Source organism: Pseudomonas fluorescens group sp. PF-69, from assembly GCF_054481235.1.
The window spans coordinates 3451054-3565071 of sequence record NZ_JBTMNC010000001.1 but is presented as its reverse complement, the minus strand read 5'-3'; the positions used below and the strand labels follow the sequence as shown (position 1 = coordinate 3565071).

Annotated in this window: 101 protein-coding genes, 1 tRNA gene and 6 pseudogenes (2 of these 108 cut by a window edge); 53 read left to right on the top strand and 55 right to left on the bottom strand. The window is 59.7% G+C overall.

From position 1 onward, the window contains the following. Window positions 1-1363: the 5' portion of an AAA family ATPase gene (locus ACX3YF_RS16615; protein ID WP_458973931.1), read on the bottom strand. It extends 851 nt beyond the left edge of the window; only the first 1363 of its 2214 coding nucleotides appear in the window; it begins with the start codon at window positions 1361-1363; its stop codon lies off the left edge, out of view. A 336-nt stretch (window positions 1364-1699) separates the two neighbouring features. Further along, the gene (locus ACX3YF_RS16610) at window positions 1700-2401 is read right to left on the bottom strand and encodes a hypothetical protein (RefSeq protein WP_458973930.1); all 702 of its coding nucleotides are present in this window, start codon (window positions 2399-2401) and stop codon (window positions 1700-1702) included. A 727-nt stretch (window positions 2402-3128) separates the two neighbouring features. On the opposite strand from ACX3YF_RS16610, the gene ACX3YF_RS16605 reads away from it, so the two are divergent. After that, complete coding sequence (locus tag ACX3YF_RS16605; protein ID WP_007971486.1) at window positions 3129-3473, top strand: YggL family protein; 345 nt, start codon at window positions 3129-3131, stop codon at window positions 3471-3473. An 840-nt stretch (window positions 3474-4313) separates the two neighbouring features. Then, the gene (gene dacB / locus ACX3YF_RS16600; RefSeq protein ID WP_448647255.1) at window positions 4314-5774 is read left to right on the top strand and encodes a D-alanyl-D-alanine carboxypeptidase/D-alanyl-D-alanine endopeptidase; all 1461 of its coding nucleotides are present in this window, start codon (window positions 4314-4316) and stop codon (window positions 5772-5774) included. Between the two features lie 168 nt (window positions 5775-5942). On the opposite strand, the gene ACX3YF_RS16595 is transcribed toward dacB, so the two are convergent. Next, entirely contained in the window at window positions 5943-8354 is a 2412-nt protein-coding gene (locus ACX3YF_RS16595; protein ID WP_458973929.1) for a sensor domain-containing diguanylate cyclase, read from the bottom strand. A gap of 141 nt (window positions 8355-8495) precedes the next feature. Continuing rightward, the gene (gene rlmKL, locus ACX3YF_RS16590; RefSeq protein WP_130203625.1) at window positions 8496-10766 is read right to left on the bottom strand and encodes a bifunctional 23S rRNA (guanine(2069)-N(7))-methyltransferase RlmK/23S rRNA (guanine(2445)-N(2))-methyltransferase RlmL; all 2271 of its coding nucleotides are present in this window, start codon (window positions 10764-10766) and stop codon (window positions 8496-8498) included. A 530-nt stretch (window positions 10767-11296) separates the two neighbouring features. Here rlmKL and rmf point away from each other — a divergent pair. Beyond that, window positions 11297-11512 (top strand): ribosome modulation factor, encoded by a 216-nt coding sequence (rmf, locus tag ACX3YF_RS16585; RefSeq protein ID WP_003223300.1) that lies wholly within the window; start codon window positions 11297-11299, stop codon window positions 11510-11512. Window positions 11513-11659: 147 nt separating this feature from the next. Here the strand turns inward: rmf and ACX3YF_RS16580 are convergent, their stop codons facing one another. Continuing rightward, window positions 11660-12679: a quinone-dependent dihydroorotate dehydrogenase gene (locus tag ACX3YF_RS16580; protein WP_458973928.1), complete on the bottom strand. Its 1020-nt coding sequence runs from the start codon at window positions 12677-12679 to the stop codon at window positions 11660-11662. Window positions 12680-12909: 230 nt separating this feature from the next. On the opposite strand from ACX3YF_RS16580, the gene ACX3YF_RS16575 reads away from it, so the two are divergent. From ACX3YF_RS16575 to cobA, 7 genes and pseudogenes are all read left to right on the top strand, one after another. After that, a complete protein-coding gene (locus tag ACX3YF_RS16575; protein ID WP_288095906.1) occupies window positions 12910-14121 on the top strand; it encodes a CmpA/NrtA family ABC transporter substrate-binding protein in 1212 nt (403 codons plus the stop codon). Between the two features lie 15 nt (window positions 14122-14136). Beyond that, complete coding sequence (locus ACX3YF_RS16570) at window positions 14137-14712, top strand: ANTAR domain-containing response regulator (protein ID WP_047531484.1); 576 nt, start codon at window positions 14137-14139, stop codon at window positions 14710-14712. Between the two features lie 313 nt (window positions 14713-15025). Continuing rightward, entirely contained in the window at window positions 15026-16237 is a 1212-nt protein-coding gene (locus ACX3YF_RS16565; protein WP_103402625.1) for a nitrate/nitrite transporter, read from the top strand. A gap of 7 nt (window positions 16238-16244) precedes the next feature. Next, entirely contained in the window at window positions 16245-17912 is a 1668-nt protein-coding gene (locus ACX3YF_RS16560) for a protein kinase domain-containing protein (protein WP_458973927.1), read from the top strand. Window positions 17913-18203: 291 nt separating this feature from the next. Continuing rightward, window positions 18204-19439: pseudogene (locus tag ACX3YF_RS16555) on the top strand (NAD(P)/FAD-dependent oxidoreductase); the annotation flags it as partial. Window positions 19440-19459: 20 nt separating this feature from the next. Then, window positions 19460-22177, top strand: a complete 2718-nt coding sequence (locus ACX3YF_RS16550; RefSeq protein WP_458973926.1) for a nitrate reductase — start codon at window positions 19460-19462, stop codon at window positions 22175-22177. 10 nt (window positions 22178-22187) lie between these two features. Then, window positions 22188-22952, top strand: coding sequence for a uroporphyrinogen-III C-methyltransferase (gene cobA, locus ACX3YF_RS16545; protein WP_130203630.1), 765 nt, complete (start codon window positions 22188-22190; stop codon window positions 22950-22952). 85 nt (window positions 22953-23037) lie between these two features. Here cobA and ACX3YF_RS16540 read toward each other — a convergent pair whose 3' ends face one another. The 8 genes from ACX3YF_RS16540 to ppsA all read right to left on the bottom strand — a co-directional run bounded on the left by ACX3YF_RS16540 (window position 23038) and on the right by ppsA (window position 31233). After that, entirely contained in the window at window positions 23038-24087 is a 1050-nt protein-coding gene (locus tag ACX3YF_RS16540) for an OmpA family protein (RefSeq protein WP_130203631.1), read from the bottom strand. Window positions 24088-24194: 107 nt separating this feature from the next. After that, complete coding sequence (gene sigX / locus ACX3YF_RS16535; protein ID WP_017337463.1) at window positions 24195-24785, bottom strand: RNA polymerase sigma factor SigX; 591 nt, start codon at window positions 24783-24785, stop codon at window positions 24195-24197. Between the two features lie 90 nt (window positions 24786-24875). Next, a complete protein-coding gene (locus ACX3YF_RS16530) occupies window positions 24876-25700 on the bottom strand; it encodes a mechanosensitive ion channel family protein (protein ID WP_008048604.1) in 825 nt (274 codons plus the stop codon). Window positions 25701-25702: 2 nt separating this feature from the next. Next, window positions 25703-25951: a CrfX protein gene (locus tag ACX3YF_RS16525; RefSeq protein ID WP_130203632.1), complete on the bottom strand. Its 249-nt coding sequence runs from the start codon at window positions 25949-25951 to the stop codon at window positions 25703-25705. Window positions 25952-26014: 63 nt separating this feature from the next. Beyond that, a complete protein-coding gene (locus tag ACX3YF_RS16520) occupies window positions 26015-27010 on the bottom strand; it encodes a zinc transporter ZntB (RefSeq protein WP_130203633.1) in 996 nt (331 codons plus the stop codon). A gap of 35 nt (window positions 27011-27045) precedes the next feature. Next, window positions 27046-27537, bottom strand: a complete 492-nt coding sequence (gene rraA, locus ACX3YF_RS16515; RefSeq protein WP_130203634.1) for a ribonuclease E activity regulator RraA — start codon at window positions 27535-27537, stop codon at window positions 27046-27048. A gap of 137 nt (window positions 27538-27674) precedes the next feature. Then, complete coding sequence (locus tag ACX3YF_RS16510; protein ID WP_130203635.1) at window positions 27675-28664, bottom strand: alpha/beta fold hydrolase; 990 nt, start codon at window positions 28662-28664, stop codon at window positions 27675-27677. Window positions 28665-28857: 193 nt separating this feature from the next. Beyond that, a complete protein-coding gene (gene ppsA, locus ACX3YF_RS16505) occupies window positions 28858-31233 on the bottom strand; it encodes a phosphoenolpyruvate synthase (RefSeq protein ID WP_047531510.1) in 2376 nt (791 codons plus the stop codon). A 175-nt stretch (window positions 31234-31408) separates the two neighbouring features. On the opposite strand from ppsA, the gene ppsR reads away from it, so the two are divergent. Beyond that, window positions 31409-32227, top strand: coding sequence for a posphoenolpyruvate synthetase regulatory kinase/phosphorylase PpsR (gene ppsR / locus ACX3YF_RS16500; protein WP_130203636.1), 819 nt, complete (start codon window positions 31409-31411; stop codon window positions 32225-32227). 135 nt (window positions 32228-32362) lie between these two features. Here the strand turns inward: ppsR and prpD are convergent, their stop codons facing one another. From prpD to ACX3YF_RS16470, 6 genes are all read right to left on the bottom strand, one after another. Further along, complete coding sequence (gene prpD / locus ACX3YF_RS16495; protein ID WP_130203637.1) at window positions 32363-33847, bottom strand: 2-methylcitrate dehydratase; 1485 nt, start codon at window positions 33845-33847, stop codon at window positions 32363-32365. A gap of 142 nt (window positions 33848-33989) precedes the next feature. After that, entirely contained in the window at window positions 33990-35180 is a 1191-nt protein-coding gene (gene prpF / locus ACX3YF_RS16490) for a 2-methylaconitate cis-trans isomerase PrpF (protein WP_458973925.1), read from the bottom strand. Between the two features lie 66 nt (window positions 35181-35246). Continuing rightward, the gene (acnD, locus tag ACX3YF_RS16485) at window positions 35247-37841 is read right to left on the bottom strand and encodes a Fe/S-dependent 2-methylisocitrate dehydratase AcnD (RefSeq protein WP_458973924.1); all 2595 of its coding nucleotides are present in this window, start codon (window positions 37839-37841) and stop codon (window positions 35247-35249) included. A 196-nt stretch (window positions 37842-38037) separates the two neighbouring features. Further along, window positions 38038-39165 carry a bifunctional 2-methylcitrate synthase/citrate synthase gene (gene prpC, locus ACX3YF_RS16480; protein WP_130203640.1) on the bottom strand — a complete coding sequence of 376 codons (1128 nt, stop codon included), beginning with the start codon at window positions 39163-39165 and terminating at the stop codon, window positions 38038-38040. A 237-nt stretch (window positions 39166-39402) separates the two neighbouring features. Further along, window positions 39403-40293, bottom strand: a complete 891-nt coding sequence (prpB, locus tag ACX3YF_RS16475; RefSeq protein WP_458973923.1) for a methylisocitrate lyase — start codon at window positions 40291-40293, stop codon at window positions 39403-39405. Further along, a complete protein-coding gene (locus tag ACX3YF_RS16470) occupies window positions 40290-41006 on the bottom strand; it encodes a GntR family transcriptional regulator (RefSeq protein WP_189340169.1) in 717 nt (238 codons plus the stop codon). Before ACX3YF_RS16470 ends, prpB begins: the two co-directional genes overlap by 4 nt. Window positions 41007-41309: 303 nt before the next feature. Between ACX3YF_RS16470 and rloA the strand changes: the two genes are divergently transcribed. From rloA to pabB, 4 genes are all read left to right on the top strand, one after another. Then, the gene (gene rloA / locus ACX3YF_RS16465; protein ID WP_047531528.1) at window positions 41310-41846 is read left to right on the top strand and encodes a retropepsin-like aspartic peptidase RloA; all 537 of its coding nucleotides are present in this window, start codon (window positions 41310-41312) and stop codon (window positions 41844-41846) included. Window positions 41847-41851: 5 nt separating this feature from the next. Further along, window positions 41852-43387, top strand: a complete 1536-nt coding sequence (gene rloB / locus ACX3YF_RS16460) for an osmotic stress tolerance membrane protein RloB (RefSeq protein ID WP_047531531.1) — start codon at window positions 41852-41854, stop codon at window positions 43385-43387. After that, the gene (locus ACX3YF_RS16455; protein WP_130203642.1) at window positions 43387-44373 is read left to right on the top strand and encodes an alpha-L-glutamate ligase-like protein; all 987 of its coding nucleotides are present in this window, start codon (window positions 43387-43389) and stop codon (window positions 44371-44373) included. The genes rloB and ACX3YF_RS16455 overlap by 1 nt, the downstream gene beginning before the upstream one ends. A gap of 199 nt (window positions 44374-44572) precedes the next feature. Beyond that, window positions 44573-45916, top strand: a complete 1344-nt coding sequence (gene pabB / locus ACX3YF_RS16450; RefSeq protein ID WP_130203643.1) for an aminodeoxychorismate synthase component I — start codon at window positions 44573-44575, stop codon at window positions 45914-45916. Window positions 45917-46040: 124 nt separating this feature from the next. On the opposite strand, the gene thrH is transcribed toward pabB, so the two are convergent. Continuing rightward, window positions 46041-46658 carry a bifunctional phosphoserine phosphatase/homoserine phosphotransferase ThrH gene (gene thrH / locus ACX3YF_RS16445; RefSeq protein ID WP_103402609.1) on the bottom strand — a complete coding sequence of 206 codons (618 nt, stop codon included), beginning with the start codon at window positions 46656-46658 and terminating at the stop codon, window positions 46041-46043. A 162-nt stretch (window positions 46659-46820) separates the two neighbouring features. On the opposite strand from thrH, the gene ACX3YF_RS16440 reads away from it, so the two are divergent. The 3 genes from ACX3YF_RS16440 (at window position 46821) to ACX3YF_RS16430 (ending at window position 50454) form a co-directional block, all read left to right on the top strand. After that, a complete protein-coding gene (locus ACX3YF_RS16440; RefSeq protein ID WP_103402608.1) occupies window positions 46821-47561 on the top strand; it encodes a phosphoadenylyl-sulfate reductase in 741 nt (246 codons plus the stop codon). A 565-nt stretch (window positions 47562-48126) separates the two neighbouring features. Then, on the top strand, window positions 48127-49668 hold the full coding sequence (locus ACX3YF_RS16435) for an NCS1 family nucleobase:cation symporter-1 (protein ID WP_198132325.1): 1542 nt from the start codon (window positions 48127-48129) through the stop codon (window positions 49666-49668). 57 nt (window positions 49669-49725) lie between these two features. Continuing rightward, window positions 49726-50454: an aspartate/glutamate racemase family protein gene (locus tag ACX3YF_RS16430; protein ID WP_130203646.1), complete on the top strand. Its 729-nt coding sequence runs from the start codon at window positions 49726-49728 to the stop codon at window positions 50452-50454. Between the two features lie 279 nt (window positions 50455-50733). On the opposite strand, the pseudogene ACX3YF_RS16425 reads toward ACX3YF_RS16430, so the two are convergent. Next, window positions 50734-51132: pseudogene (locus ACX3YF_RS16425) on the bottom strand (methyl-accepting chemotaxis protein); the annotation flags it as partial. Window positions 51133-51381: 249 nt separating this feature from the next. On the opposite strand from ACX3YF_RS16425, the pseudogene ACX3YF_RS16420 reads away from it, so the two are divergent. The 3 genes and pseudogenes from ACX3YF_RS16420 to ACX3YF_RS16410 all read left to right on the top strand — a co-directional run. After that, window positions 51382-51495, top strand: a pseudogene (locus tag ACX3YF_RS16420) (hypothetical protein); the annotation flags it as partial. A 527-nt stretch (window positions 51496-52022) separates the two neighbouring features. Beyond that, window positions 52023-53300 carry an O-acetylhomoserine aminocarboxypropyltransferase/cysteine synthase family protein gene (locus tag ACX3YF_RS16415; RefSeq protein WP_458944536.1) on the top strand — a complete coding sequence of 426 codons (1278 nt, stop codon included), beginning with the start codon at window positions 52023-52025 and terminating at the stop codon, window positions 53298-53300. A gap of 553 nt (window positions 53301-53853) precedes the next feature. After that, the gene (locus ACX3YF_RS16410; protein ID WP_090463902.1) at window positions 53854-54600 is read left to right on the top strand and encodes a 3-oxoacyl-ACP reductase family protein; all 747 of its coding nucleotides are present in this window, start codon (window positions 53854-53856) and stop codon (window positions 54598-54600) included. A gap of 50 nt (window positions 54601-54650) precedes the next feature. On the opposite strand, the gene ACX3YF_RS16405 is transcribed toward ACX3YF_RS16410, so the two are convergent. From ACX3YF_RS16405 to ACX3YF_RS16370, 8 genes and pseudogenes are all read right to left on the bottom strand, one after another. Continuing rightward, on the bottom strand, window positions 54651-55346 hold the full coding sequence (locus tag ACX3YF_RS16405; protein ID WP_130203652.1) for an HAD-IA family hydrolase: 696 nt from the start codon (window positions 55344-55346) through the stop codon (window positions 54651-54653). A gap of 186 nt (window positions 55347-55532) precedes the next feature. Continuing rightward, complete coding sequence (locus ACX3YF_RS16400) at window positions 55533-55745, bottom strand: hypothetical protein (RefSeq protein ID WP_288095971.1); 213 nt, start codon at window positions 55743-55745, stop codon at window positions 55533-55535. Between the two features lie 67 nt (window positions 55746-55812). Next, window positions 55813-55995, bottom strand: a complete 183-nt coding sequence (locus ACX3YF_RS16395) for a hypothetical protein (RefSeq protein ID WP_047531559.1) — start codon at window positions 55993-55995, stop codon at window positions 55813-55815. Window positions 55996-56124: 129 nt separating this feature from the next. Further along, a complete protein-coding gene (locus ACX3YF_RS16390; protein WP_458973922.1) occupies window positions 56125-56586 on the bottom strand; it encodes a glycine zipper domain-containing protein in 462 nt (153 codons plus the stop codon). Between the two features lie 110 nt (window positions 56587-56696). After that, window positions 56697-57065: a bacteriocin gene (locus tag ACX3YF_RS16385; RefSeq protein WP_288095973.1), complete on the bottom strand. Its 369-nt coding sequence runs from the start codon at window positions 57063-57065 to the stop codon at window positions 56697-56699. Window positions 57066-57375: 310 nt separating this feature from the next. Further along, the gene (locus ACX3YF_RS16380; protein WP_130203654.1) at window positions 57376-57564 is read right to left on the bottom strand and encodes a hypothetical protein; all 189 of its coding nucleotides are present in this window, start codon (window positions 57562-57564) and stop codon (window positions 57376-57378) included. A gap of 140 nt (window positions 57565-57704) precedes the next feature. After that, a pseudogene (locus ACX3YF_RS16375) lies at window positions 57705-57923 on the bottom strand (YbjQ family protein); the annotation flags it as partial. A 15-nt stretch (window positions 57924-57938) separates the two neighbouring features. After that, window positions 57939-59189 (bottom strand): benzoate/H(+) symporter BenE family transporter, encoded by a 1251-nt coding sequence (locus ACX3YF_RS16370; protein WP_288095976.1) that lies wholly within the window; start codon window positions 59187-59189, stop codon window positions 57939-57941. Between the two features lie 232 nt (window positions 59190-59421). On the opposite strand from ACX3YF_RS16370, the gene pdxR reads away from it, so the two are divergent. After that, a complete protein-coding gene (gene pdxR / locus ACX3YF_RS16365; protein WP_458973921.1) occupies window positions 59422-60921 on the top strand; it encodes a MocR-like pyridoxine biosynthesis transcription factor PdxR in 1500 nt (499 codons plus the stop codon). A gap of 66 nt (window positions 60922-60987) precedes the next feature. Continuing rightward, window positions 60988-61317 (top strand): annotated as a pseudogene (locus ACX3YF_RS16360) (site-specific integrase); the annotation flags it as partial. A gap of 69 nt (window positions 61318-61386) precedes the next feature. On the opposite strand, the gene ACX3YF_RS16355 reads toward ACX3YF_RS16360, so the two are convergent. Both ACX3YF_RS16355 and ACX3YF_RS16350 read right to left on the bottom strand, forming a co-directional pair. Further along, window positions 61387-61596, bottom strand: a complete 210-nt coding sequence (locus ACX3YF_RS16355; RefSeq protein WP_130203657.1) for a hypothetical protein — start codon at window positions 61594-61596, stop codon at window positions 61387-61389. Window positions 61597-62098: 502 nt separating this feature from the next. Then, window positions 62099-62188, bottom strand: a tRNA-Ser gene (locus ACX3YF_RS16350). 308 nt (window positions 62189-62496) lie between these two features. On the opposite strand from ACX3YF_RS16350, the gene ACX3YF_RS16345 reads away from it, so the two are divergent. The 3 genes from ACX3YF_RS16345 to ACX3YF_RS16335 all read left to right on the top strand — a co-directional run bounded on the left by ACX3YF_RS16345 (window position 62497) and on the right by ACX3YF_RS16335 (window position 65253). Continuing rightward, entirely contained in the window at window positions 62497-63186 is a 690-nt protein-coding gene (locus ACX3YF_RS16345) for a crotonase/enoyl-CoA hydratase family protein (protein ID WP_090463920.1), read from the top strand. A gap of 212 nt (window positions 63187-63398) precedes the next feature. Then, window positions 63399-64121, top strand: a complete 723-nt coding sequence (locus ACX3YF_RS16340) for a lysophospholipid acyltransferase family protein (RefSeq protein WP_458944532.1) — start codon at window positions 63399-63401, stop codon at window positions 64119-64121. Window positions 64122-64281: 160 nt separating this feature from the next. Further along, on the top strand, window positions 64282-65253 hold the full coding sequence (locus ACX3YF_RS16335; protein ID WP_448647267.1) for a magnesium and cobalt transport protein CorA: 972 nt from the start codon (window positions 64282-64284) through the stop codon (window positions 65251-65253). 54 nt (window positions 65254-65307) lie between these two features. Here the strand turns inward: ACX3YF_RS16335 and ACX3YF_RS16330 are convergent, their stop codons facing one another. The 3 genes from ACX3YF_RS16330 to ACX3YF_RS16320 form a co-directional block, all read right to left on the bottom strand. After that, window positions 65308-66036 (bottom strand): amidotransferase, encoded by a 729-nt coding sequence (locus ACX3YF_RS16330; protein WP_090463923.1) that lies wholly within the window; start codon window positions 66034-66036, stop codon window positions 65308-65310. A gap of 96 nt (window positions 66037-66132) precedes the next feature. Next, window positions 66133-68277: a 3-hydroxyacyl-CoA dehydrogenase NAD-binding domain-containing protein gene (locus ACX3YF_RS16325; RefSeq protein ID WP_196586456.1), complete on the bottom strand. Its 2145-nt coding sequence runs from the start codon at window positions 68275-68277 to the stop codon at window positions 66133-66135. Between the two features lie 24 nt (window positions 68278-68301). Beyond that, window positions 68302-69507 (bottom strand): acetyl-CoA C-acetyltransferase, encoded by a 1206-nt coding sequence (locus tag ACX3YF_RS16320; protein WP_458973920.1) that lies wholly within the window; start codon window positions 69505-69507, stop codon window positions 68302-68304. 595 nt (window positions 69508-70102) lie between these two features. Between ACX3YF_RS16320 and ACX3YF_RS16315 the strand changes: the two genes are divergently transcribed. Further along, complete coding sequence (locus ACX3YF_RS16315; RefSeq protein ID WP_458974843.1) at window positions 70103-70924, top strand: c-type cytochrome; 822 nt, start codon at window positions 70103-70105, stop codon at window positions 70922-70924. A gap of 58 nt (window positions 70925-70982) precedes the next feature. Here the strand turns inward: ACX3YF_RS16315 and ACX3YF_RS16310 are convergent, their stop codons facing one another. The 10 genes from ACX3YF_RS16310 to ACX3YF_RS16265 all read right to left on the bottom strand — a co-directional run bounded on the left by ACX3YF_RS16310 (window position 70983) and on the right by ACX3YF_RS16265 (window position 79932). After that, window positions 70983-71792: a transglutaminase family protein gene (locus tag ACX3YF_RS16310; RefSeq protein ID WP_103402595.1), complete on the bottom strand. Its 810-nt coding sequence runs from the start codon at window positions 71790-71792 to the stop codon at window positions 70983-70985. After that, window positions 71789-72739, bottom strand: coding sequence for an alpha-E domain-containing protein (locus ACX3YF_RS16305; protein ID WP_047531601.1), 951 nt, complete (start codon window positions 72737-72739; stop codon window positions 71789-71791). The genes ACX3YF_RS16310 and ACX3YF_RS16305 overlap by 4 nt, the downstream gene beginning before the upstream one ends. Before the next feature lie 12 nt (window positions 72740-72751). Beyond that, on the bottom strand, window positions 72752-74161 hold the full coding sequence (locus tag ACX3YF_RS16300) for a circularly permuted type 2 ATP-grasp protein (RefSeq protein ID WP_103402594.1): 1410 nt from the start codon (window positions 74159-74161) through the stop codon (window positions 72752-72754). 327 nt (window positions 74162-74488) lie between these two features. Further along, window positions 74489-74830 (bottom strand): ribonuclease E inhibitor RraB, encoded by a 342-nt coding sequence (locus tag ACX3YF_RS16295; protein WP_196585629.1) that lies wholly within the window; start codon window positions 74828-74830, stop codon window positions 74489-74491. Between the two features lie 211 nt (window positions 74831-75041). After that, complete coding sequence (locus ACX3YF_RS16290) at window positions 75042-75275, bottom strand: hypothetical protein (protein ID WP_103402739.1); 234 nt, start codon at window positions 75273-75275, stop codon at window positions 75042-75044. A gap of 162 nt (window positions 75276-75437) precedes the next feature. Next, the gene (gene speE, locus ACX3YF_RS16285) at window positions 75438-76313 is read right to left on the bottom strand and encodes a polyamine aminopropyltransferase (protein WP_130203663.1); all 876 of its coding nucleotides are present in this window, start codon (window positions 76311-76313) and stop codon (window positions 75438-75440) included. Window positions 76314-76577: 264 nt separating this feature from the next. Continuing rightward, entirely contained in the window at window positions 76578-76769 is a 192-nt protein-coding gene (locus ACX3YF_RS16280) for a PLDc N-terminal domain-containing protein (protein ID WP_047531608.1), read from the bottom strand. A gap of 82 nt (window positions 76770-76851) precedes the next feature. Further along, window positions 76852-77382: a hypothetical protein gene (locus ACX3YF_RS16275; RefSeq protein WP_458944530.1), complete on the bottom strand. Its 531-nt coding sequence runs from the start codon at window positions 77380-77382 to the stop codon at window positions 76852-76854. Between the two features lie 96 nt (window positions 77383-77478). Further along, a complete protein-coding gene (locus ACX3YF_RS16270; protein WP_130203665.1) occupies window positions 77479-77997 on the bottom strand; it encodes an ankyrin repeat domain-containing protein in 519 nt (172 codons plus the stop codon). A gap of 96 nt (window positions 77998-78093) precedes the next feature. After that, window positions 78094-79932 carry a long-chain-acyl-CoA synthetase gene (locus tag ACX3YF_RS16265; RefSeq protein ID WP_458973919.1) on the bottom strand — a complete coding sequence of 613 codons (1839 nt, stop codon included), beginning with the start codon at window positions 79930-79932 and terminating at the stop codon, window positions 78094-78096. Between the two features lie 344 nt (window positions 79933-80276). Here ACX3YF_RS16265 and ACX3YF_RS16260 point away from each other — a divergent pair, with 344 nt between their 5' ends. Next, window positions 80277-80555 carry a DUF3509 domain-containing protein gene (locus ACX3YF_RS16260; protein ID WP_103402591.1) on the top strand — a complete coding sequence of 93 codons (279 nt, stop codon included), beginning with the start codon at window positions 80277-80279 and terminating at the stop codon, window positions 80553-80555. Window positions 80556-80681: 126 nt separating this feature from the next. Here ACX3YF_RS16260 and mtnC read toward each other — a convergent pair whose 3' ends face one another. Genes mtnC through aroC form a run of 5 tightly spaced genes read right to left on the bottom strand, consistent with a single transcriptional unit; the run spans window position 80682 to window position 84829 of the window. Continuing rightward, on the bottom strand, window positions 80682-81365 hold the full coding sequence (gene mtnC / locus ACX3YF_RS16255; RefSeq protein WP_458973918.1) for an acireductone synthase: 684 nt from the start codon (window positions 81363-81365) through the stop codon (window positions 80682-80684). A 4-nt stretch (window positions 81366-81369) separates the two neighbouring features. After that, window positions 81370-81915 (bottom strand): 1,2-dihydroxy-3-keto-5-methylthiopentene dioxygenase, encoded by a 546-nt coding sequence (locus ACX3YF_RS16250; protein WP_130203667.1) that lies wholly within the window; start codon window positions 81913-81915, stop codon window positions 81370-81372. A gap of 19 nt (window positions 81916-81934) precedes the next feature. Beyond that, window positions 81935-82561, bottom strand: coding sequence for a methylthioribulose 1-phosphate dehydratase (locus ACX3YF_RS16245; RefSeq protein ID WP_458944529.1), 627 nt, complete (start codon window positions 82559-82561; stop codon window positions 81935-81937). After that, window positions 82558-83709, bottom strand: coding sequence for an MFS transporter (locus ACX3YF_RS16240; RefSeq protein ID WP_161793938.1), 1152 nt, complete (start codon window positions 83707-83709; stop codon window positions 82558-82560). Before ACX3YF_RS16240 ends, ACX3YF_RS16245 begins: the two co-directional genes overlap by 4 nt. Before the next feature lie 28 nt (window positions 83710-83737). Further along, the gene (gene aroC / locus ACX3YF_RS16235) at window positions 83738-84829 is read right to left on the bottom strand and encodes a chorismate synthase (protein ID WP_458973917.1); all 1092 of its coding nucleotides are present in this window, start codon (window positions 84827-84829) and stop codon (window positions 83738-83740) included. Between the two features lie 83 nt (window positions 84830-84912). Between aroC and ACX3YF_RS16230 the strand changes: the two are divergent. After that, window positions 84913-85912: pseudogene (locus tag ACX3YF_RS16230) on the top strand (alpha/beta hydrolase). Window positions 85913-86050: 138 nt separating this feature from the next. Beyond that, entirely contained in the window at window positions 86051-86842 is a 792-nt protein-coding gene (locus ACX3YF_RS16225) for a hypothetical protein (RefSeq protein ID WP_288100196.1), read from the top strand. 71 nt (window positions 86843-86913) lie between these two features. Here the strand turns inward: ACX3YF_RS16225 and prmB are convergent, their stop codons facing one another. Continuing rightward, window positions 86914-87822, bottom strand: coding sequence for a 50S ribosomal protein L3 N(5)-glutamine methyltransferase (prmB, locus tag ACX3YF_RS16220; RefSeq protein ID WP_130203672.1), 909 nt, complete (start codon window positions 87820-87822; stop codon window positions 86914-86916). A 239-nt stretch (window positions 87823-88061) separates the two neighbouring features. Between prmB and ACX3YF_RS16215 the strand changes: the two genes are divergently transcribed. The 5 genes from ACX3YF_RS16215 to ACX3YF_RS16195 all read left to right on the top strand — a co-directional run bounded on the left by ACX3YF_RS16215 (window position 88062) and on the right by ACX3YF_RS16195 (window position 90847). Next, on the top strand, window positions 88062-88652 hold the full coding sequence (locus ACX3YF_RS16215; protein WP_130203673.1) for a cysteine hydrolase family protein: 591 nt from the start codon (window positions 88062-88064) through the stop codon (window positions 88650-88652). A 131-nt stretch (window positions 88653-88783) separates the two neighbouring features. Then, window positions 88784-89104, top strand: coding sequence for a hypothetical protein (locus ACX3YF_RS16210; RefSeq protein ID WP_130203674.1), 321 nt, complete (start codon window positions 88784-88786; stop codon window positions 89102-89104). An 87-nt stretch (window positions 89105-89191) separates the two neighbouring features. Further along, window positions 89192-89749, top strand: a complete 558-nt coding sequence (locus ACX3YF_RS16205; RefSeq protein WP_047531639.1) for a Smr/MutS family protein — start codon at window positions 89192-89194, stop codon at window positions 89747-89749. 77 nt (window positions 89750-89826) lie between these two features. Further along, window positions 89827-90372, top strand: coding sequence for a GTP cyclohydrolase I FolE (gene folE, locus ACX3YF_RS16200; protein WP_024076633.1), 546 nt, complete (start codon window positions 89827-89829; stop codon window positions 90370-90372). Between the two features lie 103 nt (window positions 90373-90475). Beyond that, complete coding sequence (locus tag ACX3YF_RS16195; RefSeq protein WP_047531644.1) at window positions 90476-90847, top strand: glutathione S-transferase N-terminal domain-containing protein; 372 nt, start codon at window positions 90476-90478, stop codon at window positions 90845-90847. Window positions 90848-90980: 133 nt separating this feature from the next. Here the strand turns inward: ACX3YF_RS16195 and ACX3YF_RS16190 are convergent, their stop codons facing one another. After that, the gene (locus ACX3YF_RS16190) at window positions 90981-92147 is read right to left on the bottom strand and encodes an aminotransferase-like domain-containing protein (protein WP_458973916.1); all 1167 of its coding nucleotides are present in this window, start codon (window positions 92145-92147) and stop codon (window positions 90981-90983) included. 82 nt (window positions 92148-92229) lie between these two features. Between ACX3YF_RS16190 and ACX3YF_RS16185 the strand changes: the two genes are divergently transcribed. The 3 genes from ACX3YF_RS16185 (at window position 92230) to ACX3YF_RS16175 (ending at window position 95014) form a co-directional block, all read left to right on the top strand. Continuing rightward, on the top strand, window positions 92230-92676 hold the full coding sequence (locus tag ACX3YF_RS16185) for a MarR family winged helix-turn-helix transcriptional regulator (protein ID WP_130203676.1): 447 nt from the start codon (window positions 92230-92232) through the stop codon (window positions 92674-92676). A 289-nt stretch (window positions 92677-92965) separates the two neighbouring features. Further along, window positions 92966-94315 carry an NCS2 family permease gene (locus ACX3YF_RS16180; protein WP_130203677.1) on the top strand — a complete coding sequence of 450 codons (1350 nt, stop codon included), beginning with the start codon at window positions 92966-92968 and terminating at the stop codon, window positions 94313-94315. A 72-nt stretch (window positions 94316-94387) separates the two neighbouring features. After that, on the top strand, window positions 94388-95014 hold the full coding sequence (locus ACX3YF_RS16175; protein ID WP_130203678.1) for a LysE family translocator: 627 nt from the start codon (window positions 94388-94390) through the stop codon (window positions 95012-95014). Window positions 95015-95200: 186 nt separating this feature from the next. Here ACX3YF_RS16175 and uraH read toward each other — a convergent pair whose 3' ends face one another. Further along, complete coding sequence (uraH, locus tag ACX3YF_RS16170) at window positions 95201-95554, bottom strand: hydroxyisourate hydrolase (protein WP_047531657.1); 354 nt, start codon at window positions 95552-95554, stop codon at window positions 95201-95203. A 434-nt stretch (window positions 95555-95988) separates the two neighbouring features. Here uraH and puuE point away from each other — a divergent pair, with 434 nt between their 5' ends. The 8 genes from puuE to ACX3YF_RS16130 all read left to right on the top strand — a co-directional run bounded on the left by puuE (window position 95989) and on the right by ACX3YF_RS16130 (window position 104125). Further along, window positions 95989-96915: an allantoinase PuuE gene (puuE, locus tag ACX3YF_RS16165; RefSeq protein ID WP_130203679.1), complete on the top strand. Its 927-nt coding sequence runs from the start codon at window positions 95989-95991 to the stop codon at window positions 96913-96915. Next, window positions 96912-97427 carry a 2-oxo-4-hydroxy-4-carboxy-5-ureidoimidazoline decarboxylase gene (gene uraD, locus ACX3YF_RS16160; protein WP_130203680.1) on the top strand — a complete coding sequence of 172 codons (516 nt, stop codon included), beginning with the start codon at window positions 96912-96914 and terminating at the stop codon, window positions 97425-97427. The genes puuE and uraD overlap by 4 nt, the downstream gene beginning before the upstream one ends. Window positions 97428-97517: 90 nt before the next feature. After that, window positions 97518-98513, top strand: coding sequence for an allantoicase (gene alc, locus ACX3YF_RS16155; RefSeq protein WP_020800421.1), 996 nt, complete (start codon window positions 97518-97520; stop codon window positions 98511-98513). Window positions 98514-98633: 120 nt separating this feature from the next. Then, a complete protein-coding gene (locus ACX3YF_RS16150; RefSeq protein WP_189340170.1) occupies window positions 98634-99137 on the top strand; it encodes an ureidoglycolate lyase in 504 nt (167 codons plus the stop codon). Between the two features lie 50 nt (window positions 99138-99187). Further along, window positions 99188-100489 (top strand): urate hydroxylase PuuD, encoded by a 1302-nt coding sequence (locus tag ACX3YF_RS16145; RefSeq protein WP_196585639.1) that lies wholly within the window; start codon window positions 99188-99190, stop codon window positions 100487-100489. 169 nt (window positions 100490-100658) lie between these two features. After that, window positions 100659-102011: a nucleobase:cation symporter-2 family protein gene (locus ACX3YF_RS16140; protein WP_448647278.1), complete on the top strand. Its 1353-nt coding sequence runs from the start codon at window positions 100659-100661 to the stop codon at window positions 102009-102011. A 166-nt stretch (window positions 102012-102177) separates the two neighbouring features. Beyond that, window positions 102178-102963, top strand: a complete 786-nt coding sequence (locus ACX3YF_RS16135) for an outer membrane protein OmpK (protein ID WP_103402573.1) — start codon at window positions 102178-102180, stop codon at window positions 102961-102963. 376 nt (window positions 102964-103339) lie between these two features. Next, complete coding sequence (locus ACX3YF_RS16130; RefSeq protein WP_458973915.1) at window positions 103340-104125, top strand: outer membrane protein OmpK; 786 nt, start codon at window positions 103340-103342, stop codon at window positions 104123-104125. 98 nt (window positions 104126-104223) lie between these two features. Here ACX3YF_RS16130 and ACX3YF_RS16125 read toward each other — a convergent pair whose 3' ends face one another. Together ACX3YF_RS16125 and ACX3YF_RS16120 are read right to left on the bottom strand one after the other, a co-directional pair. Further along, entirely contained in the window at window positions 104224-105375 is a 1152-nt protein-coding gene (locus ACX3YF_RS16125) for a patatin-like phospholipase family protein (RefSeq protein WP_458973914.1), read from the bottom strand. 146 nt (window positions 105376-105521) lie between these two features. Beyond that, complete coding sequence (locus tag ACX3YF_RS16120; protein ID WP_196585643.1) at window positions 105522-106454, bottom strand: lipid A biosynthesis lauroyl acyltransferase; 933 nt, start codon at window positions 106452-106454, stop codon at window positions 105522-105524. Between the two features lie 118 nt (window positions 106455-106572). On the opposite strand from ACX3YF_RS16120, the gene minC reads away from it, so the two are divergent. The 7 genes from minC to ACX3YF_RS16085 all read left to right on the top strand — a co-directional run bounded on the left by minC (window position 106573) and on the right by ACX3YF_RS16085 (window position 113455). After that, window positions 106573-107310, top strand: coding sequence for a septum site-determining protein MinC (minC, locus tag ACX3YF_RS16115; protein ID WP_130203687.1), 738 nt, complete (start codon window positions 106573-106575; stop codon window positions 107308-107310). 200 nt (window positions 107311-107510) lie between these two features. Then, entirely contained in the window at window positions 107511-108323 is an 813-nt protein-coding gene (gene minD / locus ACX3YF_RS16110) for a septum site-determining protein MinD (RefSeq protein ID WP_130203688.1), read from the top strand. Between the two features lie 3 nt (window positions 108324-108326). Further along, complete coding sequence (gene minE, locus ACX3YF_RS16105) at window positions 108327-108581, top strand: cell division topological specificity factor MinE (protein WP_007974947.1); 255 nt, start codon at window positions 108327-108329, stop codon at window positions 108579-108581. Window positions 108582-108773: 192 nt separating this feature from the next. Then, window positions 108774-109409, top strand: a complete 636-nt coding sequence (locus ACX3YF_RS16100; RefSeq protein WP_458973913.1) for an RluA family pseudouridine synthase — start codon at window positions 108774-108776, stop codon at window positions 109407-109409. Window positions 109410-109560: 151 nt separating this feature from the next. After that, window positions 109561-110850 (top strand): M18 family aminopeptidase, encoded by a 1290-nt coding sequence (locus ACX3YF_RS16095; protein ID WP_047531698.1) that lies wholly within the window; start codon window positions 109561-109563, stop codon window positions 110848-110850. Window positions 110851-111044: 194 nt separating this feature from the next. Next, complete coding sequence (locus ACX3YF_RS16090; RefSeq protein ID WP_189340160.1) at window positions 111045-111221, top strand: hypothetical protein; 177 nt, start codon at window positions 111045-111047, stop codon at window positions 111219-111221. Window positions 111222-111298: 77 nt separating this feature from the next. After that, on the top strand, window positions 111299-113455 hold the full coding sequence (locus ACX3YF_RS16085) for a mechanosensitive ion channel family protein (RefSeq protein WP_458973912.1): 2157 nt from the start codon (window positions 111299-111301) through the stop codon (window positions 113453-113455). Between the two features lie 140 nt (window positions 113456-113595). Here ACX3YF_RS16085 and ACX3YF_RS16080 read toward each other — a convergent pair whose 3' ends face one another. Next, window positions 113596-114018, bottom strand: partial view of a UTRA domain-containing protein gene (locus ACX3YF_RS16080; protein WP_047531705.1) — the 3' portion only. It continues 291 nt past the right edge of the window; only the last 423 of its 714 coding nucleotides appear in the window; the start codon falls outside the window, past its right edge — the gene reads right to left on this strand; it ends in the stop codon at window positions 113596-113598.

Below are 114018 nucleotides of genomic sequence, written 5' to 3'. Positions count from 1 at the left end.
ACTCATCAACATTGGTCATCTGATTCTGGCATTCAGCTATGGCCTCGAAATCTTTATCTTTTTGATCGCTTAACTCTTTTTTCTTGGCATCCAAATCTGCGGCGCTTTTCAAGTATATTTTTTCTGCGCCTTTATGGGCTGCGATAATTTTATCAGCCTGCTTCCGCATTAGCTGCCAGACCTCTGAAGTCACCTCAGCAAACAGCTGATCCTTCTTGGTCAATCTGAGATTATATTCGTCGTCTTTGACTTTCTGCGCCTTGATTGCAGCATTCAAGCGATCTAGCGCATCATTAGTCGACTCTAACGAAACAGCTTTAGATACTGACCCGAGCTTATCAGCCAGCCTTGTTCGATTGATTGTGAGTAACCGCTTCAACTCACCCTTAGCTTTGATGAAATCGGCATCCGACTGGATAGCCGAGGCGAGATAAGTCGCTGACTCCAAATCAAGCTCTAACACATCAGCCGCTTTGTTATATCGATTTTTGAGCTGAACGACCTTATCAACTTCCTCATCGTAGCTTTTGTCGAATAACGACTTTACATGGCCCTGAAACTCATGAGGAAGCTTCTGCTGGCAAAGTGGGCATGCATTCTCGGACTGTTCCAAATAGGGCAAGGCATTTTTAACCCAATCAGAATTTCCCAGCTTTTGGATCAAGCCAGCCAAATAGGAATCACCTGAAGGCGTAATGACTTTCGCAAGAATCTCATCACCTTCAAACTCTTCCGCATTGAAATTTATATACGGTAGCGCCGGCAATGACTGTTCATCAGATGAACTAATTGACTTTGCCGCTTCAGACAGTTCCTTCTTCGAACGGATCGCGCCTGTCGGCAGCGGTATCTTCTCCAACTGATCCTTGAAGTTTTCCTTCTGCCTCGCCCCCTTAAAACAAGAGCCTAGATCCCCCTTTTCGAATTCTAGCCTGATCTCCCAGAGCGCATCCTTATATGCCGTAGTAGCTTTAGTATTGCCTTCGTCGATTCCCGTCCGCTTCTTATTTATGCGTTCGATTTCGTCAGCAGCTGCGTCATAGCTCTGTTGCAGTTCAGCAATTTTTTCTTTTGCGTCAATATTTCCTTCATTCAACGTAAAAATACCAGGATGACTTTCCTGGTGAAAATTCTTCTCGACAAACTTCTGATTGTATACAAAAACTTGCTCTTGCTTGATTGGCGGATCAACTTGGCACTTCTGATAATGATTGCCTGTAAGATTCTGCAAATAATCCCCAACGGTTGACTTACCGGATCCATTAAGACCGTAAACAAGGTTGATACGTTTCAACGGGCCAAGATCGGCAGACTTATCATCGGGATAACTGGTAACGCTTTTTATTGAAACTTTATTAATCATCGAGCATTCCATTGGCAGGTGATTGTCAATTTGCTACCAAACTATATCAATGTAGTGGCCATTTCATAGCTCATTCCTACAGGCGGTGGTCATTCGGGTGAACATGGCCCTCAGATCAGATACAGGAGGCGCAATGAGGTCGCAGATCAAAAGTACCAGCGCCTCGTCTTTGCACGTGAGGCAATTGATGGCGGGCGATTAGATTAGCAAGGGTTCACTCATTAGAATGCCAACAGGCACTTGGTTCGACCACTGAGCGCACCTGAACACAGACTGTGACATGGGGATCACTGCTGGTGGGTTGAACGGGTTGGAAGCTCTTTCTGAACGCCCCCTTCAAGAGTGACTTGAGTAACTGCACATCAACTGAGAGATGATGGGCTCCTGGACATATGAAACCATCGCGCTCAGCAGGGCCATCCCAATCGCCGTGGATAGCCAAGCACGAACAGCTCCGAAGTCATGAACCAAGCGCTGCATCTTGACGACACCTAGGCCGATAAACAGCGCGTAGCCAACCAAGACCATGTAATCCGACCCCTTTGCCATCTGGCTATGCTGGATCGCCGTCGTGACAGCCTGGTCGTAGCTGATCGAAGCACAGCTTTGCGCCATGGCCTTTAATCGTGCGCCGAGTGCCGGCATCTCAAACAGCTTGAGCACCACCAACCAACCGGAGAGGTAGAAGAAGGTGTTCACGCTGACCAACATCTCACGCCGGCTTCCCAGCATCCGAGCAGCGAATCCAAAACACACCCCGTAGCACGCAACGAGCAACCAGTTCGCCATCGTCATCACACTAGCGAATTCAACGGTGGGTGTGATGCCCGCTGAGCGAGACGCTGGCAGTCCCAGTACACCCAATCCGATCGCAACGACGATGCCAAACAACCAGGCCCGCGAGCAAATTCCATTACGCTCCTTCATCTCCTCAAAAAATGCAGCATTTGACTGGATGAGAGCACGCGCGTCGGAGGCGGATTCACACACGGTGGGCCACATTTTTTCCAGGAAAAATTCCGCTATTTTTTTCTCCACGTTCGCCCTCTCGATTCAACAACTGCACAGAAGAAAAAACCCGAACACATGGCTCTGTCGAACGATGTGTGAGCGCAACAACATCCCCATCGAGGCTCTGCATATCACGGCGTCCGACACGTGAATCTATTCAGGCGTACTTACCCGTTCTCAAAATTTCAGCTGACCTTTACTTTTCGTTGCTCTCAAAGAAAAGCAGCTGGGCCTGACGGCCTTAAGACCGACCTCTCTAGCCCCTGGCAGGGGCAGCCCCACGTCGGCATCACCACCGTGTCCAGGAACCCAAACCGCAGACCTCAAAGCGAGAGAAAACAGCAACCAGTATCCCTGAATGTGCCTGGTTGGTAGCCCAAGCTCAACCACATCGAGACCCTAAGTAGGAGACTGCCAAAAGATAGTTGCTTCAGAGCTTGGGCAACTCTTAGAGTTTACTGTCACAGATACTCAAATAAGCACAGCGATTGCAGCTTTTGCCTTTGTTGGGTGAGCGATCACCAGAAACGTATCACTCGGCCATCTTGAACACTGTCGTCCTTGCCACTCCCAAGCCCATGGAGTAAATCACGTACATCTCCCCTACCATGCCTCGATCCTGGCGCCTCTGCCTTTACAGCTAGATGCACCATGTCAGCGAACCTATCCCCATACAAGCAGCTTCACTCAGTCAGGCAGGCATCTCGCTTAGCTGGTAAGATGCGCGGCGTTATTACTTAAGAGGATTGTTTCAATGGCCACTAACCGTTCCCAGCGTCTGCGCAAAAAGCTCTGTGTAGACGAGTTCCAGGAATTGGGCTTCGAGCTGAACCTGGATTTCAAGGAAGATTTGGCTGACGAGGCAATCGATGCATTCCTCGACGCATTCCTGAAAGAAGCCATGGAAGCCAACGGCCTGGGCTATGTCGGCGGCGACGACTACGGTCTGGTTTGCCTGCAGAAGCGTGGCTCGGTCAGCGCTGAACAGCGCGCTGCCGTTGAAGCCTGGCTCAAAGGCCGCACCGAGCTGACCAGCGTTGAAGTCAGCCCGCTGCTGGACGTCTGGTACCCGGAAAAGCCGATCAATCCGGTAGCTTGATGTTCAAAGGGCCATCCATCGTGATGGCCCTTTTTTTCTCGTGCAATACGAGTCTGCTTTGTTCTCCCCCCTTCCCCTATGCCTCTCTACGATCCAAACAGCATCGACTCAACGAACTGCTCTGGATAGGTATTTCTAAAATAACTCTCCCACCTCTTATAGCAGTTTTCCCACAAGTGAAATCAATGTCTCGCGGGTAATAACTTACTGATTTTAAAAGTACTTATCTCTACTGTCTTTCGACCTCACTCCGAAATGATTTGCAGAGAGACCTGCATGCTCTTCATTTGCGGCTGACGACAAAGGCCTAGAAGCGAGTAGTCATAGGGAGAGACCAGAAGATTGCGCTGTTGGTGCTAGGTAGTGAGCTGAATCGCGCAGGACTTTGCGGTTTGGCTGCCAGAGTGGCACCAACCGTGGGTTAAGGTTACGCCTGTTAATCGATGAATTTTAAACGATGAAGGCGATCGGTCGAAGGATCAAAAAGCGGTGTGGAGCGCTGAGTACATTTTTGGCAAAATTTTGAGGATTACGCGCAAATTAGCAAAACTTGAAATTCATCGACGCACAGTTTTTTGCGCAGACGCTGGGAACGGTTAGTCGCCATTGGAACAATCCTCATAAGTAATAACGGGCGGCACTTTAGCAGTTTAAGCTGCCGATTACTCGCCTCTGAACGGCGCCAGCCCTACCGCCCGGTAAAAAAATAGCGGATTAGAAGGGTAAGGCACGGCACAAGCCACGACACCTTGGGGCATAATGCCGACACTTTCATGACCACTGAGGGAATTTATCTTCATGCCCTCGTCTTTTCCCCTCGGCTGTAGGGTTTTATTTCAAATGATCAAATCGTTGCGTCCATTACTGCTGGCCGGCCTTCTCCTTCCCCTGGCCCTCCCTGTTTCCGCTGATCCCATCAATACCGCGTTATCGCCCAACGTTGAAAAAGCCCTGAAGGCCAGCAAACTGCAGGACAACGCCCTGTCGCTGGTGATGATTCCACTGACCGGCCCGGGCACCCCGACCGTTTTCAACGCCGACGTATCGGTCAACCCGGCCTCGACCATGAAGCTGGTCACCACCTACGCGGCTCTGGAAATGCTCGGCCCGAACCATCAGTGGAAAACCGAGTTCTACACTGACGGCACCCTCAGCGGCGGCATCCTCAATGGCAACCTCTACCTCAAGGGTGGTGGTGATCCGAAGCTGAACATGGAAAAACTCTGGCTGCTGATGCGCGACCTGCGCGCCAATGGCGTCACCCAGGTCACCGGCGACCTGGTGCTGGACAAGAACTTTTTCGTGCAACCGCAACTGCCAGAGTTCAACGACGACGGCAATGACGAAAACAAGCCGTTCCTGGTCAAACCCGATGCCCTGCTGGTCAACCTCAAGGCCCTGCGATTCGTCGCGCGCAACGACTCCGGCAAAGTGCTGGTTTCGGTGGAACCGCCGATTGCCAGCATCCGCATCGACAATCAGGTCAAGGCCATCAATTCCAAGCAATGCACCGGCGGCGTGCGCTACAACCCGGTGCCCCAGGCCGATGGCAGCGTGACCGTGACCGTGGGTGGCCAACTGGGCGAAGGCTGCAGCTCGCAGACGTATCTGTCGCTGCTCGATCACGCGACCTACACCGCTGGCGCCGTGCGGGCGATCTGGAAAGAACTGGGTGGCAGCATTCAGGGCAGGGATGTCCTGGCACCAACGCCCAAGGATGCCAAGGTGCTGGCACGGGCATTCTCGCCGGACCTGGCGGAGATCATCCGCGACATCAATAAATACAGTAACAACACCATGGCCCAGCAGCTGTTCCTGAGCCTGGGCCAGAAATTCCGCACCGACGCCGATGCCGACGATGCCAAGGCTGCCCAGCGCGTGGTACGTCAGTGGCTGGCGAGGAAAGGCATCACCGCGCCGCACCTGGTGATGGAGAACGGCTCCGGCCTGTCCCGCGCCGAGCGGGTCAGCGCCCGGGAAATGGCGTCGATGCTGCAAGCCGCGTGGCACAGCCCTTACGCCGCCGAGTACATCAGTTCGATGCCGATTGCCGGCACCGACGGCACCATGCGCAAACGCCTGAAAACCACCGCGATGCGCGGTGAAGCCCACGTCAAGACCGGCACCCTGAACACGGTGCGCGCGATCGCCGGCTTCAGCCGCGATGTCAATGGCAATACCTGGGCGGTGGTGGCGATCCTCAACGACAAGGCTCCGTTCGGTGCCTCGTCGGTGCTCGATCAGGTGCTGCTGGATCTGTACCGCCAGCCGAAACTGGCGCAGACCGCTTCGGTTCTGTAAGACACTGCAAAAACAGTGTAGGAGCGAGCTTGCTCGCGAAGGTGTTTCAGTTGACAACTCTGTGGCTGATTTACCATCGCGAGCGGGCTGGTTCCTACAGGGGTGGCGTTACATCCCTGGAGCCAGCCTGCTGGCAAGGGTCGTTAACGATAACGCGGATGACCTGGGTCAGTCCGCCTCGCCCTGAACCCGATCCCGACCCTCAAGCTTCGCCACATAGACCCCCGAGTCCGCCCGCAGCAACAGCGCATCCGCGCCCTCACCCACCCGCCAACTGGCAATCCCGAAACTCGCCGTGACGACGCCCACTTGGTCGATCGGTGCACTGCGCAAGCTTTGCCACAACTCCACCGCCAGCAAATAGGCCTGTGCGCTGCCGATATCCGGGCAAAGCACCATGAACTCCTCGCCACCCAGTCGACAGAACACGTCCGTGCGACGCAGCCGCTGGCCGATGCGCTCGCACACGGCCTGCAATACCCGGTCGCCCACCGCGTGGCCATATTGGTCATTGATGCGCTTGAAGTGGTCGATGTCGAGCATGATCACCGAAAGTTCTCCACTGCCGCGCTCGACCCGGGCCATCTCGCTCGTCAGGCGCTCCTGGAAATAGCGGCGGTTGTGGATACCGGTCAGGGAGTCGGTGACCGACAGCGCCCGCAGCTCCTCTTCCACCCGTTTCAAATCGGAAATGTCCGAGATATAGCCATGCCAGAGCACGCCACCGCCGGGCAGTTCCTCCGGGGTCGCCTCGCCGCGCACCCAGCGCAGGCCACGCTGGGGAAGCTGCACCCGGTACTCTTCACGCCAGGGGCTGAGGGTGTCGGCAGAGGCGCGGATCGAAGCACGAACCCGAGTGGTGTCCTGGGGATGAATCCGCATGAAGATCGCCTCGGCGTTGAGCAACAGAACGTCCGGATCGAGCTCGTAGATCTCGCGGATCCCGTCGCTGGCGTAAATCACACTGAAGCGTCCGTCGAACTCCATCTTGAACTGGTAGATCCCGCCGGGGACATGGGCGCTGAGTTTCTTCAACAGCAAGTCGCGAGCGGCCAGCGCCTCATGCACGCGTTTGCGCTCGGTGATGTCGATGCAAATGGCCAGGTGCCCGACCCACAACCCCTGCTCGTCGAGCACCGGGGTCGCCAGCATGTTGACCATCAAATAGCTGCCATCGCCACGCACCAGTGTCCATTCCCGCCCTTCATGACCGCCCTCCACACTGCCTTCCACACCACCCTCGACCAGCATCGCCTGGCAGGTCGGCACCGGTTTGCCATAACGTGCGCTCAACTCTGCCGAACGTGCAGCGAGCTCGCGGGGCAGGTGCAGGTTTTCCAGGGTCATGTGACCTACCACTTCAGCGGCGCGGTAGCCGAGCATCTGTTCGGCGCCGGCATTGAAGGTGCTGATGACTCCACGCAAGTCCGTGGCGATGATCGCGACCTGGGTCGCGGCGTTCAACACGCCGCGCAGCTGGCCGTGGGTGCCGCGTAACTCCTGCTCGCGAGCGCGCAGTTCCACGGTCCGCTGATCGACCAGCTTCAACGCGCGCTGACGTTGACTGACCAACACATAAAGCAAGGCACTGAGCAACACACTGAGCAAACCGCCGAGCACCACCAACGAGGTCACCGACGAATGGTTGGCCTGCAGGAAGGCCTCGCTGGGCTGGATATCGACCTGATAATCATGATCAGCCAGGCGCACCAGGCGAGTCGACGACAATTCACTGAAGGCCGGTGCATTGGGTGACTCAAACAGCACTTCGTGCTGGTCGTCTGTGGATAAGTCGAGAATGCGTACCGAGAGATAGTCACGCCCGGCCTCTGGCAACCCATCGGCCAGCAACTGACGCATGCTGATCACCGCCATGACATAACCAAAGGGTTTGCTCTTCGCTGCATCGGGGTCATCGCGCGACATGACAGGCGCGACCAGCAGCACGCCCCGCGCATAAGCCGGCTCGATGCTGACCAGATGCATCGGTTGCGACACCGCCATGCCCCGATGCTGGTCGGCCCGCTCCAGGGTCGCGCGCCGCAAGGGCTGGGCCAGCAAGTCATAGCCAAGCGGCGCCCCAAGTTTGCTTTGTGTCTGGCTGTACAGCACCGGCACGTACTCATCACGCTCGCCGGCCAGTTGCAGTTGGCCGTCGGCGGTGAGCTCGCGCACTGTGAAATTCGTCAGGCCCTCATCCCGCACCCGATGCTCGAACGCCGCCCGCTGGTCGCCACTGATGCGTTCGGCGAACGAATAGGCTTGGGTACGGCGTAACAGAGGCTGTGTATAGCCGTTGAATTCTTCACGGGAGATTGCATCGGAATTGGCAAAGAACCGGCGCAGGCCATCGAGGCGCTGTTCCTGGTCTTCAAAACGCTCTTCGATACGGCTGTAACGCTCACTGGCCAGCAGTTGGAAACGTTGCCGCAGTTGATGGTGAAACAGGTTCAGGGTCGACCAGGCGAGCAACCCGGTGAGGACCCCGCCGACGAGCAATACCAGCAGCGCGACCAGCCAGGCCGACACGTCTTCGCTGATAAAACCCAGGATCTTTGGGCGCGCGGCGTGCAACGACATAAACGCAACTCAAAACGCCAGGTGCAGGAAAGCCCTTTTGGCCCTGAGAGGAGTTATAGCTATTAGCCACTAATTTGACCAGTGCGGAAGGAATCCAAGAGCCTTTAAAAATCAAGGCTCTGTGGATCCAATCTTCCGGTGTCAGCGGGCCGTGATTTTCCAGGCACGATGGATCTTGCCGTTACGGGCGAAATCCGGATCGATGGTCTGGGCGGTGATTTCCTCGACCGCATAACGCTCGCTGAGGTTGGGTTCCAGCTCGAACTTGCGGAAGTTGTTGGAGAAGTACAACACCCCGCCTGCCGCCAGACGTGCCATGGCCAGGTCAATCAACTGCACCTGGTCACGTTGTACGTCGAAGATCCCTTCCATGCGCTTGGAGTTGGAGAAGGTCGGCGGGTCGATAAAGATCAGGTCGTACTCTTCGCGAGCATTTTCCAGCCAGGCCATCACATCGCCCTGCTCCAGGCGGTTCTTGTCGGAAAAACCGTTCAGCGACAGGTTGCGGCGCGCCCAGTCCAGGTAGGTTTTCGACAGGTCGACGCTGGTGGTGCTGCGCGCGCCGCCCTTGGCCGCATGAACGCTGGCGGTCGCGGTGTAGCAGAACAGGTTGAGGAAACGCTTGCCGGCGGCCTCTTTCTGAATGCGCATGCGCATCGGCCGGTGATCGAGGAACAGGCCGGTGTCGAGGTAATCGGTCAGGTTCACCAGCAGCTTCACGCCGCCTTCATTGACCTCGACGAACTTGCCCTGCGCAGCCTGACGTTCGTACTGTTTGGTGCCGCTCTGACGCTCGCGGCGCTTGACCACCACGCGACTCTTGTCGATGTTCAAGGCCTGCGGAATCGCCGCCAGGGCATCGAACATGCGCGCCGACGCCTTTTCCGGGTCGATGGATTTCGGCGCGGCGTATTCCTGAACGTGGACCCAATCGTGATACAGGTCGATGGCCATGGAGTATTCCGGCATGTCGGCATCGTAGACGCGGTAGCAATCGATGCCCTCACGCTTGACCCACTTGCCCAGCGCCTTGAGATTCTTTTGCAGGCGGTTGGCAAACATCTGCCCGCCTTCACTCAGGCGTGGCTGCTCGATCACCGGCGCAGGTGCCGGCGCCGGTTTGATCGGATTGCCGTTTTTGTTGTACTTGCGCTCTTGCGGCTCGGTTGGTGCCTGATCGTAGACCGCTTGCTCACGTTCGGCCTGACGCTGTTCCGGGGTACGACGCTCGCCGGTGACGAACTGGTCCGGCAGCACCTTGATCAGCAGCAGTTTGCACGGCAAGGCGCCGTTCCAGAACGAATACTGCTTGTGGCTGCGGATGCCCATGCGCTTGCCCAGGTCCGGCGCGCCGGTGAACACGGCCGCTTCCCAGTTCAGGCAGGCCTGGCGCAGGCGTTCGCCAAGGTTCTGGTAGAGGTAGAGCAGGCTCGCCTCGTCGCCCAGACGCTCGCCGTACGGTGGGTTGCAGATCACCAGGCCTTTCTGGTTCTGGTCCGGGCGCGGCTCGAAGGTCGCGACTTCGCCCTGGTAGATTTTGATCCACTCGCTCAGGCCGGCACGCTCGACGTTGTTGCGGCCCGGCTGAATCAGGCGCGGGTCGGCTTCGTAGCCGCGAATCCACAGCGGTGGCTTGGCCAGACCGGCCGCCGCACGCTCGACGGCTTCTTCATGCAGCTTTTTCCACAGCGCCGGCACGTGGCCGAGCCACGCGGTGAAGCCCCACTGCTCGCGGCGCAGGTTCGGTGCCATGTCGGCGGCGATCATCGCAGCTTCGACGAGGAATGTACCGACACCGCACATCGGGTCCGCCAGTGCGCCGCCTTCGGCCGCGATACGTGGCCAGCCGGAACGGATCAGGATGGCGGCCGCGAGGTTTTCCTTCAGCGGCGCCGCGCCCTGCTGCAGGCGGTAGCCGCGCTGGTGCAGGCTGTGGCCGGACAGGTCGAGGGACAGGATCGCTTCGCCACGGTCCAGACGCAGGTGGATGCGCAGGTCCGGGTTGAGCTTGTCGATGGACGGGCGATCACCCTGGGGAGTGCGCAGTTTGTCGACGATGGCGTCCTTGACCTTCAAGGCACCGAAGTGAGTGTTGTCGATGCCCGAGCCGTGACCGCTGAACTCGACGGCCAGGGTGCCGTCGTTGAGCATGTGGTCTTGCCACTCGATATCGAGTACGCCGTGATAGAGGTCTTCGGCGTCCTTCATCGGGAAGCGCTTGAGCACCAGCAGCACGCGGTTCGCCAGACGCGACCACAGGCACAGGCGATAAGCGGTTTCCATGGTGGCCATGCCGCGCACGGCAGAGGTGTGCTCACGTGCTTCCTCAAGGCCAAGCCCGACGGCTTCCTCGATGAGCAGGCCTTCGAGGCCTTTGGGGCAAGTGAGGAAGAGTTCGAAACGATCGGACATGGGAGTTCCAGAGCCTTTAGCTGAGTGAGCCGGCAACGCATTGCCGGCCCGGTTTTCAATCAGGCGCTTTTCTCGAAGAGCGCCCGCGTGGCACGAAGGTGTGCCGTTCCACCCCTGCTGCTCGGGTTAAATGAGCTTAGATGCAAGGACAGATAAAAAAGTTGATGCAACAAAATGTCATAAGTCGACCCTTCGTCGAATAATCCCGCACTGCAACGCGAGACATTCTCACCAAAGGATTAACCCCGGCATCCTGCGGGGGGCCGATCATACAGGGCTTTGGTCAATAAATACGGGGCAATCATCGTGTTACTTATGGCCATAGCATCTTTATCGTTACGTCCTTATGACAAAACGATCATTCCCTCGATGTGACGCATTGGTTAGAACTCAACTCAGGTTGGCGCCGCAACGACGCCAACACCTTGGCTCGCCACGCCGGCAGCGAGCCCCCAACGGCAGAGTTTTTCTGCCTGACCTCAATTGAGGTCGACGCGATGAAAACAGTCAACAAGTGAGGGCTACACCCTATGAGAAGACTTAAGCGTGATCCGTTGGAAAGAGCGTTTTTGCGCGGATATCAATATGGCGTTGGTGGCAAATCCCGTGAGCTTTGCCCATTTACTCTACCGTCGGTACGCCAAGCCTGGATCAACGGCTGGCGAGAAGGACGCGGCGACAACTGGGACGGTATGACCGGCACTGCGGGAATCCACAGACTCAACGAACTTCACGCCGTCGGCTAATACAGGGCACACACTCCGACACGACAATCTGATTACGTAACGAATTAACCACGCACGTCCCATCCGGACGGCGGGCTCCGGCCCAGGGGCTCCTTAGAGGAGCCCTTTTTTATGCCTGTTCAAAACTCATCGGCATAGCCACAGGGATCAACGCAGCGCTGCGATGGCGTCTACCGACTCACGAATCAGTGCCGGCCCTTTATAGATGAAGCCCGAGTAGATCTGCACCAGGCTCGCCCCTGCGGTGATTTTCTCCGCCGCGTGTTTGCCTTCGGTGATGCCGCCCGCGGCGATGATCGGCAAGCGACCACCCAACTCTGCCGCGAGTACTTTCACGGTGTGGGTGCTCTTGTCGCGAACCGGTGCGCCGGACAGACCGCCCGCCTCGTCACCATGCTCCATGCCTTCGACGCCCACACGGCTCAGGGTGGTGTTGGTGGCGATGACTGCGTCCATCCCGGTATCGATCAAGGCTTGCGCGACCTGCGCGGTTTCTTCGTCGCTCATGTCCGGCGCGATCTTGATCGCCAGGGGCACGTGTTTGCCGTGGCGCAGCGCCAGTTCCGCGCGACGCGTGGCCAGGTCGGCCAGCAGTTGCTTGAGCGAGTCACCGAATTGCAGGCTGCGCAGCCCTGGCGTGTTCGGCGAGCTGACGTTGACCGTCACATAGCTGGCATGAGCGTAAACCTTGTCCAGGCAAATCAGGTAATCGTCGACCGCGCGCTCGACCGGAGTATCGAAGTTCTTGCCGATGTTGATGCCCAGCACACCTTTGTACTTGGACGCGGCGACGCGGGCCAGCAGGTGATCGACGCCAAGGTTGTTGAAGCCCATGCGATTGATGATCGCCTCGGCTTCCGGCAGGCGGAACAGGCGTGGCTTCGGGTTACCCGGTTGTGGACGCGGGGTGACGGTGCCGATTTCGACAAAGCCAAAACCCAGCTGCGCAAAACCGTCGATGGCCGCGCCGTTCTTGTCCAGACCGGCCGCCAGGCCCACCGGGTTCGGAAAGTCCAGGCCCATAACCGTCACCGGCACCTTCGCCGGCGCCTTGCACAACAAGCCGTTGAGCCCCAGACGCCCGCCCGCGCCGATCAGGTCCAGGGACAGATCGTGGGAGGTTTCCGGGGAAAGTTTGAACAACAGCTGACGGGCCAGGGTGTACATGGGCGGGTTTGACTCTGGGCTATGAAAAGTGGCAGCGATTATAGCCGGGCAAGCGGCCCGCAGGCGAGGCGCGCGATTCAATCAACGGACGATGGCATATGCCTTGCACCGATCCTGACATCAGCACTCATGCCAACGGCGGGATGAGTGCCAGGACAATGGCGTCGTCATCCGGCCTTGCGCGTGCAAGGACGCGGGACGGCGCTTTTTTTTTGCAAGGTGAAGACGCAATGAACGAACCATCAGCCGGCCCGCTGGCCTGGGTCAATGGCAGCGATGCCCCGGAAAAGTCCGAAATCAACCTCGGCTTCATGGCCCTGAGCGACTGCGCCTCGGTCGTGGTCGCCGCCACCCAGGGCTTCGCCCAGCCTTACGGCCTGACCTTGAACCTCAAGCGCCAGTCATCCTGGGCCAACCTGCGGGACAAACTGGTCAGTGGTGAACTCGACGCCGCCCACAGCCTCTATGGCCTGATCTACGCCGTGCACCTGGGCATCGGCGGTGTAGCGCCAACGGACATGGCCGTGCTGATGGGGCTGAACCAGAACGGCCAGAGCATCAACCTCTCCCACGGCTTGCAAGCGCTGGGCGTGACCAGTCCTGAAGCACTGAACCGGCACGTGCACCAAAGTCGCCCAAAACTCACCTTCGCCCAGACCTTCCCCACCGGCACCCACGCCATGTGGCTGTATTACTGGCTCGCCAGTCAGGGCATTCACCCGTTGCAGGACGTCGAGAGCGTAGTGGTGCCGCCGCCGCAAATGGTCGCGCACCTGCAAGCGGGGCGCATCGACGGTTTCTGCGTGGGCGAGCCCTGGTCGGCCAGTGCGGTGCAACAGAACCTCGGATTCACGATGGCGACCACCCAGGCCATCTGGCCCGATCACCCGGAAAAAGTCCTGGGCTGCACCCGCGCGTTCGTCGAGCAATACCCGAACACCGCCCGCGCATTGGTGATGGCGATTCTGCAGGCGAGTCGTTTTATCGAAGAAAGCACTGAAAATCGTCGCAGCACCGCGCAATTGCTCAGTGCCGCGCAATACCTCGATGCGCCGCTGGAATGCATCGAACCGCGTCTGCTGGGCGACTACGACGACGGTCTCGGCAATCGCTGGCAGGATCCGCACGCCCTGCGCTTCCACGGTGAGGGTGAGGTCAATCTGCCGTACCTGTCCGATGGCATGTGGTTCATGACCCAGTTCCGTCGCTGGGGACTCTTGCGCGACGATCCGGACTACCTTGCGGTGGCCCGTCAGGTGCAACAACTAGACTTGTATCGTGAGGCCGCCAGCGCCGTCGGCGTCGCCGCACCGGGCAAAGAGATGCGCAGCAGCCAGTTGATCGACGGCAAGGTCTGGGACGGCTCGGACCCTGCCGGTTATGCCCGCAGTTTTAAACTGCACGCCATGAGCGACAGCTCGCACCGCTTGGCCAGCCGCTGACAGGAGATTGCGAACATGCTGCGTATTCTGCTGATCAACGACACCGCAAAAAAAGTCGGGCGCCTGAAGGCGGCACTGACCGAGGCCGGCTTCGAGGTGATCGACGAATCAGGATTGACCATCGACCTGCCCGGGCGCGTCGAAACGGTGCGTCCGGATGTGATTCTGATCGATACCGAGTCACCGGGCCGCGATGTGATGGAGCAAGTGGTGCTGGTCAGTCGCGACCAACCGCGACCGATCGTGATGTTCACCGACGAACACGACCCGGACGTGATGCGCCAGGCGATCAAGTCCGGGGTCAGTGCCTACATCGTCGAAGGCATTCACGCTCAGCGCTTGCAGCCGATTCTCGACGTGGCCATGGCGCGCTTCGAAAGCGACCAGGCCCTGCGCGCGCAACTGCACGCCCGCGACCAGCAGCTCGCCGAGCGCAAGCGCATCGAGCTGGCCAAAGGGCTGCTGATGAAAATGAAGGACTGCAACGAAGAAGAGGCCTACACCTTGATGCGCCGCCAGGCCATGAGCCGCCAACAGAAACTGATTCAGGTGGCGGAGCAGATCATCGCCATGAGTGAACTGCTCGGCTGAAGCCCTGCTGCATCGCGAGCAAGCTCCCCACAGTTGTAACGTTGTGCAGCTCTTTTGTGGGAGCGAGCCCGCTCGCGATGGCCTTCACTCGGTTTCACGGTATTGGCACAGATCTCGCTAAGTAATTTCCACAGGTAACCAACGGCGGTTGCCCCACCTACGACAAAGACGTCGCTCACCTCATTTGCCCCAAGGCGAATCAGGTGGCGGCGTTTTTTTGTTTTGGCCCCATTGCCCGGGGCTGGTGGTGCAGCCCTCAAGGCGCCCCACCTGCATGACTCCCGTTCGAGACTCCTATCAGCTGAGGTGCGCGATGAATTCAAGCTTCTGGAAATCCGGCCATACCCCGACCCTGTTCGCAGCCTTCCTCTATTTCGATCTGAGCTTCATGGTCTGGTACCTGCTTGGCCCACTGGCCGTGCAAATCGCCGCCGACCTGCACCTGACCACACAACAGCGAGGGCTGGTGGTGGCCACGCCTATTCTGGCCGGTGCGGTACTGCGCTTCATCATGGGCATGCTGGCTGATCGCCTGTCGCCGAAAACCGCTGGCCTGATTGGCCAGGTGATCGTCATCTGCGCCCTGTTCGGTGCCTGGAAACTGGGCATCCACAGCTACGAGCAGGCCCTGGTTCTGGGGCTGTTCCTCGGTATGGCCGGTGCGTCGTTCGCCGTGGCCCTGCCGCTGGCGTCGCAATGGTATCCGCCGCAACATCAAGGCAAGGCCATGGGGATCGCTGGCGCCGGTAACTCGGGCACGGTGTTCGCCGCGTTGATTGCACCGGTTCTGGCGGCTGCATATGGCTGGAGCAACGTGTTCGGCTTTGCCCTCATTCCACTGATCCTGTCGTTGATCGTTTTCGCCTGGCTGGCCAAAAACGCGCCTGAGCGGCCGAAAGCCAAGTCGATGGCCGACTACTTCAAGGCCCTGGGCGACCGCGACAGCTGGTGGTTCATGTTTTTCTACAGCGTGACCTTCGGCGGCTTCATTGGCCTGGCCAGCGCCCTGCCCGGCTATTTCAACGATCAATACGGCCTGAGCCCGGTGACGGCCGGCTACTACACCGCCGCCTGCGTGTTCGGCGGCAGCCTGATGCGCCCCTTGGGCGGTGCCCTGGCTGACCGTTTCGGCGGCATCCGCACCCTGCTGGCGATGTACACCGTGGCCGCGATCTGCATTGCTGCCGTCGGATTCAACCTTCCGAGTTCCTACGCTGCGCTGGCACTCTTCGTTTGCACCATGCTCGGCCTTGGTGCGGGCAATGGCGCCGTGTTCCAGTTGGTGCCACAGCGCTTTCGTCGGGAAATCGGCGTGATGACCGGCCTGATCGGCATGGCCGGCGGCATCGGCGGTTTTGCCCTGGCGGCCGGCATGGGCGCGATCAAGCAAAGCACCGGCAGCTACCAAATGGCACTGTGGTTGTTCGCCAGCCTCGGCGTCCTCGCCTGGTTCGGCCTGCACGGGGTGAAACGTCGCTGGAGAACCACCTGGGGTTCGGCTGCCGTGACCGCTGCACGGGTCTGAGCCGGCGATGAGCCTGCAACTGAGTTTCGCCGAAGCCAGCGCCATCGGCCCGCGCGAAGAAAATCAGGACGCGTTGCGGCTGGTCACACCGGCCCCGGCGCTGGCGGCGAGCAAGGGTTACCTGTTCGCCATCGCCGACGGTGTCAGCCAGTGCGCCGACGGTGGGCTGGCCGCTCGTTCCACCTTGCAGGCACTGGCACTGGATTATTACGCCACCCCGGAAACCTGGGGCGTCGCCCAGGCGCTGGATCGCCTGCTGCTGGCGCAGAACCGCTGGCTGCAGGCCAACGGCGGTGGACAACCGCTGCTGACCACGGTCAGCGCATTGGTCATGCGCGGTCGGCGCTTCACCCTGGCCCACGTGGGCGATTGTCGAGTGTATCGCTGGCATGCCGATCAGTTGCAGCGCATCAGCGAGGATCACGTCTGGGACCAGCCGGGCATGCAGCATGTGCTCAAACGAGCGATGGGGCTCGATCAGCACCTGGTGCTGGACTTCCTCGACGGCGAATTGCGCCGCGATGAAAGCTTTGTGTTGCTCAGCGACGGGGTCTGGGCAGTCCTGGGCGACACGGCCATTGCCGCGATTCTGCGGGACCAACCGGACCTGCACAGCGCGGCGCAAACCCTGGTCAATGCCGCGCACCTGGCCGGCAGCCAGGACAATGCCAGCGCCTTGCTGGTACGGGTCGATGCCCTGGGTGAAACCAGCATCGGCGATGCGTTGATTCAACTGCAGCAATGGCCGCTGCCGCCCGCACTGAAACCGGGCCAGGATTTCGAGGGCTGGCAGGTCGAAGGGATCGTCGGCCAGAGCCAGCAATCCCTGCTTTATCGCGTGCGTGACAGTCAGCGACAGCCCTGGCTGCTGAAAACCCTGCCCGCCCACTTGCGCGACGATCATTCGGCCGGGCAAGCGTTGTTGTCGGAAGAATGGTTTCTCAAGCGTGTAGCCGGGCGTCATTTCCCCGAAGTGCATGCCGCCAGTCAGCGTCAGCATTTGTACTACGTGATGCGCGAATATTCAGGATCGACCCTGGCCCAGTTGCATGAGCAAATCGGGCCGCTGCCGCTGGCCCAATGGCAAGACCTGGCCGAACGCCTGTTGCGAGCGGTGGGCATGCTGCATCGGCGGCAGATACTGCACCGCGATATCAAACCGGAGAACCTGCTGCTGGGGGACGACGGCGAGTTACGGCTGCTCGATTTCGGGCTCGCCTATTGCCCTGGCTTGTCCCTCGACGAGCCCTCTGCCCTGCCCGGAACCCCCAGCTACATTGCGCCGGAAGCGTTTCGCGGCGACCCGCCGAGCACGCAACAGGATTTGTACTCGGTCGGCGTGACCCTGTATGTCCTGCTCACCGGGCATTTTCCCTACGGCGAAATCGAAGCGTTCCAACGCCCACGGTTCGGCGTTCCGGTGAATGCCAGCCGCTATCGCCCCGACCTCCCGGAATGGCTGATGCAAACCCTGGAACGCGCGGTAGCGGCGGATCCGGCTCAACGCTTTGAAACGGCGCAAGAGTGGTTATTGCTGATGGAACAGGGGGAGCGACGCAGTTTGAGCGTGCGCCCCAAACCGTTACTGGAGCGCGAGCCGTTGAAGGTGTGGCGGACCCTGGCGCTGATGTCGCTGGTGGCGAATCTGGTGTTGCTGGTGTTGGCGCTCCATTAGTGGGCGCCGCGCGTTGAATCGGTGCAACAAAACGCCGTTTGCCCATGGCGGGCGCGCGCAGACACCGCGAACCACGGACTTGACCGACTTGGCACAACCACTGCATTAGCCTTCCCATCACACATAACGTGCAGGCTTCAACGACGAAGACTGCGCTTCCCGAGAGAACGGGACCGGACAAAGGCGTCCCCGTCAGGCAACTGGCGGGACGCCTTTTTTTTGTTTGCGCGAAATTGTCGAGCACGACCTTGAAAGCCTGATGAGGCGGGTCGTTGTTCCCCGGAGGACCTGATGAAAAAGCTCAAACTGGTGATGATCGGCAATGGCATGGCCGGCGTTCGTACCCTCGAAGAACTGCTGAAACTGAGCAACGAGCTGTACGACATCACGGTCTTCGGCGCCGAACCCCATACCAACTACAACCGCATCCTGCTGTCGCCGGTGCTGGCTGGCGAACAGAGCTTCGAAGAGATCGTACTCAACGACCTGGACTGGTACCTGGAAAACGACATCAAGTTGCTGCTCAACCGCAGGGTCGTGGAAATCGACCGGGTCAGGCGCCGGGTCATTGCCGAAGACGGCACCGTGGCCGAATACGATCGCCTGTTGATCGCCACCGGCTCCAGCCCGTTCATCCTGCCGATTCCCGGCAACACGCTGCAGGGCGTAATCGGCTACCGCGACATTGCCGACACCCAGGTCATGATCGACACCGCCAAAACCCATAAACACGCCGTGGTCATCGGTGGCGGGCTGCTGGGGCTGGAGGCTGCCAACGGGCTGATGCTGCGCGGCATGCACGTCACCGTCGTGCACCTCGGCAAATGGTTGCTGGATCGGCAACTGGACAAGACCAGCGGCCAGTTGCTGCAAAATGCCCTGGAGGCCCGCGGCCTGCACTTTCGTCTCTGCGAGCAAACCCAGGCGTTGCACGATGCCGGCAATGGCCGGGTCGGCTCGGTCGAGTTCAAGAACGGCGACATCATCCCCGCCGATCTGGTGGTCATGGCCGCCGGCATCCGCCCCAACATCGAACTCGCAGAACAATCCGGCCTCCCTTGCGGCCGCGGGATTCTGGTCAACGATACCCTGCAAACCTACGACCCAAGGATCTACGCCATTGGCGAATGCGCCAGCCATCGCGGCATCGCCTATGGCCTGGTAGCACCGCTGTTCGACCAGGCCAAGGTCTGCGCCAATCACCTCGCACAACTGGGATTCGCCACCTACAAGGGCTCGGTGACCTCGACCAAACTGAAAGTCACCGGCATCAACCTGTTTTCCGCCGGTGACTACATGGGCGGCGAAGGCACCGAAACCATCACCCTCACCGACCCCATCAGTGGCGTCTACAAAAAACTGGTGATCAAGGACGACGTACTGGTCGGGGCCTGCCTGTACGGCGATACGGCCGACGGCGGCTGGTACTTTCGGCAAATCCTCGAGCACCAGGTCATCGGCGAAATCCGCGATCAACTGATGTTCGGCCATTCCTTTACCCTGGAACACGCCTTGGATAACGCCGGACCAACGCGGGAAGTCGCCTGATGAACCGCCAGATCACTGCGTCCACCTGTTGTTACTGCGGGGTCGGCTGCGGCGTGCTGATCGAGCACGACGGCGAGCGCATCCTCGGCGTCAGCGGCGATCCAGCCCATCCGGCCAACTTCGGCAAACTGTGCAGCAAGGGTTCGACCCTGCATTTGACCGGCGACCTGAGCGCGCGAGCGCTGTATCCCGCATTGCGCCTGGGCAAAAGTCTGGCCCGCAGCCGCACCGATTGGGACACCGCCCTCGATCACGCCGCCAGCGTGTTTGCCCGCACCATCACCGAACATGGCCCGGACAGTGTCGCGTTCTACATTTCCGGGCAATTGCTGACCGAGGACTACTACGCCTTCAACAAATTGGCGCGAGCGTTGGTGGGCACCAACAACATCGATAGCAACTCACGGCTGTGCATGTCTTCAGCGGTGGTGGGCTACAAACGCAGCCTCGGCGCCGACGCACCGCCCTGCAGCTACGAAGACCTGGAATCGAGCAATTGCGTGATGATCGTCGGCAGCAATATGGCCTACGCCCATCCGGTGCTGTTTCGTCGCCTGGAGGAGGCCAAATCCCGCCGCCCGCAGATGAAAGTCATCGTCATCGACCCGCGCCGCACCGATACCTGTGATTTGGCTGACCTGCATCTGGCGATTCTGCCGGGAACCGATGTCGCTTTGTTCCATGGGATTTTGCACTTGCTGCTGTGGGAAAACCGGGTCGACCACGACTTCATCGAGGCGCACACCCAAGGTCTGACGGAACTCAAGCATCTGGTGCACGATTACACGCCGTCCATGGTTGCGCAGCTGTGCGGGATCAGCGTCGAACAGCTGCGGCAGTGCGCCGAATGGGTAGGCACCGCCCCAAGCTTTCTGTCCCTGTGGTGCATGGGGTTGAATCAGTCGACCGCTGGCAGCGCCAAAAACAGCGCATTGATCAATCTGCATCTGGCCACCGGGCAAATTGGCCGCCCCGGCGCAGGACCTTTCTCCCTGACCGGTCAGCCCAATGCCATGGGCGGTCGGGAAACCGGTAGTCTGTCGAACCTGCTGCCCGGGCATCGTGAAGCCGCCAATGCCGAACACCGCGCTGAAGTGGCCGCCTACTGGGGCGTCGAACAGCTCCCGACCAGTACCGGGCTGAGCGCCATCGAACTGTTCGAGCAGGTGCGCAGCGGCAAGATCAAGGCGCTGTGGATCGCCTGCACCAACCCGGCGCAATCGATGCCGGACCAGAACGCCTTGCGTGCTGCATTGCAAACCTGTCCGTTCGTGGTGTTGCAGGAAGCGTTTCGCACCACCGAAACAGCCGCATTCGCCGACCTGTTGTTACCCGCCGCCAGTTGGGGCGAAAAAGACGGCCTGGTGACCAACTCCGAACGGCGCATTTCCCACGTCCGCCAGGCCATCGTCGCACCCGGTGAAGCGCGGCCCGATTGGGCGATCACCGTAGATTTCGCACGGCGCCTGGAAAAATATCTACGCCCCGGACAACCCAGCCTGTTTGCCTTTGAAACGCCGGCGCAGCTCTTCGATGAATACAAGCAACTGACCCACGGTCGAGATCTGGATTTGTCCGGCATCAGCCATGGCCTGATCGACCGGATCGGCCCGCAACAATGGCCCTTCCCCGCGAATGCCAGCGAAGGCACCGCTCGCCTGTACGGCGACGGCGTCTTCCCGACCGCCAACGGTCGCGCACAATTCATCGCCGATCCTTTCCGCGCCGCCAAGGAGCAACGCGATGCACACTTCCCGCTGACCCTGATCACGGGTCGCTTGCGTGATCAATGGCATGGCATGAGTCGCACCGGCACCGCTGCGCAACTGTTCGGCCACGTGGGCGAAGCGGTCTTGAGCCTGCATCCGCAAGAGCTGCACCAACATGACCTGAAACCAGGCGACCTGGTCAGCCTGAAAAGCCGGCGCGGCGAAGTGATTGTGCCGGTCAGCAGCGACGACAACGTGCGACCCGGCCAGGCGTTCTTGCCCATGCATTGGGGCGATCGCTTTCTCAAGGGCGGCGTGAACAGCCTCACCCTTCCCGCCTTTGATCCGCTGTCGAAGCAACCCGAACTCAAGCACAGTGGCGTGCGCCTGGAACCGGTTCAGTTGCCCTGGAGACTGTTCGCACTGATTGAGGGCGATGTACAACAGCATTTTGAGACGCTACGCCCCCTCTGTGAGGCGTTTTCCTACGCAAGCCTCAGCCTGACAGGCCGTGAACGCCCAGCGTTGCTTATACGCGCTGCCAGCGCCACAGCACCGGACCCGCAATGGCTCCGGGATATCGACCAATACCTGGGACTGCATGAAGGCCCGGTGTTGGCCTACGACGACCCGCGGCGTTCCATCGGCAAGCGGGTACGTATCGACAACGGCCGAATTACCGCCATTCGCCTGGCTGGGGAAACCCTCGCCCAACACTGGCTGCTGAATCTTTGGCGGGAAGGTCGTGCCGATGAACAACTTCGGCGCTGGTTACTGGCGCCGCTCAGCACGCCACCAGGTCAGACCGGTGCATCGGCGGCCGGAGACAAAACCCTGTGCAATTGCAAGAACGTCAGCCAAAGCGCGGTTTGCGCCGGTATCGCCCGGGGATTGGACTTGCAGGGTCTGAAACAAGAATTGGGCTGCGGTACGCAATGCGGCTCGTGCGTCCCGGAAATCAAGCGTTTGCTGGTCGCCACGGCGCGACCGGTCGCGGTCACCTCGTGAGGAAAACACTATGAACGCAAAAGTCTGGCTGGTAGGCGCGGGACCTGGCGACCCGGAATTGCTGACCCTCAAGGCCGTTCGGGCATTGAGAGAGGCCGATGTCGTGCTGATCGATGACCTGGTGAATGACGCAGTGCTGGAGCATTGCGTCGGCGCGCGCATCATCCCCGTGGGCAAACGCGGCGGATGTCGCTCTACCCCGCAGGCGTTCATTCATCGACTGATGCTGCGTTACGCGCGCCAAGGCAAATGCGTGGTGCGGCTCAAGGGCGGCGATCCCTGCATTTTCGGGCGCGGCGGCGAAGAGGCGGCGTGGTTGCGTGAACGTGGGGTCGAGGTCGAATTGGTCAATGGCATCACGGCCGGACTCGCGGGCGCGACACAATGCGCTATTCCGTTGACCCTGCGCGGCGTTGCGCGCGGCGTGACGCTGGTCACTGCCCATACCCAGGACGGTAGTCGTCTGAACTGGCAGGCGCTGGCCCAAAGCGGAACAACCCTGGTGATCTACATGGGGGTGGCCAAGCTCAGCGAAATCCGCGAACAGTTGCTTGCCGGTGGAATGGCGACGGATACGCCAGTGGCGATGATTGAAAACGCGTCCCTGCCCCACCAACGGGAATGTCGGAGTGACCTGTCGGCGATGGAGGACGATGCCGGCGCCTTCCAGCTCAAGAGCCCGGCCATTCTGGTCATCGGCACAGTGGCGGCCTGTGCAACCTCTTCTCAGTGGGAGCGCGGCTTGCCCGCGATGGTGGCCGATCAAACCGCCTGATCTGCCTGATTGCACGTTGTTTCATCAAATCGCAGACAAAGAAAAGCCCGGCCTAAGCCGGGCTTTTCTCAGAGCTGCGGGCTAATTACTTAGCTTGAGCTTCAACCTGCGCTTCTACGCGACGGTTAACTGCACGGCCAGCGTCAGTTTTGTTGTCAGCAACTGGGCGGGATTCGCCGTAGCCAACAGACTGAACGCGGGACGATTCAACACCGTACTGGTTGGTCAGAACTTGCTTGACGGCGTTTGCACGACGCTCGGACAGTTTCTGGTTGTAAGCGTCAGGACCGACGTTGTCAGTGTGACCTTCAACAGTAGTGGTGGTGGATGGGTACTGCTTCATGAAGTCAGCCAGGTTTTTGATGTCGCCGTAGCTGTTAGGCTTGACTACCGACTTGTCGAAGTCGAATTTCACGTCCAGCTCAACACGAACAACTTCAGCAACTGCTGGGCAGCCATCAGCGTCAACGGTTACGTTGGCTGGGGTGTCCGGGCACTTGTCAACGTTGTCGCATACGCCATCGTTGTCGCTGTCGGAGCAGACTTCAGCTGGTGCTGGAACTGGAGCAGCGGCAGGCTTGGAGCCGCCACCGAAGTTCACACCCAGACCTACGGACGGGATGTAGTCCCACTTGCCGTTGTCCAGCTTGTAGTCAGCTTCTACGCCAGCACGAGCGTAAACGTTCTCGAGGAAGTAGTACTTAACACCACCGCCAGCGGTCAGGAAAGTCGACTGGTCACGACCGGTGTGGCCGTCAGCGGCTACGTTGGTCATGCTGCCGTGCTTAACACCACCTTGAACGTAAGGACGCAGAGCGTCGCCAGCGTTGTTGAAGTGGTACTGAGCGTTCAGACCGAACTGGTCGCCTTCGATTTTCTGATGGCCAGTGCCGTTGTTCGAACGGGTGTGGTCATCGTTGTTGTAGGTCGCGTTCAACGACACGTCGTCGGTCAAGAAGTAACCGATGGAAGCGCCAGGAGTGTAGCCATCTTCAACGTTCTTAACGCTGTCGTTGTACTTTTTCCCGTAGTTGAGCTCGCCTTCAACTGCGCCTTGGCCTTGTGCCAGAGCGCCGAACGAAGTGGCGGCAATAAGAGTACCAATGGCCAAGCCCAAGGTGTTTTTCAGTTTCATCCGTTAAATCCCCATCTGGTGATTGTGAAGCAGTCCCGCAAACCGGGGGACAACTCGGCGGCAAGTCTATCAGAACTTGCCTACACGTAAGAGATATTTGCGCCGAACTAAGTTTCAGCAATGCCTGCAAATTTCTCACGCAATTTATCTAGAGCGCGTTTGTACCGCATTTTTGTTGCACTCAAACCCATGTGCATGATGTCTGCGATCTCCTGAAACTCCAGCTCTGCGACAAATCGTAGCACCAGAATTTCGCGGTCAATCGGGTTCACATACACCAGCCAGCGATCGAGTCCACCCTTCTCCTCCGGTTTCGGCGCCTTTTCTTCAGACGCTTCTTCGAGGGGGTCGAGACTCAAGGCGTCCATCAAGCGACGCTTTCGCCGTTCTTTCCGATACTGAGTGATGCATTCGTTGTAAGTGATGCTGTATAGCCATGTCTTGAACTTCGATTTGCCCTCGAAATTCTTCAAGCCATACAACACCTTCAACATCACTTCCTGACAGACATCGTCTGCGTCGCGATCGTTCCCGAGATATCGTGCACAGACGTTAAATAATGTTCGTTGGTAACGCCGCATCAGTTCTTCATAGGCGCGCGTTACGTGAAACAGCTCGGTGTGCGAGCGCGCGACCAACTCCTCATCAGAGAGCTCGCGGGGGTCGTAGCGCGTGGATAGTGATTGGGCTTTATTCAAAACAAGTCGGGCCGACAGTCAGGTCAATGTCCGCCGCAGCCAGCATCAGCGGGCATTTTGCGGCGGCATACATTAGCAGGGTTTGCCGGGTTAGCGGCTACTCACATGCTGCTCGAGAAGGATCCGATTGGAAAGAGAGACTAGCTCACCCTCATCGGTCAGCAATGTGGTTTTAACCGTGCCGATCTCTTCGATCTGGCCTTCGACCTCGCCAACACGTACTTGTTGCCCAACCTGGTACAACTCACGCACATAGATTCCCGCAAGAATCTGGCCGGCAATTTCCCGGCTTCCCAACCCCATGGCCAGCGCAACCGCCAGACCAACGGTAATCAATACAATCACAATCACATGGTTGAGCAGGTCAGTCTTGACCTCCAACTGGCTGATCGCGACCGAAATACTGATGATGATGACCAGTCCCTGGGCAATTCGCCCAAGGCCAGAAGCGTAGTCCAAGCCCACGCCTTCCGCCGCGCCGCGCACCAACCCGTTGGCCAGTTGCGCCAGCAAGACGCCCACCAGCAACACCAGCGCTGCGCCAAAGACCTTCGGCAAATACAACGCGAGCATGTCCAGCGTAGCCGAAACTCGCTCAAGTCCAAGGGATTCTGCGGCAGAAACCAGAAAAATCAGCAAAACGAACCAATAGACGATCTTGCCGATCAGCGTCGAAATCGGTACTTGAAGGCCTGCGCGAGACAGTAACTTGGTCAGACCGGTGCCGCCCATCAGGCGATCGAGGCCCAGTTTGGCCAGCAATTTGGAGAGCAGCGTGTCCAGCAATTTGGCCACGACAAAACCCAACAGCAGCACAACCAGTGCGCCGAACAGGTTCGGAATGAAGTTGGCAACCTTGGTCCACAACGCGGTCATGGCAGTGACGAGGCTCTGAGTCCAGAGATCAAGTTCCATATTCAATCAGCCTTATCAGCAGTGTGGGCAGCAGGTTTACGAAGACGGGACACCGGCGCGACATGGGCCGATCCATTGTTCACGGCGATCATCAGGGCGGGCAACCAGCGGCCCAGCAGACTGAACAAATCACCGGCACCGACCTGGCGGTTGGCGGTTTTCAGTACACGACCAAGGCACGCATCGTCGTCCCGGGTGGACGGTGATGCCTTGAGCATGTCACGCAAAGACTGTTCAAACGGATCGTGCATACGCACCTCTCGTGATGTCTGTGAAAGACGCGATCAAATTTGCCTGGGTCACATGGGCCACTTTCAAACCCAGCGCAAACGTCGGAATAACCACCACTGCCCCAATGCCACCGAGACCATCATCAGGCAGGCAATCAGGAAGCCATAAGGGCTGGCAGAGAATGGAATTCCACCGACGTTGATCCCCAACAGACCGGTCAAAAAACTCATCGGCAAAAAAATCCCGGTGATGATTCCGAAGCGGTACATCGTGCGGTTCATGCGCACGCTCAATCGTCGATCTTCGGTCTCAAGGACCAGCCCTACCCGCTCCCGGGTCAGCTCCAGCTCTTCAAGATAGCGGGTCAGACTGTTGTTCAATTCGTTCCAGTAATCGCCATCGTCGTCGACGAACCAGGGCAGTTTGATCCGCGTCAGCTGACCAAAAATATCCCGCTGCGGCGCGAGAAACCGCTTCAACGCCGCTGCCCGGCGACGGATCTGCAAAACAGCGCCGTGTTCCGGTGTATACCGTTCGTCGGTATCCAGCTTTTCTTCTTCCTCATCGACCACTTCCGAGAGGTCGCTGACCAGATCCTGCAACTTGTTGGTCAGGTACTGCGCCATGCACAGGATGAGTTCGGAGGCTGTTTTCGGCCCCTTGCCCTCCACCAGTTGCTCCAGCAGTTCCTCCGTGGCGCGCAACGGGCGCAAACGCAGGGAGATGACACGCTGGGCTGAACCGAAGATTCGCACCGAGACCATGTCTTCAGGCTCGGCCCCCGGATTCAGATTGACCCCGCGCAAAAATAGCAGCAGTTCGCTGTCCGAAAGCTGTAAAAGACGCGGTCGGGTGTTTTCTTCCAGCAACAGGTCACAGCTGAATTCGCTCAGGCCACTGGATTTGCGCAGCCAGGTCTGGGTTTGCGGATGACTGCGATCCCAGTGCAGCCACAGGCTTTCATGGGCCTGCAGCTGCAATTCATCGAGTTCAGTCCGGGCTATCGAACGCGCGCCGCCTTTACCGTCCAGCACCAGGGCATGTACCAACCCCCATTGCGCGTTTTCTTCCTCGAACATCCGCATTCCATTCTTCAAAAAAAATCGACCAAAACTTACTCGGGCATTGCAAGCGGGCTTGGCGAGACGATCACGCCGTTATTGTCCGCATAGATGTAATGGCCCGGATGGAAGGTCACGCCCGCAAAGGTTACGGCCACGTTCAGATCACCGATACCGCGCTTGTCGGTCTTCATCGGGTGGCTGGCCAGGGCCTGAACACCCAGATCGGTTTGCGCGATGACGTCAACGTCACGAATGCAACCGTAGATCACCAGCCCTTCCCAGCCGTTTTTCGCAGCTTTCTCGGCGATCATGTCGCCCAGCAGCGCGCGGCGCAGGGAGCCGCCACCATCGACCACCAGTACCTTGCCATTTCCCTTGAGCTCGGCTTGCTCCTTGACCAGCGAGTTGTCTTCGAAGCATTTGATGGTCACGATTTCGCCGCCAAAGGAATCACGGCCGCCAAAATTGCTGAACATCGGTTCCAGCACCTGCACCAGCTCCGGATAGGCGTCGCACAGGTCAGGCGTTAGGTAATGGTTCATCGAGAAACTCCTGTGAAGAGGAAGAAAGCACGAACATCAGTGATGACTCAGTCATCGAAAATGACCAGAACAGCTCAATGCGTCATATCTTAGCCGCTAGCCGATCGGAGCGAAATGCCCTTGATAGAGCGTCGGGCTCAAATCGCCGTGACCAAATTCGCTGATTCACCCAGTAGAGGGGTTTGCTGATCCGCCAGCCAGCGGGCCACCAGTGGCCAGACTTCAGCCTGTGCGGCTTTGCTGACCAACATGTCCACGTGACCGAAATTATCGGCAAAGCCCTGCTCGCGACCCAGGTTGATAAATTGCTTGTGCTCGGACCCCAACTGATCGAACAGCTTGCGACAAGCCCAGGCCGGATCCTGATGGTCACCGGCGGCACTCACCGCCAGCACCGGCAATCTGACCTCGGCCAAACCCGCCCACCAGTCCTTGTCGGCATCGCCAAAGCGCCCGAACAGGCCGTGCCAACGCATGCTTTCCAGGGCCAGGCCAATCGGCTCGTCCTCCGGGCCGCGTTTGAGCCGTGAACCCGACAGCTGGGCAAAACGCTTGAGAATGAAACGACCGCTCCACTCCACCGGCGGGATTTTCAACGGCCAGTACGTGCGACTGACCTGCGCGCCAAAGAACGCCGCGGACGCCACCACGGGCTCACCGATGTATTGACCGCCCAATGCGGCTGCCAGGGTAATGCCGCCCAGCGAGTGGCCGATCCAGTGTGGGACCTGGCCGCTTTGCTCTCGCACGAACGCGCCAATGGCCGGCAGATCGTAACGAGCGTAGTCGGCGACACGGTTCTTGCGGTAGTTCTGGTTGCGCTGTGAGAGGCCGTGACCGCGCATTTCCGGAATCCATACGTCGAAGCCCAGGCGCGTCAGATAGGCACCGAGCCCCAGCCCTTTCGGGGAAAACCAGAAACGTCGATTGGAAAAACTGCCGTGCAACAGGATCACCGGCACGCCACGCACCGCTGGCTCATCGGCCATGCCGAGGCGAGTCACCGCAATTTCGACGGTACCGTCGGGGCTGTTGCCGGGTTTTAAACGATAAACATCTTCGCTCAGATCGCCGCGCCGCTCGGCGCTGATCAGGGCGACAGGAAATAGGTTGCTGCTGCTTTGCATAAGTTCTTGCACAAAAAAGGGCGGCATCCGGAGGAGCCCGCCCTACTTGAATCTTAAAGGCACCGCCCATCTGGGAGCGAGCCTGCTCGCGATGGACTCCAGAACAACGCGTTTATTCAGTAAACGCGCATGATCGTTCACGACCATCGCGAGCAAGCTCGCTCCTACAAGAGAGCGGCCCGTTCACACCGGATCAAGCCTGCGCTTGACCCTCAGCCAGGAAGAACCAGGTTTCCAGTACGGAATCGGGGTTCAACGACACGCTTTCGATGCCTTGTTCCATCAGCCATTTGGCCAGGTCCGGGTGGTCCGAAGGGCCCTGACCGCAAATACCGATGTACTTGCCGGCCTTGTTGCACGCGGCAATGGCGTTGGCCAGCAGCTTCTTGACCGCAGGGTTACGCTCGTCGAACAGGTGCGCGATGATCCCGGAGTCACGGTCCAGGCCCAGGGTCAGCTGGGTCAGGTCGTTGGAACCGATGGAGAAGCCGTCGAAGAACTCAAGGAACTCTTCAGCCAGGATGGCGTTGGACGGCAGTTCGCACATCATGATGACGCGCAGACCGTTGTCGCCACGGGCCAGGCCGTTTTCCGCCAGCAGGTCCACGACCTGGCTCGCTTCGCCCAGGGTGCGGACGAACGGCACCATGATTTCGACGTTGGTCAGGCCCATCTCGTTGCGCACGCGCTTGAGGGCACGGCATTCGAGTTCGAAGCAGTCACGGAACGATTCGCTGATGTAACGCGAGGCGCCACGGAAACCCAGCATCGGGTTTTCTTCTTCCGGCTCGTAGAGCTTGCCGCCGATCAGGTTGGCGTATTCGTTGGACTTGAAGTCCGACAGACGCACGATAACCTTTTTCGGCCAGAACGCTGCCGCCAGGGTGCTGATGCCTTCAACCAGCTTCTCGACATAGAAACCGACCGGATCGTCGTAACCGGCGATACGCTTGTTGACGCTTTCCTTGATGTCCGACGGCAGACCGTCGTAGTTCAGCAGCGCCTTCGGGTGCACGCCGATCATACGGTTGATGATGAACTCCAGACGGGCCAGCCCCACACCGGCGTTCGGCAGCTGTGCGAAGTCGAAGGCACGGTCCGGGTTGCCGACGTTCATCATGATCTTGAACGGCAGCTCCGGCATGGCATCCACGGAGTTTTTCTTGATGTCGAAGCCCAGTTCGCCTTCGAAGATGAAACCGGTGTCGCCTTCTGCGCAGGAAACGGTCACGCCCTGGCCGTCTTTCAACAGCTGGGTGGCGTTACCGCAACCGACCACGGCCGGGATCCCCAGTTCACGGGCGATGATCGCCGCGTGGCAGGTACGGCCGCCACGGTTGGTGACGATGGCACTGGCACGCTTCATGACCGGTTCCCAGTCCGGGTCGGTCATGTCGGAGACCAGTACGTCGCCTGGCTGGACCTTGTCCATCTCGGACACGTCCTTGATGATGCGGACCTTGCCGGCGCCGATGCGCTGGCCGATGGCACGGCCTTCCACCAGCACGGTGCCGGTTTCTTTCAACAGGTAACGTTCCATGACGTTGGCCTGGGTGCGGCTCTTCACGGTTTCCGGACGGGCCTGCACGATGTACAGCTTGCCGTCGTCACCGTCCTTGGCCCATTCGATGTCCATCGGGCACTTGTAGTGCTTCTCGATGATCATCGCCTGCTTCGCCAGTTCGCTGACTTCGGCGTCGGTCAGGCAGAAACGCGCGCGATCGGCCTTGTCGACATCGACGGTCTTGACCGAACGACCGGCCTTGGCCTCGTCGCCGTAGATCATCTTGATGGCCTTGCTGCCCAGATTGCGGCGCAGGATCGCCGGACGACCGGCGGCCAGCGTGCCTTTATGCACGTAGAACTCATCCGGGTTCACCGCGCCTTGTACGACGGTTTCACCCAGGCCGTAGGCGCCGGTGATGAACACCACGTCACGGAAACCCGATTCGGTATCGAGGGTGAACATCACGCCGGCCGTGCCGGTTTCGGAACGGACCATGCGCTGCACGCCGGCCGACAGGGCAACCAGCTTGTGGTCGAAGCCCTGGTGGACACGGTAGGAAATCGCGCGGTCGTTGAACAACGAGGCGAACACCTCTTTGGCAGCACGAATGACGTTTTCGACACCACGGATGTTCAGGAACGTTTCCTGCTGGCCAGCGAAAGAAGCGTCCGGCAGGTCTTCGGCGGTAGCGGAAGAACGCACGGCCACGGCCATGTCAGGGTTGCCGGCGGACAGCGTGGCGAACGCCGTGCGGATTTCGGTGTTCAGTTTTTCAGGGAACTCGGCTTCCATGATCCATTGACGGATCTGGGCGCCGGTCTTGGCCAGGGCGTTCACGTCGTCGACGTCCAGGGCATCAAGGGCGTCGTGAATCTGCTGGTTCAGGCCGCTCAGTTCCAGGAAATCACGATATGCCTGAGCGGTCGTGGCGAAGCCACCAGGCACCGATACACCGGCACCTGCAAGGTTGCTGATCATCTCGCCCAGGGATGCGTTCTTGCCCCCCACATGCTCCACATCATGGACGCCGAGCTTATCGAGGGAAACTACGTACTCTACCAAGGTGATCTCTCCACTAACTGTGTTGGAAAAGCTCAGAAGCCGGCTTGCTCGGAAGAGCGTTTGCCAGCTGTATGGCCTGGACCTGGAAAATAAGTGAGAATGCGGGCCATTGGCGGCCGACAAATCGCGCCTATCATATCCAAGATTCGTTACTAGCTTAAGGCCCAAGGTGCAAATGAAACGATCTGCTTTCTTTATCTCCGATGGCACCGGCATTACCGCCGAAACCCTGGGTCAAAGCCTCTTGGCGCAGTTCGAGAACATTACCTTCAGCAAATTCACCCGGCCGTACATCGACAACGCGGATAAAGCGCGGGCCATGGTACAACAAATCAACAGAGCCGCCGAAACCGACGGCTTCCGTCCGATTATCTTCGACACCATCGTCAATCAGGACATTCGTGAGATCCTCGCGACTTCCAATGGTTTCATGATCGACATTTTCTCGACCTTCCTGGCGCCACTCGAACAGGAACTGACCGAGCATTCCTCCTACACCGTCGGCAAATCCCACTCCATCGGTGCCAACACCAATTACATGGAGCGGATCGAGGCGGTGAACTTCGCCCTCGACAACGACGACGGCGCCCGCACGCACTACTACGACAAAGCCGACCTGATCCTGGTGGGCGTGTCGCGTTGCGGCAAGACCCCCACCTGCCTGTACATGGCCATGCAGTTCGGTATCCGCGCCGCCAACTACCCGCTGACCGAAGACGACATGGAGCGCCTGCAACTGCCAAGCGCCCTGCGCCCCCACCAGCACAAACTGTTTGGCCTGACCATCGACCCGGATCGCCTCACCGCGATCCGCAACGAGCGCAAGCCCAACAGCCGCTATTCGAGCTACGCCCAGTGCGAGTTCGAAGTGCGCGAAGTGGAAAACCTGTTCCGCCGCGAGAACATCCCGCACATCAACTCCACGCATTTTTCCGTTGAAGAGATCTCGGCGAAGATCCTCGTGGAAAAAGGCGTCGAGCGGCGCTTCAAATAAATCATGCGGCGTCTGATCTGACGCCTTCGCGGGCAAGCCCGCTCCCACAGAGATATCTGGTGTCTGCAGATTTTGCATTCACAACAAAACCCTGTGGGAGCGTGGCTTGCCCGCGATGAACGATAACGCGGTCTCCTAGATAACAAACAAATCCACAAACCGATTCACAGGCGTTGCCTCAAGCCTCGCCTGATCCTTGCACAACTCAAAAATCTCCCCACTGCGTTGCCCGGTGAATCGTGTCAGCAGGTTCGCCTTGAATTTGTCTTCCAACAGCGGAATACCCTCGGCACGGCGCCGCCGATGCCCGATCGGGTACTCCACCACCACGTTCTCGGTGCTGGTACCGTCCTTGAAAAACACCTGAACGGCATTGGCGATGGAACGCTTGTCGGCCTCCAGGTACTCACGGGTGTAGACCGGGTTTTCGACGATGACCATTTTCTCGCGCAACACATCGATGATCGGATGTGCCTTGTGGAAATCATCTTCGTAGTGTTCGGCCACCAGATTGCCGAATGCCAGTGGCACGGCGGTCATGTACTGGAGGCAGTGATCGCGGTCGGCGGCATTGGCCAAAGGGCCGACCTTGGAAATGATGCGTATCGCCGATTCGTGGGTGGTGATAACGATCCTGTCGATGTCGTGCAAGCGGTTGCGCACTTGCGGATGCAGGGTCACTGCGGCTTCACAGGCCGTTTGTGCGTGAAACTCGGCGGGAAAACTGATCTTGAACAGCACGTTTTCCATCACATAACTGCCGTACGGCCGGGAAAAACTGAACGCCCGTTTGCCTTCGGGTTTTAGCGCCAGATCGTTGTTGGTGTGGCTAAACAACACGTCATAAAAACCCCATTGTTTGGCACTCAACACACCGGGAATGCCCATCTCGCCACGCATGGCGATGTCCGCCAGACGAACACCACGACTGGACGCATCCCCCGCCGCCCAGGATTTTCTCGAGCCGGCATTCGGTGCATGGCGATAGGAACGCAGCGCCTGGCCGTCGGCGAAGGCGTGAGACAGCGCCGAGAGCAACTGCTCGCGATTGGCCCCCATCAGCTTGGCGGTGACCGCCGTCGAGGCGACTTTCACCAGAATGACGTGATCAAGGCCTACACGATTGAACGAATTTTCCAGCGCGATCACGCCTTGAATCTCATGGGCCATGACCATCGCTTCCAGCACCGTGCGAACCGTCAACGGCGCCTCACCATTGGCCAGACGCTTTTGCGACAAGTGATCGGCCACCGCGAGAATGCCGCCGAGATTATCCGACGGGTGGCCCCACTCGGCCGCGAGCCAGGTGTCGTTGTAGTCGAGCCAGCGCACGATGCAGCCAATGTCCCAGGCGGCCTTGACCGGATCGAGGCGGTAGTTGGTGCCGGGCACGCGAGCGCCGAACGGCACGACGGTGCCTTCGACGATGGGCCCCAGGTGCTTGGTGCATTCGGGAAAACGCAGGGCGAGCAATCCGCAGCCAAGGGTGTCCATCAGGCAGTTGCGAGCGGTGTCGAGGGCTTCCTCGGACTCGATTGTGCAGGTCAGTACGTAATCGGCGATGTCCTGCAGCACCTGGTCGTAGTCCGGGCGATTGTTGAGGTCAACGTTGGCGCTCATGTTCGATTCCCTCTTGCAGGAGCGAGCTTGCTCCGGGCGGCGTTCCGACGATGGTCATCGACGATAACGCTGGGTGCCTGACACCCAGCGGTGCTCTCAGGTGCATCGCGAGCAGGCTCGCTCCTACTGGGTTATGCGTCAATCAGAACGAATCACCCGGCACGCGAACGTAACCTTCCATCAACACCCGCGCACTGCGGCTCATGATGGCCTTGTTCACAGTCCACTCACCATTCACCTGACTGGCTTCAGCGCCGACGCGCAAGGTGCCGGACGGGTGACCGAAGCGCACCGCGTTGCGCTCGACTCCGCCGGCCGCAAGGTTGACCAGGGTGCCGGAAATCGCCGCCGCAGTGCCGATGGCGACAGCCGCCGTGCCCATCATCGCGTGGTGCAACTTGCCCATCGACAACGCACGCACCAGCAGGTCGACATCACCCGCTGCAACCAATTTGCCGCTGGACGAGACATACTCGGCCGGTTTGGCCACGAACGCCACTTTCGGCGTGTGCTGGCGCTTGGCCGCTTCGTCGATGTTGGCAATCAGGCCCATGCGCAGCGCGCCATAAGCGCGGATGGTTTCGAACATCTGCAGCGCTTTCGGGTCGCCGTTGATCGCCCCCTGCAACTCGGTTCCCTTGTAGCCGATGTCCTCGGCATTGACGAAAATCGTCGGGATGCCGGCGTTGATCATGGTCGCCTTGAGGGCGCCGACGCCGGGCACGTCCAGATCATCGATCAGGTTGCCGGTCGGGAACATCGACCCGCCACCGCCCTCTTCTTCCGCCGCCGGGTCCATGAATTCGACCTGCACTTCAGCGGCCGGGAAGGTCACGCCGTCGAGTTCGAAATCGCCGGTTTCCTGCACTTCGCCGTTGGTGATCGGCACATGGGCGATGATGGTCTTGCCGATGTTGGCCTGCCATACGCGCACCACGGCCACGCCGTTGTGCGGAATGCGGCTGGCGTCCACCAGACCGTTGCTGATGGCGAACGAACCGACCGCCGCGGACAAGTTGCCGCAGTTGCCGCTCCAGTCCACGAAAGGCTTGTCGATGGAGACCTGACCGAACAGGTAATCGACGTCGTGATCGGCCTTGATGCTTTTCGACAGGATCACGGTTTTGCTGGTGCTCGACGTCGCGCCGCCCATGCCGTCGATTTGTTTTTCGTACGGGTCGGGGCTGCCGATTACGCGCAGCAGCAAGGCGTCGCGGGCCGGGCCTGGAACCTGGGCCGCTTCAGGCAAGTCTCGCAGGCTGAAGAACACGCCTTTGCTGGTGCCGCCGCGCATGTAGGTGGCGGGAATCTTGATTTGCGGTGCATGAGCCATGGTGCTCGTTACTCCTGATCTGGAAAAAGACACGGGACTCAAGGTCCCGTGTCTGTGCTGCGCGTGTTAAACGGCAACCGCCGATTCTTCGAGGAAGTCCTGGGCGAAGCGTTGCAGCACGCCGCCAGCCTCGTAGATCGACACTTCTTCGGCGGTGTCGAGACGGCAGGTCACCGGCACTTCGACGCGCTCGCCGTTCTTGCGATGGATCACCAGCGTCAGCTCGGCGCGCGGGGTGCGATCGCCCACCACGTCATAGGTTTCACTGCCATCGATGGCCAGGGTGTGACGATTGGTGCCCGGCTTGAATTCCAGCGGCAACACGCCCATGCCCACCAGGTTGGTGCGGTGAATGCGCTCGAAACCTTCAGCGGCAATCGCCTCCACGCCAGCCAGGCGCACGCCCTTCGCCGCCCAGTCACGGGACGAGCCCTGACCGTAGTCGGCACCGGCGATGATGATTAGCGGCTGCTTGCGGTCCATGTAGGTTTCAATGGCTTCCCACATGCGCATGACTTTGCCTTCCGGCTCCACACGAGCCAGCGAGCCCTGCTTGACCTTGCCGTTTTCCTGAACCATTTCGTTGAACAGTTTCGGGTTGGCGAAGGTGGCGCGCTGCGCGGTGAGGTGGTCACCACGGTGAGTCGCGTAAGAGTTGAAGTCCTCTTCCGGCAAGCCCATTTTCGCCAGGTATTCACCGGCGGCGCTGTCGAGCATGATCGCGTTGGATGGCGACAGGTGGTCGGTGGTGATGTTGTCCGGCAGCACTGCCAGCGGGCGCATGCCCTTGAGCGGACGGGCGCCGGCCAGCGCGCCTTCCCAGTACGGCGGACGGCGGATATAGGTGCTCATCTCGCGCCACTCATACAGCGGCGCAACTTTCGGGCCGGTGTCTTCGTGGATGGCGAACATCGGGATGTACACCTGACGGAACTGCTCCGGCTTCACCGAGGCTTTGACTACCGCGTTGATTTCTTCGTCGCTTGGCCAGATGTCCTTGAGGCGAATTTCCTTGCCGTCAACCACACCCAACACATCCTTCTCGATGTCGAAGCGGATGGTGCCGGCAATGGCGTACGCGACCACCAGTGGCGGCGACGCGAGGAACGCTTGCTTGGCGTACGGGTGGATCCGTCCGTCGAAGTTGCGGTTACCGGACAGCACTGCGGTGGCGTACAGGTCGCGGTCGATGATCTCTTGCTGGATCACCGGATCCAGCGCGCCGGACATGCCGTTGCACGTGGTGCAGGCAAAGGCGACGACGCCGAAACCGAGTTGTTCCAGCTCGGTGGTCAGGCCGGCTTCATCCAGGTACAGCGCCACGGTTTTCGAACCAGGCGCCAGGGACGACTTGACCCATGGCTTGCGGGTCAGGCCCAGCTTGTTGGCGTTGCGCGCCAGCAGGCCGGCGGCGATCACGTTGCGCGGGTTGCTGGTATTGGTGCAACTGGTGATGGCAGCGATGATCACCGCGCCGTCGGGCATTTGCCCCGGCACATCTTCCCACTTGCCGGAGATGCCTTTGGCCGCCAGATCCGACACCGCGACACGGGCGTGCGGGTTGCTCGGGCCGGCCATGTTGCGCACCACCGTGGACAGGTCGAACGTCAGGCCGCGCTCGTATTGCGCGTCCTTCAGGCTGTCAGCCCAGAGACCTGTGGTCTTGGCGTAGTTCTCCACCAACTGCACCTGCTCGTCTTCACGACCGGTGAGCTTGAGGTAGTCGATGGTCTGCTGGTCGATGTAGAACATCGCCGCCGTGGCGCCGTATTCCGGGGCCATGTTGGAGATGGTCGCGCGGTCGCCGAGGGTCAGCGCGGCAGCGCCTTCGCCGAAGAACTCCAGCCAGGCGCCGACGACTTTTTGCTTGCGCAGGAACTCGGTCAGCGCCAGCACCATGTCGGTGGCAGTGATGCCCGGCTGCAGCTTGCCAGTCAGTTCAACCCCGACGCTTTCCGGCAGACGCATCCAGGATGCGCGACCGAGCATCACGCTTTCCGCTTCCAGGCCACCAACGCCGATGGCGATCACACCCAGCGCATCGACGTGCGGGGTGTGGCTGTCGGTGCCGACGCAGGTATCGGGGAACGCCACGCCGTCACGGACCTGGATCACCGGAGACATTTTCTCCAGGTTGATCTGGTGCATGATGCCGTTGCCCGGCGGGATCACGTCGACGTTCTTGAACGCCTTCTTGGTCCAGTTGATGAAGTGGAAACGGTCTTCGTTACGACGGTCTTCGATGGCGCGGTTCTTTTCGAACGCTTGCGGATCGAAGCCACCACGCTCGACGGCCAGGGAGTGGTCGACGATCAATTGGGTCGGCACCACCGGGTTCACTTGCGCCGGGTCGCCACCTTGCAGGGCGATGGCGTCACGCAGGCCGGCGAGGTCGACCAGCGCGGTCTGGCCGAGAATGTCGTGGCACACCACGCGGGCCGGGAACCACGGGAAGTCGAGGTCGCGCTTGCGCTCGATGAACTGCTTCAGGGATTCGGTAAGCGTGGCCGGGTCGCAGCGACGCACAAGGTTTTCCGCCAGCACGCGAGAGGTGTACGGCAGGGTGTCGTAGGCGCCTGGCTGAATGGCTTCGACAGCCGCACGGACATCGAAGTAATCCAGGTGGCTGCCAGGCAGCGGTTTGCGAAATTCTGTGTTCATCGTCAGGACTCGGTCACGGTAATTACAAAGGGTGGGGCTGGCACCGGGCATGAAGTCAACACTTTCCACTGTGGGAGTGAGCCTGCCCGCGATGGTGTGTCAGTCGACACCAATGTGTATGACATTCCATCGCGAGCAGGCTCGCTCCTACAGGGATCTGCGTTGAATTCAGATCCCGGTGCAGGCCCCTCCCCGGTCAGCGTTGTTCGATTGGCACGAACTTGCGCTGCTCGACGCCGATGTACTCGGCGCTCGGGCGGATGATGCGGTTGTTGGCGCGTTGTTCGTACACGTGGGCGGCCCAGCCGGTCAGGCGCGAGCAGACGAAGATCGGCGTGAACAACTTGGTCGGGATGCCCATGAAGTGGTACGCCGAGGCATGGTAGAAGTCGGCGTTCGGGAACAGTTTCTTCTGCTCCCACATGGTGGCGTCGATGGCTTCGGAAACCTGGAACAACACCTTGTCGCCCACTTCGTCGGCGAGTTTTTTCGACCAGCCCTTGATCACCTCGTTGCGCGGATCGTTGTCCTTATAGATCGCGTGGCCGAAGCCCATGATCTTGTCCTTGCGCGCCAGCATGCCGAGGGTGCCCTCGACCGCCTCTTCAGGCGACGAGAAACGCTCGATCATTTCCATCGCCGCTTCGTTGGCGCCGCCGTGCAGCGGACCGCGCAGCGAACCGATAGCCGCGGTGATGCAGGAATACAGGTCGGACAGGGTCGATGCGCAAACCCGTGCGGTGAAGGTCGAAGCGTTGAACTCGTGCTCTGCGTAGAGAACCAGCGACACGTTCATCACTTTGACATGCAACTCGCTCGGCTTCTTGCCGTGCAGCAGGTGCAGGAAATGACCACCGATGGACGGCTCGTCGGTCACACAGTCGATGCGCTTGCCATCATGGCTGAAGCGATACCAGTAGGTCATGATCGCCGGGAACGCGGCCAGCAGGCGGTCGGTCTTGTCGTGTTGCTCGGAGAAGTCCAGCTCCGGCTCCAGGTTGCCCAGGAACGAGCAACCGGTGCGCATCACGTCCATCGGGTGGGCGTCGGCAGGGATGCGTTCCAGCACTTCTTTCAGCGCTTGCGGCAGGTCGCGCAGTTTGCTCAGCTTGGCGATGTATGCCGCCAGTTGCGCCTTGCTCGGCAATTCGCCGTACAGCAGCAGGTAGGCGACTTCTTCGAATTGTGCGTCAGCCGCCAGTTCGCGAACGTCGTAGCCGCGATAGGTCAGGCCTGCGCCCGACTGGCCCACGGTGGACAGTGCGGTTTGCCCGGCAACCTGGCCACGGAGTCCGGCGCCACTGAGTACTTTTGCTTCGGCCATTACTGTCTCCAGTCTTCTTGAATTTGTCAGAGATTCTTTGTCTGTCTACCTGGTTGCCGGACTGTCTGATCGCGTGATCGCTGGATTCCCTGTAGGAGCTAGCTTGCTAGCGATGATGGACGCTGCACCGCGGGGCATCAGGCTCCCCGCGTTATCGTTGACGTCCATCGCGAGCAAGCTCGCTCCTACAGGTACCGTTGCAGTCGCGGCTGCAGGTTTACAGGTACAGGGTGTTCATTACTTCTTCGCCGCAAACAACGCGTCGAGCTTCTGTTCGAAGGTGTGGTAGTCGATGCGATCGTAAAGCTCCATGCGAGTCTGCATGGTGTCGATGACGTTCTGTTGCGTGCCGTCGCGGCGAATCGCGGTGTAGACGTTCTCGGCAGCCTTGTTCATGGCGCGGAAAGCCGACAGCGGGTACAGCACCAGCGATACGTCGGCACCGGCCAGTTGCTCGGTGGTGTACAGCGGTGTCGCGCCGAATTCGGTGATGTTGGCCAGGATCGGCGCTTTCACGCGGCTGGCGAACAGCTTGTACATTTCCAGTTCGGTGATGGCTTCCGGGAACACCATGTCAGCGCCGGCCTCGATGCACGCGGCGGCGCGATCCAGGGCAGATTCCAGACCTTCCACTGCCAGGGCGTCGGTACGGGCCATGATCACGAAGCTGTCATCGGTACGGGCATCGACGGCGGCCTTGATGCGGTCGACCATTTCCTGCTGCGACACGATTTCCTTGTTGGGACGGTGGCCGCAACGCTTGGCGCCGACCTGGTCTTCGATGTGGATCGCCGCCGCGCCGAACTTGATCATCGACTTGACGGTACGGGCGACGTTGAACGCCGAGGAGCCGAAACCGGTGTCCACGTCCACCAGCAGCGGCAGGTCGCAGACGTCGGTGATGCGGCGCACGTCGGTCAGCACGTCATCCAGGCCGGTGATGCCCAGGTCAGGTACGCCAAGGGAACCGGCAGCCACCCCGCCACCCGACAGGTAGATCGCCTTGAAACCGGCGCGCTTGGCCAGCAGCGCGTGGTTGGCGTTGATCGTGCCGACCACTTGCAATGGATGCTCGCTGGCGACCGCATCGCGGAAACGCTGGCCTGGAGTGCTCTTGTTCAAACTCATGACTCACCTCGTTTGGCTGTCGGGTTGGCGCCGTCCTGATAATGACGGGCGATATTGCGTTTGGAAGCGCCGATGTGGCGGCGCATCAACAACTCGGCCAGTTCACCGTCACGGTCGGCGATGGCATCGAGAATTCGGTGGTGCTCGGCGAAGGCCTGGTGCGGGCGATTGGGCGTCGTGGAAAACTGAATGCGGTACATGCGCACCAACTGATACAGCTCGCCGCAGAGCATTTGCGTCAGGGTACGGTTGCCGCTGCCCTGGATGATTCGGTAATGGAAGTCGAAATCGCCTTCCTGCTGGTAATAGCCACGGCCGGCCTGAAACGCCTCATCGCGTTCATGGGTTTCGAGCACCTGGCGCAGTTCGTCGATTTCTTCGAGGGTCATGCGCTCGGCGGCCAGGCGACAGGCCATGCCTTCGAGGGACTCACGGATTTCGTAAAGTTCCAGCAATTCGGCATGGTTCAGCGACACCACCCGAGCACCGACGTGGGGAACACGCACCAGCAGGCGCTGGCCTTCGAGGCGGTGGATGGCTTCGCGCAGCGGACCACGGCTGATGCCATAGGTGCGCGCCAGCTCTGGCTCGGAGATTTTGCTGCCCGGGGCGATCTCACCCTTGACGATGGCCGCCTGAATGCGCCGGAAGACGTTTTCGGAAAGTGTTTCCGAATCATCTTGGGTTACCAGCGGGGGATCGAGTTGATCCAGCATATTGTCGACACCTTGAAAGCTAATGCCGCAAAAACTAGCGAATCAAGGCGTCTTAGTCAAAGGATAATTAGATATTGTCGACAATCGTCTAATAACCGTCTGCACCATCACCACACATGAACCGCTGTTTATAGCCGCCGGTCAGCGCTGGCGCCACAAAACCACCGTGCTAGAATGCCGCCCGCATTTGTTTGCCGCATCTGCACTGTCTGTCATAAAACCCTGATAGGCATACGAGGGAACTTGTGCAGCGATGCCAGGGCCTTGAATCGAAGTACGGACCGCTGCGCACCAGGATTTATGAGACTCAAGCCCTTCCCCACATTCCTTTATTTTCTTTGCCTGCCCGGCTTCGCGGCGGCAGGGGAAAAGACCGTATACGGCCTCAATGAATACGCGTCCCTGGGCGGTATCGACCTCGAAGTGGCCGCCAAGCTTGATACCGGAGCGAAAACCGCTTCCCTGAGCGCCCGCGACATCAAGCGTTTCAAACGCAACGGCGAATCGTGGGTGCGTTTCTATCTGGCCATCGACGCCGCCCATTCGCACCCGATCGAACGACCGCTGGCCCGGGTCAGCAAGATCAAGCGTCGAGCCGGCGACTACGACCCGGAAGAAGGCAAGAAATACACGGCCCGCCCGGTGATCGAGCTGGATATCTGCATGGGCTCGGCCCTGCGCAGCATCGAAGTGAACCTGACCGACCGCAGCGCTTTCCAATACCCGCTCCTGATTGGCTCCGAAGCGCTCAAACGCTTCGACGCGCTGGTCGACCCCAGCCTTAAATATGCTGCCGGCAAACCCGCCTGCACCACCGACGCTCATACCGCAGAGTAATTTAAATGCGCTCTCTTACCCTCCATCTGAAACTGCTGATCGCCATCCTGGTGATCCTGGGCATTTCAGTCACGGCCTATCAGATCTTCGTGCTCGGGATCCCGGTCACCGAAGACGCCACCGACGACTTGTGGAACATCGACGCCAAGGTCGAGTTCGTCGCCAGCGCCAAGGACCCGGTCAAGATCCAGATGTTCGTGCCGCCCCTGAGCCGCGACTTCGTCAGCCTCAACGAGAGCTTCATCTCCAATAACTATGGTGTCGCCGTGAACCGGGTCGACGGCAATCGCAAGGTCACCTGGTCGGCACGCCGGGCCAAGGGCAACCAGACGCTGTATTACCGCCTGGTGCTGACCAAGCGGTACTCCGGCGAAAAGTCCAAGGTCAAGGGCCCGACTTTCCGCGACAGCATCGCCGTGGAAGGTCCGGAAAAAATCGCTGCCGAAGCCCTGCTCGCACCGATTCGCCAACACTCGGCCGACGTCGAGACGTTCATCGGCGAAGCCATCAAGCGTGTCAACAATCTCAACGACGACAACGTGAAGCTGCTGCTGGCCGGTGATCCTTCGACCGTGCACAAGGCCCGCATCGTCGAACTGCTGCTGTCCATCGCCCACGTGCCCATCGAGAAAGTCCACACCATTCGCCTGGTGGCCGACCAGCCGCAAACCCCGGAACTCTGGCTGCGCAGCTTCAACGGCACCGACTGGTTGTACTTCAACCCGGAAACCGGTGAACAGGGGCTGCCGACCGACCGCCTGCTGTGGTGGACCGGTGACGAAAACCTGATCACCGTCGATGGCGGCAAAAAGGCCAACGTGACCTTCAGCCTGAACAACAGTGAAATGAACGCCATTCGCCTGGCGAAGCTGACCGACGAAAACACTGACGCCAACTTCCTCGAATACTCGTTGTACGGCCTGCCGCTGCAAACCCAGCAGACCTTCATGATCATGGTGATGATCCCGATCGGCGTACTGGTGATCCTGATCCTGCGCAACCTGGTCGGCCTGCAGACACTGGGCACCTTTACCCCGGTGCTGATCGCCCTGGCCTTCCGCGAGACCCAGCTCGGCTTCGGCATCGTGCTGTTTACCATCATCACTGCGCTGGGGCTGTCGCTGCGTTCCTACCTCGAACACCTGAAGCTGCAGATGCTGCCGAGGCTGTCCGTGGTGCTGACGTTCGTGGTGGTGTTGATCGCCGCGATCAGCCTGTTCAGCCACAAGCTTGGCCTGGAGCGCGGGTTGTCCGTGGCGCTGTTCCCGATGGTGATCCTGACCATGACCATCGAACGCCTGTCGATCACCTGGGAAGAACGCGGCGCCAGCCACGCCATGAAAGTGGCGATCGGCACGCTCTTCGCCGCCTCCCTGGCGCACCTGATCATGACCGTGCCGGAGCTGGTGTACTTCGTCTTCACCTTCCCGGCGATCCTGCTGATCATGGTGGGCTTCATGCTGGCGATGGGTCGCTATCGCGGTTATCGCCTGACCGAACTGGTGCGGTTCAAGGCCTTCCTGAAGAAGGCTGACAGCTGATGCTCGGCTTCTGGAAGACCTGGAAGGCCCTGGAAGCGCGGGGCATCATGGGGATCAACCGACGCAACGCGGACTATGTGCTCAAGTACAACAAGCGCAGCCTGTACCCGATCGTCGACGACAAGATCCTCACCAAGGAGCGTGCCATCGCCGCCGGCATTCATGTGCCGGAACTGTATGGCGTGATTTCCACCGAGAAGGAAATCGACAAGCTCGGCGAGATCATCGGCGAACGCAACGACTTCGTGATCAAACCGGCCCAGGGCGCCGGCGGTGACGGCATCATTGTGGTTGCCGACCGCTTCGAGGGCCGCTTTCGCACGGTATCGGGCAAGATCATCAGTCACGAGGAGATCGAGCACCATATCTCCAGCATCCTGACTGGCCTGTACTCCCTCGGCGGGCATCGCGACCGGGCATTGATCGAATACCGGGTGATCCCGGACCAGATCTTCAAGAGCATCAGTTATGAAGGCGTGCCGGACATCCGCATCATCGTGCTGATGGGTTACCCGGTGATGGCCATGCTGCGCCTGCCGACCCGCCAGTCCAGCGGCAAGGCCAACCTGCACCAGGGCGCCATCGGCGTCGGTGTCGACCTGGCCACCGGCCTGACCTTGCGCGGCACCTGGCTGAACAACATCATCAACAAACACCCGGACACCACCAACGCGGTTGACGGCGTGCAACTGCCCTACTGGGACGGCTTCATGAAACTCGCCGCCGGGTGCTACGAGCTGTGTGGCCTGGGCTACATCGGTGTCGACATGGTGCTGGACCAGGAAAAAGGTCCGTTGATCCTGGAGCTCAACGCCCGGCCGGGCTTGAACATCCAGATTGCCAACGACTGCGGCCTGACCCTGCGCACCCATGCGGTCGAAGCGCGACTCGAAGACCTGAAGGCTCGCGGCGTGACCGAAACCGTAGAAGAGCGCGTAGCCTTTGTGCAGGAGATGTTCGGGCATATCCCTGCGGTTGAGGGATAATTAGGGACCGAGGTGCCCCATTCGCGAGCAGGCTCGCTCCCACAGAAGTACTCATTGCATTGTGGGAGCGAGCCTGCTCGCGATGACTGAATCACTCAAGCCTGCCTCCAATCTGCCAATCCCCGACGTCCCCTCTAGGAGCAATTCCCCGAGGGGACTACAATCGCCACCCCGCCTCAACGGCCGATCGCCCTCACTCATGTTGACCTGTTCCGTACACCCGCTTCCCTATCGCGCCAACCCTGCCGAGTACTTCGCGGCCATCCGCCATGCCCCCGGTGCCGTGCTGCTCGACAGCGGCCGGCCGAGTGCCGAACGCGGGCGCTATGACCTGCTCAGCGCCTGGCCGCTGGAACAACTGACGGTATTGCCTGACGAAAGCGGCGCTGATTTCCTGCAACGCCTGCGGGAAAACCTGACGCGGCTCGGCGAAGCGTCCCTGCCTTCAGCCTGTGAACTGCCGTTCGCTGGCGGCTTGATCGGCTACTTGAGCTACGACTTCGGCCGCCATCTGGAACACCTGCCAAGCCAGGCCCTGGACGACCTGCAACTGCCGGATGCGCACTTTGGCCTGTACGACTGGGCGTTGATCAGCGATCACCAACGGCAGACCAGTCAGTTGGTGTTTCATCCGGCGCTGCCGGACAGCGAGCGCGAGCGTTTGATTCAGCTGTTCGAGCAGCCTGCGATTGAACCGGTCGAGGCTTTCAAACTGCAAGGGCCGATGAGTGCCGACCTGAGCGCCGATCAATATCGCCACGCCATCGAGCGCATTCAGCAATACATCCAGGCGGGTGACTGCTATCAGGTCAACTTCGCCCAGCGCTTCCGCGCCCCTTGCCAGGGTGATCCATGGGCCGCGTACTGCGCGTTGCGGGCGGCGTGCCCGACACCGTTTTCCGGCTTCCAGAGCCTGCCCGACGGCGCCGCCGTGCTGAGCCTGTCGCCGGAGCGTTTCGTCAAAGTCAGTGAGCGACGGGTTGAAACCCGGCCGATCAAAGGCACTCGCCCTCGCGGCGTCACACCCGCCGAAGATGCGGCGAATGCCGCCGAACTGCTGGCCAGCGCCAAGGATCGCGCGGAAAACCTGATGATCGTCGACCTGCTGCGCAACGATCTCGGTCGGACCTGCAGAACGGGCTCGGTACGGGTACCGGAATTGTTCAGCCTGGAAAGCTACCCCAACGTGCATCACCTGGTGAGCAGCGTGACCGGCCAATTGGCCGATGATCGCGACGCGCTGGACTTGATCGCCGGCAGCTTCCCCGGCGGCTCGATTACCGGGGCACCGAAAATTCGCGCGATGCAGATCATCGACGAGCTCGAACCGACCCGGCGCGGACTGTATTGCGGCTCGCTGCTGTATCTGGACGTGCGTGGCGAGATGGACAGCTCCATCGCCATTCGCAGCTTGCTGATGAAAGATGGGCAGGTGTGCTGCTGGGGCGGCGGCGGGATTGTCGCCGATTCCGAGTGGCAAGCCGAATATCAGGAATCGATCACCAAGGTGAAGGTGTTGCTCGATACCCTGCAAAGCCTCTGATTAACACCATTCCCTGTGGGAGCGAGCCTGCTCGCGATGAACCTGGAGACCCCGCTCGCGCTCAGACCAGACGCGTCATCGTTGACGCTCATCGCGAGCAGGCTCGCTCCTGCAGGGGGGCGTGTTACAGGCTCAGGGCGCGGTTGGAAGCCTTGATGAATTCCTGTTTCAGGTCTTCAAAGGTGTGCACCGCCGGGAACTGCGGGAACTCGCGGATCACGTTGTCCGGTGCATGGAACAGAATGCCGGCATCGGCCTCGCCCAGCATCGTGGTGTCGTTGTAGGAATCACCGGCGGCAATGACCCGGTAGTACAGGCTCTTGAAGGACAGCACCGACTGGCGCTTCGGATCTTTCTGACGCAACTGATAGCTGGTCACCCGTCCGGCATCATCGGTGATCAGGCGATGGCACAGCAAGGTCGGGAAGCCCAGTTGGCGCATCAACGGCTGGGAAAACTCGTAGAAGGTGTCCGACAGAATCACCACCTGGAAGCGCTCACGCAGCCAGTTGACGAACTCGATGGCGCCGTCCAGCGGCTTGAGCGTGGCGATCACTTCCTGGATATCTGCGAGCTTCAGGCCGTGTTCGTCGAGAATCCGCAGGCGCTGCTTCATCAACACGTCGTAGTCGGGAATGTCCCGGGTGGTGGCCCTGAGGGATTCGATCCCGGTTTTTTCGGCGAAGGCGATCCAGATTTCCGGGACCAGCACACCTTCAAGGTCCAGACAGGCAATTTCCACAAGACACTCCCATTTGTATTGTTTATTGAGTCGAGCGAGCCCGAACTCTAGCGATTACTCCCCCACCGCGCAACGCAGAGGACACCCCGACCGGCGCAGCTTTTTGTTACCATCGGCCCATATAGAGCGCCCAGCGCCAATGACCTGTAGGAAGCCGCCCTGATGAGCCCAACGTTCGACGTCGTGGAACTCGCCACGACCTATGCCAGTAAATCCGCCCAGGACATCCTGAAACTCGCCTTCGCCGAGTTTGGCGATGACCTGTGGATATCTTTCAGCGGCGCCGAGGATGTGGTGCTGGTGGACATGGCCTGGAAGCTGAACAAGAACGTCAAGGTGTTCAGCCTCGACACCGGTCGCTTGCACCCCGAGACCTACCGTTTCATCGATCAAGTGCGCGAGCACTACAAGATCGACATCGAACTGGTGTCGCCGGACTACACCAAACTTGAACCGTTCGTGAAGGAAAAGGGCCTGTTCAGCTTCTACAAGGACGGCCATGGCGAATGCTGCGGCATCCGCAAGATCGAGCCGCTGCGTCGCAAGCTGTCCGGCGTGAAAGCCTGGGCCACCGGCCAACGCCGCGATCAGAGCCCCGGCACTCGCAGCGCAGTCGCCGTGATGGAAATCGACGGCGCGTTTTCCACCCCGGAGCGCACCCTGTACAAATTCAACCCGCTGGCACAAATGACCAGCGAAGAGATCTGGGGCTACATCCGCATGCTGGAGCTGCCGTACAACAGCCTGCATGAGCGCGGGTTCATCAGCATCGGCTGCGAACCCTGCACCCGTCCGGTGTTGCCGAACCAGCACGAACGCGAAGGCCGCTGGTGGTGGGAAGAAGCCACGCAGAAGGAATGCGGGCTGCATGCCGGGAACATCATCAGCAAGTCCAAAGCGTAAACCCACCGTAGGAGCGAGCCTGCTCGCGATGAACCCGAGAACGCCGCGGGGCGTCAGGTTTCCAGCGCTATCGTTAACGACCATCGCGAGCAGGCTCGCTCCTGCAGGGGGCGTGCCCCACCCAAAAATGTGTACACAGGAATGTCACCATCAGTGCCATTTATGTGTGCACTTTTAGTTTCCGCGCCCGAAAAAGTTACATCCTGCCTTTCCGACCTTCTGCGTCGACCTTTCCCACAAAGCCTGTCGAAAAATAAATACCTGTTCGAACGGTCAATTTATATCGCCTTTTTTTCAGTTACTTAGCGCCAACTCATAACAAAACGAAATGAGCAGGCGAATTTATAGATTCCTGGCTGGCATAGATCTGGCAAAGGTGCATACATGTTTTGTATACAATCAACTCAAAACATACACACACCAGATCCGCAAGCCTGAAGCGCCCTATCCCGTACAGGCTGCAGATGCCCCGTAACCCATGGTATTCGCCACCCGCGACGAAGATTTGTCGAGCCTTGCGCTCATGCACAGTCATCGCGGCGTCGAGCATCAGGAGCCTGCCGGAATGCGTACAAGTCTCTCCAACAACAATATCGCGCTGGATCTACCCTCCTCCCACGTCACGCACACGCCTGGTGACCCAACCCTGCAATCCCCCGTGGCACTCAGCCCGCGCCTGCACAACAAAGACCTGGCGCCGACCAAGGCCGAAGGCCGGCGCTGGGGTCGCTACAGCATCTTTGCCCTGTGGACCAACGACGTTCACAACATCGCCAACTATTCGTTCGCCATCGGTCTCTATGCCCTGGGCCTGGGCGGCTGGCAGATTCTGCTGTCCCTGGGGATCGGCGCGGCACTGGTGTATTGCTTCATGAACCTCTCCGGCTACATGGGCCAGAAGACCGGGGTGCCGTTCCCGGTCATCAGCCGCATCAGCTTCGGTATCCACGGCGCGCAGATTCCCGCGTTGATCCGCGCCGTTATCGCCATCGCCTGGTTCGGCATTCAGACGTACCTGGCCTCGGTGGTGTTCCGCGTATTACTGACCGCCGTCCACCCCGGTTTCGCCGATTACGACCACAACTCGATCCTCGGTTTGTCGACCCTGGGCTGGGTGTGCTTCGTGGCGATCTGGTTCGTGCAACTGGCGATCCTCGCCTATGGCATGGAGATGGTGCGGCGCTACGAGGCCTTTGCCGGGCCGGTGATCCTATTGACCGTCGCGGCACTCGCCGCGTGGATGTACACCCAGGCCAATGCAACCATCGCCTGGTCGATCCGCGAACCACTGACCGGTGGCGAGATGTGGCGCAACATCTTTGCCGGCGGCGCGCTGTGGCTGGCGATCTACGGCACGCTGATCCTGAACTTCTGCGACTTCGCCCGCTCTTCGCCGTGCCGCAAGACCATCAAGGTCGGCAACTTCTGGGGCCTGCCGGTCAACATTCTGGTGTTTGCCGCGATCACCGTGCTGCTGTGCGGCGCGCAATTCCAGATCAATGGCCACATTATTGAAAGTCCTACAGAAATTATCGCCTCGATCCCCAACACCTTCTTCCTGGTGCTCGGTTGCCTGGCGTTCCTGATCGTCACAGTCGCCGTCAACATCATGGCCAACTTCGTCGCCCCGGCCTTCGTGCTCAGCAACCTGGCGCCGAAATACCTGACATTCCGCCGGGCCGGGCTGATCAGCGCGACCATCGCCGTGTTGATCCTGCCGTGGAACCTCTACAACAGCCCGCTGGTGATCGTGTACTTCCTGTCTGGCCTCGGCGCCCTGCTCGGGCCGTTGTATGGCGTGATCATGGTCGACTACTGGCTGATCCGAAAAGGTCAGGTCAACGTGCCGCAGCTCTACAGCGAAGACCCGAACGGCGCCTATTACTACAGCCGCGGGGTCAACTTGCGCGCCGTGGCGGCGTTCATTCCCGCCGCCCTGATCGCCATCGTGCTGGCGCTGGTGCCGGGCTTCCACCTCGTTTCGCCGTTCTCCTGGCTGATCGGCGCCGGGATTGCCGGAATGCTCTACCTGATCATCGCCAAACGCCAACCGCACTACGCCGATGTCAGCGGCGAAGCCATTGCGGTCGACAACGTCAGTCATTAATCACCTGGAGGCCCGGTATGCCCGGGCCGCAGAACCACTGCACTATAAGGACTCCCCATGCGAATTCTCGTGGTCAACGTCAACACCACCGAATCCATCACCCAGGCCATCGCCCGCTCGGCCCAGGCCGTTGCAGCCCCCGGCACGGAAATCGTCGGCCTGACCCCTCACTTCGGTGCCGACTCCATCGAAGGCAACTTCGAAAGTTATCTGGCGGCCATTGCCGTGATGGATCGGGTGATGTCCTACGACCAGCCCTTCGACGCCGTGATTCAGGCCGGCTACGGCGAGCACGGCCGCGAAGGCTTGCAGGAACTGCTTAACGTGCCGGTGGTGGACATCACCGATGCGGCGGCGAGCACCGCGATGTTTCTCGGCCATGCCTATTCGGTGGTCACCACCCTCGACCGCACGGTGCCGCTGATCGAGGATCGCCTCAAACTGTCCGGGCTCTGGGATCGTTGCGCGTCGGTGCGGGCCAGCGGTCTGGCGGTACTTGAACTGGAGCACGAACCGCAACGCGCACTGGAGGCTATCGTGCATCAGGCCGAACTGGCGGTGGCCCAGGACAAGGCCGAAGTGATTTGCCTCGGCTGTGGCGGCATGGCCGGGCTGGATGAACAGATTCGCCAACGCACGGGAGTGCCGGTGGTGGACGGCGTAACGGCGGCGGTGACCATTGCCGAATCCCTGGTGCGGCTCGGGTTGTCGACGTCGAAGGTACGGACTTATGCGACGCCTCGGCCGAAAACCATCATTGGCTGGCCGGGGCGGTTTGGCAGGTAGACCGCGTTATCGTTAATCATCGGAACACCGCCTGAGGCAACCCTCGCTCCCATAGTCAGGTGTCGTATGCATCATTGTGGAACGACACAAAAACTGTGGGAGCCGGAAACACTGCTGAAGGTTTCCATAGCGACCACTATCAACTTTTGGTTTACACAGGGTTACCTGCTCAATGAAGGTAACCATGCGCCTGGGTTAGGGAGGACAAATGCTCAACGGCATCGAAAAATAAAAGGCCTTGGGGTCTGTTTGCGGCAATGGGAAGTACGCGGCAAAGCTTCAAGCAGCATTTTGCCGGGAGTTGTTGCTCACCTCGAACAGCCCCACCAGTTTTTGCAACTTGTTGGCGTCAAGCCTTACCGTTTCCGCACTGGTCTGCAGCACGATCACCGTCTGGCGCATCTCTGCGGATGACTGATCGACCTGTTTGATTGTTTTTCCATAATCAAGGCTGCGCTCATTAAGCTGCTGAATAATGCTGAACATGCTTTCCACTGCCTGATGCAGTTGCACATTTTCCGAGGATGCCTCTTCGGCCAGGCGCAAGCTGTTGTCAACATCCTTGACTCCGTTCTCCATGAATCCCACGGCTATTTGCGTTTCGTTTTGCAGGCCTTCGACCATCTGCCGGATGTCGTCGGCGGCGCGGGATGTTCGTGTGGCCAAGGTTCTAGCTTGTTATCCATCGCTGACGCTCAAGAGCTCATAAATCAATGCTGGATTACGCGGAATCCTCTACGTTGAAGGATGCCCGCGCGGGGTAGCTGCTCAGAGGGGTTGAAGGTCGTTGCTGGCTATCCGAATGAAACATTCGTGAATCAAATAAGTGCACGATGCAATACGTGCTCACTAACAGGGTCGCATACGACTCCCCACATCAGCCGTCAGGGCGAGCAATGGGTCGCCAACGGCACCCAGGTCGGCAAGGCCTCGCATACCCCGTTCATCCACAAAGAGCGGATCATCGGCGACCGGGAGATCAACGGCACCGAACCACCCTATGTCTGGCAGATTGGAGGTGGCAGCAAGCAGACCGCCTGAAAATCTGATATCCCCTTTAAGAAGGCCAGCCCTCGCGCTGGCCTTCATCTATTCCGCGCCCCAGTAAACCGACTGTCGGTCCAGCAACAGAACTTCATCAACACTGTCACTCGACAGACACTTTAGCTTAACCATGTCGATTGAATTTCTTTTAAAAACAGTAAGTTGGAAACTGGCACAAAGCCTGCACCCAGGCCTTGTGCTGCCCTGTATACCGGATGTACGAACGTGGTGGAGCAACAATCCCAGGTTTTATTAGAGCGAGCCTGCAAATGGCTTGGAACTGAAAGTGTTGCCGCTGACCGAAAACTGTCCCGGTAAAGGCGGTTCTGCCAACTGAAAAAGCTGAGCCAGGTGCTTAACTGGTTCTGCTCACTTTTCGAGCAGGAGAACAAAGGACGATCAGCATGGAAATGTTGGGAAACATCAGCAAAAAATGGACAATACCGACTCGGAACTGGGTATCGGTTTAATCGAAGTTCTGTTGACACAACATCCGGGACGCTTAAAGGAGATCGATAAAAATCATGAAAGACGCAACCATCGCGCTGCACCACGGCTTCAAGTCGGACCCGACCACCAAGGCCGTCGCCGTGCCGATCTATCAGAACGTCGCCTTCGAATTCGATAACGCCCAGCACGGCGCCGACCTGTTCAACCTTGACGTGCCCGGCAATATCTACACGCGGATCATGAACCCCACCAACGATGTGCTGGAGCAACGCATTGCCGCCCTCGAAGGTGGTATCGCGGCCCTGGCCGTCTCGGCTGGCAGTGCCGCAATTCACTATGCGATCCAGACCCTGACCCGCGCCGGTGACAATATCGTCACCACCCCGCAACTCTATGGTGGTACGTACACCCTGTTCGCTCACCTTCTGCCGAGCTTCGGCGTGGATGTTCGTTTTGCCCGAAACGACTCCGCCGAGGCCATCGCAGAACTGATCGATGACAACACCAAGTTGGTGTACTGCGAAAGCATCGGCAACCCGGCGGGAAATATCATCGACCTGGAAGCTCTAGCCGATGTCGCTCACGCCCGTGGTGTGCCACTGATGGTTGACAACACCGTGGCTACGCCGATCCTGTGCAAGCCGATCCAGTTCGGTGCCGACATTGTCGTGCACTCGGTGACCAAATATGTCGGCGGCCACGGCAATTCCCTGGGGGGTGTGATCGTCGACAGCGGCACCTTCCCCTGGAGCCAATACCCGAAAAAATTTCCCGGTCTCAACCAACCCGAACCGGCGTATCACGGCGTGGTGTACACCGAGAAATTCGGCCCCGCCGCCTTCATCGCGCGCGCCCGCACTGTGCCACTGCGCAACACTGGAGCGGCGCTGGCACCGATGAACGCGTTCCTGCTACTGCAAGGCCTGGAAACCCTGGCACTGCGCATGGAACGACACACCGAAAACGCCATGAAGGTTGCGCAATTCCTGCAAGGTCACGCTGAGGTTGAATGGGTCAGTTACGCCGGCCTGCCGGACCATCCACACCACGCACTGGCGCAGAAGTACATGCAGGGCAAACCATCGGCGATCCTGTCGTTTGGCTTGAAGGGCGGCTATGAAGCAGGTGTCCGTTTCTACGACGCTCTGCAAATTTTCAAACGCCTGGTGAACATCGGTGACGCGAAGTCTCTGGCCTGCCATCCGGCCTCTACTACCCATCGGCAGATGAACGAACAGGAACAAGCGAAGGCCGGGGTGAAGCCGGAAATGATTCGTCTTTCGGTAGGCATTGAGGCGATTGAAGACCTGATAGACGACTTGCAGCAAGCGCTGGATTCAACTCATCTCTGAGGGCGAGCAGCATGCATGCTGCAGGGATGTCGGCTTGGATTTGCCCAGACAAAAAGGATGATGGACTCACCCTGGAGAACTGGGTGCCTTGATGCATGTCAGAAAACTCCACGCCAACTGGGGGCGTGGAGTTGGAGGGTAACAGGACTTCATTGCTTGGCGTTTTTCATCTGCGCTTCTGGCATCGCCGAGGAAGAGTGATTGATAATCTTCCTCTGACCGCCGACCTTCAATCGACTATAAAAAGTCGCCTCTCCTTAAACTTTTCAATACACCCCCTAACCAACCAAACATTGCTAACTCATCGTTTTTTTCAATCATTTTTTGGCGGCACCACAGACGTCTTGAATCTATCTTAATATGTCTTCGTCTTAGTAATTTCGATAATTAATGCAGTTCCGCTACATCTTCTGAAGACCTGTTTATTCCAAGATCTTGATTAGCTCAGACTTGATTTTGTTTTTTATTGAGCACTGAAGACAGCGTGCAATCCCGAATCGATACTAGGCTCCATCAACCAAGGCAATCTCGCCTCGGGACTTTGGAGATCGATATGACTACTCAGAACCTCAGCGGCAAAGTGGCTTTGATTCAAGGCGGTTCCCGTGGCATTGGCGCAGCCATCGTCAAGCGACTGGCCGCTGAAGGCGCAACCGTCGCCTTTACCTATGTCAGCTCCACGGCCAAGGCCGAAGCGTTGCAGAACAGCATCATCGCTGACGGCGGCAAAGCCCTGGCCATCAAGGCTGACAGCGCCGACGCCGACGCCATTCGTGGCGCCGTGACCGCCACGGTAGACGCCTTCGGACAGCTGGATATCCTGGTCAACAACGCTGGCGTGCTGGCCGTTGCGCCACTGGAGGATTTCAAACTCGAAGACTTCGACCAGACCCTGGCTATCAACGTGCGCAGCGTGTTCATCGCCACCCAGGCCGCCGCCCGGCACATGACCGCTGGCGGTCGGATCATCAACATCGGCAGCACCAATGCCGATCGCATGCCCTTTGCCGGTGGTGGCCCATACGCCATGAGCAAGTCGGCACTGGTCGGCCTGACCAAGGGCCTGGCCCGCGATCTTGGCCCGAAAGGCATCACCATCAACAACGTGCAACCGGGGCCGGTCGACACGGACATGAACCCGGCCGACGGTGACTTCGCCGACAGCCTGATTCCATTGATGGCCGTCGGCCGTTATGGCAAAGCCGAAGAGATTGCCAGTTTCGTCGCCTACCTCGCCGGCCCCGAGGCGGGCTACATCACCGGTGCGAGCCTGACCATCGATGGTGGTTTCGGCGCCTGATGCGTCAGACGTCAATCAAATGTGGGAGCTTGCTCCCACATTGTCCGTTGTCAGGCCCACTCGAGCGCCGGCAAACCACAAGCACTTGGCTTGAATGCTTTCAACGTACGAAGAATGCCATCGGCGTGTGCGTATTTTTCGTCAGCCATTGCCGCATCGGGAATGGCAATCGCCGTCATCCCCGCCGCTTTCGCCGCCGTGACACCGAAGGGTGAATCTTCGAACACCAGGCAATCCTGCGGGGCGACACCCAGGCGCCGGGCTGCGGTGAGAAAAATATCCGGCGCCGGTTTGGCTGCACCGACTTCCGGGTCATCGGCCGTGACGATGGTGTCGAACAGCGCGAACCAGTCGCGGTGCAAGGTGGTTTTCTGACCGAACGACTGGCTCGAAGAGCTGGTGCCCACCGCAATGGGGACATTGTTGGCCTTCAGATGCCGTACCAGTTCCTGTGCGCCAGGCATGGCCAGCGCGGTAGGAAAACGCTCGCGCATCAGGGGTTCGCGCATCACCAGAAACTCTTCGGCAGTCATGGGCAGATCCAGCGCCTCGACCACATAGCGCGCCAGATCGTCCGCGCCACGACCGATGATGTTCTGCTTGACGCGCCAGTCGAAAGTCCGCCCGTAGCGCCCGGCAATGATAGACGTGACCTCGGTGTAGATGCCCTCGGTGTCCAGCAACAAGCCGTCCATATCGAATATCACAGCCTTGATCGGGCCGAATTCATCCAGCGGTGCATTCATCGCATCTGATCCGTTTTCAACGACATCCCAGGCGGCTCGGTGACGGCCGGCTCGATGACTGATTAAAGGTTTCAGCAGCATAGCGAGCGCAGTTGGCTCAGGGCAACGGGCAAAATTCGAAGGGCGGCTGTCGTTCGCGTTCGCACCCGTGCCGTGGAGATCGTCGGCGGGAGGATCGACCGCCAGTCAACTCGGCTCGCCGGACGCATCATTCCCGGCAATGTCGGGATCTTCCGGGTCTGCCTCGACGTCAGCGTTTTTCACATCGTCATCGGGCACCTGCTCGACACCGGCGTCATCGTCGGGTGGACGCTGATCGCGTCCCAGCGAATCGGTGGGCGAAGGCAGTGGATACTCAGGGGTTTCGTCAATGTCGGGAACCTTCGGATCAGCATTCATGTTGCACCTCTCAGGGGCCAGCCATGCAGGCCCTGAAGTTTCAATGCACGGATAATCGCGACGCCGCTCAGTCCTGGTCGTCGTCCTCATCCTCAAATTCGGTGTTGCCCACATCGCCCGCGTCATCCGAATCGTTGAGCGGCACCGTGGCGTCATCCATCAGAGAACCCGGATCTTCATTACCGGGATCATTGATGAACGGCAATCCACTCGGGCCCTTTTCTTCCTTGCCTTCGGTTTCCGGAGTCATGGCATGCCTCGCATTTTTCTGGGGGTGTATGACGTTCGAGGCGACCCTCGGTCAAACGTTCCAGCGCCCTGCTGACGGAAACGAAAAACCCGGCGCCTGGCCGGGTTCTGGGGGGAGTGCGATGTCCCATCAGTGATGTTTGTTTCTGTGTTTATTCTTGTGTTTATGACCCCCACCGGAATGGGAACTGCCGTTGTCGCTCCCCAGATTGTTGCCGACCGCACCACCCGCTGCCCCGCCCAGGCCTGCGCCGATGGTCGATCCGGTGGAGCCGCCGAGGCTGTTGCCGATCACCGAGCCGCCTGCGGAACCCAATCCACCGCCAATCGCGGCTTCCGTACGACTGCCCTTGGGCGCGCCGACCGCGCTGCCTGCCGCACCACCTACACCGGCACCGATAGCGGCCCCCGTGCTGCCACCCATTTGCCCACCGACCACGTTACCCAGCGCACCACCAAGACCACCGCCGACCGCCGCCGTACCGTCACCGGCCGCCATCGCCAGTGGTGTGATCAACAGGCCTAAAACCAGCGCTGGCAACCTCAAACGGCCGGACATCTTCACTTCCTTGCCTTCAGTCATAGCTGTCATGGTGAACCTCGCATTCAATGGGCTTAACACTTGGAGGCAACGTAGAGAAAATCGTTCATAAACGAAAAAGCCCGGCATCGAGCCGGGCATTTTCAGTCAGCCGATCAGGATCAGTGACGCTTGTGACCATTGGCCAGGTTGCTGCCGACGCCGCCGCCCAATGCACCACCCAGACCTGCACCGATAGTCGAACCGGTCTTGCCGCCCAGGCTGTTACCGATCACCGAACCACCGGCCGCGCCAACGCCACCGCCGATGGCAGCGCTGGTGCGATGGCCTTTCTTGGCTGCAACAGCACTGCCCGCCGCGCCAGCTACGCCAGCACCGATCGCTGCGCCGGTGCTGCCACCCATGCTCTGGCCCACGACGTTACCCAACGCGCCGCCCAAACCGCCACCAACGGCAGCAGTGCCGTCGCCAGCCATTGCACCTTGAGCAACCAGAAGACCCAGAACCAAAGCAGGCAGAGTGAAACGCATGACAAAAACCTCAAAAAAGGGTGTAAATCGAAAGGGGCGAGATTGAATGCTTTAACGACGAAAAAGTCCAGACAGGCGTGCGCTCAACCTCGTTATTGGCGACGGTTGGACAGCATTTATCGAAAAGGTTTTATGCCAGGCAAAAAAAAGCCCGCTGGGGAACGGGCAGGGTGTTGCTTTCTAACGGATGAGTTGAGCCTACGTAAGGCGTTGTGAAAACTTTGTGAAAGATAATTCGCAGACACAAACAGTTAAACAATCCGCCAGACATAAAAAACCCCGTTCGATGACGGGGTCTGCTGGCGGTTCATCACTTCCTGACCGGTGCCGCTATCCTGGGTAAAAATTTGGCTTTCAACAGTCGGCGCGCCCTGGATTTGATCTTGTCGACCTCGGTCTGATCTTCACCGAAACTCGCAACATAGGCCGTCTGCCCACACTGCACGCAATTGTTGATTGGAAACTCTGCCCCGTCGTCTTCAATGTACGGATCAGCCATCTCTTCACCCCTCTCAAATGCGTGATCGATACCGGCAAGCCGTTTGCCTGAAAAATACCGATCACGAAGCCTTTGAGACTAGCCGGTCATTACTGGACTTGTTATTCAGCTTGCCGGGTGCCCGACGAATGGCCCACGCGTCACCTGAGCTTCACCGCCGTACCGGTGACAAACACCACGACCATTCCCCCCTTCCCGGCCGGCATGGCGATCTCGTAATTGAGCCCCACCACCGCATCCGCTTGAAGCGCCCGGGCCCGCACCTTGATTTCGTCAGTGGCGCGGATTCGTGCTTCCTGCAGCGCACGCTCCAATGTCCGGGAGCGACCACCGAAGAAGTCGCGCATTCCGGCGAAGATCCAGTTGAGCGACCATCAGTGATTGGCGCCTTTGGTGGTTACTACGGTGTCGGCCGCCGGAATGACCCGCGCCTCGCGACGCGGCAAGCGGCCATTGAGCAAGACGTAGGCCGCCAGACCGATCAGCAACCCCCAGAACGCCCCACCGATCCCCAGCAAGGTGATGTTCGCGGCGGACGCCAGAAAAGTGATCAGCGACGCTTCGCGGGATTTGACCTCAGCCATGGTGCTGGCCAGGCTGGCGCCGATAGTGCCAAGCAGGGCCAGCCCGGCCAGCGTCGTAATGAAGGTGGCCGGGAGTGCCATGAACACGGCGGCGAGGGTCACCCCGAAAATCCCGACGAGAATGTAGAACACGCCTGCGGCAACCCCGGCGATCCAGCGCCTGGACGGATCTTCCGAGGCTTCCTTGCCGGTGCAGATGGCCGCGGTGATGGCCGCGACGTTGAAGGCGTGAGAACCGAAGGGCGCCATCAGCAATGAGCCCAACCCTGTGACCGTCAGGATAGGATTGGCGCTGGTGCTGAAGCCATCGTTGCGCAGCACCAGCATGCCCGGCATGTACTGGCCGGTGAGTGTGATCAGAAACAGCGGCAGCGCCACGCTGAGCAACGCATTGATCGAGAACTCAGGCCGGGTGAATACCGGTGCCGCGAATTGCAGCTCCAGCCCGGAAAGATCCACACGCCCCTGCGTCAGGAGAAACGCCAGCCCCAGCAGCAGAATGCCCACCACTGCGTAGCGTGCGGTAAAGCGCTTGAGCACAACGTAAGCGGCAATCAGTAATGCGACCAACGCGGGGTCAATACTCATGCCACCAAACGCGCCGATACCGAACTGCAGCAGGATACCGGCCAGCAGCCCCGCCGCCACGCCCGGCGGAATCAAGCGGATGATTTTTTCGAAACAGCCGGACAAACCCAGCAGTACGAAGGCAGCGGCCGAAATGATGTATGCACCCACAGCCTCGGCGTAGGGCGTGGTGGACAGTGCGACGACCAGAAAGGCCGCAGCGGGTGTCGACCAGGCCGTAATGATCGGCTCACGGCTTGTCCAACTGAGAAACAGCCCGGTAATACCCACGCCAATCGACACCGACCACACCCACGACGCCGTCAGCTCGGGGCTGAGCCCGGCGACCTTGGCGGCCTGAAAGACCAGGATGAACGTGCCGCCATAGTTGACGATGACTGAAATCAGCCCGGCGACAATCGGATGCACAAGGTCGCGTAGACGCAGGGTGGACGAGGATGGTGAAGAAGACATGATGGCTTTGCTCCTTGCGAAACGAAGTGTTCGGCCTCGAGTGAGGATGATTTACGGCAACGCCGTCGGACCTGCGTGGTAGTCGTGTGACCTGGCCATGGCTGAGTCACCGCTGTTCAAAATCGCTCGCAACGTGCGTGCTTGCCCCGCACAAAGGCCGTGGCGAGGGGTGAATTCTACGGATAGACTGGCCTGCCTTTGCAGGCCAATTTATTGAAACAAGGCAGACCGCATGGCGAAAACGTTCGAACTGGAAACGCTGAAAATGCGCCTCAACGACGCTGAGTTTCAGTTGCTGGATCTGCACCAGCGGATTCAGCGCGCGCTGCGTGAGCTGATCCTCGACGGCGCCCTTGACCCTGGTTTGAAGCTGCCCGCGACTCGGGTGTTGGCCAAGTCACTCGGGATTGCCCGCGACACCGTGGAGAACGCCTACGTGCAACTGCACCGGGACGGTTTTATCGTGCGGCGCGAGGGGGCCGGCAGTTATGTCAGCGACACGGTGGGCACTGAATTGCGAGGCGTGACACGTCGCCGCATCAAGGCCCAAGCAGTCAAAAGCAGCCAGGCGGCGCCGGGGGCGGGCTTGAGCCAGCGCGGGCGGATGATCCTCGACAGTGGCGGTGTGAACGATCAGCAGGTGATCAGGGCATTTGCGACCGGCCTGCCGGAAACCCGCACCTTCCCCACCGATGTCTGGGAGCGCCTGCAACGCCGGGTCATGAAGGAGTATCGCGCCAATGTGCTGTTGCATGGCGACCCGCAAGGAGCCGAGCCGTTGCGCAAGGCGATTGCTACCTACTTGAACCTTGAGCGCGGGGCCAAATGCACCCCCGACCAGATCATGGTGTTGAGCAGCACTCGCCAGGCCCTTTTCCTGTGTGCGCAGTTGTTGGTGGATGTCGGCAAACCGATCCTGCTGGAAAACCCGGGTTACTACGGCGCCAGGAAGGCCTTTGAAACCGCCGAGACCAGGGTTCTGCCCATTGATGTCGATGAACGGGGCATACGCACCGACCTGCTGTACGCCGACCGCAGCGGCGCCCATTGCGTCTATGTCACGCCGTCTCATCAATACCCCACCGGCGCGACCCTGCCGCTGGAGCGTCGTCTTGAGTTGATCAACTGGGCGGCGCAGCAGGGCAAATGGGTCATCGAAGATGACTACGACAGCGAGTTTCACTACGACGGACAGCCGACCGCCTGCGTACAAGGCCTGGACAAGTACCAGCGCACGCTCTACATCGGCACCTTCAGCAAGACCCTCTACCCAGGGTTGCGAATGGGCTACATGGTACTGCCCCACGCGTTGATCAAAGCCTTCACCTATGCGCGCAGCATGATGGACGGTCACACACCGCAAATCCTGCAACTGACCCTGGCGCGCTTTATGGAAGACGGCCATTACAACGCCCATATCCGGGCCATGCGCAAGCTGTATGCCGGGCGCCGCACCAGCATGCTCGACGCGATCGGCAAGCATTTGGACGGCATCGTGACCGCCTTGCGCCCTCCCGGCGGACTGCAAATCCCCTGCCTGCTGCGCGATGGCTGGTCTGAGGAAAAAACCATCCGCCAAGCGGCCAGCGCGGGCATACAGCTTTCCGGCCTGAGCCGTTTGTACGCCGGCGAGAAGAAGAAACAAGGCTGGCTATTGGGTTACTCGTCCTTGACCGCTTATGAAATCGAAGCGGCCATGCAGCGCCTGGCCCATGCACTGAAAACCCGCTAGGGCAACGTCTGGCATTGGAATACCTCACATCGACATCGAGGCAACCGGCGCAGTAACGGCGCCCCGGATACGGACAACAAGACAGTCCGCAAGCACAAGCTGCACTTTGTATTCCTCAACACCAAGAGCGGTCTGCCGCATGTCAGCGACTTCGTTGTTCGGGATCGGTTTTTCAAGGCTCACTTGCATGCGGCTGGAGTTCGTTATCGTGGGCCTGGTCAATGCCGGCATACCTATGCCAGTCAGTTGCTGACCACGGGGGTGGCTTCGATTGATTGGATTGCCGAGCAGATGGGACATACCAACGGGAACATGATCCGTCAGCATTATGGAACGTGGATTAATGAGGATGGGCCGGATGTTGTGGGGATGTTGCAATTGGCGCTGAAGCTATAGAAATGAAAAGACCCCGCACCTAAATCAAAGTGTGGGGCCTTTTTTTGCATCAGTGGCGTTATGGGTAACTCACTCGGGCCACTGCTCTGGCTGATCATAGAGCCCGCACACCTCCACCACCGTGGCTTGTAGCGGCTGTTTCGTCACACTATCGACCAATTCGAGTCCACCGTTGAGCTTCATCGCTATAGCCTTCGCCACCACACCGGGAACATCCCAGTTGGCCAGTTCAGTGGTCCCGTTTCCTGCGTCAATCTCTAGCGCTATGTGCACGATCATTGAAGGAACCTCCTTCGATTGCTGATCGATTTAGCATAGGTCACCGGATTGGCGTTGGATTCCTCTCGCTATTCATTCACCGCAGCTGTATCCCGTTCCAATGGCTAAAGTCCAAGGCACCTGGCGGCACCTCCTGCACATCGGCCAGTTCGTATGTTCCATCGGGTCGAGGTACCCACACCCGCTTACTTTCAGTTGCTACAGACGAAGTGTCATTGAGCAACAGCGGTGTCGAATCGATTTGGTCTGGTAATGCCATATGAAGGCCCTCCAAGGGCTGCATTTGAATGAGCAGCCAGCCTAACTTAGTTTTTTCAGGCCATTCGAAAGGGGTTTGCTAGGTGTTCAGTAACCAGCTAGTGGGTAAAAAGCAGGCTTCCGCTTCAAGCGCAAAAACCAGCCTCCGGTCCCAGATTGGTCCCATATCACCCTTTTTCAGACGCCAAAAACCACAAACCCCCGACTTTCTCCAGGAAAGTCAGGGGTTTGTGTTTGCAGAATGTGGCGGTGAAGGAGAGATTCGAACTCTCGATACAGTTTCCTGTATACACACTTTCCAGGCGTGCTCCTTAAGCCACTCGGACACTTCACCGTATCTCTTCAAACATGTTCTGTCTGTCGAGGCGCGCTAATGTAGTCGAAAGCTTTTCTGTTGGCAAACATTTTTTTGAGAATTTTCATGCGTTTAACTCGATCAAGGGTTTTGAACCGATGACGGCAATGGCAAACCGGCCATTCTCCGGCTCCGACCGCCCCTCTATATAGAGGGCAACGCCTGGCTGGCGTAGCGGAGCACGCTTGCCGGGCACGCGAAGCGTGACTGGCGGGTCAGTCACCGCGCTTTACCTGGCCTGTGACGGTGGGTAACGTCTGCCCAACTTTAATAAAAGGAATAGCGTCATGAGTGAGTTGATTTCCTACCATCTCGAAGACGGTATCGCGACCCTGACCTTGAGCAATGGCAAGGTGAATGCCATCTCTCCGGACGTGATTGCTGCGTTTAACGCTGCGCTGGATCAGGCAGTGTCTGATCGTGCGGTGGTGATCATTACCGGTACGCCCGGGATTCTCTCGGGCGGTTACGATCTGAAGGTGATGACGTCCGGCCCCAAGGAAGCGGTCGCGCTGGTGACTGCCGGATCGACACTGGCCCGTCGCCTGTTGTCCCACCCCTTCCCGGTGATCGTGGCGTGCCCCGGCCATGCGGTGGCCAAGGGTGCCTTCCTGCTGTTGTCGGCGGACTACCGCATTGGTACGGACGGCCCGTTCAGTATCGGCCTCAACGAAGTGCAGATCGGCATGACCATGCATCACGCAGGTATCGAGATCGCCCGTGATCGCTTGAGCAAATCGGCATTCCCGCGTTCGGTCATCAACGGTGAGATGTTCAACCCGAAGAGCGCCGTGGATGCCGGCTTCCTCGACGTCGTGGTGTCGGCCGAGGAACTGCAAGGCGCGGCGCTGGCTGCGGCTCGTCAGTTGAAGAAGATCAACATGACGGCGCACAAGAACACCAAACTGAAAGTGCGCAAAGAGTTCTTGGAAGCCCTGGATAACGCGATCATCCTGGATCAGGAACATCTGGGCTAATCCGGGCCGGCAAGAACGAAAAGCCCGACCGTCGTGTCGGGCTTTTTCCTATGCAGTCTGTTGAAAAGCCCACAACTGCTCTAGCACGGGTCTGACTCATCAGTCGGAAACATGCGCTTAAACATCGGCTATCTCCTACCTATATAACGGCAATTGCCGAAAACAGTGCACATCCGTACACTGCGCCACCTTTTGTCCCGATGGGCCTGAAAATGCTGTTCGCTTTACGTATGTCATTGATGGGCCTGCACTTTATTCTGGCGGGTGTGTTGGGTGTGCTACTCGGCCTGAGTCGCCCGTTCAACCCGGACAACAGCCGTTTGTGCGCGCGCCTTTATGCGTGGCCGGCGATGCGTATTTTGCGCCTGCGGGTAAAAGCCGAGGTCGGCCCCTTGATGGACAAACCCGACAGTTGCGTGATCATCGCCAACCACCAGTCCAATTATGATCTGTTCGTGTTTGGCAACGTGGTGCCCCGCCGTACCGTATGCATCGGCAAAAAGAGCCTGAAATGGGTGCCTTTGTTTGGTCAGTTGTTCTGGCTGGCCGGCAATGTGTTGATCGATCGCGGCAATGCGCATAAGGCACGCCAGTCGATGCTGACCACCACCCACACCCTGCAAAACGAAGACACCTCGATTTGGGTCTTCCCGGAAGGCACACGCAATCTGGGCGAGGAGCTGTTGCCGTTCAAGAAAGGCGCCTTCCAAATGGCGATCGCTGCCGGGGTGCCGATCGTGCCGGTGTGTGTCAGCAGTTACGTCAAGCACATGCGATTGAACCGCTGGCGCAGTGGGAAAATTCTGATTCGCTCGCTACCGGCGATTCCTACGGCTGGCTTGAGCCTGGATGACATGCCGATGCTGATTGCCCAGTGCCGTGAGCAGATGCGCGAATGCATCGACTCGATGGACCGGCAACTGCAAGCCGCTTGAAAGAAACCCGCCGCGTGCGGGTTTTCTTTTGCCTGCGAATTTTTGCCTGCGAACTCAGCAGATTTCACTGACTCTCAAGCAGTGGTCAGGGTTAAGCTGAACACTGTCTGCCATGGCCATTTGCCAATAGATTGCTGCCAATTAGAAGTGAACCAACATCATGGGTAGAGTTGTTGCTGCTGCGGTTTACAGCGCCGGTAAGAAAGTCACCAATATCACCCTCGACGAGGGCGCGGCCTGGGCTGAAAAGCCGGGTCACTTCGTCTGGATCGGCCTCGAAGAGCCGAACGAAGAGGAACTGTACAACCTGCAACGCCAGTTCAACCTGCATGAACTGGCGATTGAAGATGCCCTGGAGAAACACAGCCGGCCGAAACTGGAAACCTTCGGCGATGCCCTGTTCATCGTCATCTATTCCCCCATCATGGAGGATGGCAAACTCCAGTTCATCGAGACCCATATCTTTGCCGGCAGGGGCTACATCATCACTGCGCGCAACGGTCACTCGGCGTCCTATGCCCATGTCCGGCAACGGTGTGAGGCGCGTCCGCTGTTGCTGGAGCACGGGGAAGATTTTGTGCTCTATGCCATCCTCGACTTCGTGATTGAAAACTACCAGCCGATGGGCGAAGCCATTCATGCGCAAATCGATGAACTGGAACGCAACGTCATGTGCGGCTCACTGAATGAGCGCGACATCCAGAACCTGCACAGTCTGCGCCGGGACGTCGTGCGGCTGCGCCGTTACGCGGCGCCGATGGTGGAGATTGGCGAGGAACTGCAAAAGCTGAATTTTCCGTTCATCGACAAGAACATGCGCCCGTACTTCCGCGATGTGCAGATTCATGTCACCCGACAGATGGAGGACCTGACGACCCTGGCCGATATTGCCAGCCAGACCATTGAGGTCGGGGTGCTGCTGGAGGCATCGCGCCAGAGTGTGGTGCAGCGCAAGTTCGCAGCATGGGCGGCGATTCTGGCGTTTCCAACGGCGGTGGCGGGGATTTACGGGATGAACTTCCAGAACATGCCGGAGTTGAGCTGGCACTACGGGTATTTCGCGGTGCTGGGGTTTATTTCGGTGGGGTGCGTGGGTTTGTGGGCGAGTTTCAAGAGGTCGGGCTGGCTCTGACAAACAGGGTGGCAAGGGAGCTTGCTCCCTTGCCACAGGTGTGATGCCGCCGTCTTACACAGCCTGGTTTTCTGGCTTGTGCGCCACAAATCGCATCATCCACTCGGCCACCGTGGTGCCATGGTGTTCATGCTCCAGGCTCTGGATCCCTTTCGAGAAAATCTCTTCGCCCAGCGCTTGCTGACGAATTTCCAGCAGCGCCCGCGAATAGTCGTGGATGAACTCAGGGTGGCCCTGGAAGCACAGCACTTGATCGTTGATGTGGTACGCGGCAAACGGGCAGAAATCGCTGGAGGCGATCACCGTGGCGTTTTCCGGCAATGCCGTGACCTGATCCTGGTGACTGATCAACAACGTCAGCTCTTCTTTGAGCGGACTCATCCACGGCGCCTTGGCCGCGAGCTTGTATTGATGGGTGCCGACGCCCCAGCCCTGGGTTGCGCGCTCGCTCTTGCCGCCCAGCAACAGGGCCAGCAACTGATGACCGAAGCACACGCCCAGCAGCTTGTCGCCACGTTCGTAGCGGGTCAGCAGGTAAGTCTTGAGGGTCTGGATCCACGGGTCGGTGCCGAAGGAATCGGCCTTGCTGCCGGTGACCAGGTAAGCATCGAACGTCAGGTCATCACTGGGGTACTCGCCCTGCATCACGTTATAAACAGTGAACTCGGCGGCGATGGGTTGCTGCGAAAACAGGTGCTTGAACATCTGCCCGTAGCCCTGATATTGGTCAACCAATTCCGGACGCAGGATGTCGGTTTCCAGAATGCAGATGCGTAACGACATAAAAAATACCTGACACGTGATGGGAATAATGCACACCCCCAGAGCCTGCCTTGAAACACAGTGGCAAGGCAAGCCCCGGAACGCGTCAATCCCCCCTTAAAATGCCTCCCCCTTGGCGGCTTTCTCCAGCAGCAGTGCCGGTGGAGCGAAGCGCTCGCCATATTGTCCGGCCAGGTACTGGGCACGGGCGACGAAGTCCTTGACTCCGTATTGGTTGATGAACTGCAGCGCACCGCCGGTCCATGCCGCGAAACCGATGCCGAAGATCGAGCCGACGTTGGCATCCGCCGTCGACGTCAGCACCCCCTCCTCCATGCAGCGCACGGTTTCAATGGCCTGTACGAACAGCAGCCGATCGCGCACATCCTTCGGTGAAATCTGCCCGTCGGCCTTTTCAAAACGGGTTTTCAGCTCTGGCCACAGGTACTTCTGGCCACCGACGGGATACTCGTAGAAGCCCCCCCCGGCCGCCTTGCCTGGGCGCTTGTACTCGTTGAGCAGCAGGTCAATCACGGCGAAGGCCGGGTGCTCGACCAGCGGTTTTCCTTCGGCTTGCAAGTCTTTGGCGGTTTGCTGGCGGATATGGCTCATCAGGCTGAGGGAAACCTCGTCAGAAATTGCCAGAGGTCCGATGGGCATACCGGCCTTGCGCGCTTCGGTCTCGATCAGCGGCGCGCTGACCCCTTCACCGAGCATGGCAATGCCTTCATTGGTGAACGTGCCGAACACCCGCGACGTGAAGAAGCCACGACTGTCGTTGACCACAATCGGCGTTTTCTTGATTTGCAGGACGAAATCAAACCCGCGAGCCAGGGTTTCATCGCTGGTGTTGGCCCCCTTGATGATTTCCACCAGCGCCATTTTGTCCACGGGACTGAAGAAATGCAGGCCGATGAACTTGCTCTGGTCCGGCACCGCCGTGGCCAGGCCGCTGATCGGCAGGGTCGACGTGTTGGAAGCGATCACCGCGTCCGGGCCGACGACCTTTTGCGCAGCCAGGGAGACTTTGGCCTTCAGTTCGCGGTCTTCGAACACCGCTTCGATGATCAGGTCGCAACCGGCCAGATCGGCATCGTCTTCAGTGGTCTGAATGCGCGCCAGAATGCTTTCGCGCTGCTCGGCGCTCATTTGCCCGCGTGCGACTTTCTTGTCCAGCAGCGCCGCCGAATGCGCCTTGCCCTTCTCTGCTGCCGCGAGGTTGATGTCCTTGAGCACCACGTTGATGCCCGCAGAGGCGCTGACAAAGGCAATGCCCGCGCCCATCATCCCGGCACCGAGCACACCGACTTTTTGCGTGACGTATGGGGCGAAGCCCTGGGGCCGCGAGCCACCGGCGTTGATTTCATTGAGCTGGAACCAGAAAGTGCCGATCAGGTTCTTTGAGACCTGGCCGGTGGTCAGCTCGGTGAAGTAACGGGTTTCGATCAGGTGCGCAGTATCGAAATCCACTTGGGCGCCTTCCACTGCGGCACAGAGAATTTTCTCCGGCGCCGGCAGGCAGCCCTGGGTTTTACTGCGCAGGATCGACGGCGCGATGGCCAGCATCTGCGCGACTTTCGGATTCGACGGCGTGCCACCGGGAATCTGATAACCCTTCACATCCCAGCGTTGTACCGCCGTCGGGTTGGCGACAATCCAGGCCCGCGCCTTGGCCATCATCTCTTCGTGATCGGTTGCCAATTCGTCGATCAGACCGACCTGCAATGCCTGCTGCGGCCGTATTTTCTTGCCTTCGAGCAGATACGGCAGGGCTTTTTCCAGGCCAAGCATGCGCACCATGCGCACCACCCCGCCGCCGCCCGGCAGCAAGCCCAAGGTCACTTCCGGCAGGCCGAGTTGTACCGACGGATGATCGAGCGCCACGCGATGATGGCAGGCCAGGCAGATTTCCCAGCCGCCGCCCAAGGCAGCGCCGTTGATCGCGGCCACCACCGGTTTGCCGAAGGTTTCCAGGGTGCGCAGTTGGCCCTTGAGGGTCAGCACCCTGTCGTAAAAGGCCTTGGCCTCAGGCTTGCCGACCTTGATCAGTTCATTGAGATCGCCGCCGGCAAAGAAGGTTTTCTTGGCCGAGGTAATGATCACTCCGGCGATGGCGTCCTTGTCGGCCACCAGGCGGGCGACGCAGTCAGCCATGGCTTCACGGTACACCGCGTTCATGGTGTTGGCGCTCTGGCCCGGCATGTCGATGGTCAGGACGACGATCTGGTCCTGGCCTTTTTCGTAACGTATGGCTTGGGTCATGTCACTTGTCCTTGAATTCGGGGCTCAGAGGCGTTCGATGATGGTGGCGATGCCCATGCCGCCGCCGACACACAGGGTTGCGAGGCCATAGCGCAGGCGCCGGTTTTCCAGCTCATCGAGCAAGGTGCCGAGAATCGCGCAACCGGTGGCGCCCAACGGATGGCCCATGGCGATGGAACCGCCGTTGACGTTGACTTTGTCCGGGTCGACGACCATGTCCTTGATGAACTTCAACACCACTGAGGCAAACGCTTCGTTGACCTCGAACAGATCGATGTCCTCCACCCGCAGCCCCGCCTTGGCCAGTGCCTTGCGGGTGGCAGGCGCCGGGCCGGTGAGCATGATGGTCGGGTCGGTGCTGGTGACCGCCGTGGCGACGATTCGCGCCCGTGGCTGCAAGCCCAGCGCCCGGCCCTTGGCCTCCGAGCCGATCAGCATCAACGCCGCGCCATCGACGATCCCGGAACTGTTGCCGGGGGTGTGCACGTGATTGATCCGCTCCACATGGCTGTAGACCCGCAGCGCGGTGGCGTCGAAACCCATCTGCCCCATCATCTCGAAACTTGGCTTGAGCTTGCCCAGGCCTTCCAGGGTCGAGTCGGCGCGAATGAACTCATCGTGATCGAGCAGGATGATGCCGTTCTGGTCCTGCACCGGCACCAGCGATTTGTTGAACGAACCATCGGCCCTCGCCCGTGCGGCTTTTTGCTGGGAATGCAGTGCATAGGCATCGACGTCCTGACGGCTGAAGCCTTCCAGTGTCGCGATCAGATCGGCGCCCACGCCTTGCGGGGTGAAGTGGCTGTGCAGATTGGTCTGCGGGTCCAGCGCCCACGCTCCACCGTCGCTGCCCATGGGCACGCGTGACATGGACTCGACGCCACCGACCACCACCAGGTCTTCGAAACCGGAACGTATTTTCATGGCCCCGAGGTTCACCGCCTCCAGCCCGGATGCACAGAAACGGTTGATCTGCACCCCGGCCACGCTGACGTCCCAATCAGCCACCTGAGCGGCGGTCTTGGCGATATCGGCGCCTTGATCGCCGACGGGTGTCACGCAGCCCAGTACCACGTCATCGACCTGACTGGTATCGAGGGCGGTCCGCTGTTGCAGCGCCGTGAACAACCCGGCCACCAGGTTCACCGGTTTGACACTGTGCAAGGCGCCATCGGCCTTGCCTTTGCCACGGGGCGTGCGTATCGCGTCGAAAATCAATGCTTGGGTCATGACGTCCTCGAACCGGGTGGTGATCTTTGAAGAGGCTTCCACCTTATTCCGAGCCACCGGGGATTCAATGACCGCAGCGCTCACCGGCGTTGACGGACGCGCTCAGACGGACGGTAGTCCGCTACAGAATCCGCGGCGTGCGGACACGCAGGTGTCTAGCAAAAGGCCGCCCAAGAAGCTGGCAATAGGCCTCATGCTTTTTTAATCGTATTTAGTGAGATCTCCATACGAAATGGATCTAAGTCAAGCGTGACGCGGGCTCTAAGGTGAGGTTATACGAAGTTGTCGTCGGGTTTTGCCGAGGCGCTCGTACTACAGGAAGTGAATTGCCCTGCCGTCATGGAGATATGCAGGCAGGCATCAGGAAATAACAAAAAAGGCGGTCAAGCCATGTTCAAACAATCGAAAGTTCGTCAAGCCGGGCTCATTCTCTTCGCGACCACACTTTTGTTGATTTTGCCGAACCTGACCAAGGTGATCGGCTAGTCATTCATAAAAATACGGTACCCGTGTTTTAGATCGCCACATTAAAAATGTGACTGGCTCGCTACCCGGGCCAGCGTGGCTGTGCCAACCTTTGCAGCACTTGCACGACATGGACGGCGATCCTTTGAAAGCGCTCACTTTATTCGGGGCCTTGCTGCTCAGCACGCCTCTGTATGCCGCACAGCTGAACCTGCAGCTGGGCGCGAACAACCGCACCTGGCAGACCGAGGAGTTGCTCAATCATCCTCAGGCCCAGACCATCACCGTTACCAATGACGTTTCCTACAAGCGTGATATGAGCTATCGCGCCGTGCCTCTGTCAGTGCTGTTGACCGGCATCAAACCGGACGACCACCTGCAAGCCGTGGCCCTGGACGGTTTTGCCGCCGAGATGGCCGCTACGCCGCTGCTCAATACCCAAGGCGCGCGTGCCTGGCTGGCGATCGAGGATCCGGCCAGACCCTGGCCGCCACTGTCCGAAGGCAAGCCCGGCGCCGGGCCGTTCTATCTGGTCTGGACCAACCCGCAGGCAGGCAATATCAGCCCGGAGCAATGGCCATTCGAGGTTGCCAGCATCAAGCGCATGGCACCGGTGGCCGAACGCTTCCCTGCCCTGCTGCCCGATCCTGCGTTAAAGGCGGACGATCCGGTCAACAAGGGCTTTGCGCTGTTTCAGAAAAACTGCCTGGCCTGTCACCGCCTCAATGGTGCCGGGGATGCGCAATTCGGGCCGGATCTGAATATTCCCTACAACCCGACCGAGTACTTCGGCACGGACTTCCTCAAGCGCTATATCCGTGATCCGCAGAGTTTGCGGCAGTGGCCGCAAGCGAAGATGCCCGGATTTTCGACCGAGGTGTTGCCGGATGAGGATCTGGGAATGCTGGTGGGGTATTTGAAGCATATGGCGGGGCGCAAGGTGAAGCCCTGACATGAACATTCCTGTGGGAGCGAGCTTGCTCGCTCCCACAGGGGTCTGGCTGCCCCGATTACTGCTGCTGGACGGAGATCACCGGTGCCGGCGTCGGTGAAACAAGCACCTTGGCATGCATCTGTTCACACCCGCCGCCGCGACGCATCCCGCGCACCGGGCACGCATCCAGGTAATCCAGGCCCACCGCCAGTTTCAAGTGGCGCTCAGGCCGGGCCAGTTCATTGGTCACGTCGAAACTGTACCAGGCGTCATCCAGCCAGGCTTCGGCCCAGGCATGGCTGGCCAGGTGTTCGCTGTTTTCGCTGTACAGATAGCCCGAGACATACCGCGCCGGAATCCCCAGGCTGCGGGCGCAGGCGAGAAACGCGTGGGTGTGGTCCTGGCACACGCCCGAACGACCGGCGAAGGCCTGGGCCGCGCTGGTGTCCACTTCGGTGGCGCCGGGCGTGTAGGTCATGTGCTGGTTCAGGCCGTGCATCAAGTCGATCAGCGCCGTGCGATCCCGGCGTTGCTTGCATTCCTTTTCGGCAAACGCGCGCAGGGCTGCGTCGGCTTCGGTCAGGCGGGTGAAGCGCAGGAACGGCAGCGCCGACTGGCTCTCGTGCTCGGCTTCGCGCAATTCGTCGATGTCGACCTGTCCACGGGCGCCGATGATGATCGCTTCGTGCGGTTCGTCCATGGTCAGCACGTGCAGGATGTTGCCGAACGGATCGAGTTGCGCGCGCACCGGCCGCGGCAGGTCGAGCTGCCAACTGAGCACGTGCTGGCGCTCGCTGTCATGGGGGGTCAGTCGCAGGTACTGGATGCTCGCCCGCACCTGATCTTCGTAGTGATAGGTGGTCTCGTGGCTAATCGAAAGTCTCATGCAGCCTCCAGATAAGAACTGTGAATCGCGTTACCCAACTGGCGCACCAGCGGGATGAACTCGGTGAGCCAGGCGTGCAGGCCTTCGTCGAGGATTTCGTTGATGCCGGTGTAGCGCAGTCGCGCGTCCATTTCCGCCGCCAGGCGTTGGGCGGGACGGCCGTTGGCTCCCGGCAACTGGGCAAGGATTTGGTCGATTTCTTCGGTGCACGCCCGCAGGGAGCGCGGCACATCCGCCCGCAGCAACAGCAACTCGGCCACATGCCGGGCGCCAGGTGCGTCGCGATAAATTTCGGTGTAGGCCTCGAAGGACGACAAGGCCCGCAGCAAGGCACTCCACTGGTAGTACGCGTGGGCCGTGCCATCGCTGACCGCTTCAGCCTGATCACCCGCCATTTCGTAGCGGGCATCGAGCAGGCGCAACGTGTTGTCGGCGCGCTCGATGAAGGTCCCCAGGCGAATGAAGCGGAACGCATCGTTACGCATGATGGTGCCGTAGGACGCGCCCCGGAACAGGTGGGAACGTTCCTTGATCCACTCGCAGAAACGGCTCATGCCGTAGCGACTGAGGCCCTGCTCGGCAATGCCGCGAATTTCCAGCCAGGTCGCGTTGATGTTCTCCCACATGTCAGCGGTGATTCGGCCACGCACCGCGTGGGCACTGGCCCGCGCGGCACCGAGACAGCTGTAGATGCTGGCCGGATTGGCCGCATCCAGGGCGAAAAAATGCAGCAAGCGTTCGGCATGCAACTCGCCGTGGCGTTCGAGGTAATCGTCCAGGGTGCCGGTGATCAGCAGCGGCATGGCCAGTTCGTGCAGGCCGTCACCGCGTCCATCCTGCGGCATCAGCGACAGCGAATAACTGATGTCGAGCATCCGTGCGAGGTTTTCCGCCCGCTCCAGGTAACGCGACATCCAATACAGATCCGAGGCAGTTCTACTTAACATGACAGGCTTCCTTCAATCCTCGACCACCCAGGTGTCCTTGGTTCCGCCGCCCTGGGAGGAGTTCACCACCAGGGAGCCTTCGCGCAGGGCGACACGGGTCAAACCACCGGGCACGACCCGGGTTTCGCGACCAGACAATACAAACGGACGCAGGTCGATGTGGCGTGGCGCGATGCCGCTTTCGACAAAGGTCGGGCAGGTCGACAACGACAGTGTCGGTTGCGCGATGTAGGCATGGGGCTTGGCAATGATCCGTGCGCGGAAGGCTTCGATTTCCGCCGCCGTCGCCGCCGGCCCCACCAGCATTCCGTAACCGCCGGAGCCCTGGGTTTCCTTGACCACCAGTTCCGGCAGATGGGCCAGGACGTGGGAAAGTTCCGAGGGATTACGACACTGCCACGTCGGTACGTTCTTCAGGATCGGCTCTTCATCCAGGTAGAAACGGATCATGTCGGTCACGAACGGGTACACCGACTTGTCGTCCGCCACCCCGGTGCCGATGGCATTGGCCAACACGACATTGCCGGATCGGTAAGACGACAGCAGCCCTGGCACGCCGAGCATCGAGTCCGGGTTGAACGCCAGCGGGTCGAGGAAGGCGTCGTCGAGGCGGCGGTAGATCACATCGACGGCTTTTGGCCCGTCGGTGGTGCGCATGAACACCTTGTCGTCACGCACGAACAGGTCCGCGCCTTCCACCAGCTCCACACCCATTTCCCGCGCCAGGAACGCATGCTCGAAAAATGCACTGTTGAAACGCCCCGGCGTCAACACCACGACGCTCGGGTTGTCGATCGGGCTGGAGCTTTTCAGGGTATCGAGCAACAGGTTCGGGTAGTGGTCGATGGGGGCGATGCGTTGCGCCGCGAACAACTCGGGGAACAGCCGCATCATCATCTTGCGGTCTTCGAGCATGTAGCTGACACCGCTCGGCGTACGCAGGTTGTCTTCGAGCACGTAGTACGTGCCGTCGCCGTCGCGCACCAGATCGACACCGGAGATGTGCGAATAGATATCGCGGTGCAGATCCAGCCCCTGCATTGCCAACTGGTATTGCTCGTTGGCCAGCACCTGCTCGGCCGGAATGATGCCGGCCTTGATGATGCGTTGCTCGTGATAGAGGTCGGCGAGGAACATGTTCAACGCCTTGACCCGCTGGATGCAGCCGCGCTCGACAATGCGCCATTCACTGGCGGGAATGCTGCGCGGAATGGTGTCGAAGGGAATCAGGCGCTCTGTCCCCTGCTCATCACCGTAGAGCGTGAAAGTAATCCCGGCGCGATGAAACAACAGATCGGCCTCGCGTCGCCGTTGTGCCAAAAGCTCGTCAGGCGTTTCGGACAGCCAACGGGCAAACTCCCGATAATGCGGGCGGACCTGACCGCCGGCATCGTACATCTCATCAAAATAGGTGCGGATCATGCCGTACTCCTTGTCACCCGGACATACAGACCTTCGCAAGGCCCGTGCCATCGGCAGAAACGCTTTAATATCAATCGGTTGGATAATCGATACGCAGACACCGCACCAATCCTGTGCGGTAAATGCCCCAACCTGATCGCCCCCGCTTCATTGCAAGGCGTTGTGGTCGCCTGTCACCAGCATAGTCTGTGGGAGGCGGCTTGCCGGCGAAGGGGGTCATTCAGTCATGGAGGGCTCTTCGAGGTCGTGTTCGGTTTGCCGGCGACAAAAACGAAAACGGCCAACCCAAAGGTCAGCCGTTACTGATGCTTGCTACTGTTCATAAGTTTATGCGAGTCGCCCTCGTACCTCCTGTTTGACACCCCAGCCTTCAATGATGCCGCCCAATGGCTCGACCACGGCTTCGAAACCCAGTTCGAAGTCGCCGATGTCATCGTAAGTGGCGTACATGACTTTGCTCAGTTCAAGGGCCCATGCGCCGTCATCGCGCACACTGATTTGCGCATTCAGGGATTCACCACGGTAATGACCTGCCGCCCTGCGTGCCCGCTCCTCGTCCGGGAAAATGGCGTAGAACTCGATGGGATGGAACCGTGAAAAGTCGAAACCGCCCTCTTTCATGCGGCGCAGAACGCTGCTGCTGATATCTTCTTGATAGGCTGTGCTCATGAAACGTCCTCCTCAAACTGATGGATAGACTTTCCGTACTCCCAGCGCCCGCCACCGAACGGTGCGAACGACGGCATCCGATGTGCCGACGGGAAACAAGCATGTAGCTGACAAGACCAGACCTTAGCGATCCATTCGCTGATCTCGCCTGCAGATTAGCCCCAAGATAGAGCCGCTGCCAAGGCCTGGTTGAGAATGTGACAGGAGATGTTCAGATTGGCGTGATGCCGAGGATTTGAATGCTGTTCTGGGCCTTGAGACTTTTGACAGTCGCATCGGCCGTTCGCCCTTCCAGATCGTTCAGATCCAGTTCGGCGGCAACGGGAAGCAACCGGGCCTTGATGAGTTTGGCGGCGTGTTCGTTATCCGGGCACTCGTCGCACTCAAAGACTTCGTCGACCGTTTCACCGTGATCATCCACGAAAGTGATTTTCCACTTTTGCATCAGTGCCTCCTCGATAAAACCCATTGATGGGCTTACTTCTATCTCGACCTGATTAGCTGGCTAATCGTTCCGCTGATTTTCCTCTGGCACCTCATGAAAAAAGGGCCGTCAGCGGCGTGGTAGAACACCACCGCGGACAGCCCTTTTTTGATTGACGCGCTATCAGTCGTTGCTTGGCTTGTTCACAGCCTGCAAAACGTACTGCGGCAAGGCAAAGGCACCGATGTGGATCTCCGGATTGTAGTAGCGGGTGATGATGCCGCTGCCGGCGAACCGTTGTTGCAGGGTTTCGCGGGACAATTTGCGATAAGCGGTATTGGTCGCGCCCCAGGCGAAGGTCATCGCGCCGCCGATATAAGTCGGCACGGCGGCCTGATAGAAGTGCCAGTCAGGGAACAGGCTGCGCAGACGACCGGCGGTGGTTTTGACTTCTTCGATCTGCATGAACGGCGTGCCGTTCTGCGTGACCAGGATGCCGCCTTCGTTCAGGCAGCGGTGGCAGGCCTGATAGAAGTTCTCCGAGAACAGCACTTCGCCTGGCCCGATCGGGTCAGTGGAGTCGGAAATGATCACGTCGAACTTTTCAGTGGTGGTGGCGACGAAGCGCATGCCGTCGTCGATCACCAGGTTCAGGCGTGGATCGTCGAACGCGCCCTTGGAGTGATTCGGCAAAAATTCCTTGCACATGTCGACCACGGTACCGTCGATCTCGACCATGGTGATGTGCTCGACGCTGCGGTGCTTGGCCACCTCACGCAACATGCCGCCGTCGCCGCCACCGATGATCAACACGCGCTTGGCGGTGCCATGGGCGAGGATCGGCACGTGGGTCAGCATTTCGTGGTAGATGAATTCGTCGGCTTCGGTGGTCTGGATCACGCCGTCCAGCGCCATGACCCGGCCCATGCGCGGGTTTTCGAAAATCACCAGGTGCTGGTGTTCGGTGCGCACTTCGTGCAGCAGTTTTTCCATGCGAAAACGCTGGCCATAGCCTTCGTAGAGGGTTTCCAGGTAGTCGTTGGTCGGGGTGATGCTCATGGGAAGTGCTCCGATGAATGCGGGTGGCAACGGACGGTTACCCGCCCATGATGGCCAATCGATCGGTTCGATTGACCGGGAAAGGCGCGCATTCTACGTCGAGGAAGATGACAGGTCGAACCTCACTTGATGACTCGCCACAATGCCCTGTGGGAGCGAGCCTGCTCGCGATAGCGATTTGTCCGCCACATCAATTCCGAATGTGCCGCCATCATCGCGAGCAGGCTCGCTCCCACAGATTTTATGTCGCTTGGGAGAATGACTTCAGATTCTGACGTTACCCCGTGGCCCCGCGATCGCCCAGATGATCAGGCCCAAAACCGGCAGCAACAGGATCAACAGCACCCAGAGGACTTTCATCCCGGTTTCGGCGCCACTTTTGAGTACGTTGATGATTGCCCAGATGTCCAGGGCAAGGATGATCAGGCCTACCAGGCTGTTGAACGTGGAACCCATGGTGACGCTCCTGAAGAGTGATTGGCCCTCTTAGGATAGCTGCCCAAGGCCAGGGTTCCGTTTTTATTGACAGCTTGCGGTTTTAAACGTGAACGGCCACTTTCAAGGCTTCCAGGGACGGCCCAGCGGCAATGCCGACTTCGGCGCACAGCTCCAGCACCCGCGGCACGTCGTTGCCGTAGACCAGAACGACTTGCAGTTCGTCGTCGAGCAACTGGCTGAAGTTCATCAGCACATAGCCACCGTTTTCCTTGTTCAGGCTGCTCATTTGCACCTGAATGCGATTGAGCGCGGTCAGGGCTTCGGTCTTGGCCAGTTGCTTGGGCTTGATATTGAATTCGACGCCCGGCCCGAACGAAGCAACGATCTGCGCGAACAGATCCATGTAGGTGTCGGCCTGGAACAGCACGGTCTCCGGCAGACTGCCGACGACCACCCACTCGCCCAGCGGGATCGGGAAGGTGTCGTCGTAGTTGATGTCCGGATTGGCCGCCAGGAAACCCTCGGGGTCCGAGTAAGCCTGGGCCGCCTCGTCAGCGACCTTGAGGATTTCGTCATCGCCCATGCACCCGGAGCTGATTTTGCTGATGAGTTCGACGAGCGCGGCTTTCATGGGGCGGATCCTGTAGCGAGGGAATTTTGAGGGCGCGAAGGATAACGCATTCAGTGAGTGCTGCGCAGGTTGCTCCCTCGCCACAGAAGTACAGCGTCAGCCCGGCAGTTTTTCCAACTGCGCAACGGTGTCCACAGCCCCCATGGTCCTGGCGGCTTCCAGCGCGGTGATGCCATTGGCGTCCCTGGCTTTCGGATCGGCACCTTTGCTGATCAGGTAGTCGACAATGGCGACGCGGTTGAACATCGCCGCCATCATCAGCGCCGTACGGCCATCGAACGACGAGCCTTCGACTTGCGCCCCGCCTTCAACCAGCGCCGAGACCACCGCCAGGTCGCCCTTGAAGGCGGCACCGGCAATCGGGCTCTGGCCGTTGTCGTTGCGGATTTCCGGATCGGCCTTGTGTTCGAGCAAGACTTTTACCGTGTCCACATGACCATGGTAAGCGGCCAGCATCAACAAGGTGTCGCCCTTGTGATTGCGCAGGTTCGGCGGCAAGCCCTTGGTCAGCAGCGCAGCCATCATGGCCGCATCGCCCTCCCGCGCCTTGTTGAATACCTGTTCGGCAAATTCGGCAGCTTCTTCGGGGGTCATCTGGCGGCTTTTGTCTGACATTGAACGCTCCACTTTCAGTTATTCGCAAAGCCGACAGTTTCCCGAGCAGCCCCGGCACTGTCACTTCTTTTTTCTGAAGCGGGGCCATAGGCACATTCAATATCGATATCGACCGCCGTGGATATCCTTCAGCATTTGCTCCGTCACCTGCACGTACGTTTCGGTTCCCGGCAGCCAGGCGTAGATCGGGTCAGCGCCGGTCCGGGCCGGGTCGAACGCTTCATCCTTGAGCCGGGTTTTCTGATATTTGAAGGTCCCGGTGGTCTCCATTTTCACTTTCACCCGCAGGAACAATGGCACGGCGTAGGCCGGCATCTGTTGCCGGGCGAAGGCCAGCAGCTCGCTGAAATCCAGGGTCGCCAGGGATTCGGCCGGCGTGATGGCGGCCATCCCGGCGCGGCCGTTGGTGTTGCGGACTTCCACACCATAGGCCACGGCTTCGGAAATATGCGGGTGTCGCAGGAGGATGTTCTCGACCTCGGTGGTCGAAACGTTTTCGCCCTTCCAGCGATAGGTGTCACCCAGCCGATCAACGAACTGCGCATGGCCAAAACCAATGTTGCGCAACAGATCGCCGGTGTTGAAGTAGCGGTCGCCTTTGACGAACACGTCGTGGAGCACGACTTTTTCGGTCTTTTGCGGATCGGTGTAACCGTCCAGTGGCGCCTTGTCGTCGATTTTCGCCAGCAACAACCCCTGCTCGCCCTTGCAGACCTTGCGCATGAAGCCGTTGGCTTCGCGAATCGGCGCACCGCTTTCGTGGTCGTAAACCGCCAACTCCCAGGACATCAGGGAAAAACCGACAGTGTTGTCGAAATTCAGAATGTTGGTGAAACCGATATTGCCGTCACTGGCGGCGTACAGCTCGCAGATGTGGCACACGCCGAAACGTGTCTTGAATTCACCCCATGCGCCGGGGCGCAGACCGTTGCCGATCATTTTGGTGACGCCGTGCTGGCGGTCGTCGGCAGTGGGCGGTTGATCGACCAGATAACGGCACAATTCGCCGACGTAACCGAGGGTGGTCGCGCGGTATTTGCGCACATCGTTCCAGAACTGGCTGGCGCTGAACTTGCGCCGGATGGCGAATCCCGAGGCACCGCTGATGGCCGAACCCCAGCACACGCAAAGTCCGGTGGCGTGATAGAGCGGCAAGGTGCAATAGACGACATCGTCCGGGCGCATATCCAGCGCGATCATGCCGAAGCTCGCCGAGCTGCGCATCCAGCGCCCGTGCTTGAACACCCCGGCCTTGGGCAACCCGGTGGTGCCCGAGGTGTAGATATAGAAACAGGGGTCGTCGAAAAACACCTGCTGGCTGCTGACGGGGTTGTCGCAGGCGTTGTCGAGGCTGGCGGTCATCAGGTTGATGAAACCCTCGGGGGAAACGCCCGGATGGCTGTAGGTGTCCCGATCAGCGACAAACCAGGTGCGAGCCTGCGCCATCGATACCCGTTCGCGTACCGCCAGAAACGCCGCCACCAGCTCTTCGCCGACGACGATGGCCACCGGCGCCACCAGATTCAGGCTATGCACCAGGGTATCGTGGGTTTGTGAGGTATTGAGCAGCGCACTGATCGCACCGACCTTGGCCACCGCCAATATCGTCACCAGCAGCTCCGGACGATTTTCGATGAACACCGCCACCACATCGCCCTTGCCGATGCCTTGGGCAATCAAGTGATGGGCGATGCGATTGGCCCACTCGTTGACCTGTGCATAAGTCAGCGTGACCTCGCCGTACAGCAAGGCCGGCCCTTGGGGATTGCGCAAGGTCGCTTGTTCGAAACTCCAGCCCAGGCCACACGGTTGGGTCGGGTCCTTGACGTTAGCCACTTTCATTCCCTTCACCACCCGCGGAATGGCTTTGGCAATGGACGGCAGCTTGCGGAGCATCATGCCCCAGGTGATGGTGTCGCGTGGCGTGCGGCTCATGGTTGCTCCCGTTCGATCTTTTTATTGTCGGGCGGCGTTGATTGAGCCCGAAAATACGTCAACGGTTCTTGAGCTGTACACGCGGTTTTTGAAATGTTTTGTATCCGCCACAGCGATGTTGGAAATCATGAGCATCTGCACGGGCAATGGTTCCATCGAATCGCCGACGACCACGCAAAATGCAGGATGCACGATGGCCATTCATGCAAATTGCACGGAAAAATAAATCAGCAAAAAACTTAAATAACTGATTTATATAGAATTCTTGTTAATGGACGTGCTGGCACAATCGCTGCAACTACCCCCTCATGCTTGCCATTCCAGCGCTAACGGAGCCGAAAGACATGAGCCTGATCCAAGAAAAATTTTCGTCCTTGTTCTCCAACTTCGAAGTCACCACCCAGCCACGACCTGACGGCGGGATTCTGCTGACCCTGCGCGGTGGCGAAGACAAAGTGTTCAAGCGCTCGATTTCCTACCAGCAATTGCACAACGGCGATCAACTGTCGTGGGTCATCAGCGCGATCCGTCGCGACCTCGCCGAACAAGCCAGCGAACTGCCACAAATCTCCATGCTCCAAAGCCAGCAGCGGTTTGCCCTGCCGACTTATCATTCGCTGTAAAGCCTGAAACAACTGTAGGAGCGAGCCTGCTCGCGATGGTCGTCAACGAAAACGCGTGTGGCCGGGTTAAACCCGGCGCACTCGGGTCCATCGCCAGCAGGCTGGCTCCTGCAGGCTATGTGTGGCTTAGAACGTCGAGGGATCGATCCGCGCAAAACTGTCCACCGTGACATGCCCCGCCAATTCCCCGCCCTCACGGGCCAGCCCGCACGTGGCCATCCCTGCCCTGCGCGCCGCGTCCAGCTCTTCGACGATGTCCGACAGAAACAGAATCTGCGAGGCTTCCAGGCCAATGGCCTGTGTGATGTTGGTGTAGGACTGTGCGTCGCGCTTGGGTCCTGAGGTGGTGTCGAAATAGCCGCTGAACAGTGGCGTCAAATCCCCCGCTTCCGAGCAACCGAAAATCAGGCGCTGGGCCTGGATCGAGCCCGAGGAATAGACAAACAGTTGATACCCCTGCTGATGCCAGTGCTTCAGCGCTTCGACGGCGTCGGGGTAGACGTGGCCTTTGAGTTGCCCGGCCTGGTAGCCCTGCTCCCAGACCATCCCTTGCAACGCCTTGAGCGGCGTGGCCTTGCGGTCTTCGGCAATCCAGCCCAACAGAATCTCGATCACCCGCTCGACGTCGGCATCCGGCGCGTTGCTGTCGCGGCGCACGCTGGCCAGTTGTTCAGCGACGTCGTTGCGCCCGGCGTTCTGACGGACAAAGTCCGGCAGGTGTTTCGCGGCGTAGGGAAACAGCACGTCGAACACAAAACTCACCGCGCTGGTGGTGCCTTCGATGTCGGTGAGAATCGCTTTGATCGGCATCGTTTCAGTCCTCGAGACGCGGGAAGCGGCCAGCGATGTCTTCGCCGGTGAAATTGGCCACCCAGCCTTCCGGATTGTTGAACAGACGAATCGCGACGAAGTGCGGATGCTCCCCCATGTCGAACCAGTGCCTGGTACCGGCCGGTACCGAGATCAGGTCGTTTTTCTCGCAGAGCACGGCGTAGACGTAATCGTCGATGTGCAGGGTGAACAAGCCACGACCGGCGACGAAGAATCGCACTTCGTCTTCGCCATGCTGGTGCTCATCAAGGAACTTGGCGCGCAATTCGGCTTTTTGCGGGTGATCGCTGTTCAGGCTGATCACATCGACAGTGATGTAGCCGCGCTCGGTCATCAGCTTGTCGATCTGCTCTTGATAGGCGGCGATCACTTCTTCCTGACTGGCGCCCGGCTGGATTTTCGTCGCCGCTTGCCAGCGATCAAACCGTACGCCCTGCTCGGCCAGGGTCGAGGCGATGTCTTCGAAATGGGTCAGCACCTTGTTCGGAATGTCAGGGCTTGAGACGTGGTAGACGGACAGGCTGCTCATCGGGCAACTCCTTGACGGTTCAGGCTTTACGGTGAGAGAGCGAGCGGGTTTTCAACTCGCACTCGAACAAGAATTCAAAGGCCTCGATCTGCCGCAGGGCGTCGCTCATGCGCGCGCCCCAGGTGTAGAGGCCATGGCCGCGAATCAGGTAGCCAACGCAATCGGGATGGGCGTCGAGCCAAGGCTGTACCTTGGCGGCGAGGCGCGCAATGTCCTGATCGTTGTCGAAAATAGGCACCCGCACCTGCGACTCGTGGGTCGACACGCCGGTGAAGGCTTTTTGCAGTTCGTAATCTTCGAAATCGATGAAGTCTTCAGGCGTCAGGCGCGACAGCACCGTGGCGTTCACCGAGTGGGTGTGCAACACCGCGCCGATCTCCGGACGCCAGCTGTAGAGCTGAGTGTGCAGCAGGGTTTCGGCGGACGGTTTCTTGCCCGCCTCCAGGCTGTTGCCCGACAGATCCGTGGCCAGCACATCGTCCAGGCCCAATTGGCCCTTGTGCTTGCCCGACACCGTCAACAGCGCTTCGGTCGGCGACAGTCGGGTCGAATAATTGCTGCTGGTGGCTGGCGACCAGCCGCGGCCATACAGAAAACGCCCGGCGTCGATGATTTCCTGGGCGAGGTGTTCACGGGTAAGGCTCATGGCCTGTCCTCTTGCATACATGTGGCAATGATAACGGCAGCCGCGAGGGCTGCGAGGCTGGCAATACTAAAGGTCAATGCGGCGCCCAGGGCGTTCCAGCTGTAACCGGCGTACAACGCGCCCAGTGCGCCGCCGGTCCCGGCCAGTGCCGCGTACAACGCCTGGCCCTGGCCCTGCTGACGCGCGCCGAAGCTACGTTGCACGAATGAAATGGCAGCGGCGTGAAAGCTGCCGAATGTCGCCGCGTGCAACACCTGGGCAAACAACAATACCCAGAGGAACTCAGCCAACGAACCCAGCAACAACCATCGCAACGCCGCCAGCAGAAAACTCGCCAGCAGCACCCGGCGCAATGAAAATCGCGCGAGGATTTTGCTCATGGCCATGAACATCAGCACCTCAGCCACCACGCCGACGGCCCAGAGCATGCCGATCACCCCGCGGCTGTAGCCCAATCGCTCAAGGTGCAAGGTCAGAAACGTGTAGTACGGGCCATGGCTCATCTGCATCAGCGCCACGCACGCGTAAAAAGCCAGCACGCCGGGGCTGCGCAGTTGCTTGAGAAATCCCTCCCCCGCCACCCGGTGACCCGGCGCCGGTTGCGCGTTCGGCACCCAAAGGCTGCTGAGCACGATCCCGGCCATGATCAGCACCAGCGCCGCCGGGTAGATGTCGAGACTCAGCCATTCGAACAACCGGCCCAGCGCGACCACGGTGATGATGAAACCGATGGAGCCCCAGAGGCGAATCTGACTGTAGCGCGAGGTCTGGCCCTGCAGGTGTGCGAGGGTGATGACTTCGAATTGCGGCAACACGGCGTGCCAGAAGAACGCATGCAAGGCCATGACCATCGCCAGCCAGGCGTAGGTCTTGCTGACGAAAATCAGTGAAAAGGTCAGCAGCGTGCAGACCGCGCCGAAACGCACGATGGCCAGCCGCCGGCCGGTGTAGTCACCCAGCCAGCCCCAGATGTTCGGCGCCACGCATCGCATCAACATCGGGATCGCCACCAGCTCACCGATGCGCGCGGCGGAAAATCCCAGGTGATCGAAGTACAGCGCCAGAAACGGCGCCGTCGAACCGAGCAAGGCGAAATAGAACAGATAGAAACTGGAAAGCCGCCAGTACGGCAGCGCCGCCACAGCCATCAGACTGCAGCGGCTATGAGGTCAGCCATTAAAGCTGACCCAGCACCGGGGTGCTCACGCGCACATCGGCGTTCTGCCCACGGTGGCGCAGCAGGTGGTCCATCAACACGATGGCCATCATCGCCTCGGCGATCGGCGTGGCGCGAATGCCGACGCACGGGTCGTGACGCCCTTTGGTGATGACGTCCACCGGGTTGCCATGGATGTCGATCGAACGGCCCGGCGTGGTGATGCTGGACGTTGGCTTCAGGGCCAGGTGCGCGACGATCGGCTGACCGGAAGAGATGCCACCGAGAATGCCGCCAGCGTCGTTGCTGAGGAAACCTTCCGGGGTCATTTCATCCCGATGCTCGGTACCACGCTGGGCGACACTGGCGAAACCGGCACCGATTTCCACGCCCTTGACCGCATTGATGCTCATCAGCGCATGGGCCAGTTCCGCGTCGAGGCGATCGAAAATCGGCTCGCCGAGGCCCGGCATCACGCCTTCGGCGACCACGGTGATCTTGGCGCCGACTGAATCCTGGTCGCGGCGCAACTGGTCCATATAGGCTTCCAGTTCCGGCACTTTGTCCGGGTCCGGGCTGAAGAAGGCGTTTTCTTCTACTGAGTCCCAGGTCTTGAACGGGATTTCGATCGGGCCGAGCTGGCTCATGTAGCCGCGAATGACGATGCCCTGGGTCGCCAGGTATTTTTTCGCAATCGCGCCAGCGGCAACGCGCATGGCGGTTTCACGGGCCGAGCTGCGGCCACCGCCGCGATAATCGCGCTCGCCGTACTTGTGGTGGTAGGTGTAGTCGGCGTGGGCCGGGCGGAACAGGTCCTTGATCGCCGAGTAGTCCTTGGATTTCTGGTCGGTATTGCGGATCAACAGGCCGATGGCGCACCCGGTGGTGCGACCTTCGAACACGCCGGAAAGGATTTCGACTTCGTCGGCTTCCTGGCGCTGGGTAGTGTGGCGGCTGGTGCCAGGCTTGCGCCGGTCGAGATCGCACTGCAGATCTTCCAGGGAGATCTCCAGGCCCGGCGGGCAGCCATCGACAATGGCGACCAACGCCGGACCATGGCTTTCGCCAGCGGTGGTGACAGTGAACAGCTTGCCGTAGGTATTGCCGGACATGCAGGACGCTCCGTGAAATGAACCTGAATACGTAATGCGCGCCAGTATACGCAGGCTACCCAAGTAGTTCATCCTCGAACCTTATGGGTGTCGGCGAGTCCAACCGGCATCTTCGTTCATGATGGCGTGATGATGCTGCGAGTTCTAGCCTTGAGCCTTACCCTGTTTACCGGTTTCGTCCAGGCCACTGTCCTGCAACGGCCGATCACGCTGGATACCGGGAGCGGAGAGCTTTTCGGCTCGCTGCTGCTGCCAAAGTCCGACACGCCTGTACCGGTTGTCCTGATCATTTCCGGCTCCGGCCCAACCGATCGTGACGGCAACAACCCCGACGGCGGGCGCAATGACAGCCTGAAACGGCTGGCCTGGGTGCTGGCCAAACACAACATCGCCAGCGTGCGCTACGACAAACGCGGCGTTGCAGCGAGCCTGGCGGCGACCCCCGACGAGCGCAACCTGACGCTGGAGGCCTACGTTTCCGACGCCGAAGCCTGGGGGCGCAAGCTCAAGGCCGATCCGCGCTTCGGCAAGCTGATTTTGCTGGGGCACAGCGAAGGCGCCTTGATCGCCAGTCTCGCGGCGCCGAGTGTCGATGCGGCCGCGGTGATTTCCTTGTCCGGCAGCGCCCGGCCGATCGATCAAGTGGTGCGCCAACAACTGAGCAATCACCTGCCGCCGCCACTGATGCTGCGCAGTAACGAACTGCTCGACAGCCTCAAGGCCGGGAAAACCGACGATAACGTGCCACCGCCCTTGCAGGCGATATTCCGCCCGAGCGTTCAGCCGTACCTGATTTCGCTGTTTCGCCAGGACCCTGCGGCGGCGTTCGCGAAGTTGAAAATGCCGGCGTTGATCATCCAGGGCAGCAACGATATTCAGGTCGGCGTCAATGACGCCAAAATGCTCAAGGCTGCCAAACCGGACGCCGAACTGGCACTGATAGAAGGCATGAACCACGTCATGCGCATCGTGCCCAACGACGTAAAACGGCAATTGGCCTCCTATAGAGATCCGCAATTGCCCCTGGCGGCCGAACTGGGCACTCGAATCCTCGGGTTTATTGACGCAATTCGTGCCAGTTGAGCGCTTTAAGCGACATCGCGAGGTGAAAACCGCTCGAGAACGCTTCGTCGCCCTCCAGTCTTGAAAAAAACGGCCGATAAGCCTTTGTCGCCAGCGCACTGGCTGGCGGCAAGCAAGCTTGGACAGGATCTCGCCGTTATGACCGATACCCAGACTTCACCCGACACCACCGCTGAAAAAGACGCACCGCCAGCGGTCGAGCTGCCTTGGGCGGACGTACACGTCGAGCACCACAAGATGCTCCGTCTGGCGCCGCTGCAGACCGACCGCAACACCGGCGGGCGCCCCCTGCGCTTTGTCGAGTTCGGTTATGCCGAGCGCAACGACAAGCAGCGCAGCCTGATGCGCATGAGCATCACCCTGCCCGGCCAACGCGTGCGCAAGGAACAGAATCATCTGGACGTGTGGGTCGACCACAGCGAAAAGCGCGTGCATTTCGGGCCGGACAGCGGCCTGCAAATCGAACCGATGAACCGCGGTATCGGTCGCTTCCTGGCGGCCCAGGGCATTACCTGGGCGAAGAAGCGATGGCCCGGCTACACCGTCGACGGCACCGACCTGAACAACAAGGATGCGCTGAACGAAGACACCCGCCTGCGTCGCGACCACTTTTTGCGGGTGCACGGTTTCGATGTGGTTTACGCCGACGCCCAGCATTTGAAGGGCAGCGTCAAGGCAGTCCAGGTCGGCGACCTGTCGGGTGACTGGAACACGGAAAAACTGCAGATCGTGGAAATTCTCGAGGCGGCGCAGATGCTGCAGCAAGCCGAGCAGAACCTGGCCGAGCAGGAAGTCAAACTCAAGAAACACGAAGAAAAGGTCAGCAAGTACAAGCGTGAAGACGCCGGCTTGCGGTTCACCATCACCTGCCTGGTGGCGTTTGCGGTGTTTCAGGCGGGGTTGTTGATCTGGATTGCGACGCACCGGTAACCGCTGAAATCGGTCCGCGGTGAGACGCTTTTGTGGCGAGGGAGCTTGCTCCCTCGCCACAAAGATTGCGGTCAGACGCGGGACGCGAACAATGCCTGATGATCCCGGCACTGTTCAGCCGACAGCATGAACACGCCATGCCCGCCGCGCTCGAACTCCAGCCAGGCGAAATCGACTTCGGGGTACAACGCCTCGACGTGTACCTGGCTGTTGCCCACCTCGACAATCAACAACCCCTTCTCGGTCAGGTGATCGGCCGCTTCGGCGAGCATGCGCCGTACCAGGTTCAAACCATCCTCACCGCAGGCCAGGCCCAGTTCCGGTTCGTGCTGGTATTCGTCCGGCATGTCGGCGAAATCCTCGGCATCGACGTAAGGCGGGTTTGACACGATCAGGTCGAAACGCTGCCCCGGCAAACCATCGAAACCATCGCCTTGCACGGTGTAGACCCGCTCATCGACGCCGTGACGCTCGATGTTCTGGTTGGCCACTTCCAGCGCTTCGAACGACAGATCGGCCAGCACCACTTCGGCGTTCTGGAACTCGTAGGCGCAGGCGATGCCGATGCAGCCGGAGCCGGTGCACAGGTCGAGAATTCGCGCAGGTTCGTTGGCCAGCCATGGCGTAAAGCGATTTTCGATCAACTCGCCGATCGGCGAACGCGGGATCAGCACGCGCTCATCGACGATGAACGACAGGCCGCAGAACCAGGCTTCGCCCAGCAGGTACGCGGTCGGGACGCGCTTTTCGATACGACGCTTGAGCAAGTGCTGCAGGTGAACGAGTTCGTCTTCTTCCAGATTGCAATCGAGGTAGCTGTCGGCGATTTCCCACGGCAAGTGCAGTGCACCCAACACCAGTTGACGGGCTTCGTCCCAGGCGTTGTCGGTGCCATGGCCGAAAAACAGATCCTCCCCATGGAAGCGACTGACGGCCCAACGGATATGGTCACGCAGGGTACGAAGGCGGGAAGTGATCACGACGGCAAACTCCAGAAAAATCGACGGGCGATTCTATCAGTCAAACGCTGCCGCGACGACGCAGGAAAAACACTGGCGCTGTTGTAGGACTAATCTCTTTTTTACGCTCGACCTTGAACAAAACGGACCACTTGACAACGCTGCACGCCAGTAACGACGGCGCTTGTAATGGTAGCCATTCACAGAAGCGCTCAGCCAGAGGACAATGTCGCAAAAGCCCCACTCCAAGGAGCCCCAGAATGTCTGTTCCAAAAACGATGTTTCAACTCAGCGGCCGCGGTTATGCAGCAGCCAATCTGAGCCATGCGACGCTTGTGATCATCGATGCCCAGAAAGAATACCTCAACGGTCCATTGGCCCTGAGTGGCATGGACGCTGCCGTCGCGAACATCAAGCAATTGTTGGGCGCTGCCCGCGCCGCCGGCCGCCCGATCGTGCATGTGCGCCACCTCGGCACCGTGGGTGGCCTGTTCGACCCGCAAGGCGAACGCGGCGAGTTCATCCCGGGGCTGGAGCCACTGGCCGACGAAACCATCATCGGCAAATTGCTGCCCAGTGCGTTCCACGGCACCCCACTTGAAAAACGCCTGCAGGATCTGGGCGCCCTCGACCTGATTGTCTGCGGTTTCATGAGCCACTCCAGCGTCAGCACCACCGTCCGCGCCGCGAAGAACCTGGGCTTCCGTTGCACCCTGGTGGAAGACGCCTGCGCCACCCGCGACTTGCCCTACAAGGGCGGCGTCCTGACCGCCGAGCACGTCCAGCAGACCGAAATGGCGATCATGGCAGACAACTTCGCCACCCTCGCCCTGACCCGCGAACTGATCTGATCGGCGCTCAATGAGCGGTCTGTACCGCCGCTCATCCGCAAAAGCCTCTCGTTAGCCGTAATTGTCTTAGCCTCAGGAACAACCCGGTCAACTCCCGGTCGAAGGGCCGATACCCATTGAGGAAGGTCGGAATGAAGTTATCCGATGGTTTTGACGCTCGCCGCTTGCGGCCCAAAGGCCAAAGCAACTGGCGTTTTCGAATCGGCGCGGCATTTGCCGCGCTGCTGGCAATGTCCGGTGTGTTACTCGCCATGGCCGGTATCGCCAGCCTGCTCGGCCATGCGCCCGCCCTGGGCGAGATGAACACCAACCGCGCCGGTGCGGCGGTGATTCTGGTGATTGGCCTGGTCGTGCTGTACCTCGGTGTGTGGCTCTGGCGTCGTAGCCGTCGTCGCTCGCGCCAGTCGCGAGAGCTGGCCATGTCCCCGCATTTGATGAAAAAACACGACTGAACCCGCGCTCACACCGAATGCGCGTGTTTTGTCGCGCGCCCATTCGCCTGGAGTTGGGTAAACTGGCCGCCCTTCGCGGAGGCTGACATGCAAGACGACGATTTTTCCCTGTTCAAAAGTGCGATCCAAGGCGTCAAGCCGATCAAGCACGATCGCGCCGAAACCGGCAAACCCAAGGCTGACCGCGCGCAGATCGCCAAGCTGCGTCAGGCCGCTACCGTGCGCACCGACGCCACCACCGTCGACGGACTCTCCGATCAGTTCGTCATCGATGTCGGCCCGGAAGACGAGTTGATGTGGGCGCGCGACGGTGTGCAGGAAAGCCAGATGCGCAAGCTCAAGATCGGCCAGATTCCGTTCGAAGGCAGCCTCGACCTGCACGGCATGAGCGTGGAAAAGGCCCGGGAAACCCTCTGGGCCTTTCTGGCCGAAGCGACCAAATTCGAAATCCGCTGCGTGCGCGTCACCCACGGCAAGGCCGTGCGCCTGGACGGCAAGCGGCCGATGATCAAAAGCCACGTCAATACGTGGTTGCGCCAGCATACGCAGGTACTTGGCTTCACCTCGTGCCAGCCCAGACATGGCGGCGCCGGTGCCGTGTATGTGATGCTCAAACGAACCATGATGGAAGGTCGAGACGAGTAAAGCTGATGCGTCATGCTTGCAGCGTCGTGTCCGCCACCGTACCCTTGCCCTTTGCGTAAAATCCCACAGGTAGTTTCATGTCCCTGGAACAGAATTACACCGAGATCCTTGGCCAACTGGGCGAGGACGTCTCCCGCGAAGGCCTGCTCGACACGCCGAAACGTGCCGCCAAAGCCATGCAGTACCTTTGCCGCGGTTATGAACAGACGCTCGAAGAAGTCACCAACGGTGCCTTGTTCAGCTCCGACAACAGCGAAATGGTGCTGGTCAAGGACATCGAGCTGTACTCGTTGTGCGAGCACCACCTGCTGCCGTTCATCGGCAAGGCCCATGTCGCCTACATCCCCAGCGGCAAGGTCCTGGGGTTGTCGAAAGTCGCGCGGATCGTCGATATGTACGCCCGCCGCCTGCAGATCCAGGAAAACCTCAGCCGCCAGATCGCCGACGCGGTCCAGCAAGTCACCGGCGCCCTGGGCGTTGCGGTGGTGATCGAGGCCAAGCACATGTGCATGATGATGCGCGGCGTGGAAAAGCAGAATTCGTCGATGATCACCTCGGTGATGCTCGGTGAGTTCCGCGAGAACGCTGCGACTCGCAGCGAATTCCTCAGCCTCATCAAGTAATTCGCAGCACGAAAGAAACCGGCATTCATCGCCGGTTTTTTTTCGTCCGCGAAAATCAGGTAAGCTGCGCGCCCTTCATTTTTCGCTCCGTGAGGCTTTCAACGTGTTCGTAAAAGCGCTTCGTGTCGGCCTTGGCCAACTGATCATCTTCATCGACTTTCTCACTCGCCCCGGCAAGAAGCAGCGCCCGGCCGAGGCTCAGGCCCAGGTCAACAGCGCCGCCAAGGACCTGACCCTGTATCAATTCCACGCCTGCCCGTTCTGCGTGAAAACCCGCCGCACCCTGCGCCGCCTGAATGTGCCGGTGGCGTTGCGCGATGCGAAGAACAACGAACAGGATCGCCAGACCCTGCTTGAGCAAGGCGGCAAGATCAAAGTGCCGTGCCTGCGCATCGAAGAGAATGGCCAGACCACCTGGATGTATGAGTCCAAGGTGATCATTGACTATCTGGACAAGCGCTTCGCTGCGGCCTGATGGTTTGGCGGTGTACACAAATTTCGTGATCACCTCCTCCCTGTGGGAGCTGGCTTGCCAGCGATGAGGCCAGCCCAGACGACGCCCATCCCGAACAAAAATAAAACCGGCCCAATGGCCGGTTTATTTGTTTTCAGGCGGCTTGCGCCGCCTGCGCCTGACGCACCACCGCCGCCAACCGCTTGAGTCCTTCATCCAGCCGCACCGGGTCGATGTGGCTGAAGTTCAACCGCAGATGCCCGGGGTTGTTGTCCGGATCCGGGAAGAACGGCTCGCCCGGCATGAACGCCACATCATTGGCCAGCGCCGTATGGAGCAAGGTTCGGGTATCCAATGGCTGCTTGAGAGTGAGCCAGAAAAACAGCCCGCCCTGGGGCACATTCCAGTCCGCCAGATCGGCAAAATGGGTTTCCAGGGCCGCCTGAAACGCGTCACGACGCTCCCGGTAGAAATCGCGCAACTCACTCAGGTGCCGCTGGAATTTTTCGCTGCCTATCCACTGCTGGGCTTGCCACTGGCCGACGCGGTTGGTGTGCAGATCCGCCGATTGCTTGAGTTTCAACAAATGCGGAAACAGATCCGCACTGGCGATCAGATAACCGACGCGCAGCCCCGGCAGCAGGGTTTTCGACACGGTGCCGGTGTAGATCCAGCTGGCTTTTTTCAGGCGACTGACAATCGGCGTCGCACTGCCACCGTCGAAGGTCAGTTCGCGGTAAGGCTCGTCTTCGATCAGGGGCACGCCGAACTCGTCAAGCAACGCCGCCACGGCATCGCGCTTGGCTTCGCTATAGCGCACAGCCGATGGATTCTGGAACGTCGGGATCAGGTAGATGAACGCCGGACGGTGTTTTTCCAGACGAGTGCGCAATTGCGCCAGGTCCGGGCCATCGGCTTGCAGCGGCACGGTCAGGCACTCGGCGCCGAACAGCTGGAAGATTTGCAGCGCTGCCAGATAAGTCGGCGCTTCGAGCAGGATCTCGGTGCCCTTGTCGATGTAGAGCTTGGCCGCCAGGTCGAGGGTCTGCTGCGAGCCACTGACCACCAACACCTGGCTCGCCTCGCAGGGCACGCCCAGCGCCCGGGCCTCGGCGGCCAACATCTCGCGCAGCGCCGGTTCGCCTTCGCTCATGCCGTATTGGCCAATGGTCAGCGGCATCTCATCCCATTCGACCTTTGGCAACATGGCTTCGGCCGGTAACCCGCCGGCGAACGACATCACTTGCGGGCGCTGGGCGGCAGCGAGGATTTCACGGATCAGAGAACTTTTAAGGCGCGAGACACGTTCGGAAAAAGCCATGGGGATCACCGGTAGCGAGGCCAGAGGGAAATGAGTCAAACTTGTTGACCAAAATTACGTCAGCCCGAGCGGATACGTCAATATGCTTGACCTTAAAAACCCGATATCCCAGCAACAAGCCATGGAAGCGTTTTTCTTCGGTTATCAGGCCTTCACCGCCAAGGCCGACGAAATGCTTGCGCGTCGAGGCTTGAGCCGTGTGCACCAACGCATCGTTTTTTTCATCGCCCGTTACCCGAACTTGAGTGTGACGCAGTTGCTGGCCTTGCTGGGCGTGAGCAAGCAGGCGCTGAACATGCCGCTGCGCCAATTGCTGGAAATGCATCTGGTGAACAGCGTCGCGTCCGAGACCGACAAGCGTAAACGCCTGCTGGAATTGACCGACGATGGGGCGCGTTTCGAACAATCACTGCGCCGCGAGCAGGTGAAATTGCTGGAACGGGTGTTTGCCGAGGCCGGGGAGACGGCGGTGAATGGGTGGTTGGCGGTGAATCTGGCGCTGGGCAACAGTCAGGCAGTTATTGATTGACGATTCCGCCCCTTTCGCGAGCAGGCTCGCTCCCACAGGGAAACTCGGTCGAATGTGGGAGCGAGCCTGCTCGCGAAGGCGTCTTGACTGGCGATATATCACTATCGCCTGAATTTTAGTAAACAAAACAAAAAACAATATTTGCTTTATTTGTACACAAAAGCATAATCCACCTCGTGCGAGTTCCTGACCAAGAGGTCAACAAATTCGCAAGTGCCTCAAAGGGCCGCTGCCACCCTCTCGGGTCCGGCCCTGGAAATAACAATAAAACTCTTGAGGAGTACTCGCTGTGGAAAGCCGCAAATCCGAAGCATCGACGCTGGATCTCTCGCCGCCTTTACGCACTGGCTGGCTGGAGCGCATCTTTAAACTCAGCTTGCATGGCACCACGGTGAAGACCGAGTTGATTGCCGGTCTGACTACCTTCATCACGATGGCCTACATCATCTTCGTCAACCCCAACATCATGGCGGACGCCGGGATCGATCACGGCGCGGCGTTCGTCGCCACCTGCATCGCCGCCGCACTGGGTTGCCTGCTGATGGGCCTGTACGCCAACTGGCCCGTCGGCCTGGCGCCGGGCATGGGCCTGAACGCCTTCTTCACCTACACCGTGGTCGGCACCATGGGCTACAACTGGGAAACCGCCCTCGGTGCGGTGTTCGTGTCCGGTGTGCTGTTCATGATCCTGACCTTCTCGCGCGTGCGCGAATGGCTGCTCAACAGCATTCCGGTGAGCCTGCGCTTCGCCATGGGTGCGGGCGTGGGCCTGTTCCTGGGGCTGATCGGCTTGAAAACCGCCGGCATCATCGTCGACAGCCCCGCCACCCTGATCAAACTGGGTTCCCTGCGCGAGCCAGGCCCGCTGCTGGCCGCCATCTGCTTTCTGATGATCGCCGTGCTCAGCTACCACAAAGTGTTCGGCGCGATCCTCATCAGCATCATCACCGTGACCCTGGCCGGTTGGGGCCTGGGCCTGGTGCATTACGAAGGGATCATGTCGGCACCGCCGAGCCTGGCCCCGACCTGGATGGCGATGAACCTCGCCGGCGTGTTCAACGTCAGCATGATCAGCGTGGTGCTGGCCTTCCTCTTCGTGCACATGTTCGACACCGCCGGCACCTTGATGGGCGTGGCGCAGCGCGCCAACCTGGTCAACGCCGATGGCCGCATCGAAAACCTCTCCCGCGCCATGAAAGCCGACAGCGCCTCCAGCGTATTCGGCGCGATCGTTGGTGTTCCCCCTGTCACCAGCTACGTGGAAAGTGCTGCAGGTGTCGCGGCAGGTGGTCGGACTGGTCTTACCGCAGTGACCGTAGGTGTGCTATTTATTGCAGCGATGTTCTTCGCCCCGCTGGCCGGCATGATTCCCGCCTACGCCACCGCAGGCGCACTGATTTACGTCGCCATGCTGATGATGGGTGGCATGAAGCACATCGAGTGGGACGAAGCGACCGACAGCATTCCGGCGATCGTCACCGCCATCATGATGCCCCTGACCTTTTCGGTCGCCGACGGTATCGCGCTGGGCTTCATCACCTACGTGGTCCTGAAGGCCGGCACTGGCAAGTACAAGGAAATTTCCGCGAGTCTGTGGGTGCTCTGCGCGATCTTCATCGCCAAGTTCATCTTCTTGTAAACCTTACGCGGTACGCGCTTCAAACCAGCCTCACCCCGTCGGGTGAGGCTTTTGTGCAAAGGGAGGAAAGTGATGAGTCTGGAAACCTGGCTGCTGTTCAGCGGCGCTGCGCTGGTGGTGATCCTGATCCCGGGGCCACTGTCTTTGCTGATGATCAGCAACAGTTTGAATTACGGTCTGGGGCGTTCCTACCCAGCCTTTCTCGGTGGCGTGATGGCCTCGATTGGCCTGCTGAGCGCTTCGGCGCTGGGCCTGGGCGCGCTGCTGCTGGCGTCGGAGCAATTGTTCAGCGCGCTGAAGATCGTTGGTGCCCTGTATCTGTTCTACCTCGCCTGGCAGAGCTGGCAGCAATCGCGTCAACCGTCCCATGGTGCCGAAGTGCCCCAGGCGGCACCGGTGCCACGCTTTCGTGCCCTGTTCGGGCGCGCATTCATGCTGGGTGCGAGCAACCCGAAAGACATTCTGTTCTTCGCCGCGTTCCTGCCACAGTTCTTGAGCGCCGAACAGCCGTTCCTCCCGCAGTTGCTGGTGATGATTGCCACCTGGACCGTGCTGGACCTGCTGTGCAAGTTGGCTTACGGGCTGGGTGCCCATGGTGCGGCGCGGTATCTGCGCAGTGGCAAGGGACAGAGCTGGTTTAACCGGATCAGTGCCGGGTTGTTCAGTGGCGCGGGGGCAGCGTCTCTGCTCAGCCGTTAAGAGCGTCGCTGGCAAGCCAGCTCCCACAGGTCGTGCGAATTCCTTGTAGGAGCTGGCTTGCCGGCGAAAGCGCCAGCACAGGCACCACTTTTCTCCAGGCGAAAAAAAGCCCGCAGTGTGAGCGGGCGAAAGACCAAAGAAGCTATATGCGCAGTCGCTTCCAGGTTGAGGCAGCTGCTTGGGGGATCAGCTGCCGCGATACGTGGAATAGCTGTACGGCGAAATCAGCAAGGGCACGTGATAGTGGTCCTGCTCCGCAGAAATGCCAAAACGCAGCACCACCACATCCAGGAACGCCGGTTCCGGCAGTTGAACGCCACGGGCGCGGTAGTAATCGCCCGCATGGAACTGAATCTGATAGACCCCGGTGCGGTAGTCATCACCTTGCAACAACGGTGCATCGACACGGCCATCGCTGTTGGTTATCGCGCTGGCGACCCATTCCAGCTGCGAACCTTCAACACGGTACAACTCGACCTTGATCGAGCTGCCCGGGCAGCCATGTGCAGCGTCCAAAACATGTGTAGTCAAACGTCCCATTGATTCTGCGCGCCTGGCTGCGTGGAGCAGTCAGACCTCGCGCCTCCCGAAGTCAGTTGAAAAGGAGACCGCACCGTTTCGGAGCACGAAAAGCTGCGGCGAGCGATTGATTAAGACACTTTTCAAAAAAATTGTACACAATAAAAACGACATTTTTACGGCGAACAGCGTCCTCCATGGATTTCCTGGCGATTAACTGGCGAACCGCAGGCTGGTTGACCTCTCCAGCCATTAGCTGACCAATCAGGCAGGTTTCTTGCAGGATCGGATCAAGCGCACGCAAAGATGACCGTTAACGAAAAATGCAAAAAATCAGGCTTACAAAGTGAATATAAAGTTGTATACAATCAGCCCATCGCTGTGACGCCAGCCTGTCTTTCCACTTCAGGCACGCCACACCACCCTGACAGCCACGAATAAGAAGGAAGACTGCAGTGAGCGCTGACTACCCACGCGACCTGATCGGTTACGGCAGTAACCCTCCTCATCCACACTGGCCGGGCAATGCCCGCATCGCCTTGTCCTTCGTGCTCAATTACGAAGAAGGCGGCGAGCGCAACATCCTGCACGGCGACAAAGAATCCGAAGCCTTCCTGTCCGAAATGGTCTCGGCGCAGCCACTGCAAGGCGCGCGCAACATGAGCATGGAATCGCTGTACGAGTATGGCAGCCGTGCCGGTGTCTGGCGGGTTCTGAAACTGTTCAAGGAATTCGACATTCCGCTGACCATCTTCGCCGTGGCCATGGCCGCCCAGCGCCACCCGGACGTGATCCGCGCCATGGTCGAAGCCGGCCACGAGATCTGCAGCCACGGCTACCGCTGGATCGACTACCAGTACATGGATGAAACCCAGGAACGCGAGCACATGCTCGAAGCGATCCGCATCCTCACTGAAATCACCGGTGAACGTCCGCTGGGCTGGTACACCGGCCGTACTGGTCCGAACACCCGTCGCCTGGTGATGGAAGAAGGCGGTTTCCTCTACGACAGCGACACCTACGACGACGACCTGCCCTACTGGGAACCGAACAACCCGACCGGCAAGCCGCACCTGGTGATCCCGTACACCCTGGACACCAACGACATGCGCTTCACCCAGGTCCAGGGTTTCAACAAGGGCGACGATTTCTTCGAATACCTCAAAGACGCGTTCGACGTGCTGTACGCCGAAGGCGCCGATGCACCGAAAATGCTCTCGATCGGCCTGCACTGCCGCTTGATTGGCCGTCCGGCGCGCCTGGCCTCGCTCAAGCGCTTTATCGAATACGCTAAAAGTCATGAACAGGTGTGGTTCAGCCGTCGCGTCGACATCGCACGCCACTGGCAAGCAACCCATCCGTACCAAGGGGCTGCCAAATGAGCACCTTTCAATCCATCAAGCCATCGACCCTGAGCCGCGACGCTTTCGTCAGCGTGTTCGCCGATATCTACGAACATTCGCCATGGGTGGCCGAAAAGGCCTTCGAGCTGGGCCAGGACGCTTCGATCGACGAGATCGAAACCCTGCACCAGCGCATGAGCGACATCCTGTTGAGTGCCGATCAGCAAAGCCAGCTGGCCCTGATCAACGCTCACCCGGACCTGGCCGGCAAAGCCGCCGTCCAGGGCCAGTTGACCGAAGCCAGCACCCATGAACAGGCTGGCGCCGGTATTCACCAATGCACGGCCGAAGAGTTCCAGCGCTTCACCGAGCTGAACGACGCCTACAAAGCCAAGTTCAAGTTTCCCTTCATCATGGCGGTAAAAGGCAGCAACCGGCATCAGATCCTCGCGGCGTTCGAAACGCGCATTCACAACCCGGTCGACACCGAATTCAAGTGCGCGCTGGCGCAGATCAACAAGATCGCCCTGTTCCGATTACTGACCCTATAGCGATCCTGGCCCGAGAAACCTCATGAACGCTTGCGTTTCCCAGGGCCCCGAGAGCATCCCAAGCCAACTTATTAAAGGCAGACAAGAAGAATGAAAGCTTACGCCGTACCTTTCGAGAAGTTCGTCAACCTGGCCGACGCCCGCCTGGGCACCAAAATCATCTCGGTCACCGATGACTGGTTCGCAGACGCCAATCGTCTGTTCCAACCGACTCCGGCCGTCTGGAAGGAGGGCGTGTTCGATGACAACGGCAAGTGGATGGACGGCTGGGAATCGCGCCGCAAGCGCTTCGAGGGCTACGACAGCGCAGTGATCCGCCTGGGCGTGCCGGGCTCGATCAAAGGCGTCGACATCGACACTTCATTCTTCACCGGCAACTTCCCGCCGTCGGCCTCCCTGGAAGCCTGCTTCCTGGCCGAAGGCGAGCCAGACGAAAACACCCAGTGGACTGAAGTGCTGTCCGCCGTCGAGCTGCAAGGCAACAGCCACCACTACCACGAAATCAGCAACGACCAGGCCTTCAGCCACCTGCGCTTCAACATCTACCCGGACGGCGGTGTTGCCCGTCTGCGCGTGTACGGCATTCCATTCCGTGACTGGTCCGCTGTAGGCGACAACGAGCAGGTCGACCTGGCGGCAGCCCTCAACGGTGGCCGCGCCCTCGCCTGCTCCGACGAACACTTCGGCCGCATGAGCAACATCCTCAACCCGGGCCGTGGCATCAACATGGGCGACGGCTGGGAAACCGCGCGCCGCCGTACACCGGGCAATGACTGGGTGATCGTCGCACTGGGCCACCCGGGCGAAATCGAGAAAATCATCGTCGATACCCTGCACTTCAAGGGCAACTACCCGGACAGCTGCTCGATCCAGGGCGCCTTCGTCAAGGGCGGTACCGACAGCCAGATCGAAACCCAATCGCTGTTCTGGCGCGAACTGCTGCCAAGCCAGAAGCTGGAAATGCACGCCGAGCACACCTTCGCCGAGCAGATCAAGGCACTGGGCCCGATCACCCACATCCGCCTGAACGTGTTCCCGGACGGCGGTGTGAGCCGCCTGCGTGTACTGGGCAAGGTCGCGAAATAAGGTTGAACCCATTCGCGAGCAGGCTCGCTCCCACATTTGAAATGCATTCCCCCTGTGGGAGCGAGCCTGCTCGCGAAAGCGTCAGAACCAACAACACAGAATTCGGATAAGAAGAACAGCATGCGCACACTACAGATTGAACCGCTGACCAAAGAAGCCTTCGCCCCTTTCGGTGACGTGATCGAAACCGACGGCAGCGATCACTTCATGATCAACAACGGTTCGACCATGCGCTTCCACAAACTGGCGACGGTGGAAACCGCCACGCCAGAGGACAAGGCGATCATCAGCATCTTCCGCGCCGACGCGCAGGACATGCCGCTGACCGTCAGCATGCTGGAGCGTCATCCGCTGGGCAGCCAGGCGTTCATTCCGCTGCTCGGCAACCCCTTTCTGATCGTGGTCGCGCCACTTGGCGATGTACCTGTATCAGGCTTGGTCCGCGCCTTCGTCACCAACGGCAGGCAGGGCATTAATTACCATCGCGGCGTCTGGCACCACCCGGTGCTGACGATCGAAAAGCGGGATGACTTCCTGGTGGTTGATCGCAGTGGCACAGGCAATAACTGCGATGAGCATTTTTTCAAAGAGGATGAGCGTTTGATCCTCGCCCCCCACCAATAAGAGAAGGTCTGATCACTCGACAACAGAGTGACAGGCGAGAGGTAAAGACTGTGGAAGCACATCTGTTGGAATGGCTGAACCTGAGCGTGCGCTGGGTTCATATGATTACTGGTGTGGCCTGGATCGGCGCATCGTTCTACTTCGTCTGGCTGGAAAACAACCTCAATCGGGTCAACCCGAAAAGTGGCCTGGCCGGTGATTTGTGGGCGATCCACGGCGGCGGTATCTACCACCTGGAAAAATACAAACTGGCCCCACCGACCATGCCGGACAACCTGCACTGGTTCAAATGGGAAGCCTACTTCACCTGGATGTCGGGGATCGCGCTGCTGTGCGTGGTGTTCTACTCCAACCCGACGCTCTACCTGCTGGCCCCCGGCAGCACCCTGAGCGGCCCTGAAGGCGTGGCCATCGGCATCGGCTCGCTGTTCATCGGCTGGTTCGTCTACTCCTTCCTGTGCGACTCGGCCCTGGGCAAACGCCCTGCCCTGCTCGGCTTCATCCTGTTCGTGCTGATCATTGGCGCCGCTTACGGCTTCAGCAAGGTGTTCAGCGGTCGTGGTGCGTACCTGCACGTCGGCGCGATCATCGGCACCATCATGGTCGGTAACGTGTTCCGCATCATCATGCCGGCGCAGCGGGCACTGGTGGCGGCGATTGCCGAGAACCGCACGCCTGATCCGGCGCTGCCAGCCAAAGGCTTGCTGCGTTCGCGTCACAACAACTACTTCACCTTGCCGGTGCTGTTCATCATGATCAGCAACCACTTCCCGAGCACCTACGGCAGCCAATACAACTGGCTGATCCTGGCCGGGATCGCGGTGCTGGCGGTGTTGGTGCGTCATTACTTCAACACTCGTCACGACAGCCACAAGTTTGCCTGGACCTTGCCTGTGGCAGCGGTCGGCATGATCAGCCTGGCCTACGTCACCGGCCCTGCGCCGATGACCAGCCCGGACGTGGCCAAGGCGCCTGCGAAGATCGAATACCAGCCGCTGCCGGAAACGGCATTGGGTGGTGGTTTGAAACCCGCTGAAGCCAAACCTGCAGAAGCACCGGCCGCCGCACCGGCACAAGCGTCGAATGCGGGTCCTGGCTTCAACAAGGTGCACAGCGTGATTCAGGAACGTTGCGCGGTTTGCCACTCGGCCAAACCGACCAGCCCGCTGTTCAGCGCGGCCCCGGCCGGTGTGATGTTCGACACCCCCGAGCAGATCCGCCAGAACGCTGCGCGTATCCAGGCTCAAGCCGTCGCCAGCCAGATCATGCCCCTGGGCAACATCACCAAGATGACCCAGCAGGAACGTGACCTGATCGGCGCCTGGATCGTTCAGGGAGCACAGACCAACTAATCGTTAACAGCATCGCTGGCAAGCCAGCTCCCACAGGGTTTTGCACTGCCTGTGTGGGAGCTGGCTTGCCAGCGATTGGCCGCAACGCGGTTTACCTGATGCAAAGAAACAGCTGTGAGCAACCCGGCAGCTGTTCAATCACAAGAATAAAAAAGATCCGAGGTGTTGCATGTCCGAGCTCTCCAAAGCGCGCATCCCCGACGCACCCGCCATTCAGCGTTTGCCCCTTTTGCAACTGATCCTGGTCGGTCTGCAACATGTTCTGCTGATGTACGGTGGCGCCATCGCGGTGCCGCTGATCATCGGACAGGCCGCTGGCCTGAGTCGTGAAGAAATCGCCTTTCTGATTAACGCCGACCTGCTGGTGGCCGGCATTGCCACCATCGTTCAGTCGCTCGGCATCGGTCCCGTGGGCATTCGCATGCCCGTGATGATGGGCGCCAGTTTCGCCGCCGTCGGCAGCATGGTCGCCATGGCCGGCATGCCCGGTATCGGCTTGCAAGGGATCTTCGGCGCCACCATCGCCGCCGGGTTCTTCGGCATGATCATCGCCCCGTTCATGTCCAAGGTCGTACGCTTCTTTCCGCCGCTGGTGACCGGTACGGTCATCACCTCGATCGGTTTGTCGCTGTTCCCCGTGGCCGTGAACTGGGCCGGAGGCGGTGCTGCGGCCAGCCAGTTCGGCTCGCCGATTTACCTGACCATCGCCGCGCTGGTGCTGGGCACCATTTTGCTGGTGCATCGCTTCATGCGCGGTTTCTGGGTCAACATTTCCGTGCTGATCGGCATGTGCCTGGGCTATGTGCTCTGCGGCCTGCTCGGCATGGTCGACCTCAGTGGCATGGCCCAGGCCCCGTGGCTGCAATTCGTCACCCCGCTGCATTTCGGCATGCCGAAATTCGAACTCGCGCCGATCCTGTCGATGTGCCTGGTGGTGGTGATCATCTTCGTCGAGTCCACCGGGATGTTCCTGGCCCTGGGCAAGATCACCGGCCAGGAAGTCTGCCCGCGCATGCTGCGTCGCGGCTTGTTGTGCGATGCCGGCGCTTCGTTTTTCGCCGGTTTCTTCAACACCTTCACCCATTCCTCCTTCGCCCAGAACATCGGCCTGGTGCAGATGACCGGCGTGCGTTGCCGCTCGGTGACCATCGTGGCCGGCGGCCTGCTGATCGTCCTCAGCCTGTTGCCCAAAGCCGCGTTCCTGGTGGCGTCGATTCCGCCAGCGGTGCTCGGCGGTGCCGCCATTGCGATGTTCGGCATGGTTGCCGCGACCGGGATCAAGATTCTCCAGGAAGCCGATATCGCTGACCGTCGCAACCAACTGCTGGTAGCGGTCAGCATCGGCATGGGCCTGATCCCGGTGGTGCGTCCGGAGTTTTTTGCCCACCTGCCGGTGTGGATGAGCCCGATCACCCACAGCGGTATCGCCATGGCCACGCTCAGCGCGCTGACCTTGAACCTGCTGTTCAACATCCTCGGCGGCGCCGAACGCGCAGCCATCAACGACTGCCACGCCCACTGACAGGTAACCATCCCCCCCTGTAGGAGCGAGCCCGCTCGCGATGGTCGTCAACGATAACGCGTGCATCCTGGATGAACGCGGTGTCCTTGAGGTTTTCGCGAGCAGGCTCGCTCCTACAGGGCGGGGTTGCCTGCGCCTGAAAAATAAAAACAAGAAGGAGCAACAGATGATTCGTACCCAGAAAACCATGATGTTGGGCGGCGGCCTTCTGGCCGCCAGCCAGGCCATGGCCGGCGATTTACTGCTGTGGCAAACCAACAGCCTGAGCTATCTGTACGGCAAGGATTTCGCGGTCAACCCGCCGATTCAGCAGACGGTGACCTTCGAGCACGCTGATCGCTGGAAGTACGGCGACAATTTCCTGTTCATCGACAGCACCTACTACAACGGCGAAAAAGACCGAAACAAAGGCGTTCACGCCTACTACGGCGAGTTCAGCCCGCGCCTCTCGTTCGGCAAAATCCTCGACCGCCGCTTCGAACTCGGCCCGATCAAGGACGTATTGCTCGCCATGACCTACGAGAATGGCGAAGACGACACCGAAGCGTATTTGATCGGCCCCGGTTTCGATCTCAAGGTGCCCGGCTTCAACTATGTGACCCTGAACTTCTACCGCCGCCACACCGAAGGTTCACGGCCCGGCGATGGGGTCTGGCAAATCACACCAGGCTGGTCCTATACCCTTCCACTGGGCAATTCGAGCCTGTTGATCGACGGCTACATCGACTGGGTCGTGGACAACGACCAGAACTCACACGGCACCTACCACGCCAACCTGCACTTCAATCCGCAGATCAAGTACGACCTGGGCAAAGCCCTGGGTTGGCGCGAAAAACAGGTGTATGTCGGCGCCGAGTACAGTTATTGGAAAGACAAATACGGCATCGAGAACAGCTCCAGACTCGACACCCATGAAAACACCACCAGCCTGCTGGTGAAGGTGCATTTCTAAGATGGCCCGCAATCGTGCCCCAGACCTGCCGTCGGTGCGCTGTTGCGGGGCACTTGAGACCTGGCCGAGGAGTCAGTATTCTCCGCGGCCGCCTGAATCCGCTTTAAAAAAAAGCCCGGATTTAATTCCTGACCAGAAAGCCAACTTATCCCGGCTCTGGACGGTACCAAGGCATCCCCGACCCCCTCTCAATCGACTGTTCCTGAGCAGCCGAGCGGGAGTTTTTTTGCTTTTCGAATGCCTTGGCGCAGCTTTTGCTAACAGCACTAAAGCTGACCGATTGGATGATTTTTATCGCTACAGAAAAAGGCGCCACACCAGAGCGCCGACCTTAAAAAAATAACGTGGAACCACTGACATTTTTGGGAGCAACCGAATGAAACGTACGTGCACTAGCCTGATGCTGGCCGGATCGATGGTGACGGGGGGCCAGGCCATGGCCGGCGACTTGCTGCAATGGCAGAACAACAGCCTGACCTATCTGTATGGCAAGGACTTCCAGGTCAACCCGCGCATTCAGCAGACGGTGACCTTCGAACACGCCGATGGCTGGAAATACGGCGACAACTTCATATTCGTCGACAAGATTTTCTACAACGGCAAGGATGACAGCAACGCCGGCTCGAACACCTACTACGGTGAAATCAGCCCACGGCTGTCGTTCGGCAAAATCTTCGATCAGAAACTCGAGTTGGGTCCGGTCAAGGACGTGTTGCTCGCCATGACTTACGAGTTCGGTGAAAACGATACCGAGTCCTACCTGATCGGTCCCGGTTTCGACCTGGCCATCCCCGGTTTCGACTACTTCCAGTTGAACTTCTACAACCGCCACACCGAAGGCAGCCGTGCGGGCGACAACGTCTGGCAGATCACGCCAGTCTGGTCCTACACCATTGCGGTGGGCGACTCGGACGTACTGATCGACGGCTACATGGACTGGGTGGTCGATAACGACAAGAACGCCAAAGGCACCTACCACGCCAACCTGCACTTCAATCCGCAGATCAAATACGACCTGGGCAAGGCACTGAATTTCGGTGCGAAGCAGTTGTATGTGGGTGTCGAGTACGATTATTGGAAAGACAAGTACGGCATTGAAGACAGCCAGTACTTCAAGACTGACCAGAGCGTGACCAGCTTCCTGGTGAAGTTCCACTTCTGATCTTGTAGAAGCGAGCCTGCTCGCGATGGATCAGAGAGCGCCACGGGGTGTCAGGCTCCCGGCGTCATCGTTAACGTCCGTCGCGAGCAGGCTCGCTCCTACAACCCGAGAAACCGGCGCAGCTCTTCCTTCTTGGCCAACGCGTCCCGCCGCCCCAAATCAATCAGCTCGCTGCAATACCCCGCTTCGAACAGCAGATAACTCAGCACCCCCGCCCCACTGGTCTTTGTCGCACCCGGCCCGCGCAGGAACAGGCGCAACGCCGCAGGCAATTCCTGGCGATGGCGCGCGGCAATCTCGTCGATGGGCTGGCTCGGAGAAATCACCAGCACCTCCACCGGCGCCACGCCCAGCGCCCGGGCTGGCGTACCGTCGGGCAACAAATGACTGAACTGATTCAATCGCTGCAGCAGTTCGATGTCGCTTTCCAGGCTGTCAATGAATGTACTGTTGAGCATGTGCCCGCCAATCTGCGCCAGGGTTGGCTGTTGACCGGTATAGGCGCGTTGAAGTGGCTGCTCGGGGTCGACCCCGCGCGGGTTGCCACTGACCCCCACCACCAGCACTCGACTGGCCCCCAGGTGCAGCGCCGGACTGATGGGGGCCGATTGGCGCACCGCACCATCGCCGAAATACTCCTCGCCGATTTTCACCGGGGCGAACAGAAGAGGAATGGCCGAGCTGGCCAGCAAATGATCAACGGACAACTGGGTGGGAATGCCGATCCGCCGATGGCGCAGCCAGGAGTCGATGGTGCCGCCCCCTTGATAGAAGGTCACAGCCTGACCCGACTCATATCCGAAGGCGGTGACGGCCACCGCATGCAACTGCTTTTGCGCGATGGCTTCGGCAATGCCGTCCATCTGTAATCTGTCGTGGAGCAGCCTGCGCAACGGCGAGCTATTGACCAGGGCCACCGGGACCCGGGCGCCAAGCCCCAGCAAGCTGTGACTGACGAAGCGGCTGGCCTGGTGGATCACCCCCGGCCAGTCACTGCGCAGCACCAGGTGGCTGCGAAAGCCTTGCCAGAACGCTGTCAGGCGTTCGATGGCCGCGCGAAAATCCGTCGCGCCACTGGCCAGGCTGACCGCGTTGATCGCCCCGGCGGAAGTGCCGACGATCACCGGAAACGGATTGTCCGCGCCCAGCGGCAGCAACTCGGCAATCGCCGCCAGGACGCCGACCTGATAGGCCGCCCGCGCCCCGCCGCCGGAAAGAATCAACCCTGTAACCGGTTCCCTTGGACTCATGCACAACACTCCATGGTGCTTGATGGGATGTCACTGCAGGAGCGGGCCTGCTCGCCGAGGTCGTCAACGATAACGCCGAGAGCCTGACACCCCACGGCGCTCTCAGGTTTTTCGCGAGCAGGCTCGCTCCTACAGGGGATCGTGGTTCAACCGCGTTTGGCGTACAGCTTGGGCTCGCCGGGTGGACGGCTCTTGAAGCGGCGATGGGCCCAGAGGTATTGCTCCGGGCATTCGCGCAAGACGCCTTCGATCCACTGGTTGATCCGCAGGCAGTCGGCCTCTTCGGTTTCGCCGGGGAAGCCTTCGAGCGGTGCATGAATCACCAGGCGATAACCGCTGCCGTCCGCCAGCCGTTCCTGGGTGAACGGCACGACCAAGGCCTTGCCCAGCCGCGCAAACTTGCTGGTGGCGGTGACAGTCGCCGCCTGAATCCCGAACAACGGCACAAAAATACTCTGCTTGGCGCCGTAATCCTGGTCGGGCGCGTACCAGATCGCCCGGCCCGCCCGAAGCAGTTTGAGCATGCCGCGCACGTCCTCACGCTCTACTGCCAGCGAATCGAGGTTGTGCCGCTCGCGGCCACGGCGCTGGACGTAGTCGAACAACGGGTTTTTGTGTTCGCGGTACATGCCGTCGATGGTGTGCTGCTGGCCCAGCAATGCCGCGCCTATTTCCAGCGTGGTGAAATGCAGCGCCATCAGGATCACGCCCTTGCCGTCGCGCTGGGCCTGTTTCAAATGCTCCAGCCCTTCGACATGGGCCAGCTTCGCCAGACGCTTGCGTGACCACCACCAGCTCATGGCCATTTCGAAAAAGGCGATGCCGGTGGAGGCGAAGTTTTCCTTGAGCAGGCGCTTGCGCTCGGCAGCGGTCTTTTCAGGGAAACACAGCTCCAGATTGCGCTTGGCGATGCGCCGTCGGTCGCCGGCCACCCGATACATGAACGCGCCCAGCACGCGACCGATCCACAGCAATACCGGATACGGCAACTGCACAATCAGCCACAACAGCCCCAGGCCGCACCACAGCGGCCAGAAGCGCGGAGAAAGAAAGGTTGTTCGAAAACGCGGGCGATCCATTAAAGGTTCCGAAAAGACGATGGCCGCGCATTCTACATCGTTCGACCCGGCTTGCGGCCTGCGGGCGTTCTCGTTATAAGTCTCGGCACTTTTAGTGACAAGTCGTTGTATGCCGACCATGAGCCAAACCGAACCGCTAGACCAAGATCCCGTGTTCCAGCTGAAGGGCAGCATGCTCGCCATTACGGTGCTGGAACTGGCCCGTAACGACCTCGAAAGCCTTGACCGGCAACTGGCCGCCAAGGTCGCCCAGGCGCCGAACTTCTTCAGCAACGCGCCGCTGGTACTGGCCCTGGACAAACTGCCGGCCAACGAAGGCTCCGTCGATTTGCCGGGGCTGATGCGCGTCTGCCGCCAGCATGGTCTGCGCACCCTGGCGATCCGCGCCAGCCGCATCGAAGACATCGCGGCCGCCATCGCCGTCGATCTGCCAGTGTTGCCGCCCTCCGGCGCCCGTGAACGACCGCTGGACCTGAACGAAGGCGTGGTGGTGAAAAAACCGGAAAAACCACCGGAGCCGACCATCAAGCCGACGAAAATCATCACCTCGCCGGTGCGCGGTGGTCAGCAGATCTATGCCCAGGGCAGCGACCTGGTGGTGATCTCGTCGGTCAGCCCGGGGGCGGAACTTCTCGCCGATGGCAACATCCATGTATACGGCCCCATGCGTGGCCGCGTGTTGGCCGGGGTCAAAGGCGACACGAAAGCCAGGATTTTCTGTCAGCAGATGAGCGCTGAACTGGTCTCCATCGCCGGTCATTACAAGGTTTCCGAGGACTTGCGTCGCGACCCTCTATGGGGTTCGGGCGTACAGGTCAGCCTGTCGGGCGATGTGTTGAACATCATTCGGCTTTAACGGATACTGCCGCATTTTCCAAGCATCTCTAAAACGTAGCGAAAACGGCTCAAACGAAGTAGGAAAAAGGTCGAAAGCAGTGTTTACCGGGGGTAAACGCCGCCAGGGACCGGGTTCCAGCCAAGGCTGTCCGACTGCAGTAGTTTTCAAGAGATGTTTTTCAGGGGCTAAAAGTCCTTTTTCCTTAGGGGTGAAACACCTTGGCCAAGATTCTCGTGGTTACATCCGGCAAGGGTGGTGTGGGTAAGACCACCACCAGCGCCGCTATCGGTACAGGCCTCGCTTTGCGCGGTCACAAAACAGTTATCGTCGACTTCGACGTCGGCCTGCGTAACCTCGACTTGATCATGGGTTGCGAGCGCCGCGTGGTGTATGACTTCGTCAACGTCGTCAACGGCGAAGCCAACCTGCAACAGGCCCTGATCAAAGACAAGCGCCTGGAAAACCTCTACGTCCTGGCCGCCAGCCAGACCCGCGACAAAGACGCGCTGACCGTTGAAGGCGTGGAAAAAGTCCTGATGGAGCTCAAGGAACAATTTGAGTTCGTCGTCTGCGACTCCCCGGCCGGCATCGAAAAAGGCGCCCACCTGGCCATGTACTTCGCTGACGAAGCGATTGTCGTGACCAACCCGGAAGTGTCCTCGGTTCGTGACTCCGACCGCATGCTCGGCCTGCTGGCCAGCAAGTCCCGTCGTGCCGAACAGGGTCAGGATCCGATCAAGGAACACCTGCTGATTACCCGCTACAACCCGGAGCGTGTGAGCAAAGGCGAAATGCTCGGCGTGGAAGACGTCAAGGAAATCCTCTCGGTGACCCTGCTCGGCGTGATCCCGGAATCCCAGGCGGTGCTCAAGGCATCCAACCAGGGCGTGCCGGTGATTCTCGACGACCAGAGCGATGCCGGCCAGGCCTACAGCGATACCGTTGATCGCCTGCTGGGCAAGTCCGTGGATCATCGATTCCTCGATGTACAGAAGAAGGGATTCTTCGAGCGCCTGTTTGGAGGCAACTAAGCAATGAACCTTTTTGACTTCTTTCGTGCCAACAAAAAGCAAAGCACCGCGTCGGTAGCGAAAGAGCGTCTACAGATCATCGTGGCGCACGAACGCGGCCAACGCAGCACCCCGGACTACCTGCCAGCCTTGCAGAAGGAACTGGTCGAGGTGATCCGCAAGTACGTCAATATCGGGTCCGATGACGTGCACGTCGCACTGGAAAGCCAGGGCAGCTGCTCGATTCTGGAACTCAACATCACCCTGCCAGATCGCTGAGTCGATCCGGCAGGAGCCACGGCGGCTCGATCATTCGAAACGCCTTCCCTGTGGGAGCTGGCTTGCCAGCGATAGCATCAACGCGTTGTGACAGTCAGACCGCGTTGCCTGCATCGCCAGCAATCCGGCTCCTACAGAGAGGGGCGTATGAATGATCGAGCCGCCGTTGGCGTTTGTAACGAGGCTGTTTTAATGCCGTTGTCCAATATCCACATCCTTCACCAGGACGCCGCCGTGCTGGTGGTGAACAAGCCGACCCTGTTGCTTTCCGTCCCCGGCCGGGCCGACGACAACAAGGACTGTCTGATCACCCGCCTGCAAGAAAATGGCTACCCGGAAGCGCGAATCGTCCACCGACTGGATTGGGAAACGTCCGGCATCATTCTGCTGGCCCGCGACCCGGACACGCATCGCGAACTGTCCCGACAGTTTCACGACCGCGAAACCGAAAAAGCCTACACCGCACTGTGCTGGGGTCAGCCGGAACTGGACAGCGGCAGCATCGATTTGCCGCTGCGCTACGACCCACCGACCAAGCCACGCCATGTGGTCGACCATGAATTCGGCAAACATGCCCTGACGTTCTGGCGCGTGCTGGAACGTTGCGGCGACTGGTGTCGCGTCGAGCTGACGCCGATCACCGGTCGGTCTCACCAACTGCGCGTGCACATGCTGTCCATCGGCCATCCGCTGCTGGGCGACGGGCTCTACGCCCACGAACAGGCGCTGGCCGCCTGGCCGCGACTGTGCCTGCATGCGAGCATGCTCAGCTTCACCCATCCCAAGACCGGTGAACGCCTGCGCTTCGAGTGCCCGGCACCGTTCTAAACCACGAGCGCAAAACCTGTGGGAGCGGGCTTGCTCGCTCCCACAGGGTTCTCGTCCAGATTCAATATCTGAGCCCGCCTCAACCATCAGTGCGACGCCATTTACCAGGCCAATACGTTAAACTGGCGCCATTGCTGTCTGGAGTTAGCACATGCGCGAAGAGTTGAACCAAGGCCTGATCGACTTCCTCAAGGCCTCCCCCACCCCGTTCCATGCCACCGCCAGCCTTGTTCAGCGTCTGGAAGCGGCCGGCTATCAGCGCCTCGACGAGCGCGAGCCATGGAATACCGAGACCAATGGCCGCTACTACGTCACCCGTAACGACTCTTCGATCGTCGCGATCAAGATGGGCCGCCACTCGCCACTGCACGGCGGTATTCGCCTGGTGGGCGCCCACACGGACAGCCCGTGCCTGCGGGTCAAGCCGCAGCCGGAACTGCAGCGCCAGGGCTTCTGGCAGCTGGGTGTCGAAGTCTATGGCGGCGCACTGCTGGCCCCGTGGTTCGACCGCGACCTGTCCCTGGCTGGCCGCGTGACCTTCCGTCGCGACGGCAAGGTCGAGAGCCAGTTGATCGACTTCAAGGCACCGATTGCGATCATCCCGAACCTGGCCATACACCTCAATCGCGAAGCCAACATGGGCTGGGCGATCAACGCCCAGACCGAGCTGCCGCCTGTGCTTGCGCAATTTGCCGGCGACGAACGCGTGGATTTCCGCGCCGTGCTCACTGACCAACTCGCCCGCGAACACGGGCTGAACGCCGACGTCGTGCTCGATTACGAGTTGAGTTTCTACGACACCCAAAGCGCCGCCGTCATCGGCCTGCATGGCGACTTCATCGCCGGTGCGCGCCTGGACAACCTGCTGTCGTGCTACGCCGGCCTGCAAGCGCTGCTCAACGCCGACACTGAAGAAACCTGCGTACTGGTCTGCAACGACCACGAAGAAGTCGGTTCCTGCTCGGCGTGCGGCGCCGATGGCCCGATGCTGGAGCAGACGCTGCGCCGCCTGCTGCCCGAGGGTGACGAGTTCGTACGGACCATTCAGAAATCCCTGCTGGTCTCGGCTGACAACGCTCACGGCGTGCACCCGAACTACGCCGACAAGCATGACGCCAACCACGGCCCGAAACTCAACGCCGGCCCGGTGATCAAGGTCAACAGCAACCAGCGCTACGCCACCAACAGCGAAACCGCCGGGTTCTTCCGCCACTTGTGCATGGCCGAAGAAGTGCCGGTGCAAAGCTTCGTGGTGCGCAGCGACATGGGCTGCGGCTCGACCATCGGCCCGATCACCGCCAGCCACCTGGGGGTACGCACCGTGGACATCGGCCTGCCAACCTTCGCCATGCACTCGATTCGCGAACTGTGCGGCAGCCATGACCTGGCACACCTGGTCAAAGTGTTGAGCGCGTTCTATGCCAGCCGCGAGCTGCCGTAACCCCTGAAAAACATCGCGGGCAAGCCCGCTCCCTTAGGTTAATGAGAAACCCTGTGGGAGCGGGCTTGCCCGCGATGACATCAGCCAATTCAACGCAAAGTTCATGATTGCAGTGATTCATTTTTGACACACATCACTGCGCCCCACCAAAAGCCGCCTAGACTTTAACCATCCCTTTCGACAAGGCAGTCGCCATGATCTCACTCTCTTCGTTCCACGCCATGCTGATCCCGATTCTGACTGGGATGATTCTGCTGGCCATCGGTTTCAATTTTCGCGACAAGAATCTCGGCGTGTTCGCCATGTGGATCGGTATGCTCACCATCCTCGCCACCGTGGTGTTCAAGATCCTCGCCAAACTCAACGAATAAATCCTGCCCCCGACTCGCATTGGTTTTCGCGGGCTCGTACACTCGATCGACCCGCTCACCCCGAGGTTGACCGCCTAGTGTTCGCTCGCCTGCTCGCCCTACCGTCCCTGTTCCTGCTCTGCCTCATGACGCTGCTGCCGATGGCGCCTGCCCAGGCGGTCGGTCTGCCAAGCCTGCTCAGCCCGGCGAAAACCCAGCCCGAGGCACAGGAACCCTTGGGGCAATCCCTGGACGAAGTGATCAAGTCACTGGAGAACGATCGGCAGCGAGCTCAGCTACTGGCGGATTTGAAGAAGCTGCGCGACGCCACGAAAAAGGCCCAACCCATCACCGAAGAGGGCGTGCTGGGCCTGATTGGCGGGACCCTGGCCAGTCTCGGAAAACAGTTTTCCGAAGCCGACAGCCCGATCACCCGTTGGTCCAACGAGTTCGACCTGGCCACGAACGAACTGATGGCACTGGCGCTGCCGGCCAATGAATGGCTACCCATCGCCTTCGCCTTCGCCATGATCCTGATGGTCTGGAGCCTGCTGGCGGCAGCGCTGATCTGGATCAGCCATCGCGTGCGCATGCGCTTCGGCCTCACCGAAGAACTGCCGCAACACCCCAAGGCCCTGGACATGCTGCGTTTCGCATTGCGTAAACTCGGCCCCTGGCTGATTGCCTTGGTCATCACGGTGTACATGAGCTACGCGCTACCCTCGTCGCTGGGCAAAAGCCTGGCCATGGTGCTGGCCTATGCGCTGGTGGTCGGCACCTGTTTTTCCGCGATCTGCGTGATCGCCTTTTCCTTGCTCGAAGGTCCGCACCGCCACCGCGCCTTGTACATCCTTCGGCATCAGGCATTCCGGCCGTTGTGGCTGATCGGCAGCTTCGCCGCGTTCGGTGAAGCGCTGAACGACCCACGCCTGATCGACAGCCTTGGCAGACATTTGGCGCACACCGCCGCGACGGCGGCCAATGTATTGGCCGCGCTGTCCACTGGTTTGTTCATCTTGCGATTCCGTCGGCCGATTGCCCACTTGATCCGCAATCAGCCGCTGTCCCGGCGCCTGACCCGCCGCGCCCTTAGCGATACCATCGAAATTCTTGGCACCTTCTGGTACGTACCGGCACTGGTGCTGGTAGGGATTTCCCTGTTCGCCACCTTTGTCTCGGCCGGCGATACCAGCACCGCATTGCGTCAGTCGCTGATCTGCACCGTGCTGCTGGTGCTGTGCATGGTGATCAACGGTCTGGTGCGCCGCCATGCCCTCAAGCCGCAACGCGGCGTGAAGCGCCACGCACTGTACTCGGAACGCCTGAACAGCTTTTTCTATACCCTCGCCCACCTGCTGGTGTGGCTGGCGTTCATCGAACTCGGCCTGCGGGTCTGGGGCATGTCGCTGATCCGCTTCACTGAAGGCGAAGGCCATGAGGTCAGCGTCAAACTGTTCAGCCTCGGTGGCACACTGATCTTTGCCTGGCTGATCTGGATTCTCAGCGATGCCGCCGTGCATCACGCTCTCACCCGCTCGCGCATGGGCCTGGCCAATGCCCGTGCGCAGACGATGATGCCGCTGATCCGCAACGTGCTGTTCGTGGCGATTTTCATCATCGCGCTGATCGTCGCCCTGGCGAACATGGGCATGAATGTCACGCCGCTGCTGGCCGGTGCCGGCGTGATCGGTCTGGCGATCGGTTTCGGTGCCCAGTCGCTGGTGGCCGACCTGATCACCGGGCTGTTCATCATCATCGAAGACTCCCTGGCCATCGATGATTACGTCGACGTCGGCGGCCACATGGGGACCGTCGAAGGCCTGACCATTCGTACCGTGCGCCTGCGGGATATCGACGGCATCGTCCACACCATTCCGTTCAGCGAAATCAAAAGCATCAAAAACTATTCCCGGGAATTCGGCTACGCGATCTTCCGGGTCGCGGTGCCTGCGAGCATGGATATCGACAACGCGATCAAACTGATGCGAGAGGTCGGCCAGAAAATGCGCACCGATCCACTGCAACGGCGCGACATCTGGTCGCCGCTGGAGATTCAGGGCGTGGAAAGCTTCGAGTCCGGCAACGCGATTCTGCGCGCCCGGTTCAAGACCGCGCCGATCAAGCAGTGGGAAGTGTCCCGGGCGTTCAACCTGTTGCTGAAACGGCATCTGGATGAAGCCGGGATGGATCTGGCCACCCCGCGGATGAGCGTGCAAGTCATCACTGCTGGCGGCGGGCAGGAAAAACAGGAGTGACTGCAAGGCCGTCTTCGCGAGCAGGCTCGCTCCCACAGTTGGTCTCCTGTGTCAGTGAGATCTGTGATTTGCCGCGATCAAATGTGGGAGCGAGCCTGCTCGCGAAGGGGTCGCCAAGGTCGCGCAGATAAACAGTCTTGTCAGACAACATCGACGCCGACATGAATCGCATCATGTCGCCAGAACTCCAGATCGCAGTCGATCAAACGTTCATGCTGATCGTAATTGACCCGGGCGATGCGCAAGCCCGGGCTGCCCACCGAAACGCGCAACGCCGCCGCCGCATCGGCCGACAACGCGGTCGGCACAATCTCGAAGCGCACCCGGCCATAGTGCAAATCGTAGTGTCGCGCGTACAGCTCGGTGATCGACTGATTCAGATCGAACGCCAGAATCCCCGGAAAATACTGCGGATTGAGGTAGTGCTCCACGTACAACACCAGCCGCCCATCGATACGCCGCGAGCGACAAATCTGAATCACGCTCGACAATGCCGGCAGCTGCAACCAGGCGCAGACCGCCGCTGACGCCGGCTGCAATCGCGCCGAAATCACTTCGGTAGA

What these genes read in the sequence shown, in the direction of transcription:
- ACX3YF_RS16605 (WP_007971486.1), top strand. Translation starts at nt 3,129, where the DNA reads ATGGCCACTAACCGTTCCCAGCGTCTGCGCAAAAAGCTCTGTGTAGAC.
- dacB (WP_448647255.1), top strand. Translation starts at nt 4,314, where the DNA reads ATGATCAAATCGTTGCGTCCATTACTGCTGGCCGGCCTTCTCCTTCCC.
- ACX3YF_RS16595 (WP_458973929.1), bottom strand. Translation starts at nt 8,354, where the DNA reads ATGTCGTTGCACGCCGCGCGCCCAAAGATCCTGGGTTTTATCAGCGAA.
- rlmKL (WP_130203625.1), bottom strand. Translation starts at nt 10,766, where the DNA reads ATGTCCGATCGTTTCGAACTCTTCCTCACTTGCCCCAAAGGCCTCGAA.
- rmf (WP_003223300.1), top strand. Translation starts at nt 11,297, where the DNA reads ATGAGAAGACTTAAGCGTGATCCGTTGGAAAGAGCGTTTTTGCGCGGA.
- ACX3YF_RS16580 (WP_458973928.1), bottom strand. Translation starts at nt 12,679, where the DNA reads ATGTACACCCTGGCCCGTCAGCTGTTGTTCAAACTTTCCCCGGAAACC.
- ACX3YF_RS16575 (WP_288095906.1), top strand. Translation starts at nt 12,910, where the DNA reads ATGAACGAACCATCAGCCGGCCCGCTGGCCTGGGTCAATGGCAGCGAT.
- ACX3YF_RS16570 (WP_047531484.1), top strand. Translation starts at nt 14,137, where the DNA reads ATGCTGCGTATTCTGCTGATCAACGACACCGCAAAAAAAGTCGGGCGC.
- ACX3YF_RS16565 (WP_103402625.1), top strand. Translation starts at nt 15,026, where the DNA reads ATGAATTCAAGCTTCTGGAAATCCGGCCATACCCCGACCCTGTTCGCA.
- ACX3YF_RS16560 (WP_458973927.1), top strand. Translation starts at nt 16,245, where the DNA reads ATGAGCCTGCAACTGAGTTTCGCCGAAGCCAGCGCCATCGGCCCGCGC.
- ACX3YF_RS16550 (WP_458973926.1), top strand. Translation starts at nt 19,460, where the DNA reads ATGAACCGCCAGATCACTGCGTCCACCTGTTGTTACTGCGGGGTCGGC.
- cobA (WP_130203630.1), top strand. Translation starts at nt 22,188, where the DNA reads ATGAACGCAAAAGTCTGGCTGGTAGGCGCGGGACCTGGCGACCCGGAA.
- ACX3YF_RS16540 (WP_130203631.1), bottom strand. Translation starts at nt 24,087, where the DNA reads ATGAAACTGAAAAACACCTTGGGCTTGGCCATTGGTACTCTTATTGCC.
- ACX3YF_RS16530 (WP_008048604.1), bottom strand. Translation starts at nt 25,700, where the DNA reads ATGGAACTTGATCTCTGGACTCAGAGCCTCGTCACTGCCATGACCGCG.
- ACX3YF_RS16525 (WP_130203632.1), bottom strand. Translation starts at nt 25,951, where the DNA reads ATGCACGATCCGTTTGAACAGTCTTTGCGTGACATGCTCAAGGCATCA.
- ACX3YF_RS16520 (WP_130203633.1), bottom strand. Translation starts at nt 27,010, where the DNA reads ATGTTCGAGGAAGAAAACGCGCAATGGGGGTTGGTACATGCCCTGGTG.
- rraA (WP_130203634.1), bottom strand. Translation starts at nt 27,537, where the DNA reads ATGAACCATTACCTAACGCCTGACCTGTGCGACGCCTATCCGGAGCTG.
- ACX3YF_RS16510 (WP_130203635.1), bottom strand. Translation starts at nt 28,664, where the DNA reads ATGCAAAGCAGCAGCAACCTATTTCCTGTCGCCCTGATCAGCGCCGAG.
- ppsR (WP_130203636.1), top strand. Translation starts at nt 31,409, where the DNA reads ATGAAACGATCTGCTTTCTTTATCTCCGATGGCACCGGCATTACCGCC.
- prpD (WP_130203637.1), bottom strand. Translation starts at nt 33,847, where the DNA reads ATGAGCGCCAACGTTGACCTCAACAATCGCCCGGACTACGACCAGGTG.
- prpF (WP_458973925.1), bottom strand. Translation starts at nt 35,180, where the DNA reads ATGGCTCATGCACCGCAAATCAAGATTCCCGCCACCTACATGCGCGGC.
- acnD (WP_458973924.1), bottom strand. Translation starts at nt 37,841, where the DNA reads ATGAACACAGAATTTCGCAAACCGCTGCCTGGCAGCCACCTGGATTAC.
- prpC (WP_130203640.1), bottom strand. Translation starts at nt 39,165, where the DNA reads ATGGCCGAAGCAAAAGTACTCAGTGGCGCCGGACTCCGTGGCCAGGTT.
- prpB (WP_458973923.1), bottom strand. Translation starts at nt 40,293, where the DNA reads ATGAGTTTGAACAAGAGCACTCCAGGCCAGCGTTTCCGCGATGCGGTC.
- rloA (WP_047531528.1), top strand. Translation starts at nt 41,310, where the DNA reads ATGAGACTCAAGCCCTTCCCCACATTCCTTTATTTTCTTTGCCTGCCC.
- rloB (WP_047531531.1), top strand. Translation starts at nt 41,852, where the DNA reads ATGCGCTCTCTTACCCTCCATCTGAAACTGCTGATCGCCATCCTGGTG.
- ACX3YF_RS16455 (WP_130203642.1), top strand. Translation starts at nt 43,387, where the DNA reads ATGCTCGGCTTCTGGAAGACCTGGAAGGCCCTGGAAGCGCGGGGCATC.
- pabB (WP_130203643.1), top strand. Translation starts at nt 44,573, where the DNA reads ATGTTGACCTGTTCCGTACACCCGCTTCCCTATCGCGCCAACCCTGCC.
- ACX3YF_RS16440 (WP_103402608.1), top strand. Translation starts at nt 46,821, where the DNA reads ATGAGCCCAACGTTCGACGTCGTGGAACTCGCCACGACCTATGCCAGT.
- ACX3YF_RS16435 (WP_198132325.1), top strand. Translation starts at nt 48,127, where the DNA reads ATGCGTACAAGTCTCTCCAACAACAATATCGCGCTGGATCTACCCTCC.
- ACX3YF_RS16430 (WP_130203646.1), top strand. Translation starts at nt 49,726, where the DNA reads ATGCGAATTCTCGTGGTCAACGTCAACACCACCGAATCCATCACCCAG.
- ACX3YF_RS16415 (WP_458944536.1), top strand. Translation starts at nt 52,023, where the DNA reads ATGAAAGACGCAACCATCGCGCTGCACCACGGCTTCAAGTCGGACCCG.
- ACX3YF_RS16410 (WP_090463902.1), top strand. Translation starts at nt 53,854, where the DNA reads ATGACTACTCAGAACCTCAGCGGCAAAGTGGCTTTGATTCAAGGCGGT.
- ACX3YF_RS16405 (WP_130203652.1), bottom strand. Translation starts at nt 55,346, where the DNA reads ATGAATGCACCGCTGGATGAATTCGGCCCGATCAAGGCTGTGATATTC.
- ACX3YF_RS16400 (WP_288095971.1), bottom strand. Translation starts at nt 55,745, where the DNA reads ATGAATGCTGATCCGAAGGTTCCCGACATTGACGAAACCCCTGAGTAT.
- ACX3YF_RS16395 (WP_047531559.1), bottom strand. Translation starts at nt 55,995, where the DNA reads ATGACTCCGGAAACCGAAGGCAAGGAAGAAAAGGGCCCGAGTGGATTG.
- ACX3YF_RS16390 (WP_458973922.1), bottom strand. Translation starts at nt 56,586, where the DNA reads ATGACAGCTATGACTGAAGGCAAGGAAGTGAAGATGTCCGGCCGTTTG.
- ACX3YF_RS16385 (WP_288095973.1), bottom strand. Translation starts at nt 57,065, where the DNA reads ATGCGTTTCACTCTGCCTGCTTTGGTTCTGGGTCTTCTGGTTGCTCAA.
- ACX3YF_RS16380 (WP_130203654.1), bottom strand. Translation starts at nt 57,564, where the DNA reads ATGGCTGATCCGTACATTGAAGACGACGGGGCAGAGTTTCCAATCAAC.
- ACX3YF_RS16370 (WP_288095976.1), bottom strand. Translation starts at nt 59,189, where the DNA reads ATGTCTTCTTCACCATCCTCGTCCACCCTGCGTCTACGCGACCTTGTG.
- pdxR (WP_458973921.1), top strand. Translation starts at nt 59,422, where the DNA reads ATGGCGAAAACGTTCGAACTGGAAACGCTGAAAATGCGCCTCAACGAC.
- ACX3YF_RS16355 (WP_130203657.1), bottom strand. Translation starts at nt 61,596, where the DNA reads ATGATCGTGCACATAGCGCTAGAGATTGACGCAGGAAACGGGACCACT.
- ACX3YF_RS16345 (WP_090463920.1), top strand. Translation starts at nt 62,497, where the DNA reads ATGAGTGAGTTGATTTCCTACCATCTCGAAGACGGTATCGCGACCCTG.
- ACX3YF_RS16340 (WP_458944532.1), top strand. Translation starts at nt 63,399, where the DNA reads ATGCTGTTCGCTTTACGTATGTCATTGATGGGCCTGCACTTTATTCTG.
- ACX3YF_RS16335 (WP_448647267.1), top strand. Translation starts at nt 64,282, where the DNA reads ATGGGTAGAGTTGTTGCTGCTGCGGTTTACAGCGCCGGTAAGAAAGTC.
- ACX3YF_RS16330 (WP_090463923.1), bottom strand. Translation starts at nt 66,036, where the DNA reads ATGTCGTTACGCATCTGCATTCTGGAAACCGACATCCTGCGTCCGGAA.
- ACX3YF_RS16325 (WP_196586456.1), bottom strand. Translation starts at nt 68,277, where the DNA reads ATGACCCAAGCCATACGTTACGAAAAAGGCCAGGACCAGATCGTCGTC.
- ACX3YF_RS16320 (WP_458973920.1), bottom strand. Translation starts at nt 69,507, where the DNA reads ATGACCCAAGCATTGATTTTCGACGCGATACGCACGCCCCGTGGCAAA.
- ACX3YF_RS16315 (WP_458974843.1), top strand. Translation starts at nt 70,103, where the DNA reads ATGGACGGCGATCCTTTGAAAGCGCTCACTTTATTCGGGGCCTTGCTG.
- ACX3YF_RS16310 (WP_103402595.1), bottom strand. Translation starts at nt 71,792, where the DNA reads ATGAGACTTTCGATTAGCCACGAGACCACCTATCACTACGAAGATCAG.
- ACX3YF_RS16305 (WP_047531601.1), bottom strand. Translation starts at nt 72,739, where the DNA reads ATGTTAAGTAGAACTGCCTCGGATCTGTATTGGATGTCGCGTTACCTG.
- ACX3YF_RS16300 (WP_103402594.1), bottom strand. Translation starts at nt 74,161, where the DNA reads ATGATCCGCACCTATTTTGATGAGATGTACGATGCCGGCGGTCAGGTC.
- ACX3YF_RS16295 (WP_196585629.1), bottom strand. Translation starts at nt 74,830, where the DNA reads ATGAGCACAGCCTATCAAGAAGATATCAGCAGCAGCGTTCTGCGCCGC.
- ACX3YF_RS16290 (WP_103402739.1), bottom strand. Translation starts at nt 75,275, where the DNA reads ATGCAAAAGTGGAAAATCACTTTCGTGGATGATCACGGTGAAACGGTC.
- speE (WP_130203663.1), bottom strand. Translation starts at nt 76,313, where the DNA reads ATGAGCATCACCCCGACCAACGACTACCTGGAAACCCTCTACGAAGGC.
- ACX3YF_RS16280 (WP_047531608.1), bottom strand. Translation starts at nt 76,769, where the DNA reads ATGGGTTCCACGTTCAACAGCCTGGTAGGCCTGATCATCCTTGCCCTG.
- ACX3YF_RS16275 (WP_458944530.1), bottom strand. Translation starts at nt 77,382, where the DNA reads ATGAAAGCCGCGCTCGTCGAACTCATCAGCAAAATCAGCTCCGGGTGC.
- ACX3YF_RS16270 (WP_130203665.1), bottom strand. Translation starts at nt 77,997, where the DNA reads ATGTCAGACAAAAGCCGCCAGATGACCCCCGAAGAAGCTGCCGAATTT.
- ACX3YF_RS16265 (WP_458973919.1), bottom strand. Translation starts at nt 79,932, where the DNA reads ATGAGCCGCACGCCACGCGACACCATCACCTGGGGCATGATGCTCCGC.
- ACX3YF_RS16260 (WP_103402591.1), top strand. Translation starts at nt 80,277, where the DNA reads ATGAGCCTGATCCAAGAAAAATTTTCGTCCTTGTTCTCCAACTTCGAA.
- mtnC (WP_458973918.1), bottom strand. Translation starts at nt 81,365, where the DNA reads ATGCCGATCAAAGCGATTCTCACCGACATCGAAGGCACCACCAGCGCG.
- ACX3YF_RS16250 (WP_130203667.1), bottom strand. Translation starts at nt 81,915, where the DNA reads ATGAGCAGCCTGTCCGTCTACCACGTCTCAAGCCCTGACATTCCGAAC.
- ACX3YF_RS16245 (WP_458944529.1), bottom strand. Translation starts at nt 82,561, where the DNA reads ATGAGCCTTACCCGTGAACACCTCGCCCAGGAAATCATCGACGCCGGG.
- ACX3YF_RS16240 (WP_161793938.1), bottom strand. Translation starts at nt 83,709, where the DNA reads ATGGCTGTGGCGGCGCTGCCGTACTGGCGGCTTTCCAGTTTCTATCTG.
- aroC (WP_458973917.1), bottom strand. Translation starts at nt 84,829, where the DNA reads ATGTCCGGCAATACCTACGGCAAGCTGTTCACTGTCACCACCGCTGGC.
- ACX3YF_RS16225 (WP_288100196.1), top strand. Translation starts at nt 86,051, where the DNA reads ATGACCGATACCCAGACTTCACCCGACACCACCGCTGAAAAAGACGCA.
- ACX3YF_RS16215 (WP_130203673.1), top strand. Translation starts at nt 88,062, where the DNA reads ATGTCTGTTCCAAAAACGATGTTTCAACTCAGCGGCCGCGGTTATGCA.
- ACX3YF_RS16210 (WP_130203674.1), top strand. Translation starts at nt 88,784, where the DNA reads ATGAAGTTATCCGATGGTTTTGACGCTCGCCGCTTGCGGCCCAAAGGC.
- ACX3YF_RS16205 (WP_047531639.1), top strand. Translation starts at nt 89,192, where the DNA reads ATGCAAGACGACGATTTTTCCCTGTTCAAAAGTGCGATCCAAGGCGTC.
- folE (WP_024076633.1), top strand. Translation starts at nt 89,827, where the DNA reads ATGTCCCTGGAACAGAATTACACCGAGATCCTTGGCCAACTGGGCGAG.
- ACX3YF_RS16190 (WP_458973916.1), bottom strand. Translation starts at nt 92,147, where the DNA reads ATGGCTTTTTCCGAACGTGTCTCGCGCCTTAAAAGTTCTCTGATCCGT.
- ACX3YF_RS16185 (WP_130203676.1), top strand. Translation starts at nt 92,230, where the DNA reads ATGCTTGACCTTAAAAACCCGATATCCCAGCAACAAGCCATGGAAGCG.
- ACX3YF_RS16175 (WP_130203678.1), top strand. Translation starts at nt 94,388, where the DNA reads ATGAGTCTGGAAACCTGGCTGCTGTTCAGCGGCGCTGCGCTGGTGGTG.
- uraH (WP_047531657.1), bottom strand. Translation starts at nt 95,554, where the DNA reads ATGGGACGTTTGACTACACATGTTTTGGACGCTGCACATGGCTGCCCG.
- uraD (WP_130203680.1), top strand. Translation starts at nt 96,912, where the DNA reads ATGAGCACCTTTCAATCCATCAAGCCATCGACCCTGAGCCGCGACGCT.
- alc (WP_020800421.1), top strand. Translation starts at nt 97,518, where the DNA reads ATGAAAGCTTACGCCGTACCTTTCGAGAAGTTCGTCAACCTGGCCGAC.
- ACX3YF_RS16150 (WP_189340170.1), top strand. Translation starts at nt 98,634, where the DNA reads ATGCGCACACTACAGATTGAACCGCTGACCAAAGAAGCCTTCGCCCCT.
- ACX3YF_RS16140 (WP_448647278.1), top strand. Translation starts at nt 100,659, where the DNA reads ATGTCCGAGCTCTCCAAAGCGCGCATCCCCGACGCACCCGCCATTCAG.
- ACX3YF_RS16135 (WP_103402573.1), top strand. Translation starts at nt 102,178, where the DNA reads ATGATTCGTACCCAGAAAACCATGATGTTGGGCGGCGGCCTTCTGGCC.
- ACX3YF_RS16130 (WP_458973915.1), top strand. Translation starts at nt 103,340, where the DNA reads ATGAAACGTACGTGCACTAGCCTGATGCTGGCCGGATCGATGGTGACG.
- ACX3YF_RS16125 (WP_458973914.1), bottom strand. Translation starts at nt 105,375, where the DNA reads ATGAGTCCAAGGGAACCGGTTACAGGGTTGATTCTTTCCGGCGGCGGG.
- ACX3YF_RS16120 (WP_196585643.1), bottom strand. Translation starts at nt 106,454, where the DNA reads ATGGATCGCCCGCGTTTTCGAACAACCTTTCTTTCTCCGCGCTTCTGG.
- minC (WP_130203687.1), top strand. Translation starts at nt 106,573, where the DNA reads ATGAGCCAAACCGAACCGCTAGACCAAGATCCCGTGTTCCAGCTGAAG.
- minE (WP_007974947.1), top strand. Translation starts at nt 108,327, where the DNA reads ATGAACCTTTTTGACTTCTTTCGTGCCAACAAAAAGCAAAGCACCGCG.
- ACX3YF_RS16100 (WP_458973913.1), top strand. Translation starts at nt 108,774, where the DNA reads ATGCCGTTGTCCAATATCCACATCCTTCACCAGGACGCCGCCGTGCTG.
- ACX3YF_RS16095 (WP_047531698.1), top strand. Translation starts at nt 109,561, where the DNA reads ATGCGCGAAGAGTTGAACCAAGGCCTGATCGACTTCCTCAAGGCCTCC.
- ACX3YF_RS16090 (WP_189340160.1), top strand. Translation starts at nt 111,045, where the DNA reads ATGATCTCACTCTCTTCGTTCCACGCCATGCTGATCCCGATTCTGACT.